This window comes from Pseudorhodoplanes sinuspersici, from assembly GCF_002119765.1.
In the GTDB taxonomy this organism is placed as follows: domain Bacteria; phylum Pseudomonadota; class Alphaproteobacteria; order Rhizobiales; family Xanthobacteraceae; genus Pseudorhodoplanes; species Pseudorhodoplanes sinuspersici.
Window position 1 is genome coordinate 4,868,169 of sequence record NZ_CP021112.1, and the last position, 115,343, is coordinate 4,983,511.

The following is a 115,343-nucleotide window of genomic DNA, read 5'->3' on the forward strand; positions in this document are numbered from 1 at the left end:
AACGATCAAGATCGCGGCGAGATCCTCTTCCAGCTGGTTGATATGCTCGATAATCGTCGATGGCGAAACTTTAAGTTCGCGCGCGGCGGCGCGAAAGCCGCCCTCGCCGATCACTGTCAGAAAAGTCTTAGTATGCAGCAGGTTGAGCATAGCGAGACGGTTCGGCCGAGGTGCGGCGCTGGCCAAGCGAGGGATTGTTGAGCGCGCCATCGGGAACGCGGCTGGACAACGCATCGATGATGCTGCGCGCAGCCGAGAGCTCGATTTCGCGGCGGACCTGCGTAACCCCGGAGCCGATATGCGGCGTGAGAACAGTTGGCGCCGATGGCGAGATCAGGCGCGCATCGATATGCGCTGGCCGATCGTCCCGCGCCCAGTCTTCGCATTCGAACACATCGGCCGCATAACCGGCCAGATGCCCGCGCTCGATCGCATCGGCCACCGCCGCTTCATCAACCAGCGAACCGCGCGCGGGATTTACCAGCCGCGCACCTGGCTTCATGGCGGCGATGGCCCTGACGTCGATGATGTGCTGTGTCTCGGCGGTCAGTGGCAGCGCCAGCACCACATAATCGGACGTCGCGATCAGATCGTCGAAGCCGGTGGCGGTGACATACGGCACAGGCTCCGGGAGCTTTTGCGTCGGTGTCTGATCATAGGCCAGCAAACGGCAACCGAAGCCGGTCAGCCGGCCGGCAATGGCACGACCGACCAGTCCGAAGCCAACGATACCCACCGTCGCACCAGAAAGACCCTCGCCGTAAAGCTGCGCGCGCCAGCCACGAAATCCCCGCGCCTTGATGCTGCGATCGCCGGCGACGATGTTACGGCCGAGCGACAGCATCAGCCCGATCGCGAGCTCTGCTGTCGGAATGGTCAGAAGGTCGGGAACGATGGTCAGCCACACGCCGGCGTCGGTCGCCGCACTCACATCGATATTGTCGGCGCCCTTCAGTGCCGCACCGATGACGCGCAGCTTCGGGCAATCGGCGATGAAAGCCGCATCGATCCGGTCGGTCATGAAAGCCATGACACCGGCCGCATCCGCACAGATGGCGCGGACTTCATCATAGGGCCACGGTTCCAGCGACGTGTTGACGAGCACAGTTGCATGCTGGTCCAGCAGCGCCTTCGTCTCGGCAAAGATGGGATTGGTGACGACGACCTTGGGCTTTCCGGTCACTGCGTGATTCTTTCTGTTTGTTGCCCAACCTTTTTATTTTTGGCACTTGTCACTTTGACGACGCCGCGCATCATCAGCGTGTCACTTCAGCGATTTGCGCAGCAGCGCGCCGACACCGTCGACCAGCGTCACGCACAGGAAGATGCAGATCAGGATGGCCGAAACCTGCGCGTATTCCAGGACGCGCAAGGCTGCGATCAGCTCGAAACCGATACCGCCGGCGCCGACCGCACCAAGCACCGTTGACGCGCGGAAATTGTATTCCCAGCGGTAGATCGTGGTATCGGCGAGTTGCGGCATCACCTGCGGTAGCACCGCATGCCAGATCACCTGGAATGGCGAGGCGCCGGCTGCGCGGGCCGCTTCGATCGGCTTCGGATCGACATGCTCGATGCTCTCGGCGAAGAACTTGCCGACCATGCCGATCGAGTGAATGCCGAGCGCCAGCACGCCGGGCAGCGCCCCGAAGCCGACCATGGCGACGAAGATGATGCCCATGATCAGTTCGGGAATCGAGCGCAGGAGGTTGAGGATCAGCCGCGCCAGCCGATAGGCAATGCGATTGGGTGTCGTGTTCGGCGCCGCCAGCAATCCAAGCGGCAGTGAGAAAAAGACCGCCAGGGCGGTTCCGGCAATCGACATCGCCAGCGTATCGGCGAGCGGCTTCAGCCATGCCTGGTAACGGCTGAAGTCGGGCGGAAACATCTCGGCGGAAAGCTGCCGGATCGCCGGCCACGCATCCGCAAGCCGCACCGGATCGAGCAGGCCTGTCAGCCACATGGCGCCGGCGACAAGGCACAGGATGATCGCGATCTCGGCACCGCGCCTCAGATGCGCGGTGCCGTCCTTTTCAAGGATCGCGTTATATCGGGCGATCTCGCTCATCCCTTGAACTTCGACAGATCGAGCGCGAGTATCTTCGCCGTGTCCCGCAGGATGTCATAGGCCTTATCGTCGGTGGCGACGAAGCCTTCGGCGCGGAACGTTTTCAGGATTGCCGGATCCTTCAGGCCGATGAAGGCGGAGGTGATCTGCGTTTTCAGTTCGGGGGCGAGATTGCCCTGCATCACCATCGGATAATTCGGGATCGGATCGCTCTCGGCAAGGACGACGAGTTTCTTGCCGTCGATCGTCCCCTTGGCGACGAGCGCATTGAAGATTTCCTGACTGAGGCCACCCGCCTGCACCTGGCCGGATTGCACGGCACGCGCCACGGCGTCATGCGCGCCGAGATTGGCGAACTTGTAGTCCTTGTCACCGACGAGGCCGTTGCGGGCGAGATAGGCGCGCGGAATCAGATGGCTCGAGGTCGAGGCGAAATCGCCATAGCCCATGATCTTGCCCTTGATATCGGCGATCGACTTCACCGGCCCATCGGCCAACGCGATGATGACGCTCTTATAGGTCGGGGACCCTTTGGACACGCCGACGGCGAAGGGCTCAATTCCCGGCGCCTTCGACTTGGCCAGCACATAGGAGAGCGGGCCGAAATACGCGACCTCGATGCGGCCGAACCGCATCGCCTCGATCATCGAGGAATAATCGGTCGTGACAACGAGTTCGATCTCCTTCTTCAGCGTGTCTTCGAGGTATTTCTTCAGCGGCTGGGCATTCTGGATCAGCGTCGAGGCGTTCTCATCGGGCAGCAATGCCACCCGCAGCTTGGCTGGATTCTGCGTTTGCGCCTGTGCAAAGCCGATACTGAGACCAGCGGCCGCGCAGCCGAGCAAAAAAGTGCGACGCTTCATGATGCAGTTCCTTTTCGTGATGCGGGTTTGTCAGGCAGCGGCCCTGCGTGGCGAAGCCGCGACATAGATCTCATCGATCATCGAGGCGCCGAGCTGCGCCGGCGAACCGTCGAAAATGATCCGGCCGCTCGACAGGCCGATGATCCGGTCGGCAAAGCGCCGCGCGAGATCCACCTGATGCAAGCTGACGATGGCTGTGATGCCGTCCTCCCGGCAGATGCGGTGCAGATCGGCGAGAACCCTCTCGCCGGCAACCGGATCGAGGCTTGCAACCGGCTCGTCCGCCAGAATGATTTCAGGCCGTTGCGCCATCGCCCGGGCGATACCGACGCGCTGTTGCTGTCCGCCGGACAATTGATCGGCGCGATGGAGCGCACGATCCAGCAGACCCACACGCTCCAGCGCTTGCAGCGCGATCAATCTGTCGGTGCGCGGCAATGGCAGCATTGACCGCAAGGCATTGTGCTCGGCGATGCGTCCCATCAGCACATTCTGCAAGGCCGACAGGCGGCCGATGAGATGATGCTGCTGAAAGATCATGCCCGTGCGGCGACGGTGCTCACGCAGGGTCTTGTGGCTCCTGAAGATCGAGCCCCTGCCCCCGGCGATCACCTCGCCCTGAACCGGCCTGACGAGACCATTCATGCAGCGGAGCAGCGTCGACTTTCCGGCGCCCGACGGGCCGAGCAGAACCAGAAAGCGCCCCTTCGGGATGGACAGGCTGGTCGGCGCCAGCGCCGCGACACCATTGGCGTAGGTCACCGCGACATCCTGCAATGTCAGCACTGGTCGCGCGTCCTTCACGAAATCGGCCCGCCCCCGGTTGATTGCATTTTCCGAACAAACCGGACGTTCGTTCGACAATCGCTACCTATCGCTTGCCGATGACACCTCCATGACAAACGATCGCCGTTGTGGATTTGAGGTGCTGTGTCAGTTGGGCGCAGGCGACTCGACAAACCCCGGACGCATCATGTGATCCGCACGGCAGCGCCATATCATTGCGCCGGCGCGATCAGTTTAGGTGAGGATTGTTGCACGCTGACGATCCATGCCGCCTGGGTCACGCAGGCAATGGCATCGCCGATGCGAGACGCCGCCGCTATTTCAGCCAGTACAGGTTCGCAGCGAGATCGAAACTGTCGGTGTTCACCAGGCCGTCCTTCAGATCCTTCTCCGCCTTGGCGATGGCAAAGACGAGAACGGACGAAGCAACGCAACCATGCTGCTTCAGCTCCTGGGTTCTTCCGTCGATGGACCGGATTTGCAACACCCAATGCGGACGCCCCGCCGTATCCGGACGCTCCAGCTTGTGGATTTCGAACATCACAAGTGGCGCATCGACGACGCTCGGATCGATCTGCGAGATGGTGACGATTCCCTCGTCGTACCGATCGAGATTGAAATTGGCTTCGAGCCCCGTCATCCGATAGCGCGTCAGGGCGCGCTCGACACTTTCCAGATCGCTACTGCTCCATGGCAGATGACTCAGCAATTCGCCCCCTCAACACCTCAATCGTCTCGAAATACGAGACGCAGTGCGCTGCACAATCTCCGTCCGGTGCCTCGCTCGCGTGCCCGAGTCTTTCGCTATCGGTAGATGACAAGATTCCAATTCAAACTGGAACAATCATTTTCGAGTACGTGAAGATCTGTAGCCTTTATGGCGTCGGCTACTACTACATTCCGGGTACAGACACCTGCATCAAGATCGGTGGCTATGTCCGTTACGAGGCCTATCATAACGACGTCAGCGGCCATTACGCCGACCGCAATCCGTCAGGCCATTTCACCCGTAATAGCCAGACCTTCGGTCAGCAGGCTCGTTTCCGCCTGACCGGCGACGTGCGCACGCAGACCGAATACGGCACCCTGCGCTCGTACTTCAGCTTCGGCTTCAACTTCCTGAACGGCTCGGCTGATGCCGACAACGGTGGCATTCAGAACGCCATCGCTCTCGAGCGCGCCTTCATCCAGTTCGCCGGCTTCACCTTCGGCCGTTCGGACACCTTCTTCGGCTTCTATAACGGTGCCGCTTACGGCCTCGTGCCGCTCGGTCTTGACGGTTCGTCCGGTCCGTCCGGCCACAACGTTGCGGCCTATACCTGGCAGTTCGGCAACGGCCTATCGGCCACGATCTCGATCGAAGACTCCAATGCCCGCAGCAAGGGCGTAAATGACCTTGTCAACGTCAACTTGGGCGGTGCGTCGGACCTAAAAGGCCAGAGCGTACCCGACATCGTCGGTAACATCCGCGTCGACCAGGCCTGGGGTTCGGCCCAGATCATGGGTGGCCTGCACAAGGTTGGTGCTCGTTACTACGCGGGTGCGACACCGGGCTTCTCCTGCCAGAATGCGAACACCACCGTCTGCGATCATCCTGGCGACGAATGGGGCTGGGGCGTCGGCGGCGGTCTGACCCTGAAGATGCCGTGGGATGCCAAGGACACACTGTCCGGCGTCATCGCGTACTCGAAGGGTGCAGTCGGCTTCGTGGCCTACGGCAACTCGACCACCAACTTCATCCATAAGCAGGGCATTGCCTTCGGTGCGGATCCTGATGCGATCTTCGTGACTGGCTCAGGTCTCGAACTGACCGAAGCCTGGGGCGGCACGCTGGCCTTTGAGCACTACTGGACCCCGAGCCTGCGGACCTCGATCGTCGGTGCCTACTTGAACGTAAGCTACAGCGATCAGGCCAAGGCGATGATCGCGGCAACTGGCGGCGGCACCTGCGCGGCCTCCGGCTTCGTGGCTGTCACGAACTGCGACCCGGATTACTCCCTGTGGCGCGTGTCTTCGCGCACCATGTGGAACCCGGTGCGGAACCTCGATATCGGTGTTGAAGTGGCTTACTCGCAGATCGACACCGCTTTCGCTGGCGCCGCTATCCGCGGTTCCAACGGCAATGGTCTGTCGGCTGGCGTCTACAACGTCGAAGACCAGGGCTACTGGTCGGCTGCCTTCCGCGTGCAGCGCAACTTCTGGCCGTGATCGTCTGATCCCGACCTAACGTTACAAGCCTAAGCGAACCCCCGGTCGAAAGACCGGGGGTTTTGCTTTGAAGAACGATCCAGAGCGTTTCGAGCGAAGTGGGTACCGGTTCGCGTGAAGAAAACGCGTCAAAACAAAAACTTAGTAACAACTCTTGCAACCTGTGAAGCAACACTCGCAAAACACGGGCTGACGGAGCTTTCTGGCTGCTGCTCTAAGATTTTTCTGTGTCGTCGCACCGTCGGCAAAAATCACCGATTTGAATGAGCAGGCGCGCCTCCGACAACAACGGAGCATGCCCCTGATCGGGTACCTCGATGATTTCGATATCGGGTTTGTGCTGACGCATGGTCTCGACGGTTTCGGCCGACAACAAATCCGACAACGCGCCGCGGATCACCATCACCGGTGTCGCCGCCAGCGCGTCGAACTGCGCCCATAAATCTGGAATCGGTTGATCGGGATCGAAATCGCTCAGCGTGTTGCCAAGGCTGGTATCGTAACGCGCGATCATGCCGTCAGGTGTTTGGACCCAGCTTCGCTTTGACCAACTCAGCCAATCCTCGTCCGACAGCGCCGGAAATTGCGCACCGAACAGGCTTCGCAGGACATTTGCTCCTTCCGCAAAATCCTTTGGCGCCGGCATCCGGCCGATATAGCTCTTGATCCGTAATAGGCCCTTGGGCTCGAGCACCGGGCCGATATCATTGAGGATCGCGCCGCCAATGCATGCTGGCTGTGTCGCCGCCAGCAGCATCGTCAATAAACCGCCGCGTGAGGTGCCGACAAAGACCGCGCGCTGGATTCTAAGTGCCGACAACACCGTCACCACATCGGCGAGTTCGACCGCGAGATTGTAGTTTCGCCAGTCGGAATCATAACCCGATTGGCCGCGTCCGCGATAATCGAGAGCGAAGGCACAACGCGGATGGCTGGTGTTCGAGGCGAGGTGAAGGGCCAGAGGTTCGAAATCGGCTTCGGTTCGCGCCAGCCCCGGAAGACAGACAACCGGCAAGCCTTTTGCCGCCGCTGGTTGATACGCTCTGACATGCAGACGAAGACCGTCCGATGCGGGTATGAAGACGCTCTCCGCCGTCACATTTGAAGCGCCGGCGAAGGGTTTGGCATCAGTCATCCGGCGGCTGAAACATCGATTAATTGACCGTACCGCGCCGCAGATCAGCCTCGATCAGCAGCCTGCGCGAGGCACCAAACCGCACGCGGTAGACCTGCATATTCTCCATCACTCGCTGCACGTAATTGCGGGTCTCAGAGAATGGGATCCGCTCGACCCAGTCGATCGGATCGACCTTGGGATCACGCGGATCGCCAAAGCGCGCAATCCAGTCGCGCACACGACCGCGGCCGGCGTTGTAGGCGACGAAAGCCAGGATGTACGAGCCCCGATAGGTCTCGATGACGTCGCCGAGTTCAGCTGCGCCAATCTGCACGTTGTAAACAGGGTCGTTCAACAACCGCGCCGCGTCGAAAGCGACGCCGTTCTTCTTGGCGACGAGCTTGGCCGTGCCCGGCAGCACCTGCATCAGCCCCTGCGCGTTGGCGCCTGAGCGCGCACGCGGATTGAACCCGCTTTCCTGCCGCGCAATGGCATAAGCAACATGGGGCTCGATCTGCGGACCGATCGGCTTGAAGCGCGGAAGGCCGGCAATCGGGTAGGCATAATACTCGAACGGCAGCCCGCGCCCGACGGCGGTGCGCCCAAGCAGCGCCAATGCTCGCGCATCTTCCCGCCGCTCGACAAGCGCCGCGACCGCGGCCAAAGCCGCCGCATCCGGCGCGCGATCGGCAAGATCTGCGACAGCGGATGCGACGAGGTCACGCTCGTCGATCGCATAGAGCATGTCCATCGCCCGCACGATCTCGAGCCGGCTGGCCTGCGGATGTGACGGCGGCGGCCCTGGAATGCGAAGCTCCGAACCGCCGAGACGGGCATGTGCGATCTGCCCGTAATAGGTCGTGGTGAAGCGCGCGGCGCGCTCGTAATAAGCCTTCGCTTCGGCATTCTGTCCGAGCGCTTCGGCTGTTCGCGCATACCAGTAATAGCCACGCGATTGCGACGCCGGATGTTCCGCCACCTGCACGGTACGAGCGAATAGCGGTTTTGCCGTCGCCGGATCGTTCAAGAAGCGAAACGCGATCCAGCCGGCGGTAAACAAATGCTCGACGCGAGCCCCTTCTTTCTCCGGCATCGCCGCATTGCGTGCGATCCGGAAGGCTGTATGCGCATCGCCTTCATCGAGGAGCTTGCGCGCGAGCAGGCGCCGCTCCGCCCACCATTCGTCGGGATCTTCGACATTGGCCGGAGCCGCCATCATCGCCTGTGCAGCCTCGGCGGTCTTGTCGTTTCGCCGTAGCCACTGTGCCCGTGTAAACAGATAAATCGCGTCGCTCCGCGCATCAGCCGGCACGGCATCCAGCAAGGCTTTCGCGCGTGAGGATTTACCGATCACCGCAGCTCGGGCCTTGACCAGCGCGACCTGCGACGCACCGAGCCTTTGCGCCGCGCGCAATGCCTGATCGGTGTCGTCAGAATAGAGCCGTTGGTTGAGCCGCGCCTTGTGATCGCCGCTGTTCAGTAATGGACCGAACGCGTCGAGCACCTGGCGCTCCATGTCAGCCGTCAGCGCATCGTTGCGCCATGCATCGCGGACATATTGCTGTGCCATCGCGCGATCGCCCTGCGCCAGGAGCGCACGCGCATAAGCGAGCTTGCCTTTGGCTGTCAGCGGCTTGTTGGACGCGAAATAGCGGCGGATGACGGCGTCGTTCACGCCATTCTGCCACAACGCGGCCTCCGCCTTGCGCCGGAACTGTGTGATATTCGGCCAGCCCGGATTGGCCGTAGCAAAACCGGCATAGCGCTGGAAATCGAAATCATCGTTCTCTGCGCGGAGCACCACCCATTCGATCAGCTTGGCCGCGAGCGGGTCGGTCACGCTGTTGCCAACCGCCGCCGCTTCCGAGGTCTTGCCACGGCGGGCCAGCTCGATCGCTTTCTTCACGCCGGCGAGGCTTTCAGAGGATGGCGGTGTGCCCGGTGCCAACACGGCGGGCGGAACGGGACTGGCAGCATCAGGAACGGCGGTTGCGGGAGCAGATGCGAGAGGCGCACCGATCGGAGTTGGAAACGCCGGCGAGGTCGTTTCAGGGGCACCATATCCAGGGCGGGACTTCGGCAACGGAAGAGCGGCGGATTTCGGCTCGCTTGTCTTCGCCGCAGCCTTGGCGGTTGGCTTCTTGCTGCTGGCTTTGGCTTTCTTGTTATCGGCCTTTTTCGGCTCGACCTTCTTGCCTGCGGCCTTTGTTGCCTTGGTGTCGGATGGTTTGCCTTTGGCATTCGCCGCAGGTTTTTCTTCGGCGCCGGGCTTGGGGGCTGCATGCACGGCGGCAACGGAAATGGCCGCTGCGGCTGCCAGCGCGGCTAGGAAAAAGCCTTTGCGTGTCAAAACAACGTCCTCCGCCCCCGAATCGGATTGCACGGACTCGCCAATGAACTGATAATGCTAAGAAACCCATTAACGGCACGCAAACTATCCGTGCCACTGGAAAACGGCGGGATTGCGGGCATCAAATACCGCAATGGAACCGGTCAATAACATTCGCTTTAATCCCCTCCGCCGAACCGCTATTGATCGGCCTTTACCGATGCGCCGATGGTGGCGCCGCAATTGGTCGTAGGATCGGCGTCATGGCTGCAAATGGAAAGTTCCGGGGGTCTTTCACGGCGCTGGTGACACCGTTCCGTGACGGCAAACTCGACGAACAGGCTTTCCGCGATTTCGTGGAATGGCAGATTGCCGAAGGCACCGATGGCCTGGTGCCGGTTGGCACGACCGGCGAAAGCCCGACCCTGTCGCATGACGAGCACAACCAGGTCGTCGAATGGTCCATCGCGCAGGCGAAGGGCCGCGTACCCGTCATCGCCGGTGCCGGATCGAATTCGACGACCGAAGCGGTGGCTCTGGCGCGGCATGCCGAGAAGGCTGGCGCCGATGCCGTGCTGGTGGTGACTCCCTATTACAACAAGCCGACCCAGGAGGGCCTGTATCAGCACTTCAAGGCGGTGAATGATGCGATCGGAATTCCGATCATCATCTACAACATCCCGCCGCGATCGGTTGTCGACATGTCGGTCGATACGATGAAGCGGCTGTTCGAACTGAAGAACATCGCCGGCGTGAAGGACGCCACCGGCAATCTCGCGCGGGTCTCGCTGCAGCGCCAGGCGATGGGGCCGGACTTCATCCAGCTTTCGGGTGAAGACATGACCGCCCTCGCATTCAATGCCGCGGGCGGGCATGGCTGCATCTCGGTCGTCTCGAATGTCGCGCCGGCCTTGTGCAAGCAATTGCAGGACGCAACTCTGTCGGGCGACTATAAGCAAGGCATGGTCATCCAGGATCGTCTCGTGCCGTTGCACAACGCGATCTTCCTCGAGCCTGGTCTTGCCGGTGCGAAATACGGGCTCAGCCTGCTCGCGCGCGGCAATGAAGATGTCCGCCTTCCGTTGCTGCCAGTGACCGCGCCGACCAAGGCAGCGATCCGCAGCGCCATGGTGCATGCGGGCCTGATCAACTAGTGGCTGCTGCGGACGATCCGCCATCGCCTGTCCGCTGGTAATCCAGCTTGCCGATCCGATATAGGGAGCCGGCCATGTCGCCGTTGGGCGGAGTGGTCGACAGTCTTGAGTGATTTGAGAGATGGCAGAGGCGAAAGAGCGTGCGCTGAAGGTTGTCGCCGATAACCGCAAGGCACGCTTCAACTACGAAATCGGCGAGACGTTTGAAGCGGGCGTCGCCCTGACCGGCAGCGAGGTCAAGTCGCTGCGCGCCGGCAATGCGACGATTGCCGAATCCTATGCCGATGCCCGCAACGGCGAGGTCTGGCTGATCAACTGCAACATCCCGGAATACCTACAGGCCGGCCGTGACAACCATGCGCCGAAGCGGCCCCGCAAGCTGCTGTTGCACAAGCGCCAGATCAACAAGCTGATCGGCGCGGTCGAACGCCAAGGCTTCACCGTCGTGCCGCTGAAGTTTTACTTTAACGGCAAGGGACGTGCGAAACTCGAAATCGCGCTGGCGCGCGGCAAGAAACTTCACGACAAGCGCGAGACGCTCAAACAGCGAAGCTGGGACCGTGAACGCAGCCGTCTGTTGCGTGCGAAAGGCTGATACTGCGGCTTGCCCTTCAAGTTTCTGTTGAAGAGACTGCACTGATTGCCGATCTGAGACGGCATCGTTAAGAGATCACGCGAGGATAACGCACAAGACCTGATCTTCAGATGAGACAAGGATTGAACCCCGAATGAGATACGGGTCGGTCTTAATCCTGAGTGATCCAATGGACATAGCTCCGCCGCCCCTGTTTTTTGCGGCGCGGGGTACGCCGTCGTCCAAACCGCCGCTTCATGCCCTTCGAAGAGAAGGGCGCGCGGAACGCCGGGCTCTCAGCCTGCCCGCGGCCCCATGCGCAAGTGTGAGTAAAGCGCATGAGATTGGTCGCACCACGAACCGCCGAAAAGCTTCGGCGTTCCGCGCGCGGTGTTTGAGGCTTGCTCTGCGACAACCCCGGAGGACAGACACCGTGGACCGGACGACACCGGGCGGCTCTTCTTGTTATCCTCCGCTGGTGACCCACGGCCGGTGAGCCGGATCATCGCAGCTTGGGCCTCCGCTGCGGATGCTACGTCCTGCATCCTCAACGGCCACCGCATCCCGCCCCGCGTCTCACGACGCTCATGAAACGCCCCTTCAGCGGGGCGGGATGGAAGGAAATAAATCCTATATCTGCAAGAATGTCAAGCGGCGATTTCTCAGCCCATCGCTTTCTTGAAGTTGTCGTCCGCCTTGGTCCAGTTCACCGTATTCCACCACGCCTTCAGGTAGTCAGGACGACGGTTCTGATATTTGAGATAGTAGGCGTGCTCCCAGACATCGACGCCAACAACGGGCCTGGCTCCCAATTCCAGCGGCGTGTCCTGATTCGCCGTGCTGATGACGTCGAGCTTCTTGTCCTTATTAACGACCAGCCACGCCCAGCCTGAGCCGAAGCGGCCGGCGCCGGCGGCATTGACCTTTTCGATGAGACCGCTGGTGCCGCCGAAGTCCTTGTCGATCGCTGTTTTCAGACCGCCGGTCGGCTCTTTCGCGCCGCCGGGCTCCATCAGCACCCAGAAGAAGGAGTGGTTCCAGTGGCCACCAAGATTGTTGCGAACGCCGGCGCGCACAGCTTCAGGCACTTTGCTCAAGTCCGACAACGTGGTCTCGATCGGGGTCGTGCCGAGTTCGGCCCAGCGCGACACCAGCTGGTTGGCCGCATTCACATAGGCGGCGTGGTGACGATCGTGGTGGATCATCATCGTCTGCGCATCGATATGCGGTTCGAGCGCATCGAACGCGTAACCCAGCGGCGGCAGTTTGAACGGGCCGGACGGCTGGGCCGGAGCCGTCTGAGCGAGAGCCACCCTGCCGGCGAGGCTTGAGGTTGCGATCAGACCCGCCGCGCCGGCGAGCAGTTTCAGACCTTGGCGCCTGTTCATGTGCTTTCTCCTTCGCCGCTTCGGCGACTGATGATATCGACATCGTCAAACGGAAAACCGCCAGCCGGCGGAACGCTCTGCAATGACGGCTGACAGCCTACAAAGTTTCAGCGATCAAAATGGCGACGCTCACAGGGATGTGAGGAGAACGGCATTGGGATCGGGGGCCAGAGCCAAGGCAAATTCCCCCACGAGGCAGCCGTATTGTTCTCTGCACAAAGCAAAACCCCCGGTCTTTCGACCGGGGGTTCGCTTAGGCTCGTAACGTTAGGTCGGGATCAGACGATCACGGCCAGAAGTTACGCTGCACGCGGAAGGCAGCCGACCAGTAGCCCTGGTCTTCGACGGCGTAGGTGCCACCGGCCAGGCCGAACGTGGTGCCAACAGCATTGGTTCCAGCGAAAGCGGTGTTGAGCTTGGTATAGGCCACTTCAACACCGACATCGAGGTTCTGCACCGGATTCCACATGGTGCGCGAAGCCACGCGCCACAGGGAGTAGTCCGGATCGCAGGCAGCGCCGGCAGGCACGATCACGCCACCGCCACCGCAGACAGTCGCAGCGATCAGGTTCTTGGCATTGTCACTGTAGCTAACGTTCAAGTAGCCGAACGTCGCAGAGGTGCGCAGGCTCGGGGTCCAGTAATGCTCGAACGCCACCGAGCCGCCCCAGGCCTCGGTCAGCTCAAGACTGCTGCCGACACCGCCAATCACACCAAAGACCGCGTCAGAGCTCGCACCGACGGCAACACCATCCTTATGGATGAAGTTGGTCGGCGAGTTGCCATAGGCCACAAAGCCAACGGCACCCTCGGAGTACGCGATCACCCCGGACAGGGTGTCCTTGGCGTCCCACGGCATCTTCAGGGTCAGGCCGCCGCCGACGGCCCAGCCCCATTCATCGCCAGGGTGATCGCAGACAGTGGTGCTGGCGTTGCCACCAACGCAGCTAGCAAAGCCGGCGGTTGCAGCATTGTAATAACGAGCCTGGACCTGATGCAGGGCACCCATGATCTGCGCCGAACCCCAGGCCTGGTCGACGCGAATGTTGCCGACGATGTCGGGAACCTTCTGACCGCCAGCATCGCTAGCCGTGCCGATAAAGGCGGCGTTGAGATCGGTGATCGGCTTCACGCGATGGGCTGCGTCTTCGACCGAGATCGTGGCCGACAAGCCGTTGCCGAACTGCCAGGTATAGGCCGCAACGTTGTGACCGAGCGGACCCGAGGAGCCGTCGAGCGCGGGCGGCACGAGGCCATAAGCCGCGCTGTTATAGAAACCGAAGAAGGTATCCGACCGGCCGAAGGTGAAGCCGGCGAACTGGATGAAGGCACGCTCGAGAGCGAAGGCGAAGTTGCCCACGCCAGACGGAGTGGCGGTATCATCGACGCTGTTCAGGAAGTTCAGGCCGAAGCTGAAATACGAGCGCAGGGTGCCGTATTCGGTCTGCGTGCGTACGTCGCCGGTCAGACGGAAGCGGGCCTGCTGAGCGAAGGTCGTGGAATTACGCGTAAAGCGACCGGTCAGATTGCGGTCGGCGTAATTGCCCGTCGTTTCGTTGTGGTAGGCTTCATAACGGACATAGCCACCGATCTTGATGCAGGTGTCAGTGCCCGGAATGTAGTAGTAGCCGACGCCATAAAGGCTACAAATCTTCACGTACTCGACCGCTTTGGCCTTTACGGGAAGATCGGCCGCCTGCGCCCCGGCAACTGCAATCAAACCAGCAGCGGAACCGAGGAGAAGGCTTTTCACCATCTTCATGTTGAACCTCCAAGTTTGCTTTAGGGAGGGTTCAAACTCCGCTGGGTGACATTACCCAAAGAGGTTCCCCTATTCCCCGCGAACTACTCAGCTCTCCTTCGAATCCCCCGAGAGACAGCCGAGCAGTGCGACTTGGGGACGCCCCCTCCGTCGCAAGTTGGAGATTACCCAACCCCCCCTGTTCCGCAATCCAGAAACGCCCCATTCACAGGCAGTTTCGAATGTTTTCAAACCCGTGTTGCACAAAAGGCACTCAGACATGCGGCGCCTTTTAGGCATGTTCCAAAGTAGCAGAATATAGACATAAATATTTGAATTTAAACAATTTTCTTGAGAGAAAAGTTTGAGCGCGAGCTCCGGTTTCAGGCCCGCCGGCACTTTTGCCCCAACCAAGACAATTCCAAGGCGACCGGCTCTGCAAGAGCCGGTTCCATCACTTTTGGTCGAATTTCGAAGAATCATCGCGAGCTTCGCGATTGGCGGAGACGGAGGGATTCGAACCCTCGATACGCCTTGACGGCGTATAACGGTTTAGCAAACCGCCGCCTTCAGCCACTCGGCCACGTCTCCAGCATGCACGGATATGCCCAAGACCCGCGGCCCAAGCAACCTGAAAGGCGACCTCCAGTCACCTATGCGCCGATTATTTTACACGCCAATTTTCAGCTAGTGTTTTGTCAGCCAGTCGCGGGCGGCGCGCTGGGCGGCGGCGATATCGGCGGGCGACATATTCGCGGCAATCTCCTGCCGCAATTGCACCGCTTCCTTGCTGCCTTTCATCGCCGCGAGGTTGAACCACTTATGCGCGGCGATCAGATCGGTTTCGACCATATTGCCGACCGAATAGCGAATCCCGAGTTCATAATAGGTGTCGGCTGCGGACGGCCCCTGCCCCGCATTGCTCATATCGATATGAGTCATTTCAAAACGCGCCATTACTATCCCCTGTCATCATCTCCGCTTGATCGGCGGATGTTTGAAGTCCGACGACCCCCGTCAGACAGGCGGATCATGACCTGCAAAATTTGAATGGCAGTTTAAGCGTCTCAGTGAATCGATTCTGAACAAAATCGAGCACTGCAACGCCTGTAATGCTCGAAGAACATCGAAAATACGGGCGTTTTCGAACGTCGAGGAATGATGTTCGGACCAATCTTTACGCTCTGAACACCGTCAATGTTCTGATGTCGCTAACCTTCACAAAAAGGGCGGCTCACGATCATCGCGAGCCGCCCTCTCATCAATAACAATGCAGAGGCGATCGATCATCCGGCGCGGGCGCGCTGCTTGAACAACAGCTCGTAGACTTTCGGATCCTTCATATCGACCTTCGAGGCTTCTTCCACGCGCAGCTTCATGCCGCGCTGGACGGCCGGCCGTGCCAACAGCGTATCGAGCCAGCGCTTGAAGTGCGGAAACTCGGCGATGTCCTGTCCCTGGCGCTCCCATCGCGAAGCCCACCCGACGCAGGCCATGTCGGCGATCGAATAGCGGCCGGCGAGAAACGGCCGATCCTTGAGACGGGTGTTCATCACACCATAGAGACGGTTGACCTCGTTGGTATAGCGATCGATCGCATACGGCAATTGCTCGGGTGCGTAGTGCCGGAAGTGATGCGCCTGCCCGGCCATGGGACCGAGGCCTCCCATCTGCCACATCAGCCATTGCTCGACTTCGACGCGCTCGCGCTCGTTGGCGGGATAGAACTTGCCGGTCTTGCGTCCGAGATATTGCAGGATCGCCCCTGACTCGAAGACCGAGATCGGTTTGCCGCCCGGACCGTCCGGATCGACGATGGCCGGCATGCGGTTATTGGGGGAGATGGCCAGGAATTCAGGCTTGAACTGATCGCCGGTCGAGATGTTGACCGGCTTCATAATGTAAGGAAGCCCGCACTCCTCGAGCATGATCGAAATCTTCCAGCCATTCGGCGTCGGCCAGTAATGAAGCTCGATCGGGCGCTGTTTGCTGCCTGCTCCGGGCTTCGCTCTCGCTTTCTTCTTGGTGGCTTTGGATGCGCTGGTCTTGCGCGCACCTCCAGCTGCGGTGCGAGCCGTCTTCTTTGACGAGGATTTCAATTTTCGTGACGATTTGGATTTGGCCTTCGCCTGCGATCTCACTGCTTTTCGCGCCATGACTGTCTCCGGACATTCCCTTCGGTGACGGTCACCTAAAACCGCTCATGCGCACGCGCAACCCCATGCTTGCGTATGGACCGCTTCCCGTCCACCGCATACTGTTCCAAAAAAACATCGGTTCTTATTGTGATGATTGGGAGATCGAACATGAGCAAGTCTACTTTCATTTTTTCATCGGCTTTGATTTTCGCCGGCGCTGTCCTCGCCTTCACCGCCCTGCCCATGCGTTCGACACTCGCTCAGACACCGCCCGCGGCAACGACGGAGGCACCGAAGGCCGCAGATACCGACGCAGCCAAGGCCGATGCGAAGAGCCAAAGGGAGGAGCGCAAGGCGAAAAGAGCGCAAGCGCGCAAGGCCAAAGCCGAGAAGAGAGCCGCGGCATCAGCGGGGCGGCGTGCCGCCCATGAACGTCAGAAGCAATGCGGAGCTGAGTGGAGGGAAGCGCGCGCTGCGGGCAAGGTCGAAAAGACAATGACCTGGCCGAAATACTGGAGCGCCTGCAACACCCGGCTCAAGGCAAAGGCTACGTGAGACGAAGCCGGCGGCAAAAGCTTCGGGTCGGTGCAAGCAGGACCCGACACGCGCAACCCGCAAAATTTCAGAGTTAACAAATTCGATCAATCGGTGATGCGGGCTTATTGTCAAAGCCCCAACCGGATCCCAGAAAGACCGAGGGCGTCGGAGAGACTTGATGATGTCTCGCCGACGCCCTCCGTCATTACATTGAAGCCGGCGATGTCTCGCACGAGGGTATCGCGCTGAAAACGTCGCCGGCCCTGTAACGTGGCCGAAAACGGCGCAACTACTTCCGCTTCTTCGCGGCTTTGCGCTTCGTCTTCTTCGCGGTCTTCTTCGCCGCGGCCTTAGCCTTCTTACGCTTCGCCATTGTGCCCTCCAAGTTAGAGATGGCGCTATCGAAAGTGCACTCGCGAATCGACGTGCACTGGACTTCGATTACTACAGAATGCACAAAACAGCGACTCCACTTAACGAAACGTGTACTCGAACGGGCGATTTGGAGCATCCAACGTCGCTGCGCACGTCACGTCGTTGCAAGTGAAGTCAACATCACACGCTCGACACGATGCAATCATCGACAACAATCGCGATGTTGAATTTGTATCGATGGAATCAGCATTATCTGCGTGTCGCTCGAAATCGTTTTTTGTGTATTTGCGCAAGCATATGCGTCTCAACGACCGCATTTTCGACACTTGCAATGTCAAGTCCGGGCGCCCCGGACCGGCCAAAAATTTTTTTTGGATAAGTGCCGATTTTCGTTCGCCGGACACCCGAGACGAACCTGAATCGCACGAATCGTCGTCCGGTCGATTCGCTGCACGGCGTTCGCGACCGCATCGACGGACGACTTTGAGAGCGCTCGCAACCTTCATTCGGGATCGCTCGAACAAGAAACAGAGTGCGCCTCACCCGTCATTGCGACCAAGACGCACCATCGAAACGCGATCGAACGCGCGCGGCGCAATGTCGGAACGATTATAAGAGATGCTGCTGACCCAAAACGGGACGATGTTGGCGATCCAGAACTGGATTTTCCGGTTCTGGACACGCGAAACAACACGCGCGTCGCGCAACTGCGTCGCCGATCGCGAACATTTCGCATCGCTGGCGACAAAATTTCAGCGTCAGCGAGCATGAGGAGACGATCGAAAGCCGGTCGGGTGCCGCAAAATCGTTCGCGCCAACTTCGTCATGCGATTCAACGGGATAAAAGACCGGATTTGACCAGACCTTCCGCCGTGGCGAGGGGCGCGTCTCGATTGAAAGCAAGAAACCGTCGTGCGTTGGCACGCGGGAGCCACTCCGCTCGAACACTCTAAGGTTCGAGATAAGGCGCGCCATCCTTGCGCACAAACCGACCGTCGGCGTTTGAACTCATCATGTCGATGTCGGAGCAGATCGTGACGTCAGCGGGCGAACGCGAGCCGACTTCGAGATAGACCGCCACCGCGTCCGACTTGTTGATCAGGTGATGGCCATTGCCGGTCCCTTTCGGGAAGGCCGCGCAATCGCCGGCACGCAGCACCGTCTCGCCGGCATCTTCAACCAGCGTCAGTTCGCCCTCGAGCACGTAGACGAATTCGTCTTCGTGCGAATGCCAGTGGCGCTGGCTCGACCAGTTGCCGGGCGGCAAGCGCATCAGATTGACGCCGAAATCCGTCAGTCCGCCGGCATTGCCCAGCCGCTGCCGTATGCGCTCCGCGCACGGTGCGTCGAATGGCGGCGGATAGCCCGAGCCTTTGCGTTGCGGCACGGCAGCGATGTCGATCTTGGGCATCGGAATCCTCCCTCGCGATGGCGGCCACAAGACAAGACGCTTCCACGGGAGGCGAACGACGCCAGCCTTTCAACCAGCTCAGGCGAGGCCGAGCTTCTTGCTCAACAGCTCGTTCACCGCCTGCGGATTGGCCTTGCCGCCCGATGACTTCATCACCTGACCGACGAACCAGCCGATGGCCTTGGGATTGGTCTTGGCATCGGCCACCTTGTCGGGATTGGCGGCTACGATTTCATCGACGACCTTCTCGATCGCGCCGAGATCGGTGACCTGCTTCATGCCGCGCTGTTCGACAATGGCGCGCGGGTCGCCGCCTTCGGTCCAGACGATCTCGAACAAATCCTTGGCGATCTTGCCGGAGATGGTCTTGTCGCCGATCAGATCGAGGATGGTGCCAAGTTGCGCAGACGAGACGGGCGACGCGCCGATATCCTTGCCCTCTTTATTCAACCGGCCAGCCAGTTCGTTGATCACCCAGTTGGCAGCAAGCTTCGGATCGCGCCCTTTGGCGATGTCCTCGAAGAATTCGGCGGTCTCGCGTTCGGCAATCAGTACGCCGGCGTCGTAAGCCTGCAGTCCGTAGCCATCGATGAAGCGCGCCTTCTTCTCGTCCGGCAGCTCCGGCAGGTTCGCCTTCAGCGCATCGACATAGGCGTCGTCGAATTCCAGCGGCAGCAGGTCGGGATCGGGGAAATAGCGATAGTCGTGCGCCTCTTCCTTGGAGCGCATCGACCGCGTTTCGCCCTTGCCCGGATCAAACAGCCGCGTCTCCTGGGTGATGCTGCCGCCCTCCTCCAGGATGTCGATCTGACGGCGCGCTTCGAACTCGATCGCCTGACCGATGAAGCGGATCGAATTGACGTTCTTGATCTCGCAACGGGTGCCGAGATCGTCGCCCGGCCGGCGCACCGACACGTTGACGTCGGCGCGCAGGCTGCCCTTCTCCATGTCGCCGTCGCAGGTACCGAGATAGCGCAGGATGGAGCGCAGCTTCGAGACATAGGCCTTGGCCTGTTCGGACGAGCGGATGTCGGGCTTCGACACGATCTCCATCAGCGCAACGCCGGAGCGGTTGAGATCGACCAGCGACAGCGTTGGATGCTGGTCGTGAATGCTCTTGCCGGCGTCCTGTTCGAGATGCACCCGCTCGATGCCGACATCGATGCTGCTGCCATCCGGCAGATCGACGCTGACCACCCCCTCGCCGACGATCGGCGACTTGTACTGGCTGATCTGATAGCCCTGCGGCAGATCGGGATAGAAGTAGTTCTTCCGGTCAAACACCGACTTGTTGTTGATCTGCGCTTTCAGGCCGAGGCCGGTGCGGATCGCCTGCTTGACGCATTCCTCGTTGATGACCGGCAGCATGCCCGGCATCGCCGCATCGACCAGCGACACATGCGAATTGGGCTCGCCGCCGAAGGCGGTCGAGGCGCCGGAAAAGAGTTTCGATTCCGAGGTGACCTGGGCATGGACTTCCATGCCGATCACGACTTCCCAGTCGCCATCGCCGCCGCGGATGAGGTTCTTATTTAAGACTTTTGCCATTGCACTCTGAACGTTGTGGTGGACCACTTAGCACCCGAGAGCCTGAACATGTCCATTCGCTGCATATTGCAGGATTGGATTGTCTCGCGTCACGATCCGGTAGCCATATTCCCGTGCCGTCGCGACGATGATGCGATCGGCGGGATCCCGGAGCGTGGATTCCGGAAGATCTGATGAAGCAATCAAAACGTCCGGCGGCATATCCGCGAGCAGGAAGTTCAGATCGTCTCGAAGCCGTCGAAACCAGACTTGTGGAGCGATCTGCAATCTCAAACGTCCCCGAGCAACAAGCAGACCGATTTCCCAAGCCGAAATCGGCGAAATCCAAACCGGCACGGCATCATCGAAGGCCATCTCCAGTGCTTGTCGGGCTGGCTTTGATAACGTCTCGCCTTCCGCGATAAAAATGGCGGCACAGGTATCGAGCAAAAGGGGCGATGACATTTAATCGTACGCTTTGCCCCAATCGGGATCGGCTGGCTCCGTCAGATCGACGCCCGGCGCAAGTGTCACCAATCCCTTCATTGACCCGTACAAAGGATGACGCGGAGAGATAGCCGGCCTTTTCATGATATCGGCGTCCTTGAGCATGCGGTCATGCGCGCGCGTGGCCTTCCGAAAAACCAACTTCCGACTGACCATATCGACGTCTTCCGTGCGATAGCCTGCGTCCAACCACGCCCGCGTGATGACGCTGTTTGACGGATTGTTGCTCCACCACGCGCGATGCTCGGTCGCGCTGGCTGGCAATTTTCCTCCGATCAGACGTTCGATCTGATCGAAGGTCATCCGTACTTCGGCCATGCCCTGCTTTTTCAGGAAGGCGGCTAAAGGCTCGTACTTTCCCATTGCCGGTCTCCGGCCAACTCAATAGTTACAAAGTAACTATTGTTACTATGCTCGTCAAGACAGGTGGGGTTACCACCACGCCTCCGCCGAATAGGATCCGGCCGCCTGCTCGATCACTTCGCCAAGCGAGAACAAGGTCTCTTCGTCGAACGGCCGTCCGATCAATTGCAGACCGAGCGGCAAGCCATCCTCCGACAGACCGGCCGGCACCGCGATGCCCGGCAGCCCCGCCATGTTCACCGTCACGGTGAATACGTCGTTCAGATACATCTCGATCGGATCGGCACCGCTTTTCTCGCCGACGCCGAAAGCCGCCGATGGCGTTGCCGGCGTCAGGATCGCATCAACGCCCGCTGAGAACACATCCTCGAAGTCCCTCTTGATCAGCGTGCGGACCTTCTGCGCCCGCAGATAATAGGCGTCGTAATAGCCGGCCGAGAGAACGTAAGTGCCGATCATCACGCGGCGGCGCACTTCGTCACCGAACCCGGCGGCGCGGGTGGCTTCATACATGCCGGTCACGTCGCGGCCATTCTCGCGCAAGCCGTAGCGCACGCCGTCATAGCGGGCGAGATTGGACGAAGCTTCCGCCGGCGCGACAATATAATAAGCCGGCAGCGCGTATTTCGTATGCGGCAGCGAAATGTCGACCATTTCGGCGCCGGCCTTCTTCAGCCACTCGGCGCCCTGGTGCCACAGCTTTTCGATTTCCGGCGGCATGCCGTCGATCCGGTACTCCTTCGGAATGCCGATCTTCATGCCCTTCACCGATTTGCCGATCGCCTTTTCGTAGTCGGGCACCGGCCGATCGACACTCGTTGTGTCCTTGGGATCGTGACCGGCCATCGAGCGGAGAAGGATCGCGTTATCGCGCACCGTGCGCGTGAACGGTCCGGCCTGATCGAGCGAGGATGCGAACGCCACAACGCCCCAGCGCGAGCAGCGGCCATAAGTCGGCTTGATGCCGACGATGCCAGTGAAGGCGGCCGGCTGGCGGATCGAACCACCGGTATCGGTGCCGGTCGCCCCGAGACACAGCCGCGCCGCGACCGCAGCCGCCGAACCGCCGGAGGAGCCACCCGGCACCAGCGGCGTGTTCGAACCGTTCCGCCGCCAGGGCGAGACCACCGCGCCGAAGGCCGAGGTTTCGTTCGACGAGCCCATCGCGAATTCGTCGTTGTTGGTCTTGCCGAGCATCACCGCGCCATCGCGCCAGAGCTGCGACGTCACCGTCGATTCATAAGGCGGAACGAAATTGCCGAGGATCTTCGAGCAGGCGGTGGTCCGCAGGTCGCGGGTGCAGAACAGATCCTTCACGCCGATCGGAATGCCTTCGAGCGGACCCGCATCGCCCGATGCGATCTTGGCGTCTGAGGCTTTGGCGCGCTCGCGTGCATGCTCCGGCGTTTCCAGCACATAGGCATTCAACGCGCGCGCCTTCTCGACCGCTTCGATATGCGCATTCGTCAGTTCGGTGGCGCTGAAGTCTTTCCTGGCAAGTCCGTCACGGGCCGCAGCGATCGTCAGTTTGGTGAGTTCGGTCATTCGGTTGGACTATCGCAGGCAAAGTCGGCAGTGGATTTTTTGGCAGGCGGCGCTTTCTGGCGGACGACCTTGGTGCCGTCGGGCTCTTCCACCACCTCGATCTCGCCGGGGAGCGGCAGGCCGAGCGCGCGCAGATCGTCCTCCGAATGGCCGTCCGGCATTTCGCCCCTGGCGATCTGCTGGATCAGCTGCCACTTGTAGTACATATCGGCTTCTTCACAGGCGAGGCACATGATGTTTCGCCCTCACTCGACCACTTTGGGCACGACGAAATAGGAGCCTTCCGAGGCCGGCGCATTGCGCAAGATGTCTGCGACGATGCCGCCGTCGGTCACCTTGTCCTCGCGCTTCTTCATCACCATCGGCGTCACCGACGTCATCGGCTCGACACCCTCCACATCGACCTCGGAAAGCTGCTCTACGAAGGCGAGGATCGCGTTCAGTTCGCCGCGCAGATGCTCGACCTCGCTGTCGGCGACAGCGATCCGGGACAGATGGGCAATTCGGCGGACGGTCGCCGCATCGACGGACATGCTGGCTCCAATATATGTGTACGGCGTCGCTATAGCAGAGGCCGGTTTGCGCAAGCAACGGACCGGCTGCGCAGTTTCAGGTTACCAGGCCCGGACGCTCCGGTCCGGCCCAACGGGAACATGATGGCCACCGCCATCCCAAGAGCCGGACGGGCCGCCCTATACCATGCCGGATCGTTTCCGGCCCGAAATCCCGCGGGCGACGAGCAACCCCGCGAGCCGTCTGCCCACGCGATCATGCATTTCAGGCCATGAATTTGGGCAATGCAGCCGCCAGCGCATCGACGGCAAGACGGACCTTCAGCGGCAAGTGTGGTGTCTGCAACCACAGCGCATAGGCATCGTAAGGAAATTCCGGCTGCTCCGGCATGAGCTGTACAAGCGTGCCGGCCTGAATGCGCTCACGAACCAGCCAGCTTGGAAGCCACGCAAGCCCCATGCCGATGGTCGCGGCGTCGGCGATGGCATCGAGGTCGTCGAGTCGCAACCGGCTGGCTGGCGTGACCTCCACCGGAGGCTGGTCATCGCGCGGAAACAGCCACGGGCGAATACGGCCCGACCGGCGGTAGATGATCGCGGTGTGATTGCCGATCTCCTTTATCTGTCGTGGCGCCCCGTGCCTCTCGATATAGGACGGCGATGCGCAGACGATCATGCGCTGGCGCGCGACGCGCCGCGCGATGATTCCGGCTTTACCCTCAAGCTCGCCGGTCCGGATGGCAAGGTCGTAGTCATCGTCCATCAAGTCGGCAAAGCGATCGTTCAGCGACAGATCAAGTTCCAGCTTGGGATATTGCTGCACGAGCGCCAGCAAGACGGGAGCGACACAGCGCCGGCCGAAGTGCACCGGCGCGGTGACGCGCAACCTTCCGCATGGTTCCGACAATTGATCGGCTGCAAGTGCATCCGCAGCGTCGGCTTCGGCGAGCACCAACCGGCAGCGTTCGTAATAGGCGCGACCGAAATCCGTCAGGCTCTGGCGTCGCGTGGTGCGGTTGATGAGGCGCATGCCCAGACGCTCCTCCAGAAACCGGACATGCTTGCCGACCATCGGTCCGGACAGATCAAGCGCGGCTCCAGCAGCGGCGAACGAGCCCAGGTCGATGGCTTTAACGAATACCGCCATGCTCGTCAGACGATCCATATTCAAAACATCTGGTTTCTGCTGTTCTTCCTATGGCGCTATTTATCTACAAAATCCCCGATGCCACAGGTCATTCAATTCAATTATTTTGGAGTTATGGCCAGATGGTGCGGGTAGTTCGCTTTCATGAGCATGGCGGTCCCGAGGTTCTGCGCATCGAGACTATCGACGTTCCGAGGCCCGGTCGGGGTGATGTTCAGATCCGCGTCAAGGCGTTAGGCCTCAACAGGGCCGAAGCGTCGCTCCGGTCGGGCACTTATATCGAGACGCCGCCATTGCCCTCCGGTCTTGGCCTCGAGGCAGCGGGTATCGTCGAGACCGTCGGCGAAGGCGTGGACGGTTTCGTGCCCGGTGACGCCGTCAGCATCGTGCCGCCGCTATCGATGGTGCGCTGGCCCGCCTATGGTGAGCTTGCAACATTTCCTGCCGCGCTTGTCGTCAAGCATCCGCCATCGCTCAGCTTCGAAACGGCCGCAGCAGTTTGGATGCAATACCTCACCGCCTATGGCGCATTGATCGACATTGCCAAACTCCGCCGCAAAGACTTCGTCGTTATCACTGCCGTATCAAGCAGCGTCGGACTCGCCGCAATCCAGATTGCCAATATCGTCGGCGCAACCACGATTGCCGTGACGCGGACCTCTGCCAAGACGAAAGCGTTGCGTGAGGCCGGCGCCACCCATGTCATCGCTTCAGCGGAAGACAATCTGGAAGCCCGCCTGAAGAATATTGCTGGTCAGGACGGCATACGCGTTGTGTTCGATCCGATTGGCGGCCCGATCTTCGAACCGCTCACGACCGCAATGTCACGCGGCGGCATTCTCCTCGAATATGGCGGCTTGAGCCCGGAGCCGACGCCCTTCCCGCTATTCACCGTGCTGAGCAAAAGCCTGACGCTGCGCGGTTATCTCGTCCACGAGATCATCGCCGATCCAACACGGCTGGAGATTGCCAAGGCATTCATCCTCGACGGGCTGACGTCGGGTTCGCTTCAGCCGGTCATCTGCAAAATCTTTCCCTTCAACGAGATCGTCGAAGCGCATCGCTTTCTGGAATCGAACGAACAATTCGGGAAGATTGTCGTGACGATCTGACGGGACTGCGAGCTCAGCTCCGAAGCGTACCGAACACCACCTAAACAATCTGTCTTGCCAGATCGACGAGATCCGCGGCGGCGAAATCGACCGGGACGCTGGGACCAGACTCGCCCTTCCCCGGCCCGTATTCATTGGGCCGCGCGATATGGGCGGTTCGCAATCCGAGCGCGGCAGCTGCGGCAAGATCCGAACTATGCGCTGCCACCATCATGCATTGCTCCGGCGGCAGATCGAAGGCGGCGCAGGCGGCGTTATAAACCTCGGGCTTGGGTTTATAATCGCCAGCGACTTCGGCGCCGAGGATCGCGTCCCATGCGAAGTCGTTGCGGCGCGCGAGATCGACCATCAGCGAGATATTGCCATTCGAGACCGGCGCAAGCCAAAACCTGGTGCGAAGCCGGCGCAATCCTTCTGCGGAATCCGTCCAGCCGTCGAGGCGATGCCAGGCGAGATTGAGTCTGCGGCAATTCTCCTCGCTCAAACCCTGCAAGCCAAAGCGCGGGCGAATGCGATCGAGATTGTGCCAGTGCAGCACGTCAAGCTTGCTGAAAGGGATACGCCCCGCCCGCACCTCCTCCATTCCCGGCTGGTATTCGCTGCGCCAGGCATCGGCAAAGGCAAACCAGTCGAGGTCGTAACCCAGCGGAGCCAGCAGAGCTTTCGCCTCCCGGGCAATCCCGCCGCGCCAATCGACGACCGTGCCGAAGACATCAAAGAACAGTGACCGGATCTCCATCATTGGCGCTATCGTCCTCATTTCACATAAAGGTTTTGCATTTTGTCATACTCGATGCTTCAATTTTCGAGCGTTTCTAATCTGCTGTCATGAAGCCACAATTTTGTGTTGCATGCAGGTGTTGCCAGCAATTTTTGATGTGCTAGAGTAGCTGGACCGGAAATTTTTCTATGGCAATTCCCCTCACGATGGAGGGTCAGATGCTGCTTTTCGAAGGAGAATCCGGCGCGGAAACACTCCGTTTTCTCGAAGAAAAGGCGTGTGCCGGAATTTGGAGCCTGGACTTTACCACCCGCAAAATGGCGTGGTCGGATGGCTTTTATGAGTTGCTGGGCGTGAAGCCTGGAAGTGTCGAGCCTTCCTATGCAGCGATCGCCGGATTGATGCACCCTGACGACCGCCGCTCTGCCGGCGAATTCGACCGCATCGTCAGCGAGGGACTGCCGCTCGATCGAGAGCTGCGCATCATCCAGCCGAACGGAAAGCTGCGTTGGCTTGCCAACCGCTCTGAAGTGCATCTCGACAAGACCGGCACGCCGGTGCGCGCATTCGGTATTCTGATCGACGTCACGCAACAGCGCGAGATCGCCCTTGCCAAGGACGCCGCCGATTCCCGCTTTCGCGCCCTTGTCGTCGCCACCAACGCCTTTGTCTGGACTGCCGATGCCGATGGCAATCTGCTGGACATCCGCAACTGGCGTGAGCTGCGCGGAGAAAACCCCGCGCCGTTCCTTGGTACAAACTGGATCAATCTCATTCATCCAGACGATCGCGAGCGCACATTACAAGCCTGGACCGAAGCGGTCGAAAGCAAACGCGACTATTCCATCGAACACCAGTTCGTCCAGCCGGACGGCTCCTATCGCTGGATGCTGTCGCGCGCGGCGCCGATCATGCTGGAGACAGGCGCTGTCCGTGAATGGGTTGGCCTCTCGTCGGATATCCATGACAGCAAAGTGTGGTCTGCCACCACGACAGACGTCGAACAATCGGTGCTAACGGGCGCGCAGATCCGCGCGGCGCGCGGTATCGTCAATTGGTCGGTGCGTGAATTGTCGGAGGCCGCGCGTGTCTCGAGTTCGACGATCCGGCGCCTTGAAGAATCGAACGAGGCTCCGACCTCAACCGAAGAGTCGCTGGGGCCCATCCGCACGGCCCTCGAAGGCGCAGGCGTGGAATTCCTGTTTCCGCCGACCGGAAAGCCCGGCGTAAGGCCGAAGTAAAACTAATGGAAATTCCCTCGTTGCGCCGCTTCTCTGTCGCGCGCCGCTGGTGATCGAGGCTGGTATCATCGGATGGCCGGAAGGACAGGTCGTACACGTCGATCAAGAACGTCGTCCCTCAATGTCCGCAGACTGTGAGAAATCAGCCCGAATAAGGGGCCGATCATCTTTCGGGATTCTCGACAGGCCAGCGAGGGCGCGGCATTTGCAGCGCAGCGCGGCCTGACGCCCTCCCAGCCACATCTATGCATATTCGTGGTGCCGTCGGCGTGCGATTTGGTGGCATCATGCCTTTATTTGGTTCAATTTGCTTCAAAGTTTAACGGATTATGACCTTCCACATGCAGGAACTGCATAGCTGCACCGCAACATAGAAACTTTTGCAGCGCACCATGAATCCCTATTTTGGATATCAGAATCAGATCTTCGAAAGGGACGACCACTATGCTTATCGCTCACTTCTTCCGGTTCCTGCGCCAGTGGCGCGCCTACGGTTCCAGCCTTCAGGAACTGTCCCGCCTTGGTGACCGCGAACTCGCCGATATCGGCATCAGCCGCTCGGACATTCCGCGTATCGCTTGGGAAAATGCCGAACGCTCTGCCTGATTGAAATCGGGTACAGCCAATAAATCTCGCAAGCGCCCAGTCCGTCGGACTGGGCGCTGTGTTTTTTGGCGGGGGCCTGCAAGCCAAACCGCAAGGGTTAGGGGCGGTTTATACAAGCTGCGGCTTCAGGCCGCTCTCGCCGATTGCTCCCGGCCGCCGCTTCGCCTAGCTATCCGGGATGAACTCCAAAAGTCCGGTCCATATTGTCGGCGGCGGCCTCGCCGGCTCCGAAGCGGCTTGGCAGATTGCCGCGCGCGGCGTGCCGGTCATTCTCCATGAGATGCGGCCGACGCAATCGACGGCCGCACATCACACCGACGCCCTGGCGGAGCTCGTCTGCTCCAATTCCTTCCGGTCCGACGACCGCGAAACCAATGCGGTCGGCCTGCTGCATGAGGAGATGCGCCGGCTCGGCTCGCTGATCATGCGCGCGGCCGATGCCAATCAGGTCCCGGCCGGCGGCGCTCTGGCGGTGGATCGGGTTGAGTTTTCAGCCGCCGTGACCCGCGCCCTTGCGGATCATCCGCTGGTCACGATCGACCGCGGCGAAGTCGGCGGCCTGCCGCCCGAGGCATGGGACAATGTCATCATCGCCACCGGTCCGCTCACCTCGCCGGCCCTGTCCGACGCGATCCGGACCGTCAGCGGCGAATCCGCACTCGCCTTCTTCGACGCTATCGCGCCGATCGTGCACCGGGAATCGATCGATATGTCGGCGGCCTGGCTCCAGTCGCGCTACGATAAGGTCGGCCCTGGCGGCTCGGGCGCCGACTACATCAATTGCCCTCTCGACCGGGCGCAGTATGACACCTTCGTCGATGCGCTGCTCGCCGCCGACACGGTGTCGTTCCATGAATGGGAAGCATCGACGCCCTATTTCGACGGCTGTCTCCCGATCGAAGTGATGGCCAAGCGCGGCCGGGAGACCTTGCGGCACGGCCCGATGAAGCCGGTAGGCCTCACCAATGCTCACAAGCCGCATGAAAAGCCTTATGCGATCATTCAGCTTCGGCAGGATAACCGCTTGGGAACGCTTTATAATATCGTCGGCTTTCAGACCAAGCTGAAGCATGCGGAACAGATCCGGATCTTCCGGACTATTCCAGGTCTTGAGAACGCCGAATTTGCGCGGCTCGGCGGACTGCATCGCAATACCTACCTGAACTCGCCTCAGCTTCTCGATGACAGCCTGCGGCTGCGCGCCTTGCCGCGATTACGCTTCGCCGGACAGATCACCGGCTGCGAGGGTTATGTCGAATCCGCCGCGATCGGCCTGCTCGCCGGGCGCTTTGCGGCCGCTGAACGCCTCGGTACGTCGCCATCGTTTCCTCCGGCGACGACGGCGCTTGGATCGCTGCTGGGTCATATTACCGGCGGCCATATCGAAACCATCGATGCCGGTCCGCGCTCGTTCCAGCCCATGAACATCAATTTCGGGCTGTTCCCGCCGCTGACCCAGGTTCCGACGAAGGATGAAAACGGCCAGCGTCTGCGAGGACCGGCCAAAACCGTCGCCAAGAAGCGAGCTCTGTCCGCCCGCGCCCTTGCCGATCTCGATGGCTGGATCGGCGCCTCAAGTCTTATTGCAGCCGAATGACATTTTCCGCGGCGCAAGCTAGAAGCGCGGCACCAATCACCATGAATGACCGCGACACCATACCCGCCGAGCTCGCCGGACGCTTCCGCAGCCGCCTGATCCTGAAGCAGGACGTGTTTTCGACCGTCGAGCGCGGCACCTTCACGACGCCGGACGGCGAGATCGAAGCCGTCATGCGCCGGATCGATCTCGTTCCGTGGTGGAGTGCGGTCATCGCCCGCCATTTCCTCAAACGCGAGGCGCGCGCGCTGGCCGTTGCCGGCAGTCTCGGCATCGCACCGCCGCTGTTGTTCCTCGGCAGACGGACGCTTGTGCGCGGCTGGATCGACGGCCTGCCGATGCATATCGCCAAGCCGGAGGGCGATGCGAATTACTTCCGATCGGCCCGGCGGGCCTTGCGCGCGCTGCACCGCGAATGCGTGACGCACAACGACCTCGCCAAGGAACAGAACTGGCTGCGCACGCCGACCGGTTATGCCTCCCTCACCGACTTCCAGCTCGCCACACGGTTCGCGCGGCGGACCGCTCTATTCCGCCTCGCCGCCTACGAAGACCTGCGGCACATGCTCAAGCACAAGCGCCGCTATGCGCCAGAGGCGCTGACCGCGATCGAGAAGCGGATCCTGTCGCGCAAGACATTGCCGACCCGCATCTGGATGGCGACGGGCAAGAAGGTCTACTACTGGATCACGCGCGGCATGCTGAATTTCACCGACCGCGAAGGTTCGGGGCCGCGCTTCGTCAACGATGCGCCGAAGCTGGTGGCGCGGCTGAAGCAGCATCCGGGTGTGCGCGATGCGGTGATCGTGGCCTTCCCCGATCGCCGCACCGGCACCGGTCTCTATGCCTATGTCGAAGGCGAGAAGATCGCCGAAAGCGAGCTGTTGAGTTTCCTGGGCGAGAGCACCGACAGCGCGGCCGCACCGGAACGGCTGCAGGTGGTCGATCATCTGCCGCGAAACCGCAATGGCGATGTCCGCACCGACATCCTGCAGCTTGTGGCGATGAACCAGATCGATCTGATCGATCCGTTACTCGCCAGCGAAACCGAAAAGGAAGTGGTGGCGCGGATCGTCGCCGGCCGCCAGAACCTGCGCGACCGGTTCGCGTTTTAATCCCGAAGCAGCATTATCTCCGCTCGTCGCTGCGAAGGCGGGGACCCAGGTGTCACGCGATTCCCGCTTTCGCGGGAATGAGCAGATGGCGGGGCACTGAGTAACGAAGCTCACAGCCAGGCACTCAAATTCCTCGACGCGCGCCATAGGACCCATTGCTTGCGCCATTGCGGAAGCTGCGCACGGTCATGCGCGATGAGCGCGAGCGGCAGGAAGGCGGGCAGAACCGCGTCCGGCAACGATGTGATCAAGGCCTTGACCGCATCGAGATGATGTCTTGCCACCAGCATGAGGTCGAATGGTATTTCGCTCGATGACATTTGCGCTGCCGTTGTAGCGACGCCCGCATGATGACAGGCCAGTTTGGTGGCCTCCGTCGGCGCGCCGGCAAGGATATGCGCAGCAGCCTGATAGATCGCACCCAGCGTCTCCGACGCCAGCAATTCGAATTCCGCTTCGCCCGGATTCCAGTCCGGATACAAGGCGCGCTGCCGCCCCTCGATCACGCCGAGCGCAAGCGCGACGGGAATGACATGGCGCGTCACCATCGCAAGGAAGGCCTCAGCGACCGGATGGCCTGCCGAATCGGCCTTGCCCGTGATCGCGTCTGACCACCATTGCAGCCTGATCTCGCCGGCAAGCGGTTCGCGCACACGATGGGCGACAGCCGCGGTCTCGATATCGAAGGCATAGAGCGCGAACAGGTCCGGCCTTGTTGCAGCGGGCGCAAAAAGCGTCGCAAGAAACCGATCCTTGTCGGCTTCCCGGACCAGGGCTTCGCAATGTTGGGCGGCGTCCGACATGCGCGCACAATACGCAGCGTGTGACGTCAGTCCACCGCGATCAACGCTGCGGCAACTCTTCGGCCTTCTTCGAGCAGAATATTATAGGTGTTGGCGGCCTGACCGGTCTGGCTGGTCTCTGCGGAAATCCTGTGCGTGGCGAAGAGCTGCATTAGTTCGACCGGCAAGGACCAGCGCGTGCGCCCGGTGCCGATCAACAGAATACCGATGGCATCGGCCTCGGCAATGACGGGCGCAAGTGTTTCGGCCGTAATGCCCTCGGCTTCCGTCACCGGCCAGGCCCAGATGCCGCTCGGCAGAAACAGCAGTGAGCCGCGATGCGACATGCCGGCGAAGCGGAAACCGCCCTTGCCGTAGGACTCGACCGGCGCCGGACGCGGAAAGTGCGGTGCTGGTGACGGCGATACCAGGATCTAGCGCTTGGCTGCTGCCGGCTTTGCCGCGCCGGACGCCTTGGCGGGTGTCTTGGGCGCAGCCTTGCTCGCAACCTCGGGCACGAACTTTGCCGGTGCCGGCTCGTCGGCTTCCTGACGGCCAAGACCGACGCCGAGATAGATCAGGATCGGAGCGGCAATGAAGATCGACGTATAGGTGCCGACCAGCACCACGCCGAACAGCATCGTCGCGGTGAAGGAATGGATCGCATTGCCGCCGAAGAAGAACAGCGCCAGCAAGGCCAGCGTGACGGTGACGTGGGTGATGACCGAGCGTGACAGTGTCGAGTTGACCGAGATGTTGAGAAGGTCCGCGATCGGCATCTTCTTATAGCGGCGCAGCATCTCGCGGATGCGGTCATAGATGACGACGGTGTCGTTGAGCGAATAGCCGAGAATCGTCAGCAAAGCCGCAATGCTGGTCAGATCGAAATCAATCTGGGTCAGCGACATGAAGCCGATGGTCAGCACGAGATCGTGCACGTTGGCGATCATCGCGCCGAGGGCGAACTGCCATTCGAACCGGAACCAGAGATAGACAAAGATGGCGCAGACCGCGAGCAGCAGTCCGATCATGCCATAAGCCAGGAGTTCGGTCGAAACGCGGGGGCCGACCACTTCCGTCCGGCGGATCTCGAAGCCATCGCCGAGCGCATTCCGCACCTTTTGAGCCGCCTGCTGCTGCGCAACTTCGCCGCCGGGCTGTTGTGGAATGCGGATGAGGACGTCGGTCGGACTACCGAATTGCTGCAACTGGACTTCGCCGAGATTGAGCGCGCCCATGTTCGAGCGAAGGCGCGCGAGGTCGGCCGGTCCGGACTTCGACTGGATCTCCATCAACGTACCGCCGACAAAGTCGACGCCGAAATTCAGCCCGTTGAAGAAGAACAGCAGCATCGCCGCGATCGACAGCAGTGCCGACACAGGAAAGCTGATGCGCCGGAAGCGCATGAAATCGAACTTGGTGTCGTCCGGGACTATGCGGAGAAGCGGTATATGCACGGAGGACCTACTCGATCAGATCGGGACAGTGCGCGGCCGGAACCAGCGCACCCACAGCGCCACGAGGAGGCGCGTGAAGGTGAAAGCAGTGAAGACCGTCGTGAGAATGCCAATGCCGAGTGTCACGGCAAAGCCGCGCACCGGGCCGGTGCCGATATAGAACAGCACGGCGGCCGCGATGAAGGTCGTGATATTGGAGTCCAGAATGGTCGCCAAAGCGCGCTGGAACCCGGCATCGATGGCATTGAGCGCCGAGCGCCCCGCCCGCACCTCTTCGCGGATGCGCTCGTAAATCAGCACGTTCGAATCCACCGCGATGCCGACGGTCAGCACGATACCGGCAATGCCCGGCAGCGTCAGCGTGGCGTTCAGCAGCGACAGGATGCCGAAGATCATCGCCACGTTGATCGCCACGGCGATATTCGCGAACAACCCGAATAATCCGTAAGTCGCGAACATGAAGATGATGACCGCCAGCGAGCCTATCCAGGCGGCGCGGATACCCTTGTCGATCGAATCCTGACCAAGACCAGCTCCCACGGTCCGCTCTTCGATGATGGTCAGCGGCGCCGGCAGCGCGCCCGCCCGCAGAAGAATCGCCAAGTCGTTGGCCGACTGCACCGTGAAGTTGCCGGAAATCTGACCGGAGCCGCCGATGATCGGCTCGCGGATCACGGGTGCGGAAATCACCTCGTTATCGAGCACAATGGCGAATGGGCGGCCGACATTTTCCTGAGTGGCTTGCGCGAAGCGGCGCGCACCATTGCTGTTGAAGCGGAACGAAACGATCGGCTCGCTGGTGCGCTGATCAAAACCAGGCTGAGCGTCAACCAGGTCTTCGCCGGAAACGACCACCTGCTTTTCAATGACATAGGGCTGCTTGTTTTCAGAGGCGGAGCCGTACAGCAATTCCGAATCCGGCGGCACCCGGCCCTGCAGCGCCTGCTCTGGCGTCGTGGTCATATCGACCATGCGGAATGTCAGCTTGGCTGTCTTTCCGAGCAATTCTTTCAGACGCTGCGGGTCCTGCAGACCCGGCACCTGAACCAGAATGCGGTCCACACCCTGGCGCTGGATCGATGGCTCCACCGTGCCGAGTTCGTTGACCCGGCGCTCGATGATCTGAATCGACTGGTCGACCGATTGCCGGATGCGTTCGAGCAGCGCCGGCTCGGTCACGGTCAGACGGAAAACCCCATTGCCGACATCGACGACATCGACGCTGCGCTGACCGGTTGCCTGCAACAGGCCGCCGAGCGGTTGCGACAATTCCTGCAGCTTTTGATAAGCCAACTTGGTGTCGGCGCCCTCGCGAATGCGGACCTCGACCGAGTTGCCCTTCACCGTCACGTTGGCCGGCGACAACTTATTCTCGCGAATGACACGGCGGACGTCGTCGCGGAGCGCGTTGACCTTCTCCTGACGAACCGCGTTCGAATCGACTTCGAGCAGGATGTGCGAACCGCCCTGCAGATCGAGACCCAGCACGATGTGGCGCTGGGCCCATTTCGGCCAGCTATCGACAACGCTCTGCGGGAAGAAATTCGGAATCGCGAACGAGCAAATGATCAGCGTCGTCGCGAGAATCGCCAGCATCTTCCAGCGGGAAATATAAAGCATGGGTTTAACCCGTTATCGCGAATAGTCCGGAGCTTCGACAACTCGATAATTTAGTATCGCATTGTCAACAATTCAGCCCGGCGCGCCCCGCTGAGATTAGCTTTCGGTCTTGGCCGGCTCGCCCTTCACCGGCTCGCCCTTGGCGCGAACGTCGCTGACCATCTGGCGCACCTGCCGCACTTTCACGCCGTCCGCCAGCTCGATTTCGAGCTGGTCATCGTCGATCACCTTGGTCACCTTGCCGATCAGACCGCCCGATGTGACAACCGTATCGCCACGGCGAACATTCTTCACCATCTCCTGGTGCTGCTTCACGCGCTTCTGCTGCGGACGCAGGATCAGGAAGTACATGATGACGAAGATCAGGACGAACGGAAGCAGCGATACCAGCATGGAGCTGTCGCCACCGGCGGCCTGCGCATAGGCGGGCGTAATGAGCATCGAACGGGCCTCTTTGAGGGGTCCGGCGCGAACACCGCGCCCGAAAACGGCGCGGACTATAGCGGCGCCCGCCCCAATTGCAATGTCGCGGGCGGACGCAGCCAGGACGCCGCCGGCGCAGGACAAATCACTGGCCTTGCAGGCCTTTTTTGTCGGGGCTATGGGGTGCACCGCCGCTCATCAAGAGGACGCGCCGCCGCATGCGCAAACCCAGAAAGACCGCCAAACGCTCCGCCAAGCGCCCGGCCCGCCAGACCTCCGGTTCCCAAAAGCCACTGCCCCAAACCACCCTCAACCCGCAAACGCTCGATCGCATCGCCGAAGCGCTCGAGCGGCTATCGCCCCAATCGACGGCGCGCGTGGATTTCAAGGCCGCCGATGCCTTCGTCTGGCAGGCCGACGGCACCCTTACCCCGGTGCCGCGTGTCAATCGCGTCGAGATGGCCCTGCTCAAGGGCATCGACCGGGTCCGCGACACGCTGATCGAGAACACCGAGCGATTCGCCGATGGCCTGCCGGCCAACAACGCGCTGCTCTGGGGCGCGCGCGGCATGGGCAAGTCGTCGCTGGTCAAGGCCGCCCATGCCAATGTGAATGCGGCATCGAAAAAGACCGGCATCCTGAAGCTGATCGAAATCCATCGCGAGGACATCGAGAGCCTGCCTGCCTTGATGACATTGCTGCGACCGGCGCCCTATCGCTTCATCGTCTTCTGCGACGACCTGTCATTCGATGGCGAAGACACGTCCTACAAGTCGCTGAAGGCGGTACTCGAAGGCGGCATCGAAGGCCGGCCGGACAATGTGATCCTCTATGCCACCTCGAACCGCCGCCACCTCATGGCACGCGACATGATCGACAACGAACGCTCGACTGCGATCAACCCGGGCGAAGCGGTGGAAGAGAAGGTGTCGCTGTCAGACCGCTTCGGCCTGTGGCTTGGCTTCCACAAATGCAGCCAGGACGAATTCCTGGCGATGATCGACGGCTATGTGAAGCACTTCAAGATTCCGGTCGATGCCGAAGACTTGCGCCGCGATGCGCTGGAATGGGCGACCACACGCGGCTCACGCTCCGGCCGCGTGGCCTGGCAGTTCATTCAGGATCTGGCGGGTCGGCAGGGTATCCGGCTCGCGTGATAGCTGTCTCCGTTCATTCCCGCGAAAGCGGGAATCCAGCGCATAAAGTTCTGGGTCCCCGCTTTCGCGGGGACGAAGGGAACTGAATTCAATAAATTGCAAATCAGAGATCAGTTCGACGCCAGATGCTGCATTGGATCGACGGGTGTGGCACCCTTGCGGATCTCGAAATGCAGTTGCGGCGATGTGACGTTGCCGGTCTGACCTGACTTGCCGATCACCTGCCCGCGCTTCACCGTCTCGCCGCGCTTCACATTAAGCTCGCTTGCATGCGCGTAAGCGGTGACATAGCCGTTCGAATGGCGCACCAGCACGAGATTGCCGTAACCCTTCAGTTCGTTGCCGGCATAAGCAACCACACCGTCTTCCGACGCCTTGATCGGCGTGCCTTCCGGCACAGCGAGATTGATGCCGTCATTCTGCTGGCCGGTCGGCTTCGGACCGAAGCCGGCAATGACGCGGCCACGCGCCGGCCAGCGGAAACCGCCGGAGGCTGAGGTCGAGCCAGTCTCGGTCGCGTCCGCCTTGCTGTCGTCAACCGGATTGTCTTTCGCCGGCGTGATGACGCGCGCCGTATTCGTGACCGGCTGGGTCTCGGCAACGCGCGGCTGCGGAGCGGATGCCACGCGCTGCGGCGCCGCTGCGACCGGCTGCGTGGTTCGGGGCGCCGCAGCGGCAACAGGCGCAGGCTGCGCCATCGCTGTCGCCGTGCGCGAACCACCTACGCCCGGAATCGTCAGGCGCTCACCCATCTTGACCATGTGATGCGGCGGCAAACTGTTCGCTTTGGCGATCGCGACCGGGCTCACCTTGTAGCGGCGGCCAATGCTGTACATCGTTTCGCCGGGGCCGACCGTATGCACTTTCCCCTGCCCGGCCGGCGCCGATGGCGTGCGTACGCTGCCGGTCACAAGCGGAGCGGACGCAGCCGGTTGCGGCTGAGCCGCCGGATGCGGCGCAGCGGCTGCGACCTGTGAGTTGCCATTGCCGTATTTCGGAATGACCAGGCGCTGGCCGGGATAGATCGGCGTTCCGGTTGACATGCCGTTGGCTTCGGCGATCGCCAATGCCGGCACTCCGTAGCGGCGCGAAAACGTCTGGATGGTCTCGCCCTTGCGGACCGTCACCGGCGTGCCGCCATTCCAGTCCCAGTTCTTCGACGTCTGCGGCTGCGCCACAACGGGGCGCGGCGCCGGACGCGACACCGAGCCGGTCACGTCCTGACGTGCGGCAGGCGGCGGCGGAGCCGGTTGCTGATAATGGGATTGCTGATACGGCGGCTGGTATTGCGGCGCCGGCTGCTGATATTGAGGCTGCTGATATTGAGGCTGAGGCTGGTACTGCGGCTGCGCCTGATATTGCGGCTGACCGAGCGGCTGGCGCTCGACATAGTTCGGTGCGGGCCGCTGGTATTGCGGCACAGATCCAGTGCTCTCCGGTCCGCGCGACGACGAGAACGGATTGGAGAAAGACTGTTGATCGAAACGATTGGCATCGCCGCTGCAGCCGGCGGTCGCCAAGGCGAGCGCACAAACAACCACACGGGATACGGAAGGCGAGCGAAGGGGCTCAGCAAAACGCATCGGTTACAACTCACTCACACACGCCACAAGACCAAAAGTGAGTTAACACCTGCGGAGTAAATAGCGCCTTAATCGTGGGCGGCTCGTAAACCTTAATGACCGCGGCCAGAGCAGGATGCCGAAAAGTGCGAAGCGGTTTTCGGACGGCCTCCTGCTCTAAGGTATTAGAATCGATCACGTATATGAGTTGGATCGCTTCGATCCAAAGTCATCGTGATCTAGGTGCGACACGCAATCGAGGTTTACAATTCCTTTTCAAAGCTCTTTCGCCTGCCCCGGCAGCAACGGCACGAAGCGCACCGCGATCAGGTCCTCGCGCTTGATGCCCTCCGCAGTCTTGCGCAGCCGCACGATGTCCTGCGGACCGTTGCGCGGGCCGAGCGGCAGAACCAGGATACCGTCTTCCCCAAGCTGATCGACGAGATTGTCGGGGATCGTCTCGGCCGCAGCGGTGACGATGATGCGGTCGAACGGCGCACGCTGCGGGGCGCCTTCAAAGCCATCGCCGGTGATCACTTCAATATTGGTGTAGCCGATCATGTCGAAGATCTTGCGGGCGCGTTCGGCCAGCGTGCGATAACGTTCGATCGACACCACCATTGCCGCGATCCGCGAAATCACCGCGGCCTGATAGCCCGAGCCGGTACCGATCTCGAGCACGCGATGGCGCGTCTGCAGCTCCAGCAATTCGGTCATGTAGGCAACGACATAAGGCTGGCTGATCGTCTGTCCGCAGTCGATCGGCAGCGCATGGTCTTCATAAGCCTGCGGCTTGAGATTGTCGGGCACGAACATCTCGCGCGGCACCTCTTCCATGGCGCGCAAGACCGCCGGATCGGTGATGCCGCGACGCCGCAGCGTCAGCATGAATTCCATCCGGTCGAGATGTTTGTTCGGAGCCATCGGTCGTCACGGGTTGAGCGAGCAAGATCCATCCCCGTTCATTCCAGCGCAAGCGGGAATCCAGATCTTTCAGAACAGGGTCCCCCGCTTTCCGACCTCGCGCTCTGCGCTGCGGCGGACTCGAACCCGCCGAAGCGAGCAAAGGCGGGGCGCGGGGGCGAACGGAAAAGCTATCGTGCTTTAATCGCGGCGCTTTTAATCAAATGCCTCGGCCAGCTTGGTCATATACGCCTGATCGGTGAGATCGAGGCGCAGCGGCGTCACCGAAATCCGGTTGGCCGCGAGCGCCGACAGGTCGGTGCCGTCCACCGGTGTCGGCTTGCCTTTGCGCGCGAAGGCGATCCAGTAATACGGGTTGCTGCGGCCATCAAAACGCGGCTCGATGCGCAATAGTTCCTGATCGCGTTTGCCCTGCGCGGTCACCGAGACGCCCTGCACCGCCTCGACATGGCAATCGGGAAAATTCACGTTGACCAGCGAGCCCTTCGGGATGCCGGCGGACAGGATCTGCTTCACCAGATCGGGACCAAAATGCCGGCCTGTCTCCCATGGCGGATTATCGCGATTGCCGGGACCATAGGCCTGCGACAGCGCGATCGACGGGATATTCAGCACCGTGCCTTCCATCGCGCCGGCGACCGTGCCGGAATATCCGACGTCTTCGGCAACATTCGAGCCGCGATTGACGCCTGACAGAATGAGGTCCGGCCTATGCTCACTGATGATGTGACGCACCGCCATGATCACGCAATCGGTCGGCGTGCCCTTCACCGCGAAATGCCGCTCGCTGATCTCGCGCAGACGCAGCGGATCGTTCAGCGACAGCGAATGCGAGACGCCGGAATTGTCGGTTTCCGGCGCCACCACCCAGACATCCTCGGACAGTTTGCTGGCGATGTCCTCGCAGACTTTCAAGCCCGGCGCGTGGATGCCGTCGTCGTTGGTGACAAGGATTCTCACGTTACATTTTCTCCGTCGTCATGGCCGGGCTTGACCTGGCCATCCCGATTAGGCGGGCAACCTGCGTCCCTAAGCGGGACGCCCGGCACAAGGCCGGGCATGACGAAATACCGGACGCCCTGCTCATTGCTTCTTCTCGATCACTTTCAACCCGCCCATATAGGGCTGCAACGCGTCGGGCACTGCGATCGAACCATCGGCCTGCTGATAGGTTTCCATCACCGCAATCAGAGCGCGGCCGACGGCGACGCCCGAGCCGTTCAGCGTATGCACAAAGCGCGGGTTACCGCCCTTCGGCCGATAGCGCGCATTCATGCGGCGCGCCTGGAAATCGCCGCAGACCGAGCAGCTTGAGATTTCGCGATACATGTTCTGACCCGGCAGCCAGACCTCGATGTCGTAGGTCTTCTGCGAGGCAAAGCCCATGTCGCCGGTGCAGAGCGTGACGACACGATAATGCAAACCAAGCCGGCGCAGCACTTCCTCGGCCGAGGCCAGCATGCGCTCATGCTCGTCCATCGCCTGTTCGGGCGTGGTGATCGAGACCAGTTCGACCTTGGTGAATTGATGCTGACGGATCATGCCGCGCGTGTCCTTGCCGGCGGCGCCCGCCTCGGCACGGAAGCATGGCGTGCAGGCCGTGAGCCGCATCGGCAGTTGCGCTTCGTCGGTGATGGCTTCGCGCACGAGATTGGTCAGCGGCACTTCGGCGGTCGGGATGAGCCAGAAATCCTCGCCGGCGCGAAACTGATCCTCACGAAACTTCGGCAATTGCGCCGTGCCGAACATCGCATCGTCTCGGACCAGGATCGGCGGATTGACTTCGATATAGCCGTGATCGGTCGTGTGCGTGTCGAGCATGAACTGGCCGAGCGCGCGCTCCATCCGCGCCAGTGCGCCCTTCAGAACCACGAAGCGGGCGCCGGACAATTTGGCCGCGAGTTCAAAGTCCATCATGCCGAGCGCTTCGCCGAGTTCGAAATGCTGCTTCGGCGTGAAGTCGTAGTCGCGTTTGGCTCCGAATTTATGATGCTCGACATTGCCGTGCTCGTCGGCGCCGTCCGGCACTTCGTCGAGCGGGAGATTGGGGATGGTCGCGAGACTATCCTGAAGCATCACATCAGCGTCTTTCGACGCCTGTTCAAGCTCCGCCAGTTTTGTCTTGAGATCGTTGACTTCGGCCATCAGCGCATTGGCGCGCGCCTCGTCCTTGGCCTTCTTGGCCTCGCCAATATCTTTCGATGCGGCATTGCGGCGCGCCTGCGCCTGCTCGAAGGCGGTGATGGCGGCACGGCGCTTTTCGTCGAGGTCAATCAGCCGCTGCGCTTCGCCGGCCAGCCCGCGGCGCTTCAGCGCGCGATCGAAGGCCTCGGGGTTGTCGCGGATCCATTTGATGTCGTGCATGGCAGATCGATACCTTGATTCGTCACTCCCCGGCCTGGCCCGGCCATCCACGTCTTGTTTCCCTCAAAGAAGGAAGACGTGGATGCCCGGCACAAGGCCGGGCATGACGGTGGAAAAGAGAAAGCGGCGTAACACCGATTCATGACGTTAGCCAACGCTCCGCAGGCCCTGTTATTTGAATGGCGGGGGTCCGCCAGCCCTGTTTTCCTCTCCCTGCCGCAGCAGGAATGGAGCGCCGCTGATCTCGGGCTTACCGAGATCAGCCATGAATCGTGCGCAAGTCGGGTAAACCCGACTTGCGATGGCGCCCGGGTGTTTGCGAGACACCCTTGGCGGGCCAATGACGCTGGGCCCAGCGCCTTCCGGCGCTCCACCATCCCGGCCGCCTCATGAAAGCCGCCGGGATCGATGGGGAGGATTTTAAGTGCGCTCAGAGCCGCGGGGATAGTTATTCGGCCACGTCCGTCGCTGGCGTCGCGACCGGCGGCGCTTTCGGCTCGACCATCTTGGCCGACCAGATCGCGCCCTCGTAGAGCAGCATCAGCGGGATCGCGAGCGAGAGCTGACTGATCACGTCCGGCGGCGTCAGCACCGCGGCCAGAACGAAGGCGCCGACGATGAAATAGCGGCGCTTGGTGCGGAGCTGCTCGGAGGTGACGATGCCGATCCGTGCCAGCAGCGTCAGGATCACCGGCAACTGAAAGGCGGCGCCGAACGCGAAGACCAGCGCCATCATCAGCGACAGATATTCGCCGACCTTGGGCAACAGCGCGATATCGGCCTGCCCCTCCACCCCGGTCTGCTGCATGCCGAGCGAGAAGCGCACCAGGAGCGGCATGACGACGAAGTAAACGACCAGCGAGCCCAGCACGAAGAAGATCGGGGTCGCAACGAGATACGGAACGAAGGCTTTGCGCTCGTTGCGATAAAGGCCCGGCGCGACGAACATATAGATCTGCGCCGCGATCACCGGAAACGCCAGGAAGGCGGCGCCGAACATGGCGAGCTTCAGTTGCGTCAGGAAGTATTCCAGCAGCGCCGTGTAGATGAATTTGGAATTCTCGACACCCGCGACCCAGACGAACGGCCAGACCAGGATATTGTAGATCTGCTTGGCGAAGGCGAAGCAGAGGACGAAGCAGATTGCGAAGGCGATCAGCGCCTTGATCAGGCGCGAACGCAATTCAATCAGATGATCGAGCAACGGCGCTTTGCTCTGCTCGATCTCGTCTTCATCTTCCGGCGGGCGGTTGCTCATGCGGCCCCGCTCCCGCCCGGCTTGATCTCGTTCGAGGCGACGTCCGCCGGCTTGATGTCCATCGGCGCGCCGGCTGTTTCCGGCTCTGGCACGACCGACGGCGGCGGTTCGGCGATCGGTGCGCTGGCCGACGGCTCGATCGCGCCGGGATCGGTCGTTGTAACAGTGGATTCAGGTGTTGCGACGGTGGATGAAGAAGGATCGCTCGCAGACGGCTCGGTTCCGAACGCCTTCTCAACTTCTTTCTGAGCGCTTTCAAGCGGATTGGTAAACCCAGCGGTCGCCTTGGCGCTGGCTTCGTCGAATTGCCGCTTCAGGTCGGCGACTTCCGCCTCGCGCATCGCCTCGCGGAACTGGTCCTGAAAATCGCCGGCCATACGCCGGATCTTGCCCATCCAATGACCAAGCGCGCGCAGAACACCAGGCAATTCCTTCGGCCCGATGGCGATCAGTGCGACGACGCCGATCAGGATCAACTCGCTCCAGCTAAGATCGAACATGGACCTTCAAACTCCAAGGGGCGCCCCACCCCAAGGTCGGCGCCCCTCCATCACCGCGAGCGTCAAGCGGCGCAATTTCCGTTAAACGCTGCCTTCGACTTTCTTTTCCGTCTCGGCCCGCGTTTTCATGCCACCGGCATTGTCGATGGTTTTCATCTGATCGGGCTTGGTCTCGGCCTTCACGTCGTCCTCGGACATGCCTTTCTTGAAGGCTTTGATGCCCTGCGCCATGTCGCCCATCAGCTCGGAAATCTTGCCACGCCCGAACAGGAGAAGCACCACGACGACAACGACGAGCCAGTGCCAGATGCTGAGTGAACCCATAACGCCAATCCTTTAGAGGGCGCGCCCGGCCTGAATGCGGCGAGCTGCACCGGACCCTCGGTACTTCGGTGAGAAACTAGGCTTCGGTGGCGGCAAAAACAAGGACTTCGGCAGGATCGAATTCGACCCTGAGATCATCGTTAATCCGCGGGATGGCGTCACGCAGGACACGTCCAGCCAGTGGAACATCGAGGCCGTCGACAACCACCTCGATCGCATCGACATGGCCCAGAAACTTGCGTTGTTTGATATGGCCGCGCACGCCTTCGCCGCCATTTTTGAGACGCAAGGCCTGCGGCCGGATCGCGACAATGGCGGCACTGCCCTCCGGCAAGCCCGGTGCGGCAAAACGGCCGACCGCCGTCTCGGCATAGCCGCCCCGGACGGTACCGGGAACTTCGTTCAGGTCACAGAAGAAACGCGCGACAAACAGATTCTTCGGCTGCAAATAGATCGCCTGCGGCGTATCGACCTGGACGAGCTGCCCGCCGCTCATCAGCGCGATGCGGTCGCCCATCCGCAATGCCTCTTCCGGATCGTGGGTGACGATCACGGAGGTGACGCGGCTGTCGCGCAGCACATTCAGGGTGTCCTCGCGCACCTCGTCCCGCAGCCTGCGGTCGAGCCCGGAAAACGGCTCGTCCATCAAGAGCACGCTCGGCCGCGGCGCCACCGCGCGCGCCAGAGCGACGCGCTGCTGCTCGCCGCCGGACAGCATATGCGGATAAGCCTCGGCATATTTTTCAAGGCCGACGCGGGCGAGCGCACGCCTCGCTTCGCCTTCGGCCTCCGCCTTCGGCAGGAATTTCAATCCGAACATGACATTGGCGAGATTGGTCAGATGCGGAAACAGCGCGAAGTCCTGAAACATCAGGCCGACGCCGCGCCGTTCCGGCGGCAGGAAGGTCGCGCCACCCGACACATCCTGATCGTTGATAAGAACGCGCCCTTCGCTCGGCTCTTCCACACCGGCGGCAAGGCGCAGCAGCGTGGTCTTGCCGCAACCGGAGCGGCCGAGCAGGCAGATGATCTCGCCCGGCTCGATCACCAGCGAAAAGTCGCGCACCGCAACCACATCGCCGTAACGATGGGTGATGTGGTCATACGACAGCTTCGCGGCGATCGATGCCGGCGTTCGTCCAGCCTCGATCCGCGCAATCGCGGCGCCCGATGCGGCACGCGCAGCCATTTATTCCTCGGTGTTCTCCGCGCGCGGCGCGAGACCGAAATCGAGGTCGCCCGGCTCGAGCGGATCTTCGTCGTCACGTAACGCCGGATCGTCGGACGGCATCGGCACCGAGAAATTCGGCGGCAGATGGCCCTCCAGCATGCCCGAACCCTTCAATTCGTCGAGACCCGGCAGGTCGCCCAGTTGCTCCAAGCCGAAATGCGAGATGAAGGCCTCGGTCGTGCCATAAGTGATCGGACGGCCCGGCACCTTGCGGCGACCACGCGGCTTGATCCAGCCGGTTTCGAGCAACACGTCGAGCGTGCCTTTCGAGATGCTGACGCCACGGATGTCCTCGATCTCGGCGCGCGTGACCGGCTGATGATAGGCGATGACGGCCAGCGTCTCGACCGCGGCACGCGACAGCTTGCGCGGCTGTATCGCTTCGCGCGTCATCAACCAGGCGAGATCGCTGGCGGTGCGGAAGGTCCATTTGCCGTTGACGCGCACGAGATTGACGCCGCGATGGGCATATTCCTCTTTCAGCAGCGCGAGCACCGGTTCCAATTTGACGCCGTTCGGCAGCCGCTGCGCCAGCGTCTTCTCGTCGATCGGCTCCTTGGACGCGAACAGCAGCGCCTCGAGGATGCGCATTTCGTCGGGACGTCCCTGCGGCAACTGATGCCCGTCGGAAACGGCCTCCGCGTTTTCGTCTTCGTCTAAACGCCCCTGCTCGTCAGCCGCCTGCAACGTCTCGGACTCGGATTGTTCCGAAGACGCTTCTTCCTCGTCATCATCTTCGTCCTCGTCGAGGTCATCCTCCTCGTCGTCGTCTTCGTCCTCGTCGTCATCTTCGTCTTCCGGACCCTCGTCATCAGAGTCCTGACTTTCAGTGTCATGGTCTTCCGCGGCAACGTTCAGCTCTTCCGAAACAGCCTCCGGCTCTTCGGTCACCTCCGGCTGCTCTTCAGATGCTGCTTCAGCCTCGGACACCTGCGCGCCATCCGGATGAGGTTGCGCGTTCTTCACCGGTCGCAGCTCGGTCACCGGCTGCGAGTCCACAATGTCCTGCTCGTCCTCTATCCGTTTGCGGGCCAAGCTTGGCATCCTTTCAGCCTCCTCAAAGGTCACGATGCTGTTCCGATCCAGCGATCCGGCATCGCATCGCAATCAACTCTCAAACCACCACGCATCACACCATCCGACAACGCACGTTTCGCCCTCAGCCGCAGCTATTGCGCTGCCGGTGAAGCGGCGTGCGGCATCGGCGGCCCCTGACGCTTGCGCAAATAAAGCGGCGCGAAGGCCGCATGCTGCTGCACCTCGATCTTGCCTTCGCGCACCATCTCCAACGCCGATGCGAAGCTCGATGCGGTCACCGTCGCGATCATCGACGGCTCAACCAGATAGGAGATGAGATATTGATCGAGCCGGTTCCAGTCGTCGGTCGCGCCGATCAGCTTTTCGATTTGCTGACGCGCTTCGGCGAGCGACCAGACCTGGCGCTGCTTGAAGCGCACATGGCTCATCGCACTCTTCTGACGCTGCACCGCATAGGCCGAGAGCAGGTCGTACAGCGTCGCAGTCCATTGCGGATGCTTGATGTCGTTGATCGGCTCGGGATTGCCGCGGCTGAACACGTCGCGCTCAAGCTGCGGCATCTCCATCAGCTTCTGGGCAACTTCGCGGAACGCTTCCAAGCGCTTCAGGCGGAAGGCCAACGCGCTCGCCATGTCCTCGGCGCTCTGGCCTTCCGGCTCGTTCTGATCGGGCAGCAACAGACGCGATTTCAGATAGGCGAGCCAAGCTGCCATGACGAGATAATCGGCGGCGAGTTCCAACCGCAACGAACGCGCCGCCTCGATATAGGCAAGATACTGATCGGCCAGCGCCAGGATCGAAATCTTCGACAGATCGACCTTCTGCTGACGCGACAATGTCAGCAGCAAATCGAGCGGCCCCTCGAAGCCTTCGACATCGACAACCAGCGCCGGCTCGTCGCTGGCGCGTTCGGCTGTCTCTGCATCGAAGGGAATGATTTCAGCCGTCATCAGGCCAAAGCTCCTGCGCCTGAGCCACTCAACAGGTTTGCGAATTGCGTGCGCGCGGATGCGACATCGAAGCCACCCTGCCCGCGCCGCAACGCCAGCGCGCGATCGGCACGGACCAGCGCCTCGCCGGCGAGCACCGGAACCGCACCGGCAACCTCCCGCATCTCGGCGAGATCGCCGTTGCAATGGAGCACGAGATCGCAGCCGGCCGCGATCGCAGCTTTGCTGCGCTCGGCAATCGTGCCGGACAAGGCTCCCATCGAAACGTCATCACTCATCAGCAAACCCGAAAATCCGATCAATCCGCGAATCACCTCGCGGATCATTATCGCCGATGTGGTGGCCGGCGCGGTGGCGTCGATCGCGCTAAACACAACATGTGCGGTCATGCCGAGCGGCAGATTTGACAGCGGCCGGAAGGCCGCAAAGTCGGTCGCCTCCAGCGTCGCGCGATCCGTATCGACAACCGGAAGCTTCAGATGGCTATCCGCTGTGGCACGACCATGGCCGGGCAGATGCTTAAGCACAGGTAATACGCCCGCAGCCATCAAACCGTCGGCCACGGCCCCGGCGAGGGCCGCCACCTGCTCCGGCGTGATGCCGAAGGCCCGGTCGCCGATGACGGCATCAGCGCCAACGACCGGCACGTCCGCGACCGGGATACAGTCCACATCGATCCCAACGGCCCGCAAATCTTCGCCTATCAGCCTGCCGCCGAGGCGCGCCGCGGCGAGACCGCGGGCGGAATCAGCCTCATAGGCGGCAGCATAGGCATTGCCGGGCGGGTAAGCCGGCCAATGGGGTGGCCCCAGCCGTTGCACCCGCCCCCCCTCCTGATCCACCAGAACGGGTGCCTCCCAGCCAACGGTGTTCCGGAATTCCCTCGTTAGCGCAGCCACTTGTGTCGGATTGCCGACGTTGCGCTTGAATAGGATCAGGCCCCATGGAGCCGCCTCGCGCAGAAAAGCCGCCTCATCGGCGGTGAGGGTCTGGCCGGAAAGTCCGCAGATGAATGCGCGCACCGTCATCGGCGCGGCTTAGCCCCTCGCCGAGTCGGGGGTCAAGCCACGGGCGCTTAATTCCTCTGGACGACGCACTGGCCGCCGGCAGCTTTCAGGCTGCCGCAGAACTGGCTGGCCTCCGCCTGGGTGCCGAACGGGATCTGGGCACGATAATAAGTTCCCTTAACCCCGAGATCGGCGCGACGGATCACCGGCTGGTGGTTCCCCAGCACCGAGGGGAATTGCTGCTGCAAGGCCCGGTACGATGCCTGGGCGTCGGATTGCGTCCGCTGCGAGGTCACCTGGACGGCATAGGCTCCCGCCGCAGCACCGCCACTGGTTCCAGTTGTGAGCGGCGCCGGGAACGGCGAGCCCGCTGCGGGCGTGCGGGCCGCCTGGCGCTGAGGCTGGGCAGTGGGCAGCGGCGGGGCCGCCTGCGGCTGGTCGGTTGGCGACAAGGCCAATGGTGCATTCGCTGAGGGGTTATTGAGGATGTCGTCCACGCTCGTTGGCGCCGCCGACGCGGTCCTGGCCTGCGCCGGACGGGCGGTTGGCGCCGGCGCATCGCTGCCCTGATCCGGTTTGATCGTGACTGTGCGGATCCGCTTCGGCTCAGTCTGAGCGGGAACGCCGGCGACGCCTCCCGGCGCAATATTGGCAGCAGGCTGTCCCTGTCCTGCCAGACCAGGAAAGACCATGCGAGGTGTGCCCGCCTGCGCCGGATCGCGCATTTCAAGCGGCTTTTCCTCACGCGGCACGAGCTTCTCGCCTGCAGCACCAACACGATCCTGGATCGGTTTGGCATTCGGATCGGCGGCTGGAACGATCTTCGAGGGATTGTTGTCAGCCTCGATCACCGGCGGCGGAACGGCCGCGCCGGAATTGCCGAACATCGCGCGATAGCCAAAAGCCGTCGCGGTGCCGACAACGGCAAGGGCCAGGACCGCGAGCACGGTGACAAGACCGCCCCGCCGCCCCGCCGGCTCCTCGCCGATCGGCCGCGTCACGGCCTGCGGCATCTGGCCGTAAGGCGATTGTCCGTAAGCCTGTTGCCCGTAGCCGGGCTGCGCATATCCGGCCTGATTGTAATATTGATCGGAATAGCCCTGCTGGCCGTCGGCATATTGCGAACCGTCGGCATATTGCGAATAGCCGGCCTGATCGGCGTATTGGCCCTGATCATATTGGCCCGGATTTTGGGCGTAGCCGTATGGCGCGGCATGCGAGTCTGCATAGCCCTGCCCGGCATAGCCTGCATTGGGATCATAGCCCGCGTAGCGCGGATCGTCGTAACGCGGGTCCTGATAACGCGGATCTTGATAATGGCTGTCGCCGTACGGCGAGTCGCCCTGCGGCTGCACGTAATGACCGTAATTCGGGTCGTTGTAGCTCGGATCGCTGTATTGCGCGTGGGCGTCATAGCGCGGATCGTATTGCGGTTCGCCGTAGGCGTTCTGGCCGTATGAGCTCTGCGCGTTGTCGTATGGATCCGAATGACCGGCTGGCGATCCATATGGATCGGAGCCGTAACTGTCCTGCGGCGGTGCTTGAACCTCAGGCGCAGCCTTCTGCGCCGGAGCGCGCGGCGCGCTGTGGGGAATACGGACACTGCTCTGACTTGGACTTTTGCTTGGGCTCTGGCTTGGACGCTGGGGCGGCATCGCCTCGTTCTGCTGCCCGATCAGGCGGGCAAGTTCGGCGAGGGGATCGCCCGCCGGCTGAGCTGCCGCCGGCCGGGCACGACCATACGGATCGTTGGGGCGAAGGCCCCGGTTACGATTATCGTCCGCCATTCTGACTGCGACCTTCTTCGATCTGGGTCGGTTCGCGCGGCCACCGGCCGCTCCCATACACATGACGCAAAGGCATGCCGGAACCCCTCGTGGCAAAACCCGCGAACCGCCGCGTTCAACGCGCAATCACCGCATTTCCTCAGGCGCCCCCACTCCAAGCAGTCCCAAGCCTGAGGCGAATACTGTGACGACGGCTTGGACCAATGCCAAGCGCGCCACGGTTAGTAGTTCATCATTCTGGATAATGAAGCGTAAATGAGGCGCACCTTTTCCCTGCGTCCAATGGGCATGGAACTCGCTGGCCAGATCGTACAGGTAAAAGGCGATTCGATGGGGCTCGTGCGCCAAAGCCGCGGTTTCGAGGAGGCGCGGATAGAGCGCGACCTTGCGGATGATGGCTTTTTCGGCCGGGTCGGTCAGCCGGTCCAGCGCCGCTTCGGACAGAAGCGCGACCCGCGTCTGGTCGGTCTCGGGCAGGTTTGGAAAAGCCTCCCGCGCCATGCGAAAGATCGAATAGCCGCGGGCATGACCATATTGCACGTAGAAGACCGCATTGTCGCGTGACTGCTCGATCACCTTGGCGAGGTCGAAGTCCAGGACCGCGTCGTTCTTGCGGTAGAGCATCATGAAGCGGACGGCGTCTGACCCGACCTCGTCCACCACCTCGCGCAGGGTCACGAAGTCGCCGGAGCGCTTCGACATCTTTACCGGCTCGCCGGCGCGCAACAGCTTCACGAGCTGCACGATCTTCACATCGAGCGCGGCCTCGTTCTTGCTGACGGCCTTCACCGCCGCCTGCATGCGCTTGATATAGCCGCCGTGATCGGCGCCCCACACGTCGATCATGTCGTGGAAGCCGCGATCGAATTTCGATTTGTGATAGGCGATGTCGGAGGCGAAATAGGTGTAGCTGCCATCCGACTTCTTCAGCGGGCGATCGACGTCGTCGCCGAAATCGGTGGAGCGGAACAGCGTCTGCTCGCGGTCTTCGTAATCATCGACCGGCGCGCCCTTCGGCGGCGGCAGGCGGCCTTCATAGACTTCGCCCTCCTTGCGCAATGTGTCGATGGTCTCGCCGACCTGATCCTTGCCCTCGATCAGCGAGCGCTCGGAAAAGAACACGTCGTGCTTCACATTGAGGGCTGCGAGATCGTCGCGGATCATCGCCATCATCATGTCGATGGCGGTCTTGCGTACGACCGGCAGCCAATCGCTTTCCGGCTTTGCAAGTAGATCGCGGCCATACTTGTCGGCCAGTGCAACGCCGACCGGCTTCAGATAGTCGCCCGGATAGAGGCCCTCCGGAATCTCACCGATGGTTTCGCCGAGCGCTTCGCGATAGCGCAGGAACGCCGAGCGCGCGAGCACATCGACCTGCGCGCCGGCATCGTTGATGTAATATTCGCGCGTCACATCGTATCCGGCAAACGCCAACAGGCTCGCCAGCGCGTCGCCGAACACGGCGCCACGGCAATGGCCGACATGCATCGGACCGGTCGGATTGGCCGACACGTATTCCACGTTGACCTTGGCGCCTTCTCCGATCGGGCTGCGGCCGTAATCTGCACCGGCGACGATGGCGGCGCGCAACGCGCCGAGCCAGGCGGACGCCTTCAGCGTCATATTGATGAAGCCGGGGCCAGCGATGTCGACACCCTCGATCAGCGGATCGGCGCGTAGTTTCTCCGCCAGCGCTTCAGCGAGCTCGCGCGGCTTCTTGCCGGCATCCTTGGCCAGCACCATCGCCGCATTGGTCGCCATATCGCCATGGCTCGCATCCTTGGGCGGCTCGACGGTGATGCGCGACAGGTTCAGCCCGGCCGGCAGAAATCCCGATGCGATGAGCGCTTCGTTCGCCGCGATGACGCGGCGGAGCATCTCGGCAAACAGATTGTCGTATTGAGTTTCGGTCGCCATAAGCGGCTGTCTTTGCTGCTATTTTCGCAATATTGGTACGGTCGGGGCAGACGCGCGGCCTAACGCAATTCGGGTGTCGAGTCAAAGAAACGCGCATGCTCGGCCAGCGCGAAGCGGTCGGTCATGCCGGCAATGAAATCGCCAACCCGAAGAGTTAGTGTCTCGGCATCGCCGGACGGCAGATCCTCGTGCCACTCGTCGGGCATGTCCTGTGGATGCGCGATGTAATGACCGAACAGATCGCGGACCACGCCGGCTGCGTCATTCATGACATGCATGACGCGGTCGTGGCGATACATGTGCGGAAAGAGGAAACCCTTGATACCCTTCTCGGCTTCCGCCATCGCAGCCGAAAAGGCAATGACAGGCCCCGATGCCAGCCGGATGTCATCGGCGCTCGTCGGCGCCAATGCCTGCAAACGCCGCTGCGATTCGGCGGCGACATCCTCGATCATCCAGGTGATCAGCCGGCGCATCAGTTCATGCGCCACACGGACCGGATCGAGCGCCGGATAGCGGCGGCCGATGTCGCGCACGATACCGCCGGCGAACGGAACGTCCTCGAGATCCGAAATGGCAAACAAGCCGGCGCGCAAGCCGTCGTCGATGTCGTGTGCATCATAGGCGATGTCATCGGCAATGGCGGCGACCTGGGCTTCGGCGCTGGCAAAACTCCACAGCTGCAGATCCTGCTCCTGCTGATAGTCGCGGATCGCACGCGGCACACCGCTATCGCGGTACCGGTCGATGGCATGGCCGGCGCGGTCGGTCAGCGGCCCGTTATGCTTCACCAGCCCTTCCAGCATCTCCCAGGTCAGATTGAGACCGTCGAAATCGGCATAGCGGCGCTCCAGCGAGGTCACGATTCGCAACGCCTGCGCGTTGTGATCGAAACCGCCCCAGGCCTTCATGGCATCGTTGAGGGCGGTCTCGCCGATATGACCGAAGGGTGGATGGCCAAGATCATGCGCCAGGGCCAGCCCTTCGGCGAGGTCCTCATCGAGGCCGAGCACCCGCGCCAGCGAACGGGCAATCTGTTGCACTTCCAAAGTGTGCGTCAGCCGGGTGCGGTAATGATCGCCCTCATGGAAGACGAAAACCTGGGTTTTATGCTTCAGGCGCCGGAAGGCGGTCGAATGAATGATGCGGTCGCAATCGCGGCGAAAGTCGTTGCGGCTGGGACTGGCCGGTTCGCGGATCAGCCGCCCCCGGCTCAAGGCCGGGTCGGATGCGTAAACAGCGCGGGGGGCGGACTGGATGGCCATCGATTTTCGAGGTTTGTGTAGAATTGACGGAACCGGGCGGCGCACCTAACTAATAGGCATGACCATTGGCAACGTCACCGTTTCCGATCGTGCGGCGAAAAAGATTGCCGCCATCCTGCAGAACGAGCCTGCCGGCGCGATGCTGCGCGTCAGCGTCGAGGGCGGCGGCTGTTCCGGTTTTCAGTACAAGTTCGACGTCGAGCGCGACCGCGCAGAGGACGATCTGGTGCTGGAACGCGGCAATGCGACCGTGCTGATTGATCCGATTTCCGTCGGCTTCCTCGCCGGCTCAGAGATCGACTTCGTCGATGATCTGATCGGCTCGGCGTTCAAGATCAACAACCCGAACGCCAAGTCCTCCTGCGGCTGCGGGACGAGCTTTTCGCTTTAATCTACTATTTGAAGGGCCCTCATTCGGCCTCATCCTGAGGAGCGTTGCAAAGCAACGCGTCATCGCAAGTCAGGCTTGGCTGACTGCGCATATTTGAATCCAATCTCGGGTAAACCCGAGATTGGCGGATGGGGCCGCCCTCGTCCTTCGAGACGGCGACTTCGTCGCCTCCTCAGGATGAGGGCGGAAAGCTCAATTCGTCTTCAGCCCGGTCTTCTTTACGAAATCGCCGTAGGTCTTGAACTCGGCCTTGATCAAGCCGCCGAACTCCTCGGCCGACATCGGCATCGCCTGCACGCCGATCTTGTCGAGCTTCTCTTTCAAGGCTGGCGTTTCGAACGCCTTCTTCATTTCAACATTCAGCTTCTCGATCACCGGCTTGGGCGTGCCGACCGGCCCGAGAATGCCGACCCAAAGCGTGTAATCGGAATCGGGAAAGCCCGCTTCGAGTGTCGTCGGAACGTTGGGGAGTTGCGCCGCCCGTGTCTTCGAACTGACAGCCAGCGCCAGCAATCTGCCGGCCTGGATATGCGGCAGGGCCGTCGCAATCGGGCAGAAATAATAATCGACGCGACCGGCGATGACCTCGCTCAACGCTTCGGCGCCGCCCTTGAACGGGATATGCACGGCATCATAGCCGGCAGCGACGCGGAAACGCTCGGCGCTCATATGCACCGCCGAGCCGACGCCGAGCGAAGCGAAGTTGAGTTTTCCCGGATTGGCTTTGCCGAATGCGACGAATTCCTGAATCGTCTTGATGCCCTTCTCCGGCGAGATGATCAGCACGTTCGGCACGCTGCCGATCATCGCCATCGGCACGAGATCGCTTTCGGCCTTGAATTGCAGATTGGGATAAAGAGCGGGCGCCACCGTATGCGCCGACGAATGCACGAGCCAAGTATAGGCGTCGGGATCGGATTTCACCACCTGCAGCGCGCCGATGGTGCCCCCTGCTCCGCCGCGGTTTTCGACCACGATCGGTTGCCCAAGCTGGGTCTGAAGCTGCTCAAAAACCATGCGCGGAATAATGTCGGTCGCCGATCCCGCTCCGAACGGCACGACCGCTCTGATCGGCTTGGCCGGCCAGGTATCGGCGAACGCGCAAGGCGTTAGTGCCAAAAGAGCAAACAGGGCGATGAATGAATGGCGGCGCATGGCATTACTCCGAAAAGATCGGAGAAATGCCAGCAAGAACCGTGCCGCAGCTTCAGGTAATCAGGAAGTCATTCAGCGTGAGTTCGGGCGCATGATCCAGCATGGCCAATGCCACAGGCCTGCCGCTGCCAGCGCCATCAGCGTCCCAGGTCAGCCAGCCCGTGGTCGCATTATAAAGGAGGGCTGGCGCCTGTCCCGTTGGCGTTCCGTCGATGAGAAACTCAATATCCTCCAGATCCGCGACACCGAACCCCGCCCCCGAAAGCGCAATGACGTCATCGGCGGCGAAATCGATGATTGTGTCGCCGGCTTCCGCGAGTGAAGCAAAAAAGAAGTTGTCGGCGCCAGCACCGCCCGTGAGTATGTCGTTGCCGGCACCGCCATCGATGAAGTCGTTGCCGTCTCCGCCGCGGATCGTGTCGTTGCCGGCCATTCCGAGCAATTGATCATTACCGGCACCGCCCTCCAGCACATTGTGGAAACTGCTGCCCCGTAAAACATCATCGAAGGCGCTACCGGTCAGATTCTCGATTGAACTAAAGCGATCGCCCGCGGCGCCACCAGCATTGTTCGTGTGGTCGATGAGGTCTGCAATCACGGCTTCCGTGGCAGTGGTATAGATGACGGTGTCATAGCCGCTGCTGCCGCTCAGCACATCGGCGCCCGCACCGCCATCCAGAACGTCGTTACCATCGCCGCCATAGAGACTGTCATCGCCATCCCCGCCAATGAGCCAGTCGTGTCCGCCAAGGCCGTAGATGCGATCGTTCCCTGCCCCGCCATCGATGACATTGTCGCTGTCGTCGCCATTCAGCAGATCGTTTCCGGGGGTGCCCACAATCACGTTGTCGGGACCGCCTTGCGTCGTGGTGATGACATTCGCCGAACTGAGCGACGACGCGTTGACACCCGTGAGCGTCGCCAGCGTCGCGAAATCACTTCCGGTACCGTCCGCATTGATCTGGACCAGAACATCGCTGCCGGACTGCACCCAGCGTAGATATCCGTTCGCAATCGGATCGCCCGCCTCCCAGTTCAGCCGTGCCCGCATCACCGACAGATCGATCTGATCACCCGTCAGTCCCGCCTGGAAATCGCCAATGACATCGCCGGCTTCGCTCGGGTCATGAAATGCAAAGCGATCGCGTCCGAGGCCGCCGAACAGCGTGTCTGTTCCGGCTCCGCCCCAGATATAATCGTCGCCATCATTGCCGGAGATCAGATCGTCGCCCTTGCCGCCGAGCAAAAGATCGCTGCCTGTGGAGCCGGTGATGACATCATTCTCGTTGGCGGGATCAATCCGGATATAGGTCGTGCCCGTCGTCGTCGCATAAGCCGGATCTAGCGGCGTCGGGTAGCCATAGGATTCAAACCAGGAATCGATGATGCGGTTATCACGAGGCTGGTTAATGGCGGCGGTCGAATAATAAAGCGTTTCCTTCAGCGTCACGGTATCGATGGTGATCTCGCGCGCGTCGCCTTCGCCCCATTCGTACAGAATGATGCCACGCTGGTTATTGACGCCGCCGCTATTGGTGATCTCGTTACCGATACCGCGCGCATTGAGAAAGCCGTAGCTGTCCATCGCCAGTACATTGTCGTAGCTGGCATTCACCACTTCCGAATGCCAGGTCCAGGCGAAATCCCGCGTCGCATAGGCGACGGAATCGTGGACATTCAGGCCGATGTCGCCGCCATAATAGACCGCCGACGGGGAGTTCGCCGCATTGCCGATCGCATTCGCATCGGTCGCATGGATGACATTCTCGGCGTAAAGCCCAGCCACTGTCGTCCCGGTGGAACTGAGCGAGTGGACAGCGATGCCAAGCGAGCCGGCACCGTTGTTCATATTCTTGACGGTAACGTCTGTGACCGACGCGTTGGCGCTGTCGACAACGCTGATGCCCTTGCCGACGCCATCACGGAGGGAAACATCTTCGACGCTCGGATCGATCAGGCCGCGCAATTGAACGAGCGGAAAAGCGCCGTTCGCAACGCTCTGGTTGCCAACGATTTCGCCGTTTTTGACGACAAGCTCACCGCTGACATATTCGGTGGCGCGGACATTGGTGCGATAATTCGATTGATCGATCAGCGTGCCAGCCAGCGTCACCGTGTCGCCATTGACGGCCGCGACCTGCAGCGCTTGCCCCATGCGCGTCGCCCCGCTGTCGATACGATCGCCGGGCAGGATGTCGTCGGCCACAACCTTCAACCAGGTTCCGGGCACAACGCTGGCCGGCAAACTGGAATAGGTGACGGTCGTGTGACCCGCCGCGTTCTGCGACAGCCCCACCTGTTCCATCGGCGTATGCACGGCGCGTCCGGTGATCACCGATACATTGGCCGCCTGCTGCAGCGTTCCACCGTTCAGATCGAGCGTGATGTCGCGACGCGCCACATCGATATTCAAGCCGGAACTGATCGCGATTGTCTCGCCCGGCGGCAGAATGACTGTTCCACCGCCGGTGAGTGTGCCAAGCGCGTTGACGATATCCGCCTCGGTCGCACCAGAGCTGAGTTGAATGACGGGTAGCATGAGGCCTCCTATCAACGGAACGCCACAGGCCGGAGATCACGCAAAGGACCGCCGCGCTCCAAGATCGAGCCCGGGAATGCAGGCGGTTGCGATGAGAAAGGGGATTAAGCCAGAATCCGCTCGCGCAGGAAACCGATTACCGTTCGATCAGCATAGGCCCGGTCGAACGCATTACACGGCTATCTATACACGATTTCATTATCGATCGCTTGCAACGATCGATAAAAAATATCCGCAACCGCGTATTTCTGTCAGGCAGCGAAGTTTCGCATTACTCTGCGGCCACGACATGCGGGCGTTCCGTTTCGGAAACTTCTTCGAGCTGCGGCTCGAGACGACGCTTCAGCATCCGGTCGAAACGATCGAGATAGATGTAAATCACCGGCGTGATGTAGAGCGTCAGCAATTGCGACACGCATAATCCGCCGACCACGGCGATGCCGAGCGGCTGGCGCAGTTCTGCACCGGCGCCAGCGCCGAGCGCAATCGGCAGCGCCCCGAAGATCGCCGCGAAGGTCGTCATCATGATCGGACGGAACCGCAGCATCGCTGCTTCGCGGATTGCAGCTTCCGCCGACAGGCCGACTCTGCGGCGATCGATCGCAAAGTCGATCATCATGATCGCGTTCTTCTTCACGATGCCGACCAACATGACGATACCGATGATGGCGATCACCGACAGGTCCATGCCGAACAGCATGAGCGTCAGGATCGCACCAATACCGGCCGAGGGCAGACCGGAAATGATCGTGATCGGATGGATGAAGCTTTCATACAGGATGCCAAGCACGACATAGGCAGCGAAGATCGCGGCCAGGATCAGCAACAATTGCCCCCGCTGCGCGTCCTGGAACACCTGCGCGGTGCCCTGGAATCCGGTGACGATCGTTGCCGGAAGATTGAACTCGCGCTCGACCCGCTCGATCGCCTCGGTTGCCTGACCAACCGAATAACCGGGCGCGGTGTTGAAGGTGATCGTCACCGATGGCTGCTGCCCCTGGTGATTGACCTGGAGCGGCCCGACGGTCGGGACCAGTTTGGCCACCGCGTCCAGCGGCACGACCTGCCCGCTCGCGGTCTTCAGGCGAAGCTTCGACAGATAGGCCGGATCTTCCTGGAACTTCGGCAGCGTTTCGAGAATGACCTGATAGTCGTTCGAGGGCGTGTAGATCGTCGCGACCTGGCGCGAACCATAGGCGTTGTACAATTCCTGACGCACCTGATCGACGGTGACGCCGTAGACGGCGGCCTTTTCGCGATCGACGTCGACCAGCATCTGCGGATTGCGGATATAGAGATCGCTGTCCACATCGCGCAGTTGCGGCAATGTGGAGAGCTTATCCCGCAATTCCGGCGCAACCTTGTAGAGCGTGTCGGTATCGCCGCTTTGGAGTGTGTATTGGTATTCGGCCTTGGAGACGCGGCCGCCGATATTGATATTCTGGATCGGGACGAAGAAGGTCTTCATGCCCGGCACGCTGGCCGTGGCCCGGCGCAGACGGGCGATCACCGCGCCCACCGGCTCGCGCTTGTCCTTCGGCGTCAGCACCAGGAACATGCGGGCGTAATTGGTGGTGGTGTTCGGACCGCCCGAGCCAACGGTCGAATTGATGTATTCCACCGCCTTGTCCTGCCGGATGATATTGGCAACCTGCGCCTGACGCGCGACCATCGCGTCGAACGACGTGTCAGTCGCAGCTTCGGTCGTGACGCTGATGAACCCGGTATCCTCCGTCGGAAAAAAGCCTTTCGGTATAATGAGAAAGAGCCATATCGTCCCGCCCACCGTCGCGATCGTGATCAGCAGCGTGATCGGTTTGTACTTGATGACCTTGTCCAGCGACCATTCATAGGCACGAAGCCAGCCATTGAACATGGCTTCGAACCAGCGAAGGATGAAAATCTGCCTCTTCTCGGGCTCGTGCGGATCGTGCCCCTTGAGCATGCGCGCGCACAGCATCGGCGTCAGTGTCAGCGATACGAACCCGGATATGACGATGGCGATCGAGATCGTCACCGCAAATTCGCGGAACACCCGGCCGACGATACCGCCCATCAGCAGCACCGGAATGAACACCGCGATCAGCGACAACGTGATCGAGATGATGGTGAAGCCGATTTCACGCGAGCCTTTCAGCGCCGCTTCGAACGGCCGCATGCCGCCCTCGATGTGACGGACGATGTTTTCCAGCATGACGATGGCGTCATCGACCACGAAGCCGATACACAGCGTCAAGGCCAGCAGCGTCATGTTGTTGATCGAGAAATCGAGCGCGTACATCACGGCAAAAGTGCCGATGATCGAGATCGGCACGGCAAGCCCCGGAATGATGGTCGCCGACAGCTTGCGCAGGAACAGGAAGATCACCAGCAGCACCAGCACCAGCGCGATCATCATGTGATGCTGGACGTCGCTCACCGCCTGCCGGACCGAGATCGAGCGGTCCATCAGCACTTGCAGCTCGACCGAGGCCGGGATACCGGCCTGGAGCGCCGGCAGCTTGGCCTTGATCGCGTCGACCACAGCCACAGTATTGGCATCGGGCTGACGCTGAATAGCGAGAAGGACCGAGCGGCTATCGTTGAACCAGCTTGCGATCTTGTTGTTCTCGACGCTGTCTGAAACGGTCGCCACTTCGTTGAGCTTGACCGGGACGCCATTGCGCCAGGCCACGACAACGTCCTTGTAGTCCACCGCCTTGTTCAACTGGCTCGGCGCCTGCAGGGTGATGTTCTGCGAAGGGCCTGCCAGAGTGCCGACCGGCACGGACGAGTTCACCTTGGCGACCGACTGGCGGATATCGTCGAGCGACAGGCCGCGTGCGGCGGCCGCCTCGGGATCGACCTGCACGCGCACGGCGAATTTCTGCGCGCCATAGACCAGAACCTGGGCGACCCCCTGAATCTGCGAGATCGATTGCGCAAGGAGCGTGTCGGCGTATTCATGCACGGTCGAGAGCGGCAGCGTTCCGGACCGAACGGAGATGAACAGGATTGGAAAGTCGGACGGATTGACCTTGCGGAAGCTCGGCGGTGTGGTCATCTCGACCGGCAGACGCCGCTGGGCGATGGTCAAAGCGGTCTGAACGTCGAGCGCAGCCGCATCGATATTACGGTTCAGATCGAACTGGATGGTGATCTGGGTGCTGCCGAGCGAGGAGGACGACGACATCGACGAGATGCCGGCAATGGTCGATAGCTGCCGTTCGATCGGCGAGGCGATCGAGGCCGCCATGGTCTCCGGGCTGGCCCCCGGCAAAGTCGCGGTGATGGCGATGGTCGGGAAGTCGACGCGCGGCAGCGCCGATACCGACAGCAGCTTGTAAGCGAACGCGCCAAAAACGATGAACGACGCTGTGATCAGCGTCGTCATCACCGGCCGACGAATACAGGCTTCGGAAATTCCCATCTCAGACCCCGGGCTTGGTCTGGCGCGGAGTGACCCGGGTGCCATCGACGAGCAGCAGTTGCCCGTCGCGCACGACCGTCTCTCCCCCTTCAAGACCGCTGGAAATCACGCTTTGCATATCGATTGTACGATCGACGGTCACCTTGCGCACTTTCGCGACGCCATTCTCGACGACAAAAACGTATGATCCGGCCTGTCCGACCTGCACCACCTGCGAGGGCACCGTCACGGCCTTTTCATTGCGAAGGATCACCTGGGTATTCACTAGCGTGCCCGGCCACAGAAGTTCATCCTTGTTACCCATGGTCGCACGCACCAGCACCATACCGGTCGCCGGATCGACCGTGTTTTCGATCATGGTGACCTGGCCTTGGGCCGCACGCGTCTCGCCTGGCGCAATCGCCTCGACCGTCGCCGTTTCAGCGCCAAGCGCTTTGCGCAGATCGGGCAGCGAACGCTGCGCCACGCCAAACGTCACATAGACGGGCACCATCTGATTGATCGTCGCGAGCGGCGTCGTATCGGCCGGGCGTACGAAATTGCCGACCTTCACATTGGCTGCACTGATCCGGCCGGTAATCGGCGAGCGGATCTTCGTGTAATCCAGCTGAACCTTTAGATTTTCCAGCGTCGCCCGGTTCGATTCCGCCGTGGCGTGCGCGATATTCACCGCGGTCTGCGCATTATTGAGCGTGACCAGTGTGGTGGCGTTCTTTGCGACCAGTTCCTTGTATCGCTGCACGTCGCGCTCGGCCTGCTCCTGCTGGGCAACGGCGCCCGCGATCACGGCCTCGACGCGTTTGATCTCCGCTTCGATCTGACGGCCATCGAGGGTGAAGAGAAGATCCCCCTTTTTCACCTGTGCACCGTCGCGGAAATGCACGTCGGTAATCATCGATTCAAGACGGGCCTTGATGGCGACGCTGGCGATCGGCGTCACGGTGCCAAGAGCTTCAAGGCGAACCGGGACATTCCCCATTTGCGCCGTGACGACGTCAACGGGGACAACCCGCGGACCGGCTGTCTGCGCGACCGCTTTTTCCGGATTCCAAACCGACCGCGAATAATACCCACCCGCCCCGACGGCAGCGAGCGCAGCCAACGCGACAAACCATTTCCCTTTATTCATCTGCAGCTTTCGACCACACCGGCATCACCGGCGGGCTTCCTTCCATTGATCCCGCGTCTCGCCGCCGTTCGGCCCCGGCGATCTGTCGGTGATGGTGAATATCGTACCATATTCATGCAAAAACCGCACCCTTTCCCCTGATATCCGGTAAACACCGGACAACCATGTAACCATCCCGCCCCGATTGAGACGCCAGAGCTGAAATCCGATGCGCATTGCCACCTGGAACATCAATTCGATCCGTCAGCGCATGGACAATCTGTGCGCCTGGCTGAAGGAACGGCAGCCGGACGTGGTCTGCCTGCAGGAAACCAAGATCACCGATGACGCCTTCCCGCGGGCCCCGCTGGAGGAGCTTGGCTACAACCTCGCCATTCACGGCCAAAAGACGTTCAATGGCGTCGCTCTCCTCTCCAGGCATCCGCTTGAGGACGTGACGCCCGGCCTCCCCGGCGATCCCGAGGACGACCACGCCCGGTTTCTTGAAGCCTTGGTGTCTCATCCCGGCGGCACGGTGCGGGTGGCCTCGATCTATCTGCCCAACGGAAATCCAGTCGCCAGCGAGAAATACCCTTACAAAATGAAATGGTTGGATCGTTTACATGACTATGTAGGCGAGCGGCTTAAACTCGAAGAAGAGCTGGTATTGGCCGGGGACTACAACGTCATCCCGGCAGCCGAAGACGTTCATAACCCCGCCGCCTGGATCGAGGACGCGCTGTTCCGTCCGCCGACGCGGGAGAAATTCCGTGCCCTCACCCATCTTGGACTAACCGACGCAATCCGCGCGTCGAGCGACGCCGCCGGGCTTTATACCTTCTGGGATTACCAGGCCGGCGCCTGGCAGAAGAATAACGGCATCCGCATCGACCACCTGCTGCTGTCCCCTCGCGCGGCCGACCGCCTCACTGCCTCGGGCATCGACAAGCATGTGCGCAACTGGGAAAAACCGTCCGACCACGTCCCGGTCTGGATCGACCTCGACGTGTAGCGCAGACGCCACAGAAAATTTTGGCTCAAAAAAGTTTTGGGCGATGTCGATTCCGCCGGCTCTCGTTCGTCGTGTGGGCAGGAAGGCCGGAGCGGCCTTCGTGATCAGAGGAGACAGACATGCGCGTAATGGTTCTGGTGAAGGCGACGAAGGACAGCGAAGCGGGCCTCATGCCCTCGACCGAACTCCTGACGGCCATGGGCAAGTTCAACGAGGAGCTGGTTAATGCCGGCATCATGCTGGCGGGTGACGGGTTGAAGCCGTCGTCACAGGGAAAGCGCATCGCTTTTAACGGTGCGAACCGCACCGTGATCGATGGCCCATTCGCCGAGACCAAGGAACTGGTCTGCGGTTTCTGGATCTGGCAGGTCAAGGACATGGCCGAGGCCATCGAATGGGTGAAGCGCTGCCCCAATCCGATGCCCGGTCCCAGCGAAATCGAAATTCGGCCCGTGTTCGAGGCCGCCGATTTCGGCGCGGAGTTCACGCCAGAGCTTGCCGAACAGGAAGAGCGGCTGCGCGACAAGATCGCCAGCCAGCAAAGCTCTTCATAACGCAACGATCGAACCGGCCAGCCATCAGATCACGATGACTTTGGATCGAATCGATCCAAAGTCATAAACGTGATCGATTCTAATACGTTAGAGCATGATGTCGTCCGAAAACCGCTTCGCACTTTTCGGCACCATGCTCTAGGGCTGGCCGGTCTATTCAAAAACCACCCAGGCTTTCGCGCACCGACAGCAGATGATCGCGGATCTCGGCCCGCGCCCGTTCGCCATCACGCTCGCGCAAGGCGCTAACGATGCGGCGATGCTGTTGCTGATAAATCGTTCGTCGCTCCGCGGTCAGGCTCCGCTCTTTCAGCTTTCCCCATTGCGCTGTCCGACGGACGCCATTGATGGCGTCATAGATGTCAGCGAGGAGCTGATTGCGCGCCGCGGCGACAATGCGCTGATGCAGGCGCCCATCCCATGTCTCGAATGCGGCGACGCCTTTTGCGATCTCGCATTCGTGCAAGCACCGCTCCATGTCCGCAAGATCGGTCGCGGTCGCACGGGCGGCAGCGATTTCGCAGCTTTGCGGCTCCAGCATCAGACGGATGTCCATCACTTCCGCAGGACTGGCGCGATGAATCTTCCTCACCAGTTCGTCGGAAGACTGCTGATCGGCTGCCGGCTCCGCAACGAATGTGCCGCGACCGACATGACGCGTGATCGCGCCTTTCGCTTCGAGCTGATCGAGAATTTTGCGCAAGGTGTTGCGCGCGAGTCCAAAGCGTTCGACCAGCTCGCGCTCGGCCGGCAACCTTTCGCCTGGCTTCCACACACCCGTGCTGATTTCACCTTCGATGAAGGCAAGGGCCGCCGACATGGTCTGGCGCGCTTTCGCTCGGTTGTTGAGGCTTGTCATGCCACTCGCTGCTTCGTGAACCAATCTTGATCCATTTATCGTCATCTGTCTTTCGAGGCAAGTTGTTGCGTTTACGAGTTGACAGAACGGCATCTCTGATGTCCTGATCTGCCCAACCAATAAAATTGGTTTACAATTGGATCACGAAAGGGAGAGGTTTCAAGATGGATCGCAGAGATTTTCTGATGCGCGCAGCGGCATTACCGCTGGCGGCGCAAGGATCGCTTGCAGCACTTGTCAGCGGAGCGCATGCGCAAGGCACCTGGCCGGAGCGAAACATCACCTTCGTCGTGCCATTCCCGGCGGGCGGACAGGCCGATCTCGCTGCGCGTCCGGTTGCTGCGGCACTGGAGAAAATTCTCGGCCGACCCGTTGTTGTTGAGAATCGCGCTGGCGGCGCCGGTGGCGCTGTCGGCAATGCGGCCGTCGCGCGCGCGGCTCCGGACGGTTACACGCAGCTCGTGACATTGTCGTCGCTGGCCGTGCTGCCGGAAGCCGACCGCCTGTTCGGACGGACGCCGGCCTACGAAGTGTCGCAATTCACGCCGGTCGCCCGCATCCTTGCCGACCCGACGCTGCTGGCGGTGCCGGCATCCGCGCCCTGGAAGACGCTGAAGGATTTCGTCGAGGATGCAAAGGCGCGGCCCGGCCAAATTCCCTACGGATCGTCGGGACCGTACGGCACACTGCATATCGCGATGGAAATGTTTGCCGCAGCCGCAGGCATCAAGCTGCTGCACGTGCCGTTCCGCGGTGCGGCGCCGGCGCTGACCGCGCTGTTGTCGGGCACGGTTCAGGCGCTCGCGTCGGCGCCCGGCGTTCTCAAGGCGCAGGTCGACGATGGCAAGCTTCGCGTTCTTGCGAATTGGGGCGCAGAGCGCATTCCGAGCTTCCCCGATCTGCCGACATTCAAGGAGCTCGGCTATCCGGATGTCGAATTCTACATCTGGGCCGGTCTGTTCACGCCGAAGGGCGTCCCCGATGCCGTGATGACCAAGCTGCGCGACGGCATGCGCCAGGCGATGAAGTCACCGGAAGTGATCAAGACCTTCGAAGCTGCCGGCAGCCCGCCCGCTTATCAGGATCAAGCCGAGTTCACGCGCTTCTTTGAAGCGGACAGCGCGCGGCTGATCGCGGCGGTCAAGAAAATTGGCAAAGTCGAATAATCAAACAAACTAGAGCACGATGCCGAAAAGTGTGAAGCTTTCGGACAACATCATGCTCTAACTTTTCTAACGGAATCGGAGCGCGACAGCGTCATGAAGTTTGCGACTTTTTTACTGGACGGAAAAACCAAAGTCGGCGTCGTCGACGAAAGCACGGCGACGCTGCGCGCGGTGGAAGATGTATCTTCTGTGCTCGACATCATCTCGGGCAAGGCCACAGTCAAGCCATCCGGGCCGGCCATCGCACTGTCGCAAGTGAAACTGCTCGCTCCGATTCCGTCACCGGAACGCAATATCTTCTGCGTCGGCAAGAATTACCGCGAACATGCGAAGGAGTTTTCCAACAGCGGCTTTGAGGCCGGCGCGGTCAAAGGCGCGGAGATCGACGAATATCCGGCGGTGTTTACGAAGCCGGCGAGCTCGGTGATCGGCCCGGACGCCGATGTCGATCTGCATCCACAGGCAACTAACAGCGTCGATTACGAAGCCGAACTCGCCATTGTCATCGGCAAAGCCGGGCGCGATATCCCGAAGGATCAGGCTTACAACCACATCTTCGGCTACACGATCATCAACGACGTGACGTCGCGCGACCGCCAGCGCAACCATAAGCAATGGTTCCTCGGCAAGGCGCTGGACACGTTCTGCCCGATGGGTCCGTGGCTCGTCACCGGCGACGAACTTGAGCCGGAAAACCTCGACGTCAAATGCTGGGTGAACAATGAATTGCGTCAGAACGCCAATACACGCGACCTGATCTTCGATATCCCGACCCTCGTCTCGTCGATTTCAGCCGGTCTGACGCTCGTGCCGGGTGACATCATCTCGACCGGCACGCCGGCCGGCGTCGGCATCGGCTTCAATCCACCGAAATTCCTGCGCGCCGGCGATGTCGTGACGATTTCGATTACAGGACTTGGCAGCCTGACCAACACCTTCCGCTGATCGGGCGCGATGCCGTCCGCCACTCAAGCGACTCGGCGGACGGTGTCACCTGATTCACGAGCCTCCTCGCCACCGGCTTGGTTGCGGTCATCGTCTTGAGCTTGCGAAGAACCGTCCCGATTGTAGGACACGTCGATCCCCTCGACGCTTCGCAGCAGCGGAATCATGAAGTCCGTGAAAGCTCTGACAACGGGACGCATGAAGCGCACGGACGGATAAGCGAGAAATGCTTCGGTCGGCCTGATCTCATAATCGGGAAGGATACGGACCAGCCGTCCCTCCGCCAGTTCTTTGATTACCAGCAGATGCTGGATCGGACCGGCGGCCTGTCCGCTGAGAAGCGTATCGACGATGACCTGCGCGTTGTCCGTCCGCAGGATCGGCCGAACGGCGACATCGGCCGTTTCTCCCTTGCCCTGCAGCGCCAGGGTATCGCGCGCCGAAATAACCATATGCGTTGTGACGATCTTCGCGGCGGATAGTTGCTCAAAGGAATTGATCGGACCGTTGCGCGACAGATAATCGGGCGATGCGACCAGAAAGCGCCGGATCAATCCAAGGCGGCGGATGATCAGTTCCTGCCCGTCCGGACGACCGTATTTGATGGCGAGATCAAAACTCTCGTAGACCAGATCGACATTGCGGTTTTCAAGCACCAGATCGACGGCCACCGCCGGATATTCGGCCTGAAAGGCCATGACGATCCGGTGCAGATGTTTCGCGCCGAGACAAGACGGCGCGTGGACACGCAAAGGACCTTCGACCGCTCCCATGTCGCGCCGCACCCCTTCCAGCGCTGCATCGATCGTCGCCAGCGCCGAATGGCTCGCCTCATAGAGGGTGCGTCCATGCGCCGTCGGACGCACAACCCGCGACGACCGTTCAAGCAATCGCGCGCCGACATGGCGTTCGAGATTTCTCAGATGCTTTGTGACCGCAGGCTGCGAGACGGCCAGATCGCGCGCGGCGGCGGTCACGGAGCCGCGTTCAACGGTGCGCACGAATGCGCGCAAAGCGAGAGCCAGATCCATCCATACCTCACGGTTATGATCTCAATTACCTCATAACATATGGACACGATACCCGTCATGTCGTCCCAGTGCAGGACATCACTTCACCATCATCCAAGGCGACGAGACCTAATGCGACGAGGACACATGAGAATCACACGACGAACTTTGGTTTTGGGCGCGCCGCTCTTGGGTGTGGCCGGCTGCACGACGGTCCGGCCGGATATCGCCGCGCTTGGACCGTACATATCTCCGCAATATGCCGCGATGTATGCCGCCATCGATACCGAACCCTTTCCGGTGCCGGCGGTGGATTTGTCGCGTGTCGATCCTGTCTTTTTACGACAGGAGGTCGCCTATGCGACACAAGAGCATCCAGGCACCATCGTGGTCGATCCGAACCAGCGCTACGCTTATCTTGTGCTGCCGCGCGGACGCGCCCTTCGCTACGGCGTTGGCGTTGGACGGGAGGAAGGCTTCAACTTTCAGGGCGAAGCGATCATCGCGCGCAAGGCCGAATGGCCGCGCTGGACGCCGACGCCGAACATGATCCGGCGTGAGCCGGAGCGATACGGGCCCTATGCCGGCGGTCTGGAAGGCGGCGCGGACAACCCGCTCGGTGCGCGTGCGCTCTATCTCTACAGGGACGGTCGCGACACGCTGTATCGTCTGCACGGTACGAATGAACCATGGACGATCGGCACGACGGTTTCATCGGGTTGTGTCCGCTTGCTCAACCAGGACATCATCGACCTCTACCGACGTGTTCCGGTCAACACGAAAGTCGTCGTGCGGCCGACAAGCAGTGCTGCGACAAGTTAACCCGGCAAAGTTAAAGCTGAAAGTGAAGATCGGTCCGCGAGAGCCCACCGAAAGGAGCATCAATTGCTGCAACTTCAAATACGGCTCCGGGTCGCCGTCAGCGCGACGATTGCGGTCCTCGTGGCCGCGCCATCGACGGTAAGGGCCGATACGACACCTGGCACCGCGCAAATCGAGCCACTGACGCAGGCAACGATTGGCAAGACGATCAACGGCATCGTCGTTGAATTACGCGAAGGGTATGTGTTCCCTGACAAGGGAGCGCATGCCGCAGATGCGCTGGAGAAGTCGTTGAAGGAAAGCGCCTATGCCGGCGTGACCGACCCAGTTCAGTTCGCGCGGCAGGTGACCGACCAGCTTCGGGCCATCACCAAAGACAGTCATATGCGGGTGATTTTCGGCTCCCCGTTTGCCAATCAGCCTCCGCCGGCCGTGCCGCAGGGCGCGGGCTTTGAGGTCAAGCGGGCTGATGGCAATATCGGGCTGATCCGCTTGGTACGGTTCGTTTCTCCGGACGTCTTCAAGCCGGCAGCTGACGAAGCCATGCACAGTTTGTCAGATACCGAGGCGCTGATCATCGATATGCAGGCGAACGGCGGCGGGCATCCGGCCTCTGTCGCGTATCTGGTAAGTTACTTCCTTGATCCAGGTAAGCCGGTTCACATCAACAGCCTCGTGTGGCGCAATCGCGGGACCGACACGTACAGGACTGAGACGTTTTGGAGTTCACAGACCCCCCTGCGCTATCTTGGCAAACCCGTCTATGTGCTGGTCGGACCCAAGACGTACTCGGCCGGTGAAGAGTTCGCCTATGATTTGCAGGCGCTGAAGCGCGCGACGGTCGTCGGAGCCAAGACGCGTGGCGGAGCGAATCCAGGCGGATTGACCGATTTGGGCTCCAATTTCTTCGTTGTCGTCCCGACGGGACGGGCCGAGAATCCAATCACGCACACCAACTGGGAGGGCGTCGGTGTTCTACCTGATGTCCAGGCTGCACCAGACGTTGCGGAATCGACCGCGCTGGCGCTGGCGAAAGGCTGATCAAGACCAGCTCTAGTCGCGCCGGTCTCGCATGTAACGCTCGAGATACAGCACCGCGAGCTGGCGCTCATCGTCGGTCGCCTGTTTAAAGGCGGCCTCGTGCATCTCGACCACCCACTTCTCGCCACCGGAGCCTTCGCGCGCGAGCGTGAGCCACATCAATCCACGTGCGCCCTGACGCGGAACGAGTTCGCCTTTGAAAATGAGATGGCCAAGCAGCGCCTGCGCGCGCGCCTGCCCCTTGTTCGCGGCGAGACCGAGCCAGCGCAAGGCCTGGCGCGGATCTTTCATCCCGCCGACGCCCTCAAGGAAGAGCTTGGCGAGACTGTATTGCGCATCGGCATCGCCGAAATAGGATGCCGCATAACCATACATCTCGCGCGCACGATCCGGATCCGGCTTCACCTGCGTATTGGGAATGCCTTCGAGATAATAGTGACCAAGCTGCACGAAGGCATTGGCGACGAAGCGCGCCTGCGGAAGCTGCGGCGAATCCTCCGCATGCGCGTTGGCGATGCGGCTGAAATACTGGAAGGCGCGCAGCTGATCGCGCGGCACGCCCTCACCGACCGCATACATGCGGCCGAGCTTCCACTGCGCGAGCGCGTGGCCTTGATCGGCAGCATATTGCAGCGACGACAACGCCTTGTCGTTTTGGCCGGCCTTCAGCGCATTGGTGCCGGAGCGGAAAGCTTCGATTGGCGTAACAGGAGGCTTGGAATCGGCCGGCGTGCGTGTGCCGTCAAAGGCAAACGCTGGCGCCAGCGAGAGCGCACAGGTCAGAAAGCTCAGACGTGCGACGCTACTCGTCCGCATAAGTGATGGTCTCGGCCTTCGCGCCCGGATGGGTGACGGCGCCAGTCACTGCCGGTCCCACCTGCTGCGCGTATTTCCAAAGATAACCCGAGCCGTGATCGTTGCTGCGCGGCTTCCATTCGGTCTTGCGCTTGGCGAGCTCCTCGTCGGACAGCTTCACATTGAGGATGCCGTTCTCGGCATCGAGTTCGATGATGTCGCCGTCCCGCAGTAGTCCGATCGGCCCACCGACCGCCGCTTCAGGGCCAACATGGCCAACGCAGAAGCCGCGCGTTGCGCCGGAGAAACGCCCATCGGTAATAAGCGCGACCTTGTCGCCCATTCCCTGACCGTAAAGCGCGGCCGTGGTGGACAGCATCTCGCGCATGCCCGGACCGCCACGCGGTCCCTCGTAACGAATGACGAGAACTTCGCCTTCCTTGTATTTACGATTCTTGACCGCGTCGAAGCAGGCTTCTTCACCATCGAAGCAACGTGCCGGACCGGTAAACTTCAAATTAGCCATACCGGCGACTTTCACGATCGCACCTTCCGGCGCGACGTTGCCCTTCAGACCCACGACGCCACCTGTTGCCAAAATCGGCTTGGAGGCGGGACGCACGACGTCCTGATCAGGATTCCATTTCACGGATTTCAGGTTCTCAGCGATGGTACGCCCGGTAACGGTCATGCAGTCACCGTGGAGATAACCGCCATCGAGCAGCGCTTTCATCACCAACGGTATGCCACCTGCTTCAAACAAATCCTTGGCGACATAACGGCCGCCCGGTTTCAAATCCGCGATATATGGTGTCCTTTTGAAGACCTCGGCGACATCGAACAGGGTAAATTCAATACCGGCTTCGTTCGCAATTGCGGGAAGGTGCAGCGCAGCATTGGTCGAACCGCCTGATGCAGCGACAGTTGCTGCCGCATTTTCCAATGCCTTACGCGTGACGATGTCGCGTGGTCGCAGACCGGAAAGCACGAGCTGCATAACCTGCTCGCCTGCAGTCATACAGAATTGATCGCGCATTTCGTAAGGTGCCGGTGCACCGGCCGAATACGGTAATGCAAGACCGATCGCTTCCGATACCATCGCCATCGTGTTGGCGGTGAATTGCGCGCCGCATGCACCGGCCGACGGACAAGCGACCTGCTCAAGACCGAGAAGGTCTTCATCCGACATCGCACCAACCGAATGTTTACCAACCGCTTCGAACACGTCCTGAACGGTCACCGGCCGGCCCTTGAAGGTGCCCGGCAGGATCGAGCCGCCATAGATGAAGATCGACGGCACGTTCAGCCGCACCATCGCCATCATCATCCCCGGCAGCGACTTGTCACAACCGGCAAGCCCGACCAGTGCATCATAGGCATGACCGCGCATGGTCAACTCGACCGAGTCGGCGATGACTTCACGCGACGGCAGCGATGCGCGCATGCCGCCGTGCCCCATGGCGATGCCGTCGGTCACGGTGATGGTGCAGAACTCGCGTGGGGTCCCGCCCGCTGCAGCGACGCCCTTCTTGACCGCCTGGGCCTGACGCATCAGCGAGATATTGCACGGCGCAGCTTCATTCCAGCAGGAGGCGACGCCGACAAACGGCTGGTGGATCTGGTCGGCCGTCAGACCCATCGCATAATAATATGACCGGTGCGGCGCCCGCTCGGGGCCTTCGGTGACGTGGCGGCTGGGCAGCTTTGCTTTGAGATTAGTCTTGGCGTCCATATTAACTCGACTGGGTCCCCTGCCCTTCACCGCGCAAACGCATAATGACATTGCGTTTATTTCTTACGCTTCGTGTCGGCGAGGCCTATGGCCAAATCGCGGCATCAGGGGGTTCAGGCTGAAATGTCCCTAATGTGTGGCGGGGAAGCCACAAAACAAGCGGCACCGCAACACTCGGCCGGCGATTGCTGTGCCAAATGGCGACATTTAGACGGAACGGCGGCACATCCCGGGGCATTAGCAATAATACGCTTCAGACGACGGAGGCACTCGTGCATCAAGCAGGCTCAAGATCGGCCTCTTCGGGGCAAACCAAAGGCAACCCGGTCGCGCTGGTTGTTGAAGACGATAACGATCAACGCGAATTGATCGGCGCGATCCTCGAAGAATCCGACGTGCAGGTCATCGCATGCGAAAGCGGCGAAGCCGCCATGCAGGTGATGGAGGTTGTGGGCGACCGAACGGTTTTCCTGTTGGCCGATGTCGGACTGGCGGGCGTGATGGACGGCGTTGATCTGGCCTGTGAAGTGGACGACCGTTGGCCGCATACACGGCTGGTCACAACGTCGGGCTACTGCGAACCTTCACGGCTCCGGGCCTTGCCGCGCGGGACGAAGCATCTGCCCAAGCCCTGGCGTGCGCTCGACCTTATCATCGAACTTGAACACGCTATCGCCTCACGTCAGCCTGCTTAATCCAGACTCTCAAGTTGCTTCGGTCAGACTTCATATCCCGGCATCAAGCTTTTGCCGTGCGGCGCTTTGGCTTTGCGGCCTTGCGAGCAAGCTTGCCGGGTGCAAACCGGGCGATCGCATCCGCGATCCGCAGACGGACGATCTGATCCTGCAACGGACTTTCGCCTGGGGCTGCCAGAAGCCAGTGCTTGAGCGCGCGGATCGATGCCCGCTCCGCTGCGCTGGCTGGGAAGGCCTTTCGGACAGTGCTCCGATTTTTCATGGCCGTCTCCTCGACGAGCAGCCAACTGGCGAATCAGCAATCCGGTTCCAAACCGCAAAATGGCTCTCGCCACTGGCACTTCGCACCGACCAGAGCTCTTCCGGATTGATGGAATCAAAGCCGAGGCACTGACTTTTTGTTTTGACGCGTTTTCCTGACGCGAACCGATACCCACTTCGCTCGAAAACGCTCTAAAAGCGGCTATGCCCCGCCGCCTGCCCCGCTCCTTCTTCGGTCGCTCCGTCCACGAGGTCGCCCCCGACCTGATCGGCGCGACGTTCCTGTTCAACGACGTCGGCGGCCTGATCGTTGAGGTCGAGGCCTATCACCACACCGACCCGGCCGCGCATTCCTTCAATGGCCAGACGCCGCGCAACGCAGTGATGTTCGGCCCGCCGGGCTTTGCCTATGTCTACCGCTCCTACGGCATTCACTGGTGCGTGAATTTCGTCTGCGAGGAAACAGGCTCGGCCAGCGCGATCCTGATCCGGGCAATCCAACCGACCCAGGGCATCACCACCATGAAGCGCCGTCGCAAGCTTGATGACGAGCGGCTCCTGTGCTCGGGGCCGGGCCGGCTGTGCGAGGCCCTTGGCATCACCCGCGATCACGATGGCCTGCCGCTCGACAAGCCGCCTTTCGAACTGCGTGCCCGACCGGAGGATTACGAGGTCGCTGTCGGCATCCGCATCGGCATCACGAAGGCTGCGGAGCTGCCATGGCGCTATGGGATGAAGGGCTCGCGCTACTTGAGCAAGCCGTTCCGGTAATAACCCGTCAGTCGCCGGGCCCCCCCTGTGGAATGGATGTCGTTCCGGCGAAGCGGGTCTGCCAGCCCGACGCATGCTGATAGTAAGTGATGGCATCAAACAGCAGCGCCTTGTCGAGGCCAGCATCACGAACCGGTGCGCCGCCAACGAAACCTTTCACATCGCGACGCGGCCCGAGCAGCGCGATCTCATCGCTGCGCACCAGCGCCACCTTCTGATAGTTGGAAATGAACGCGCGGGCCGGCCCGTCCGCACCGAACTGATCCTGACCGATAAACCGGCTGCGATAGCTCAGACGCAAAGCGCCCAGGATGGTCGGCGCGATATCGATCTGACTCACCAGCCGATCGATCTGGCGCGGAGCGACAAAACCCGGCGCATAGAAGATCGCAGGGATATGATAGGCGCTCGGATCGACCTCGATGCGTCCGGCCGACGATGCCGTGTGATCGGCGAGGAAAACGAACAGCGTATCCTGGAACCAGGGCTTGGCACGCGCCTGTTCGAGAAACTTGCCGATCGCATAATCGGTGTAACGGACCCCACCTTCGCGTGTTTGTTCGACATATTTCGCCAGCGTCCGGTCTCCAAGACCGGCCGGACCTCCCCCATGCGGCGGTGCAATGCGCCCGGCCGGATAGGTGAATGGTCTGTGGTTGGACACCGTCATGACGTGCTGGAAAAATTTCCGGCCCGACGCGAAGGATGCATCGGCCTCCTTCAACGCGCGCGCGAACAGATCCTCGTCGCACACACCCCAGGCGTTGGAGAAGGTGACCTCAGATGGCGCAAACCGCTTCTGATCGATGACCTTGTAGCCGTTGCTGCCGAAGAAGGCGTTCATGTTGTCGAAATAGCCATCGCCTCCGTAAAGGAAGGTCGTGTCGTAACCGTGGTCGCGCAGCACCGAACCGATTGAAAACAGTTTCTCGTTTCCTGGTCGCCGCAGGATTGACTGTCCCGGCGTTGGCGGCACCGATAGCGTGACAGCTTCAAGTCCGCGCACCGTACGTGTCCCGGTCGCCAGCATGTTGGTGAAGAACACTGATTGATCGGCCAGAGCATCCAGGTTCGGCGTCAGACTGCTACGATTGCCGAAATGCGCCATGAAGTCGGCGCTGAGGCTTTCGATGGTGACGAGCACCACATTTTTCCGCATCGGCGGCGCGGAATGAATGATGTCACGGGTGACGTCGCCCGGATTTGCCGTCGTGAATCTCGCATTCGGCGAAGCGACGAGCTCGCGAATGTGCGCATTCACCTTCTGTTCGTCCTCAACGATATAGAATCGCCGATAGTCGATCTCGTTGCGGAAGAAGGCGCGAACCAGAGAATAATAACCGTTTTCGGATAGCTCGTTGGCATAGGCATTGCTGCTGATCTCGGACCAGTTTGTCTTCGGCGTATCGTTGACAAGGAAGGCTGCCAACGCGAGTCCGACAATGACCAGCGCGCGACCACGGTAGGACACGTTGTCAGGTTGCGCCCGCAACGGATTGCGCAAGAGCCACGCGAGAAGAACAGCGGCGGCGATCAGCGCCGCCAGCAGCTTGCCGACCGGATAGGATTCCCAGATATTTCCAGCGACTTCGCGGGTATAGACCAGATAATCGACGGCGATAAAATTAAACCGTGATGTGAATTCGTTCCAGAACAACACCTCGCCGATCATCGTGAAGCCGATCGCGAAGGCGACGAACACGAAACCGGAATATGTCGCCAACCGATCGGCACGACCGCCGCGCCATGACGCCGGCAGCAAGGCCCAATAAATCGTTCCCGGAATGAGCGCGAGCAACAGCACGGCCAGATCGAACCAGAGGCCGATCACGAAGGGCCGGACGATGTCCCAAGGCGTATCGATGAAGGCGCCACCCGATTTGATGGCGAGAATGGCGCGAATGAGGGCCTGCGCGATGAGGAAGACGGCGATGACCGGCCAGAAACGCCGCAGCCAGGCCTGCAGCGCCAATTTTACCACCGACATGCTCAATCCCGTCCCTTTGAACGGGATATGCCAGCGGCTCCGATTGCGGTGCGATTATGACGAAGCGATAAAAACGGCCCCGCCCGCCGTCTGCCCCTGTCAGAGTTGACAGGGTCCCTCACCTGCCAAGGCTCAACCAGCCGCCTTCTTCACGTCCTTGATGTCGGCAAAGGCGATACCCGGCGCGCGCTCGCGGGTGTAATCCAGATTGAACTGGTTGCGCGCGAGAAAGACCGGATCGCCGTCGAGATCGTCGGCGACGCTAGACGAGTTGGACCGCACGAAGGTGTCGAACGTTTTCGGGTCATCCGAGGAAATCCAGCGCGCCAGCGTGAATTCGCTGACATCCCAGCTCACTTCAAGACCATATTCGTCCATCAGCCGCACGCGCAGCACGTCGAGCTGCAGCGGACCGACGACGCCGACCAAAGCGGGCGAGCCGTCATGCGGCCGGAACACTTGCACCACGCCCTCTTCCGCAAGCTGCTGCAGCGCCTCTTTCAGCTTCTTGGCCTTCATCGCATCCGGCAGCCGGACGCGGCGGAGGATTTCCGGCGCAAAGCTCGGCACGCCGACAAAGTTCAGATCCTCGCCTTCGGTCAGCGTGTCGCCGATGCGCACCGAACCATGGTTGGGGATGCCCACCACGTCACCGGCATAAGCCTCGTCCGCGACCGAGCGGTCTTTCGCGAAGAAGAATTGCGGTGCGTTCAGCGCAATCGATTTGCCGGTGCGGATCTGCTTGACCTTCATGCCGCGCGTCAGCTTGCCGGAGCAGAGCCGCGCGAAGGCGATGCGGTCCCTGTGGTTCGGATCCATGTTGGCCTGGATCTTGAATACGAAGGCCGACATCCGCGGCTCCTCGGCGTGCACGACGCGCTTGTCCGCCTTCTGGTCGCGCGGCGGCGGTGCAAAACGGCCGAGTGCATCGAGCAGATCGCCAACGCCGAAATTCTTCAACGCGCTGCCGAAGAAGACCGGCGACAGATGCCCCTCACGGAACGCCTGCAGATCGAACGGCTTGCAGGCCTCGCGCACCAGCTCGAATTCCCCTTCGATCGCCGATGCGTCGAGACTGGGGTTGAGCGCAGCGACTTCCAGGATGCTCATTTCGCGCAGCGTACCGGCCTTGCCGGCATCACCTTCGAGCAACCGCACGCCACCGCTCTGCACCTCGATGGTGCCGGTGAAATCGCGTCCGCGCCCGACCGGCCAGTTCACCGGCGTTGTGTCGAGCGCCAGCGTCTTCTCGATCTCGTCGAGAAGGTCGAAGGGATCGCGGGTCTCGCGGTCCATCTTGTTGATGAAGGTGAGAATCGGGATGTCGCGCATGCGGCAGACTTCGAACAGTTTGCGCGTGCGTGCCTCAATGCCCTTGGCGGCGTCGATCACCATGACCGCGGAATCGACCGCGGTCAGCGTACGATAGGTGTCTTCCGAAAAGTCTTCGTGGCCCGGCGTATCGAGCAGGTTGAAGACATGGTCGCCGTATTCGAAGGTCATGACCGAGGTAACGACCGAGATACCCCGCTCCTTCTCGATCGCCATCCAGTCAGATTGGGTCGTTTTGCGATTGCGCTTCGCCTTGACCTGACCGGCGAGCTGGATCGCGCCCCCGAACAGCAGCAGCTTCTCCGTCAGCGTGGTCTTGCCAGCGTCAGGATGGGAGATGATGGCGAAGGTCCGGCGCCGCTCGATCTCGGCCGCAAGCGGTGACCGGACCTCGGCGCCCGCCTCAGTGCGGACGGGCATGCTCATGATGGGGTCCTTGTACAGGTCCGTATTGGGGATTCAACCCCACAGATAGGCCCCGGCGCGACCGCATGCCACTAGTGTGGCGGTTCAGAAGTCCGCATCATTCCGCGGCGTGTCCGAATTGCGGACTTCTGAACCAAAGCCACACTAGATTCAATGAGTTGCCAGTGTCCTTCGAATCCGAAGTTCGCTCTCGAGAGCGCTGCGAAATCAAGCGAACTTCGGATTCAGGACACTGGACCTGTAGTGGGAAATAAAGGTAAGCCCCAACCAACAAGCCAAGAACAATCCAGAGGGAGGATCTCCTATGTCCGTACGTCTTTTAACCATGGCCACCGGCGCTGCCATCCTGGCAGCCGCGCTGACGACGCAGCCGGCCCAGGCGCAAACATATCCGGACCGGCCGGTGAAGATCATCGTGCCGATCGGCCCGGGCGGCAGCTACGACATCGTCGGCCGGACGGTGGCCGACGCACTCTCGAAGCGTCTTGGCCAGCCGGTCGTCGCCGAAAACAAGCCGGGCGCCGGCACCGTGGTCGGCACGCAATTCGTCGCCTCCTCGCCGGCCGACGGCTATACCCTCCTTGTCGGCGGCCTCAGCAACATCGTGTTCAACCCGTCGCTTTATTCCAAGCTGCAGCACGACCCGATGAAGGAATTTACGCCGGTCGCGATCGTGTTCGGCTTCCCCTACATCCTGGTCGGCCGCAAGGACCTGCCCTATTCGACGCTCGCCGAAGTCATCGAAGCGGCGAAGAAGGAACCCAACAAGCTGAGCATGGCGAATGCCGGCGTCGGCACCGGTCAGCATCTCGTCGCCGCGGCGCTGATGCAGGCGACCGGTACGAAATTCCTCGATGTACCCTACAAGGGCGCGCAGGCGGCCTATCCCGATATTCTCGCCGGCCGCGTCGATTTCTTCATCGACTCGTTCTCTGCCGCCTTGCCGCATGTGCAGAACGGAGCGGTTAAGGGCATTGCGCTGGCAGGCCCCAAGCGCAATCCACGGCTGCCGAATGTGCCGACGATGGCGGAAGCCGGCGTCAAAGGCTTCGACATCGATTCCTGGATCGGCATCTTTGCGCCGGCCAAGACGCCGCCGGAAGCGCTCGCCAAGTTGCGCAAGGAAGTGCGGGCGATCATCCCGGAGCTGAAAGACGCCTATGCGAAGATTGGCGGCACGACGATCGAAATGAGCGAGGCCGAGACCGGTCCCTTCATCCAGAAGGAATATGACTCCTGGACCAAGGTGATCAAAGACACCGGCATCAAGCTGGATTGATCGCAGTCTCGCGTCCCGGACGCGACGCGGCATGAGCATAGCGACTGGTGCGTCGCTGATCCGGGACCCCGGTTGTATGGGTCCCGGTTCTGCAGCGCACCGTTTCACGTTGCGCCGCGCCCGGGACAGGAGCTTTACTGTTAGCCGGTCCCTATCCTGAACGCGGCGTCGAAGCCAAGTTCGCGCTTGGCCTTCTCGCTCGATACCGTACCATCGTCCTCGGCGAGGTTAAAGATGCCGGGCTTGCCCTGCGCGAGCGCCAGCAACGCCGCCTGCGCCGCCGCATCCACATGCAACGGCCCCGGCCCCTTGGCGATGTCCGTCCATGTGCCGGGACCGTAAAGTCGGCCATAACGCAGCACGATGCCATCGATGCCCTGCGTCTGCGTCACCGCTTGTTCGAGCGCGATGACGCCGGTCTGCGATAGATCGAGCGGTTGATCTTCGGTCAGCGGCCCCTGCCCCGGCGTGTACGCAAAGGCGATGCTCTGCGCGATGACGCGGCGCACGCCCGACGCCAGCGCGGCATCGACCAGGTTGCGCGTGCCTTCGATCCGCAGACGCGCATTGGCTGCGCGACCTACTTCGAGTTTTACGGGATCGGGGTCCTGCGGCAGATCGGTCAGTTGATGAATGACGACGTCAGGCTGCGCGGCATAGACGGCGAGTTTCAGCTTCTGCGCATCGTAAGCATCGACCACCGCCGCGGTCGCGCCAAGCGCCTGCAAGGCCGCCGCCTTTGTTTCGGAGCGTGTCGTTCCGACGACCTCGTGCCCAGTCTTGCGCAGCAGCACCACGAGACGGCGGCCGATGACACCAGTGGCCCCGGCCAGAAAGATTTTCATCAGCGCTTCGCCTCCTGCAACTTGATCATCTTTTCAATCAGAGCGGAACGGCTTTGGCATCCGCTCGCCATTTCAAATCGAACATCAAACCGGCCGGCAGAGTTGCAAGCGCCGGTGCGATCGGCAATCCGGCAACAGACAACAGCTTCGCAACCCAGTGATTGCAGACATTGAAAATATGAAATGACCCGTTCGCCCGATAGAACAGGCTCGGTCCGTAAAGGCCATGCCGGAGCACCTCCGGCTGCGGTGGCTCTCCGGTCCGCGCAAAGCTTGCATCGAGCGCACGCATCATGCGACTGAAACCTGCCTCGCTCACAACCACGCGAACAATATCGGCGGATGCGAAACTGCGGCGCGGCGCATCAGTCAGCCCAACAACGTGCATAACCGAGGTATTGCCGGGCAGAAACAAGGCCCGCAAGGCAAGACCTGGCGTCAGCGATGAGACCTCGCGAACCGATGAATAGAAGCCCTCATCGCCCCAGCCCATCTCGATGAACGGATAGCCCGCAAAGCGTTGCGCCACCGCGATCAACGCGGCATCGCCTTGACGGCCGGCAACCTCCGCGACCCGTGCGGTCGGTAATACGAGGCCGGCATGATAGCCGTGGCTAACGACGAAAACCTCAATCGCGCCGCTACCGGCGGGTGGCGGCCACAACGCAGGATTTCCCGGCCGTGCCGTCGCAACTGTCAGAGCCGCGACGGCGATCACGAGCGCAGCAAGGCCGAACCCGAGATAACGAGCGGCCCGGCGCATCCCTCAGGCTGCACCCTTCAGCCGCTCCAGCGCGTCAACGATCTTGGCCTTGCGGCCTTCGGCTTGCTCGCGCTTTTCTTTTTCCTCTTCGACTACCTCTTCCGGCGCATTGGCGACGAATTTCTCGTTGCCCAGCTTGGCATCGACGCGCTTGATATCGGCATCGGCCTTGGCCAGTTCCTTTTCCAACCGCGCTCGTTCAGCGGCGAGATCGATCACGCCCTTCAACGGCAGCGCTGCAATGTCCCCGCGGATCAGGAGTTGGACCGAACCTTCAGGCGCCTTGTCGGCAAACATAACCTCCGACACGCGCGCGAGACGCTTCACGAATTCCAGCCAGCGGCTGGCGCGAGCTTGCGTCTCCTTCGCGGCGTCGACCAGCACCAGCGGCATCAATGTCGCCGGCGCAATATTCATCTCCGAGCGCAGCGAGCGAACCGATGTGATGAGATCGATCACCCAGCCGATTTCGGCTTCCGCGGCCGGATCGTCGAGGCCTTCATGCACGGGCCATTGGGTCAATGCCAGCATATTGGGGCGCTGCTGATCGGCCTCTCTCAGTTGAGCCTTTGTTTCGTCCATGCGCTCCGGCTCGACCGCGAACGGTCCCGTCACCCACCACAATTCCTCGGTGATAAACGGCATGAACGGATGCAGCAGCTTGACTATGTCGTCGCGCGCCCAGGCCACCATGGCGCGCGTTTCGTCCTTGGCCTCGCCGTCGGGTCCAATCAGGACCGGCTTCACCAGTTCGAGATACCAGTCGCAATAGATGTTCCAGACAAAGCGGTAGGCCGCGCCGGCGGCTTCGTTGAACCGATAGGCTTCGATCGCCGCCGTCACCTCGCGCGTCGCCTTTGCCGTTTCATGCGCGATCCAGCGATTGAGCGTCAGCTTGGCACTGGCGGGATTGAAATCCGGCACGGTGATGCACTGGTTCATCTCGGCAAAGCGCGCCGCATTCCAGAGCTTGGTCGCAAAGTTGCGGTAGCCTTCGACGCGCTGCGTCGACAGCTTGATATCGCGGCCCTGCGCCGCCATCGCCGCCAGCGTGAAACGCAACGCGTCAGCGCCGTATTTGTCGATCAGGTCGAGCGGGTCCATCACATTGCCCTTCGACTTCGACATCTTGGCGCCCTTCTCGTCGCGGACGAGGGCGTGGATGTAGACGGTGTGGAACGGCACTTGTTCCATGAAGTGCAATCCCATCATCATCATGCGTGCGACCCAGAAGAAGATGATGTCGAAGCCAGTGACCAGCACATTGGTCGGATAGTAGCGTTTGACCTCCGGCGTATCGTCCGGCCAACCGAGCGTCGAGAATGGCCACAAGGCCGACGAGAACCAGGTGTCGAGCACGTCTTCGTCGCGCGTAAGGTAAGCAGCCCGGCGTGCCGCATCCTGCGCGATCGCCTCGCCCTCTTCCTCGCTGATAGCGCCGTTGGCAGTGTCATAAGCCAGCGCTTCGGCCACCGCCTCATCTTCGGTTTCGGCGACATAGACCTTGCCGTCGGCGCCATACCAGGCCGGGATCTGATGGCCCCACCAGAGCTGACGCGACACGCACCAGGGCTGGATGTTTTCCATCCACTCAAAATAGGTCTTTTCCCAGTTCTTCGGCACGAATTTGGTTCGGTCGCTGCGCACCGCGGCGATAGCATCCTGCGCCAGCGTCTTGGCGTCGACATACCATTGATCGGTGAGGAACGGTTCGATCACCACATTCGAGCGGTCGCCATGCGGGACCATGTGCGTGTTCGGTTCGATCTTCTCCAGCAGTCCCTTTTCTTCCATCCGGGCGATGATCGTCTTGCGCGCGACCTCGCGGCTCGTGCCATGCATGGCGAGCGTCTCGGTCAGGTCGGCGGACGTCTCGACGCCATCGAGAAACGCGTCATTGTCCTTCAGGTTCAGCCTTGCCTCGGTATCGAAGATGTTGATCTGCGGCAGATCGTGCCGTTTGCCGACCTCGAAGTCGTTGAAGTCATGCGCAGGCGTGATCTTCACCGCGCCCGATCCCTTCTCGGGATCGGCATAGTCATCGCCGACGATCGGAATGCGCCGGCCGACCAGCGGCAGGATCGCGTATTGGCCGATCAGATGCCCGATCTTCTCGTTGTCGGGATGTACCGCGACTGCGGTATCGCCAAGCATGGTCTCGGGACGGGTCGTGGCAACGGTAATGAACTCACCGGGGCTGCCTTCGATCGGATACTTGAAATGCCAGAGATGGCCCTTCACCTCGACCTGCACGACTTCGAGATCGGAGATCGCGGTCAGGAGCTTCGGGTCCCAATTGACCAGCCGCTTGTCCTTATAGATGAGGCCCGAACGATAGAGTTCGACGAAGACCTTCAGAACGGCCTTCGACAGTCCCTCATCCATCGTGAAACGTTCGCGCGACCAGTCGCATGAAGCGCCCAGACGCTTGAGCTGATTGATGATGGTGCCGCCGGATTCGGCCTTCCATTCCCACACGCGCTCGAGAAATTTTTCGCGGCCCAGATCGCGGCGCCCGGGAAGCTGGCGCTCCATCAATTGCCGCTCGACCACCATCTGCGTGGCGATGCCGGCATGGTCGGTTCCGACCTGCCAGAGCACATCCTTGCCGCGCATTCGCTCGAACCGGCACAGGATATCCTGCAGCGTATTGTTCAGCGCATGCCCCATATGCAGCGAACCAGTCACATTCGGCGGAGGAATGACGATACAGTATGGGTCCGCATCGGCGCGGTCCGGCCGTCCGGCACGGAATGCCAGCGCCTGTTCCCACGCTTCTGAAATGCGTGGCTCCACGTCCGAAGGCTGATAAGTCTTGTCAATCATTTGGAAATCCGCTTTCGGCGCCTCGCGCCAGCGCGCTACAAAGCCCGCCTGCTTGCGTACTGTCAACGCCAATGCGGGCCATACGCATTAATCGAACCGGTCCTTAAAATTGTGTCGACTCCTGCTCCCCTCGCAACCCCCAATCGCGCGATTTTCCTGTTGTCGCTGTCGGCCTTTGCCAGCCAGGCCATGGTGCGGGTGTCGGACTCGCTCTTGCCGCAGATTGCCACCGACCTCGCCGTCACGGTCGGCGCCGCCTCGGTTGTGGTGACCGCTTACAGCATCGCCCACGGGACCGTGCAGCTTTTCGGCGGCGAGATCGGCAATCGATTCGGCAAGTATCACGCGGTTGCCGGCCTGACCATCTTTTCGACCGTGGTCGTGTTCTTGTGCGGCCTTGCGGCATCGCTGCCGCAACTGGTGGCGTTTCGTCTGCTCAGCGGCCTGGCCTGCGGCTGCGTCATCCCGCTGGCCATGGCCTATGTCGGCGACGTCGTGCCTTACGAGCACCGCCAGCAGGTGCTCGGGCGCTTCCTGACGGGACAATTATCGGGCCTGCTGTTCGGTCAGGTCGCCGGCGGCGTGCTCGGCGACTGGTTCGGCTGGCGCAATGTGTTCTTCATCCTCGCCGGGCTGTTCGCCATTGCGGCTGCGCTCCTGATTGCCGAACTGACATTCAATCCAGCCACACGAGCTTCAAGTTCACGGTCCACGCGGCAAAGCGGTCTCGTTGGCGAATACAAACTCGTGCTCCGCTCTGCCTTTGCGCGGCTGATGATCACCAGTGTCTTCGTCGAGGCCGCTCTGCTCTACGCAGTCCTGGCCTATGTCGGTGCCGATTTGCATTTGCGCTTCGGCTTGGGCTTCACGCTGATCGGCCTCGTCGTCGGATGCTTTGCGCTTGGCGGTCTGCTCTACACGTTTCTGGTCAGGGTGCTGGTCAACAGGCTCGGCCAGATTGGCCTCGTCATCGTCGGCGGCGGCTTCGTCTCGCTGGGATTTTTCACCCTGGTCCTGCAACCGGTCTGGTGGCTGGCTCCCATCGCCATGGTCGCCGTCGGCCTTGGCTTCTACATGGTGCACAATACGCTGCAGACCAATGCGACGCAGATGGTGCCGCAGGCGCGCGGCACCTCGCTCGCGATCTTCTCATCATCGCTTTATATGGGATTGACCGCAGGTGTCGCCGCAGCAGCACCGTTTGTCGACCGCTTCACCGCAGTGCCTGTCTTTCTCATCGCAGCGATCGCCTTTCCGGTCTTGTGTGCGGTGATTGCCCGCGGCCTCATCCGCAAGCGTCGCGCCGAACTGAAAATGCCGACTGCGATCTGATGGTCTTCATGCAAAGACCCCGGATCTGCTCGATCCGAGGTCTTTCATCTCAAACGAGATTGACAGTTTTAACGGCCGCGCGAAACCCGCTCGATTTCCGCACGCACCAACCGCTCGACCAAGCTCGGAAGATTATCATCGAGCCAGGACTTCAGCATCGGCCGCAGCATCTCCTTGACCAGATCGTCCAGCGTACGGGCATTTTGCGTCAGCACCGTATGCGCGAGCGATGAGAACGCCGAATCCACGGCGGCGCTTGCCGTGTTCGACATCAATGGATTTTCCACGCTGGCCGTCGGTGTCGGGCGCACTTCCGGGAATGGGTCGGCAACATAAGCCTGCACGGGCTCTTCCTTCATTGCAGGAGCCGGCTTGGGTTCCGGCGCAGGTTCAGCGAAGATCACATCGGGTTGCGCCTCGATGGTCCGGAACGGTGCCGGCTGTTCCGGCACACGCATCGCTTCGGTCAGATCGAGAATATCCGCAGCGGGCTCCTCGACGATCGGAGACGGCACGACGGACACAGGCGGGGCCGCTACCGGCCGCGAATGTGCCGGCGGGATATCCTGAAGTAACTCGACTGGCATTGCCGGCTTCGGAGCAGGTGCCACGGCAACCGGTTTCAGCACAGGCGGTGCGGGCGGCGGCGGCGCAACCGGCTCGGGCTGGAAGGCAGCCGGCGTCGTGGACAGCCCTGCAGGCTTTTCCACCTCATCGTCTGCAATGATGCGACGGATGGAGGCGAGAATTTCCTCCATCGATGGTTCTTGCGATTTTGCCGGCTGAGTCATGGGCCGTTGCGCTTTCTACGAGGTCGGGCCGTCCGAAACGGACCGGTGTCGAATCAAGCTTAACTATCGCCGTTTTTGGCGAAGTTGGGGAGTATCTCACGCTAATTGCGAATAACAAACAGCGTCATGTGACTAGTTCATAGCACAGCGGAGCCGAAACTGCCGCGCATGAAGACACGGAACTTAGCGGCCGTCCGGTGTACGAATGCCGATCCAGCTATCCCGCACCTGCTGATAATGAATCATCGGATCGTAGAGCGGCACCTGCAGACCAAGCGTTGGAATATTCAGGCGGCCAACCGCCGACAACAGCGTATATGACGCGACGACGCGATCGCGCTGTGCCGTCACCAGGGCCACGCGCGCATTCACAAGTTCCTGCTGCGCGTTAAGCACATCGAGCGTGGTGCGCTGACCGACGCGCGCTTCCTCGCGCACGCCATTCAGGGCAATCTCGGCCGCCGTCACCTGCGACTTGGTGGCTTCGATCTGCGCCTTGGCGGCATCGAGTTGCCCCCACGACTGGACCACATTGGCACGGGCTTGATCGCGGTTCAGCGCAAGCTCGAGCCGACGCTGTCCGACCGTCTCTTTGGCCTGACGGATCAGCGAATATTCCCCGCCGCCCTGGTAGATCGGCACCACGACCTGCCCGATCACCGATGCATTGAAGCCACGCCGCGCCGTCTCTGTCGCATTGTGATTCTGCTGGGCATTGGCCACCAGAGAGACCTGCGGATAGAGGGAACCTTCGTTGACCTTGACCTGCAGTTGCGCGACGTCAACACCGTGTTCGGCTGCGGTCACGGATGGGTTCTCGGCTTGTCCTTGTGCCACCGCGATATCCAGCTTGCGCGGCGACAACCGATCGACAGGCGTACCGGCAGTTAGACGGCCGGGATCGAGGCCGATGACACGGCGATAGGCGGCCCGCGCGGTCGTGAGATTGGCCTGCGCGGTCAGCATCTGCGACTGCGCCGCAGCCACACGTGATTCGGCCTGCGCAACGTCCGTCCGTGTCACTTCACCAACGTTGAAACGGTCGCGTGTCTGGCGCAACTGTTCCTGTATGACTTCGACGTTACGTTTTTGCAGATCAAGGATCGCGCTGGCCTGCAGCACATTCATGTAAACGGTCGCAGCGTCGAGCAGGACCGTTTGTTCGATCACACGCAGGGTCTCACGTGCGGCAAAGACCTGGCTCTCGGCCTGGCGCGTCGTGTTGGCCGTGGTGAAGCCGTTGAAGATATTCTGTGTCAGCGTTGCGCCGTAGCCGGCCGGATAGGTCCGAGACGACTCGCGCCGTTGCTGGGTGGTCGTGCCTCCAAGCACGTTCGGCACACTCTGTATATTGGTGTTGTCGGTCCACTGCACACCGTAATTGGCGGTCGCGCTGATCTGCGGCCGATAACCGGACAATGCCTGCGGGACGGCCTCGTCAGTAGCCCGCACGAGCGCGCGCTGGGCATTCACTTGCGGATTGTTCTGATAAGCCTGAATGAGTGCCATTTCGAGGGTATCGGCGAACGCCCCCTCCGACGCCATCACGCATGCGGCGGCCAGTAAGTAACGTCCCGCACGCAAGACGGACATCCTCAACGCTCCCCCCAAAAACCAAACGCCCGCGTCTGGCGCCCCCGCGACAGACTCAACGAGCCACAAGCATTTGGGAACTATATCCGCGATATGTCAGGGGTTTAAAGCCCCTGCCGTTCCAAATGCACCGAAAGACGCCGCACTGAGTATTTCGGGTGACAGGTGTGCCCGGCCGGGTCAGAATACGAAGGCGGCCGGCTTAGCAAATCCGGGCAACGACGCCCCCGACGCATCAAAAATGGCCTGACTGGTCATGTCGTCGAGGTCTCGCTGGTATAGGGTGGCTTTGGTCGCGGGACCTGTTCCGGAGATACAGACGAGGCGGCCGCCGTCAGCAAGCTGCTGGCAGAGCTTTTCGGGTTCCACCCCGATGCAGCCTTCGACCAGAATCACATCATAAGGCGCGGCCTTCGGGTATCCATCTACCAGAATCCCCTGAACGATCTCAATATTGCCTGTCTGCGCCAAAGTCGTTTTGGCCGCGTGGAAAAGTGCCTCATCCTGCTCCAGCGCGACCACCGAAGCCGCCAGTTGTGACAGCAGCGCCGCCGCATATCCCGTGGCGCAACCCACATCCAATGCTCGATCTTCCGGCGCGATGTTGAGGGCCTGAAGCATTTTTGCCAGAACCATCGGCTTCAGCATACGGCGGCCCTCCCCGCCCACCGGCAAATCGAGATCGAGATAAGCCAGGCCGGACGACGATTTTGGTACGAACAGCTCGCGCGGTGTTTCCAGCATCGCGTGAATCAAAGGACGATCGGTGACATCGGCGGTGCGGACCTGTGTGTCCACCATCGTACGGCGCAAGGCTGCGAAATCGGCCATCGGGGCATCCGGAAGTATTGCAGAAGGCATTGATTGTGCCGCTTCTGCGGCAGGCCACACCAAAACGCAAGATATGACGGGAACAAGACGGCATCTCGCATCCGATGTGTTGCCGCAGCGCAGTGCCTCCTATATGACGACCGCCTGGGGCCACGTGGCGGAGTGGTTACGCAGAGGACTGCAAATCCTTGCACCCCGGTTCGATTCCGGGCGTGGCCTCCAGATTCACACCATCGATGTCCTGAGGCCTATGATTTTGGCGCAAAACGCCAAAACCACAGCCGATTTCAACATCGAAGCTTTGCAATCCGCGGCAGCTTTGTTATAGCCGCGCGGCGTTCCCCGGTAGCTCAGTGGTAGAGCAACCGGCTGTTAACCGGTTGGTCGCTGGTTCGAATCCGGCCCGGGGAGCCAGTTTTTTTCACACACTACCGTTTGCGAGTTGCGTACCACCGTCCTGCAGCAGTAATTGCTGACTGCCGCACGCTCGCCCCGCCGGCGCCGGATCGCATCACACTTGGTGCGATTAAAACTCCTCCCACTCTTGTTTAACGGCAAGCGCACCTTGCACATTGCGGCGTCCTTGCGACGCAGCGGCCTTGCGCGCCGGGGCGATCGGTGACGGCTTGCGAACCACCGCAGCTCTGGGCGGAGCTACAACCGCCGCCACGGACGGGCCTGCCCCGTCGAGCTGAAACACAGCAACGCGGCCGTCGAGCGCGTTCGACTGGTCTTCCAGCGTCTTCGCCGTTGCCGCATTCTCCTCGACCAAAGCCGAGTTCTGCTGCGTCACCTCGTCCATCTGTGCCAGTGCCTTATTGATCTGGTCGACTCCGGCGGCCTGTTCGGAGCTCGCATCGGCGATGTCCGCCACGATGTCGGCGACCGCGCGGATAGACTGCAGAATCTCCTTCAGCGAGTCGCCGGCGCGGTTGACGAGTTGTACGCCCTGCTCGACCTGACCCGACGAGTTCACGATCAGGTCTTTGATGTCTTTCGCCGCTTGCGACGAGCGCTGCGCCAGACTCCGCACCTCGGACGCGACCACCGCGAACCCCCGGCCCGCTTCGCCCGCGCGCGCGGCTTCCACCGCGGCATTGAGCGCCAGCAGGTTGGTCTGACGCGCAATCTCGTCGATCACCGAGATGATGTCGGAGATCCTGCGGGAGGATTCCTCTATCCGCGCCATCGCGGTCACCGCTTCGGCGACCACTGCCTCGCCGTGGCCTGCCACGTCGCGCGTCTCACGCGTGAGCTCGTTGGCGCGCTGCGCGTTCTCCGCATTCTGCTTCACCGTCGCGGCGATCTCCTCCATCGAGGCCGAGGTCTCTTCCAGGCTCGCGGCCTGCTCCTCGGTGCGCTGCGACAGGTCGGTGGTCGCGGTCGCGATTTCGGCCGCGGCGTTGGAGATTTCCATCGAGGACGACGCGATCCGCTGCACCGTATCCTGCAGCTGCTCGATGGCGCCGTTGAAGTCGTTCTGGACCTTCTTGTACTCGGCGGTGAACTCCTTCGACACGCGATAGGTCAGGTTGCCGCGAGCGAGGTTCTCCAGGCCCTGTCCGAGTTCGGCCACCACTTCGGCAACGATGCGCGCTTGCTCGGTCTCACGCCGTGTACGCTCATCGCGCTCTGCCTGTTCGCGTCGCGTGATCTCGGCTTCTTTTTCAGCCTCAAGCCGCATCTTCTCGGCCAGCCGCTTCTTGAACTCATCGACAGCACCGGCAATGTCGCCGATCTCATCCTTGCGGCCGACGCCAGGCAAGACAATATCGAAATTGCCCGCTGCAAGCTGCCGCATGCCGCCAGTCAGCTTCTGGATCGGCGTCGCAATCAAACGCGTAGAGATGAAGGCGATCAGTCCTGCGAGCAACAGCCCGACGAACAGCAGCGTCCATTGCGACTGCTGAAGGAACGACATGTCTCTCAGCACGGCGTCCCGCTCTTCCACCAGCATCAACTTCTGATTGGTCTTGATGCCGCCGGAGCGCGTGCCGTCCGCCTGCTTCGGACCGTCGATTAGGTCGAGAATCTTCAGGGCTCGCGGAGCCGCTTCAGTCGCCAACAGGTGAACCGGCACGTTCCATTGCGCAGATTCTCGAATCTCGAACATCTTGGCCGGCAACGGCGAGAATACGTTATAGGCGTTGGTAAGATTGTCGAACGACGTCTTCTGACTCGGCGTCAACAGCGCACGCTGATTGTTCAGGCTCGAATAAGCGCGCTGATAGGTTTCCGCCAGACGCGCATATTCGTCCTTGTTGGCTTTGTCGCCAGACAGAAGGAACATACGCAACTGGGCGGCCGCAGCAGCGAAATTGCCGCGTAGATCGGCCATGGTCTTCAAAAGGCGCTTGCGATCCACCGTCGCCTCGAGCCCCTCCTCGATGTCAATCATCTTGGTGATCGCGCCGAATATGATGGCCGCCTGCGGCGCAGCCTCGTTCAGCAGCAATCTCGTGGCCGGGAATGCGTCCGGCGTGAACGCGACCGACTCCGCCTTGTCCTGCGCGGCCCGGAACTCCTGCAGCAGCGACTTGGCTTCCGCCCACATCTTCTTGTTGGCCGGATTGGTGAAGCGTTCCGCCTTCGCATCGAAGGAAGCGCTGGTCGCGTCCAGTTCCTTCCACATCGCCGCCCGATCATTCTTGCCCTGCGGATTTCCGGTCAGCAGATAACCTCGCAAAGTGGAAAGCGTGGAATAGAGATTGCCGACGAGTTCGGTGCTGTCGAGCGCAACCGGCACGCGCAGATTGGCCATACGTTCAACCGTCGTCGACGCGCTGTTCACAACACCAAGTGTGAATCCGACGGCGATCGCCAGGATTGCGCTGACAGCGGTAAATCCCGCCAGCAATTTGGTACTGATCCGGCGATCGGCGAGAAAGCCGGCCCCAGGTGTAGTTACGATCTGCTGAGAAGGCATCATGGGCACGGTCCTCGCCGTTTCATTTCCACGCGGCTGGCCAGCGCGCAGCGTCGGTCCATGCCGCCCCCTATCGGCCCGAGCTCTCGTGCATTAGTTCGATAGGAAGCCGCACGTAAACCGCAGGACCGCGAACGTTAGTAGTTCATCAACATTGATTTTCTGTAAATTGGTAATCTCGGCCATCCGTGCCGACATCCTTCGTCGATGTTCGCGCCTCCGGTTCCCTTTCCAAGGGAGCTCGCATATTGCCCTCACAGTGGAGGGGCGACTTTCTGCGGCGACGGGCGCGTCAACGGCTCTATCTGCCTTTCGGCTCGATCATGAGTGCGGCGCGACGGCATCACTGAATTCGGATCAGGAACGCGGCGCTCAGCCATTCACCGCGTTAGGATTAACTGGTTAGGTTAAGCCGGCAATTTGGTTGCGAATTTAATTAAGACTTTTACGGATCACATATTGCTTGGCATGCCGCCCCACACCCCCGGGGTACAGCAATACGGACCGCCGGCTTAAGCCCCCTAGACGCCGGCGGTCCACTTACGAGAAACGTAATTTAAGAAGCCTCAACCACACGCAACCGTGACGAGCTTGTGATCGCATTCGGTGCGAATGCTCACACCAGAACGTCAAAAAAAATCGTGGTGGAAACAGTCGTGGCGAAGTTCGAGACACCGTATCGTGTGTGCGAAATAGAAAAAGCAATCCGGCGCCGCCTTCGGAATAGCGGAGATACGCGGTCGACCATGGTCCAAGTCATGTGCGCATTTCCCGATCTCAGCATCGCGGAATATCTTTCGATCCAGCGGGCCGTTCTGAACAACCGCGCGTTCAGGGGGCCGACGAAAAAGATGCGGCTGGCGTAAGATCGTTCGGTCGCCGGGACTGATCTGCGACGAGGCGGTTATTGCCGCAGGAATTCCGGATTATGGCCGTGCGCTTTGGCCCAGGATTGCAGCGCTTCACGCGTGATCTCAGTGTGCCAGGTGGGATTGGCGCGCTCCCGGTCGATCAATTCCTTGCTCATGTTCGGTTTGGCGGCAATTGGCAACGCACCGGTCTTGATGGCGTCCAGCATCGCTGTCGCCCACGCCATTGAATCGCGCGAATAAGGATGGCCTGGCTCGATGTCGCACCATAACCGCGAGGCATTGGCGATGTTCATCTGGCTCACCAGCTTCCAGGCAGAATAATTCGGTTGCTGTGACACGGCCGCCACCGTTGGCGCAACGCGCGCTGGCGGATTCTTGAGGACGTGAAATGCAATGACGAGCGCGATGGTTGCAGCGAGCGAACAATACCCCGCCATCAACGCCATCGGCACGCCGGCCCCTTGTGCGATGGCCAGCCCGGTGCAGGAGATTGTCAGCAGCAGGCCGCCGCAGAAAACAGCCACCTCCGGCAATCCCATCGCCGACAGCAGACGCGTCAAGCTTGCGGTTGAGACTTGCAGTTGATCCTGGGTCTCTGAATCGCCCTGGCTTTGCGCGACCGAAACTGTTGACGTCTGATTGCCGATCATGCGCTCGCTTCGTTCTCTGCTATTCCACAGGTCCAACTTCGAACGCCGCGCTGACTCCAAATTCGAATCATCCGACGTGCGTCTGCAATTAATCGTGCGCTTGCGCCTTCTGCAATTCTTGACAGTGGCGCCCGATACGAACAGGACGAACTCACAGATCTGATTCCGGCCCGCCGCTTTCCTTTATCTCAGTGCACGGGACCAGCAATTTGACCTTAACCCATTTACCCAAGGACAAGAATCAAGCGCCATGCTGCCCGGCGCTACGCGCTTGTCGGCCGAACCCTGACGACAAGACCTCACGGAGAAACCGCCATGAAGCTGTTTACAACGTCTGTGGTGCTCGCGTCGTTGATCGCCGGCCAAGCCCTGGCAGCCGAGAAGGTGTCTCTCGTCGGGACCTGGACCGGCCAGCGCGAACGGATCGCGAAAGTCGAAGGCCTGAGAGAAGGTGTGGCGACGTTGGTCATCACCGAACAAAAAGGACGCACGTTCAAGGGCTATCTCAACCGTTCCAACAAGGACGGTGATGTCAAAGAAGACCTGTGGGGCGCGTTCACACCGGGCGGTCGCCTGATGGTCGGGTCGGACGACGAAGGCATTTATTCGTTCGACCTCGTCAACAGAAACACGCTCGACTATTGCTATGTCGAAGCCGGCAATTCTCCGCGCTCGGTCTGCGCGCGGCTTTCCCGGAAGCGATAAGGCCCGTCGCTTCAACAAAAAGCCCGGCGTTTCCGCCGGGCGACAACGTCATCGATCGAACTGACCTTCAGTCCTCGTAATCGTCTTCCAACGGCGCGGGAGTCCACAAGGGCCCCCTGGACAAGGAAATCTTGCGGCGGCCGGATTCGCTTGCTGCAATCGTCGGCTTTTCCGCCTTGCGGGATAGTTCGAACAGCACAGCGCCGGCCCGTCCGCCCGCATCCAGGAGGTCGTTCTCGTCGCAAGTCGATGCAATGGCGAGACTCAAGGCTTGCAGATGCGCCCGCCGGTAGCAGAACAAGGCCAGCATGGCTCGCGTCTGGGAGGGTATCGTTTCTACCAGCTCCGGTAACCCCTGCGCGTGCGTGCGATACAATTGCCCGAACAGACTTTCCGGTACCGGGCACACGTCGTCTGAAGCATTCAGACCGTAGGACGTCATTGCCAAATCCCCTGCGAATCTATCGTTTTAGGAAAATGGAGCCGAAGTTCTTAAGAGGACGTTAATCTTCGTAACAGCGCCCGGGAACGGCGATCTTTGATCTCGCTCAATGCGCAGGTGATGCACCGGCGCCACGTTTTGCTCCACAATTGAAGGAGCAAAAGAGCCATGACCGCCGGCACCGCACTTGTCGTCGCCCTGATCACCCTCGCCTTCTTGGCATTCGCCCTAGGCTTGGCTTTCGTCGATTTCTGGTCGCGCAATCATCGCCGGCCGTTACAGACCCCGGCCTCCGAACAGGCGGCCAGGGCAGCTATGAAGACTGCGGCCAAAGGCAAGAGCGCCGATCTCAAGGCCGCTTAGCGTCAGCTCTTAGGGTCAGCCTTTGGCACGACCTTGTGACAATGGCAGCTTGGCGATTTCGGCAATGGCATCGCGATTGGGTTCGAAGCCGAGGCCCGGTTTGTCAGGCAAGGTCAGCCAGCTATCCTTCGGGGCAATGAGCCCAGTATAGAGCATCTTGTAGAGCTCGACCGCAAGATAATGGTGCTCGACCAGCGAACCATTGGCGACGCCAGCCTGCAGATGCATGTTGTGATAGGACCAGGCGCCGCCATTGGCGACCAAGACATTGTGTGAGGCGGCCAGCCCGGCGATCTTGACGCATTGGGTGAAGCCGCCGGTGATGCAGACATTCGGCTGCGCATAGTCGATCGCTTCGGCGCTCAGGAGATCGCGGAAACGATACAGCAGCCCCTCATTCTGACCGCAAGCCAAAGCCATGCCGGTATTGCGGCGGAGCTGCGCCATGCCGGGCACGTCGTTCTGGGTCAGCGGCTCTTCGAAGAATGAGATGTTATAGGGCTTGATCATCTCAACTAGCTTAGTCGCATGGTAGAGATCGAGATTGCAATTGGCGTCAATGAAGATCTCGATATCCGACCCCACTGCCTCGCGCACGGCCTGCACGCGCTTGGCGTCCTCCCGGATCGCATCCATGATCGGACGGTCATTCTTGTGTTTGATCGCCTCGCTCGCGACAGTCATCTTCAGCCGTCGGAAGCCATCGGCCACCCATTTCTTTGCCGCCGCAGCCAGCTGCTCGCGATCGAAAAAGCCGAAGCCGAAGGTCGCATAGACCGGCACCCGCTCGCGCGCCCCGCCCAGCAACTTCCAGACCGGCATATCCAATGCCTTGCCCTTGATGTCCCAGAGCGCGAGGTCGACGGCGGCAAGCGCGTGCGCGGCGTAACCGGTCTGCCCACGCGGCATTGTCGTCCAATAGATCTTCTCCCAGATCCGCTCATGCAAAAGCGGATCGTCGCCAATCAGATTGGGCGCGATCACGCCATTGACCACCTGTGCGACGACATCCTCCTCGGTGATCGAGGTGAACCCATGACCGACAATACCGGTGTCGGTTTCCACCTCGACATAGCAGGTCGCGAGCGATGTCTTCTTGTCCACCCCCATCAGGTCGATGTGCAGCGGTACGTTGAGCGGCGTGGCGGTGACGCGGGAGATTTTCATTCGGGCATTCCGGATTTCGATGGATCTGGCAGCGATGAAATGGATTGCCCATCGCTCCCAACGTCAACGGACTGCCGGTGGGCAGCCCGCAAACTTTTGAAATTTGCCTATAGCGCGACGGAGCTTCTCCCGGCAATTTATCGCCGCGCATGGCAGAATGAATTCGTGCGCCGCAAACGCAGTGCTTCCGTTGACCAGTCAAACACGACAGGGTCGCGGCCAGAAACGTCAAGGAGGACAGCAGTTCAAATGGCGAAATCCGCAAAGGCAAAGAAGGCAAAAACCTTGCGCGGCAAGACCTTACGCGGCAAGGCCGCAAAGAAAGGACCGACCCGCGCCCAGCGTGAAATGAAGGATCCGGTCTTTGCCGGCGGCATGAAGGTTCGCCGCGCCATGTGGGGCCGCGACGGCGCCGAAGGACAAATCAACGCAGCCGGCGATTTTATCTGGCCGCTCCAGGAAATCGTCACCAAATATTGCTTCGGGGAAACATGGACGCGGCCGAAGCTCTCGCGAAAAATCCGTTCGATGATCACGCTGGCGATGCTGGTCGCCATGGCGCGGCCGCACGAACTCAGCGTGCACGTGCGCGGCGCCATCGCCAACGGCGTGACCAAAGACGAGATACAGGAAATCCTCATTCACGCGATGGTCTATTCCGGCATTCCGCGTGGCGTCGAAGCTTTCCGGGCCGCGGAAGCAACGCTGAAGGACATGGGTCTCGAATAGCATGGGTACTCGAATAGATATGGGCCTCGAATAAAGAACAAAATTGAAAACGGAAACGCACAATGACAGACATCAAGACAGTCGGCTTCATCGGGCTCGGCAATATGGGTGTACCGATGGCCGCCAATATCCGGCGCGGCGGCTACGAGGTGGTCGGCTTCGATCTCGATCCCGCACGCGCAAAGGCCTTCGCACAGGAACACAACGCCCGCGCGACCGATCAACTGGCCGAACTCGGCAGGGCCTGCGACGCCATCGTCACCATGCTGCCGACCGGCCGCGAAGTGCGCGACGCGCTGTTCAACATGCAGGGCGGCGCGCTCGCGGCCAATCTCAGGCCCGGCGCTTTCATCATCGACATGAGCTCGGCCGATCCGGTCGGTACGCGAGAGCTGGGCAAGGACGTTGCCGCCCGCAAACTCGTCCTTGTGGACGCGCCCGTCTCCGGCGGCGTGCCACGCGCCAAGGATGGTTCGCTCGCGATCATGATCGGCGGCGATGCGGACGCTGTTGCCGCGGTGAAGCCGGTCCTGGCCTGCATGGGCAACAAGTTGTTCGAAGTCGGCAGCCTCGGCTGCGGGCATGCGATGAAATGCCTCAACAATTTTCTCGCCGCCGCGAGCTTTGCCGCGGCATCCGAGGCCATGACCGTCGGTCGCAAATTCGGTCTCGACCCTGCTGTGCTGGCCGATGTGGTCAATGTCTCGACCGGCCGCAGCTTCGTGTCCGAGAACCTGCTCAAGCAGCATGTGCTGAGCGGCGTGTTCGGCACCGGCTTCGCCCTCGGCCTGCTGGCGAAGGACGTGAGGATCGCGGCTGATCTTGCCGACCAAATCGGTGTCGATGCGCCCGTCGGCCGCCTCATCTCCGGGATGTGGGCGGATGCGCGCGACGCACTCGGCGGCGAGCAGGACCATACCCGCGCGGTGATCCACTGGGAAAAGCGGGCACTCCCCTCCGCAGCCGAATAAGCGGCGATGGGCAGGAAATAGGCATCACGAAATGGCTGGCGTCACCTTATCGCGCTGGAGAATTGATGGGAGTGACGCTAGCCTTGCAACATGATCGCCGGAACAAGGCGACTTTGGGAGGGTATCCATGAAACGCATTGCCATTGCTGCGGCGGCCTGTGCGCTCGCTGCGACTTTTGCCGGCCCTGTTGCGGCGCAGGACAAACCGGTCGAGCTTCGCTTCGGCCACTGGGTGCCGCCGAGCCATCCGATGCATCCGGCGGTGGAAGCCTGGGCCGAGTCGATCAAAAAGGCGTCGAACGGCACCATCACGATCAAGATCTATCCGGCACAACAGCTCGGCAAGGCGTTCGACCATTACAATATGGCGCGCGACGGCATTGCCGACATCGCCCACACCAATCCCGGTTATGAACCGGGACGCTTCCCGATCATGGGACTGTCGGAGCTGCCCTTCATCTTCGCCAATTCCAAGGAAGGCAGTGCCGCGCTCGACGCGTGGTATCGCAAATACGCCGACCGTGAGATGAAGGACGTCAAATACTGTCTCACCTTCGCGCATGATCCCGCCACCTTCCACACCACCAACAAGAAAATCACGGTGCCAGGCGACGTGAAGGGCATGAAAATCCGTCCGGCCAACGCAACCATCGCGCGTTACATTTCGCTGCTCGGCGGCGCCAACGTGCAAGCCTCGGCACCGGAATCGCGTGACGTTCTCGAGAAGGGCATTGCCGAAGGCATCACCTTCCCATGGGGTTCGGTTATCCTGTTCGGCATCGACAAGGTCACCAAACATCACCTCGACTCGCAGCTTTACGTCACCGAACAGGTTTTCGTGCTGAACAAGCCGAGATACGAATCGCTCTCCCCGGCGCAGCGCAAAGTCATCGACGACCATTGCACGTCGGAATGGGCGCAGAAGATTGCAACCCCATGGGCTGACATGGAGTCGAGCGGCCGCGACAAGATCAAGGCGCAGCCGGGTCAGGACGTTTACCCGCTCACACCCGCACAGCTTGCCGAATGGCGTAAGGCGGCAGAGCCGCTCAAAAAGGAATGGGAAACGCAAGTGAAGAAAGCGGGCTACGACCCGGCCGTGATCTACAAAGAACTGCAGGATGAGTTGAAGAAGCGCAACGCCGCTTATTGATCCTGATTGTCGTAAGGAAAGGCCGGTGCAGCAAGGCACCGGCCTTTTGCATTGCAGAGCTTTCCCAATACCACCCGACGTTGCCATGAGACCGCTTGCGGGCCGATAAGCTGCGGCTAGACTAAAGCTTGCATCCCGCCACGAGGCGCAATCGCGCGGCGATGCCACGGACCGGCATTACGACCGGCCGTGCATAAAAATCCGACGCGCCTCAATGGGGAGAAAAGCTCATGGCGATGCGACCGCGGTCACAATACTATATTCCCGGGTTGGCTCGGGTTTACGCCAACCTTGATGAATGGGCGCATGTTCTGATCCGCGTTGCACTCGGCGCGATTCTGATCCCGCATGGGATGCAGAAACTGTTCGGTGCGTTCAGCGGGCCGGGCATGACGAACTTCATCGGCCTGTTGCAGAAGGTTGGATATTCGCCTGCCGTCGCTTCGATGTTTGGCTGGATCATCGCGCTTCTGGAGTTCGGCGGCGGCATCCTTTTGATCATTGGCCTGTTCACACGGCCAATTGCCTTCGCCGTGCTGATCTTCATGCTGGAGGCGGTTCGCTTCCATTACGGCCGTGCTGGCACGATGTTCTGGACCGCACCGGGAAGCGGTTTTGAATATCCGCTGATCCTCGCGGCGATAGCGCTCTATCTCCTCATCCGCGGGTCCGGCCCCCACTCGGTCGATGCCAGGATGGGCAAGGAGTTCTGACAGACCTGTCATTCCGGGACGCGCGAATGCGCGCCCGGAATGACGAAAGAGGGTTATGCCGCCGGTGCCGGTGCCGGCAGCGGCTCGTTGCGGCGCACGACCTGCACGGTCATCTCGCCGATCTGCTCGATCTTCGCATGCATCACATCGCCGGCCTGCACAGGACCGACACCTTCGGGCGTACCGGTCATAATGATGTCGCCGGGATAGAGCCGGTAGAAATTCGAGCAATAGGAAACAAGCTTAGCGACGCCGAAGATCAGCTGGCTGGTATTCGCCTTCTGCTTGACTATGCCATTGACGGTGATCTCCATGTCCAGATTATCCGGATCGGCAATCTCGTCGGCGGTGACAACATAAGGTCCGACAACCGAGAAGCGGTCGAGCGACTTGCGCAACGAACGCTCTTCCGGACCGCGGATGGTCATATCGAGACCGATCGCATAGCCGGCGATATATTTCAGCGCGCCCTCTTCCGGAACATCGAAACATTCCTCGCCGATGATCGCCGACAGTTCGACCTCGTGATCGGTACGGCGATCTTTTTCGACCACGGCCACCGGCTCGGACGCACCCGACAGCGAGGAATTGGATTTCAGAAACACACCGTAATGATCGATGGTCTTGATGATCTTGCCGAAATTGATCTGCGCATCCTTGTTGGCTTCATCGATATGCGCATGATAATTGACCGGTGCGCCGATGACCTTTGATGGGTTCGGCACCGGATTGAGCAGCTTCACCGAGCTGATCGGCACGCCCTGCACACGATCGGCGGCGGCTTCCATGTCGCCCCGCAGCTTGGGCAACGCTGCAATCAACGGATCATAGACCGGCAGCGGCCAGCGGACTGCCGGCAATTTCTCCAGAACCGAGGTCACGTCATGGACGCGATCGTCCCGGACCACGCCGAGACGATCGTTATCGTATCTGCAAAAGCGCATTCACACTCTCCGCTGGTCGCACAGGACCGCGGCGAGCAAGGATGCCGCGATCAGTTCACTTTTTGGCGCCCGTCTTTTTCACCACATCGGCCCATTTGTCGATATCCTTGCGCAAATAGGCGTCGAATTCGTTGGGCGACATCACCATGGGCACCGCCCCCTGCTTGGCCCATGCTTCCTTCACGTCCGGCCGGTTCACGATCTTGCCAATCTCCGCATTCAGCTTGTCGATGATCGGCTGCGGTGTCTTGGCCGGCGCCATCACGCCGAGCCAGATGGTTGCCTCATAGCCCGGCACGCCAGCCTCACCGACCGTGGGGATGTCAGGCGTCAGTTCCGAACGTTTTACGCCGGTCGTGGCAAGCGCTTTGACGGTACCTGCCTTGGCATTCGTGGACATCGTCGTCACCGCATCGAACATCATCTGCACATGACCGCCGATAACGCTGTTGCGTGCCTCGCCCGAAGCCTTGTGCGGCACATGCACGACGTCGGTGCCGCTCATCGCTTTGAACAATTCGCCCGCCATGTGATACGGCGTTCCCGGCCCCGACGAGGCGTAGTTCAGAGCGCCGGGCTTCGACTTGGCCAATGCAACAAATTCTTTGACATCCTTCACCGGGACCGAGGGATGAACCACCATCATCAGATCGGAATAATTGATCGGTGCGACTGCAACGAAGTCGGTCATCAGTTTGAACGGCTTGTTCGGTGTCAGCGTCTCGTTGACCGTATGCGTATTCGACATCAAGAGCAGCGTATAGCCATCGGGATCGGACTTGGCGACAGCGTCCGTACCGATGATCGATCCGGCGCCGGGGCGGTTCTCGACGACGAAGGGCTGCTTCAAGGTCTCACCGAGATGCTGCGCGAGAACGCGCGCATAGACGTCCGCCGGACCGCCGGCACCGAATGGCACAATGATCTTCACCGGCCGCGATGGATAATCCTGCGCGTGCAATGCGGATGCTGAAACACTCAGCAGAAGGCTCGCCAGTGCAAGCGCGAATTTCGACCGGATGGTCATGTTGGCTTTCTCCCTAAAGCGTTTTGTCTCCTCGCCGGTGATAGAACACCTGACCGGCGGCGGCAATTCCGCAGATTGCGCCGCGTCGCCGCGCCACGTTTTCACATGGCGGGAATGGCCGAAGATTATTCGATCACCACAATATCGGGATGTGGCTCCGCCCCGAACAGACGTTCGACTTCAGCGTTGCGATTTTCAAGAGCAACACGCTGGTTGATATAACCCTTGTCGGTGATCTCATTGGCATCGATCGACGGTGCATCGGATAGCAGCAGAAGACGCGTGACGCGCATCGTCGCGCCGGTATTAACCTTATTCCATGCGGCGAAGGCGTTGCGCAGATGCGCGTGTACCTTCGGATGCCGCGTATAAGTTGCGAGATCTCCCTCCTCGCCCGTCACCTGCTTGCAGCCCGCCGCATTCAACCAAGCAACGAGCCCGACGCGATCCCTGCCCTCGCCAGCGACGATGGCATCCAACATCACCGGCGACGCTGTCGCCTGCGCACCAACGCGCAAAGCGCCGACAGCGACCCATGTGCCATTGAGCAGCTTGAAATCTTCGGCCGTACGGCCATCGAACACGAGACCCTTTGCAGGATCGCTGTCGTCGGCGAAACGCACCGCATCGCCCGGTTTATAGAAGCCCTCTTCGTCGAACATCGCTTCTGTCAGATCGGGACGGCGCCAGTAACCCGGCGTGATATTCGGACCGCGCACACGCAATTCGAGTTTGTTGCCGGCCGGAACGAGCTTCACATCGACGCCGGGCACCGGCACACCGATCACGCCGGCGCGCTCGATCAGCATATGCGCCGAGGTTGCAAGCGGCGATGTCTCGGTCGTGCCCCAGGCGGATGTCATCGGGATACGATAGCCGGTGATACGCAGCGACAAGGCTTCAAGCCGGTCCCACATATCCTGCGGCAACGCAGCGCCGGCGTAGAACAGCAAACGCAACCGCGAGAAGAAATGGCGCGCCAAAGCGTCATCTTTTTCCAGATGCGGCAACAACGCTCCGTAGCCAGCCGGTACGTTGAAATACAAGGTTGGCGCAATGTCGCGCAGATTCTCCACCGTCTGCCCAACCAGGGCCGGCACCGGCTTTCCAGCATCGATGTAGAGCGTTCCGGCCTGCTGCAGGATCAGATTGAAATTGTAATTGCTCCCGAACGTGTGGTTCCACGGCAGCCAGTCCAGCAGCAACATCGGATCGTCTTCGATGAATGGCCAGCATTGCACCGATTGCTGCTGGTTGGCCGTTAGCATGCCATGCGTGTTGACGACGCCTTTCGGCAGGCTGGTCGACCCGGAGGTGAATAGAAATTTCGCAATGGTTTCGGGGCGAATATTCTCGACGGCCTGTTCGACCGCTGCACCCGGCACGGTTTTTTCGAGGTCGGAAAACAGCGTGACATTGGGCAGGTTCGCACCATTGCGGCCGGCCACGATCGGCGCCGTGACATGCGCGAGCGCCTTGGCGAAGGGCGCGGTATCCGACACATAGACGAGGCCCGGTGTCAGCAGCTCGTTGATGTATTTGAGTTTGGAATGGTCCTGACTCTGCAGCGCGTAAGCGACCGAGATCGGCGAGACGGGAATGCCCGCAGTGTAACATGCGACCGTCAGCAACCCATGCTCGACGGCATTGCCTGACAGCACCATCACTGGTCGTTCAGCCGACAGATCGCGATCGATCAAAGCCTGCGCAACCGCATCGACCTTCTTTCGTGCTTGCGCATACGTGAAACCCGCCCAGGCGCCTGTGGCATCGCGTTCTGCGATAAAGAGCCGGTCCGGCTGCCGCTCAACGGCGCGACGAAACAGCTTTGCAAGGTTGGGGGTGTAAGAACCAAGCGGTTGCGTCGCACGCAATATGATGCAGCCGTCGGACCGGTTATCGCGCGTCACCGACGGTGTGGCGTAATTGATCGGACGAAATGGTGCTTTCCCGGCCGTTTGTGCCGGTTTTGACATTGTTGAATTCACGGCGCGTCCTCCCAGACGACATGCACTATAATGCATGCCGCCTATCGTCCGTCAAACCCAAACCAACACCCTTATGACGCCTTTACCACGGCCCTGTTTGCTGCACTGCGGCGAACATATTCCAGCGCGATGAAGGCAATGCCTGCAGCCACTGCGACGTAGTTCACATATGGCGCAGCCGCGAAGGCTGCCGGCGGCAACACGATCGCTGCGGCCAATACCCCAAAGAGGACGCGGATCGGCTTGGTCAAAGGCGTCAGCGAGAAACCGAGAATGCCCGCCGTACCGACATAGAGCCCCAACAGCACGCGCAACAGGTTCCAGACAATTTCGGTCGCGGAACCATCCATCAACAGGCTCGGCGTCAATACGAACAGAAATGGCAAGACGAACGTACTCCAGCCGACGACGCAAGCCACCCAACCTGTCTTCCAGCCATCGACCCGGGCGATATTGGCCGCAGCATAGGCGGCGAAGGCGACCGGCGGCGTGATCATCGAGAGCATGCCGTTGTACATGACGAACATATGCGCAGCCATCGGCGTCACGCCGAGCTTGACCAGGGCGGGCGCCAGCAGCGTCGCGGTGAGAATGTAAACACTGACCGTCGGCAGGCCGATGCCGAGCACGAAGGCCAGCACGGCAATGATGAGCAGCAGCAGAAAGACATTGTCGCCCGACAAGCCGATGAGCTGCAGCGTCATGCCGAACGCGAGCCCGGAGATGCTCATGATGCCGACCATGATGCCGGCGGCGGCTCCGATCAGAATGATGTCGAGCGTGAAGCGACCGGTATTGGCAATCGCCTTCAGGGTTTCCATCACCGTCGGCTTCTTGCCGCGATAACCGAAGATGTAGGTACACACCATGATGATCAGGGTGCAGACGATCGCAGTCTTTTCCGGCGTCAGTCGCGTGTATTCAGGATACATCAACGAAAAGGCGAGAAACGCAATCGGCAGGAAGAAATGCCAGCCGGACCGCAGCACTTCACCGACTGTCGGCGCGCCTTCCACCTCCGCCGCCCCGATCTTTTCCTTCGCCGCCTCAAGATCGACGTGGATGAACAGACAGGCGTAGTAGAGAAACGCTGGAATAGCAGCCGCAAGACAGACCGCGCCGTAAGACACCTGCAGGAATTCCGCCATGATGAAGGCGGCAGCGCCCATCACCGGCGGCATGAGCTGCCCCCCGGTCGAGCCGACGGATTCGATCGCTGCGGACTTGTAGCGGCTGAAGCCGGATTTGATCATCATCGGGATCGTGACGATTCCGACGGCCAGCACATTGCTCACCGCGCTGCCCGAAATGATGCCGAACAGACCGGAGCCGACCACGGCGATCTTCGCCGAACCGCCACGGAAACGCCCCATCGCGGAACTGGCAAGATCGGCGAAGAAATCGGCGCCGCCAGTGCGAGCGAGCACTTGCCCCATGATCGTGAACGGGATCACCACCAGCACCGCAACGCCAACGATTGTGCCGATGATGCCGTTCACATCGAGGCCGAGATACACGACGAGGCGCTCGGGCGAGACATTGCGCGTGGCAAAATCCCCGGGCAGATGCGGGCTGATGAAGATGTAGACCGCCATTGCGAGGATGATCGAGACAAAGCCCCAGCCCGAGGTGCGGCGGCTGCCATCGAGAACAAGGAAGATCAGGATCGCGCTGCCGACGATGCCTTCGACCGGCAGCATGGCGATTTCATAGGTCAGCGGTTCGTAACGGACGGCGATATAGGCGCAGATGATCAGTGATGCGATGACGCTGATCCAGTCGAAGATGTAAGCCGTGCGGGCTCTCGCGCCGAGAAATGTCCACAGCAGAAGAACCGCCAGCGCGCCGATGAAGGGCAGCGGGTCGGCCGCGACGGTCTCGAAGCGATAGGCGATGTAAATCAGCAGAATGAATGTCGCGACCGCCGCGCCGAGATGGATCGGCGAAAATTTCGTGTTGGTCTCGACGACGAAAGCGAGCGCCAGCGTCAAGCCGATGCAAACCGTCAGCATCTGCTCGGTGTAGAATGCGAGACCGAAAAGCTGACGCGGCAGATCCAGTGTCCAGACAATAACCACGGACACGAGCAGCGCCTGAAAGACATTGGTCCAGAATCGTTTGGCTGGTGACACGGTGGCACGAAACTCTTCCGCGCCGGGAACGATGCGTTCTTCACTCACTGGAGCGCCTTTATAGTCTTATCCTTGAATCACTCGATCGAGCGGGCCTGGATGGCCTTGTCCTTGAAGTATTTCAAGGCGCCCGGATGGTAGGGAATGTCGTATGTCTTGAAGAGACTGGCGGCCGAGAATTCCCGAAGCACCGGCTGCACAGATACAAGCTCAGATTTGTTCTGATCGAGGACATCGATCATCTTGTAGATGACATCGTCCGGCACCTTTGCATGCGTGATCAGCACATTGTCGAAGGTATAGACCTTCATCGGCTTGCTGACGCCTATGAACACGGGACCTGGCGTCACATCAGTCAGATAGCCGTAAGGTGTGACCTTGCGCGCCGCAGCCATTCCGGCCTCGTTGATTTCGAGGACACGGATGCCGCCAACCATCGCATCGGCTTCGCGCACCTTCGGCCCGCCAAACGCGAAGAAAAACATATCGGACGCACCCGACATGAAATCGTCGGCGCTGCGCACGACATTTGGCACCATGACCGGCGATATGTCCTTGTCGGTTAATCCGCTGGTCGCCAGTATTGCGCGCGATATCGTGTCGATCGTTCGCATGGCGGAATAGCCGAAGGTGACCTTCTTGCCTTTCAGATCGCCGATGCGCTGCATCGGCGCATCCTTGCGGACCCAGAAGGCCGTGCGCAGCGGATGGGCTGTACCGATGAGCCGCAAATCGGGATTCTTGCCGCCTTCATAATAACTGGCGAGTTCGAGGATATTAGTGATGCCGACTTCCACTTCGCCGCGCGCGACCATCGGCACGATGATCTGATCGCCGGCGGTCGGCTGGACCAGCATGTTGATGCCGGCCTTCTCCTTCAGCACCTTTGCCACGGCAGAAGCGGTCGTGTGGTTCAACGTGCCAGGCGGCAATGTCGCAAAGCCGTAAGTCTGCGCCAACGCCGCACTGCCCATTCCCACCAGCATTATGGCCGTCAGGATCGCCTTGCGCAGGACATCGGCGCAATCGGATAACGCTTCTTTGAGCCTGGTCACGTCAACCTCCCCTACCGTTTTGCGTCGTTGCGCCTTTTGAGTCGCGGCGCCTTGTGCCGGCGCTTTTCGTATGGATGTGCTTCAACCGACCCTTGCTGTTATGCCTTTCATCAAGCCCTTCAATATGTTGGCAACGATGATGGTCTGTCGTGCCGAGAAAGGCAATCGCAAAGGGCGCAAATCCTCAAGGCATGTCGCGGCCTGCGATGCGAAATTTGCTGATCTGCAAACAGGGGGTTGTTCAGGCCGCAGACTTGGCTGCGATATTGGCCTTGGTATCGTCGATGCGTAGAGAAGGTGTGGAACTGTCGAGCCGCAATACGATTTCGCGCGGCGCCAATTCGCAACAGTTACGCCCACGCTCCTTGGCCGTGTAAAGGGCCTGATCCGCCTCTCCCAGCATCACCGACATGTCGAAGAGGCCATCCTCGCTCACAGACACACCAATGCTGCATGTGGCATCGACGCCATGGCCATCGACCTCGGCGGCCTTGGCGGCAAAGGTGGTACGGATCGTCTCGGCGATCTGCATCGCCTTCTCGCCATCAGCATCGTATAGCGCAATCGCAAATTCCTCGCCGCCCAACCGGCCGATCAGGTCGTCTTTGCAGATCTTGGTTCGTGCCATGGTCGCGAAAACCTGCAGGACGCGATCGCCAATGGCATGCCCGAACGAATCGTTGATCGATTTGAAATGATCGAGATCGATGAGAAGGATGGCAACAGGCCGCGGATTGGCCTCGAGACGTCGCGCCATTGTCACGCCGCCTTCGAGGAAAGCCCGGCGGTTCGCAATGCCGGTCAGTGAATCAACCAGTGCGGCTCGCTTGTGCAAAAGCTCGACACGCTCCTTCGCCATCGCCAGCAAGATAAAGGCGATGGCAATCGTGAACAGCAGGGCTTCGAAGGACAGAACCGTCAGCCACACATTGTCGACGTCAGGCTTCGTCCGGATCCAGGGCAACGCCGATCCCAACGGTGTACGCAGCAGAAACAATGCGCCATACGTAAAGAACATGAATACAGCAGGCCAGCGCGACACAAGTGGTTCGTTCCGGCCACGCCAGAATTCATATGCGGTCGCCCACGTATAGCCGGTGACGATGAACGAGGAGATCAGGAGCCGGATTTCCATCGATTGCGCGACGACCGGTATCCGGCAAACCAGAAGCCAAAGGACTGCTCCGCCGAACAATCCGACATAGGAGATCGGGCGGCCGTCGAAGACGCGCGCACCATTCCACGTTGTGGCAAATGCGGTGAACAGAATGGCGTTGGACAACTCGATGGCGATCAGGTCGGGCATCGCCCCAAGGGCGCCAAACAGGACGATCGACAGGGGCAGGAGCAGATGGGCAGCCCCCCACCAAGCTACAGCTGCGATCGCCGGGTTCTGAACCCAGGCGAACAGCAGCAATAGCCCCAACATCGCCTCGATATAGATCGTGACGAGGAACAGGGTGTTGATGTCCAAACTCATTTCGCGGCCACCGGCAGAACGTGCGCCCAGCGCCGTTCATGAGCAATTCCCTAGCAAAACAAGCCGAAAATTGAGTGAATACCATGGCGGACATTCTGCCTTGCGGCCATGTAGTTTCCGCGCTTCGTCCAAAACGCTTAAAATTGTAAGCGATGGTCATTGGGCCCTTGCTTTGAGCAGATGGGAAGGCACGTCTGCATACAGGCAGCTTGTGGGCCGGTTCCTGCCCCGTTAGGGTCCGGCCAAAGTCAAGACCGGGTCGAATCTCGCATGAACGTGAAAGACGGCATTGTCGACGCGATCGGCAATACCCCCCTGATCAAGCTCGAGCGGGCCTCCGCCGCCACCGGCTGCACCATTCTCGGCAAGGCCGAATTCATGAATCCCGGCCAGTCCGTCAAGGATCGTGCCGGCCGGCAGATGATTCTTGAGGCCGAGAAACGCGGCGAGCTCCAGCCCGGCGGTCTCGTAGTCGAGAGCACGGCCGGCAACACCGGCATCGGGCTCGCGCTGGTCGCCAATGCGCGGGGCTATCGGACGGTGATCGTGATCCCCGAGACGCAGAGCCAGGAAAAGAAGGACATGCTGCGGCTGTGCGGCGCCGAACTTGTCGAGGTGCCGGCCCTGCCCTATGCCAACCCGAACAATTACCAGCATGTCGGCCGAAGGCTGGCCGACGAGTTGCGCAAGACCGAGAAGAATGGTGTCCTCTTCGCCGACCAGTGGAACAACCTCGACAATCGGAAAGCGCACTATACGTCGACCGGCCCGGAAATCTGGCGCGACACCGGCGGCAAGATCGACGGCTTCATCTGCTCAGTCGGCACAGGGGGTACGCTCGCAGGCACCTCAACTTATCTGCTCGAGCAGAACACGAATATTGCAATCGGCTGCGCCGACCCGCGTGGTGCTGCCATGTACCACCTCTTCAAGGACGGCAAGCCGACGGTGACGGAAGGTGGGTCGATCACCGAAGGCATTGGCCTTGCCCGTGTCACACCGATCATCGAGGACATCAGGGTCGATCATTCCTACCTTATCCCGGATGAGGAAGCCGTGCCGATCATCTTCGATCTTCTCGAACATGAGGGCCTGTGCCTCGGCGGTTCATCCGGCATCAACGTCGCCGGCGCCATCAGGCTGGCCAAGGATCTCGGCAAGGGCGCAACCATCGTCACCGTGCTCGCCGACTACGGCAACCGCTATCAATCGAAGCTGTTCAATCCGGAATTCCTGCGCTCGAAGAATTTGCCTGTCCCCGATTGGCTGACGCGCAAGACCGATATCAAGCCGCCATTCGCAAAAGTCTGAGGGACCATGAATTCGCAAGCAAAGCCCGCCAGTCACTGGCTGGTCACAACCCAGTGGCTGCAGGATCATCTCGACGCGCCCGATATCGTCGTGGTGGACGGTTCCTATTTTCTCTCAACGATGAAGCGCAACGCGCGCGAGGAATATCTGACAGCGCATATCCCCGGCGCGGTGTTTCTCGATATCGACGAGGTGAAGGACCGCACCAGCGACTTGCCACACATGATGCCGACACCTGAAGGTTTTTCGTCGGCCATGCGGCAGCTCGGCATTGGCGATGGGCAGACGATCGTCGTCTATGACGGTATTGGCCTGTTTTCGGCGCCGCGTGTGTGGTGGATGTTTCGCGTCTTCGGGGCACGCGATGTGTTCATTCTCGATGGCGGCATGCCGAAATGGAAAGCGGAAGGCCGTCCGATCGATTTCGGCGAAGTACGGCGCACGCCGCGTCATTTCACGCCGCGCGTCAATCACGGCGCCATCGCCGACGTCGCCGACGTCCGGAAGGCCCTCGCCGGCTCGGCGCAGGTCGTTGACGCCCGCTCGGCCGGACGGTTTGCAGGGACGGCCCCTGAACCGCGCCCCGGATTGCCATCGGGACACATGCCCGGCGCGCTAAACCTGCCATGGGAATCCATCGTTGAGGACGGCCGCCTCGTCTCCCAGGATCGTATCAGCCAAGCATTCAGTGATGCCGGTGTCGACATCAACAAACCCGTCGTCACGACCTGTGGCTCCGGCGTCAGCGCCGCAATCCTCTGGCTTGCACTCGATGCCATCGGCAAGGAGCCCAAGGCCCTCTATGACGGCTCATGGACCGAATGGGCGTCACGCGGTGATCTGCCGATCGAAACCGAGGGCTGACGGCCGCATTGAGGGCGGCGACTATTAGGTGCGAGGACTCTCGCTCGCATCGCACAACGCGAAACGGAATTTGTCGCGGTACCGTTTGCTGGCTCCGGGCCTCGCAATCTGATATGATATTTCGATGTTTGAATGTGATGTCCGATGATTTTCCGGCAGCTCTTCGACAGCGTATCTGGAACCTATAGCTACCTGCTCGCGAGCCGGGCGGGCGGCGAAGCGCTGATCATCGATCCTGTGCTCGACAAGGTCGATCACTATCTGCGGCTCGTCCGCGAGCTCGATCTTCGTCTGGTCAAAGCCGTCGACACGCATCTGCATGCCGACCACATCACTGGGCTGGGTGCGCTGCGCGACCGCACCCGCTGTATCACCGTGATGGGAGAACAGACAAAAGCTGACGTAGTCTCCATGCGGCTTGCCGAGGGCGACAAGCTCAGCATCGAAGGTCTCGCACTCGATGTACTCTACACCCCCGGCCATACTGACGATTCCTATTCGTTCGTGATGGGCGATCGCGTCTTCACCGGCGATACGCTGCTGATCCGGGGAACCGGCCGGACCGATTTCCAGAACGGCGACCCGCGCATGCAGTACGAATCCCTGTTCGGGAAGTTGCTGCGACTGCCGGACGAGACGCTCGTTTATCCCGCGCACGACTACAAGGGCGAAACGGTATCCACAATCGGCGAGGAGAAGCGCTTCAATCCGCGCCTGCAGGTGCATTCGGTCAATGAATATGTCGCGCTGATGAACAACCTCAAGCTGCCGAATCCGAAGATGATGGATGTCGCCGTTCCGGCCAATCTGCAGGTGGGGTTGCATCAGGATGAAATCGCAAGGCGCGGCTGGTCGATTGATGCGACCACCGCGATTGCACTGGCCGGGCGGTCGGACGTGGCGCTGATCGATCTGCGCGAGAAGCGCGAACGCGAAAAGCACGGGATCATCCCGGGCTCCCTCCACGCACCCTATGCGGAATTGCAGGAGAATATTTCGCCTGGCGGCCTCGTGCATGAACTGGCCGCAGCCACCGGAAAGCGCATTGTTTTCTATTGTGCTTTCGGCGAGCGGTCAGCCATGGCGGTGCAGGCCGCGCAGGATGCCGGAATTGCGGCGGCGCGCCACATCGAAGGCGGCATCGCCGCCTGGAAGAAGGCCGGCGGTCCCTTGGCATCGTAGCCTAGTGGAGCGGATTTGACATTCGCTCCCCACCTAGCCGCGGGCTCGCCAAGCGAATGTCAAATCCAAAGCTCCACTAGAATCCAATACTTGCTAGTGGTCCTTTGATTCTAACGTTCGCAAAAGAGCCTGCCAAGAAGGGATCCGAATGTTAGAATCGGACCACGAGCGCCGCGTTCGGCGGACATTCAATTCAAGATCTGGCTCAGAAACAGCTTCGTGCGCTCATGCCGCGGATGGGCGAAAAATTCCGCCGGCGGCGCGACCTCGACGATCTGGCCGTCATCCATGAATACCATGCGGTCGGCAACCTGACGCGCGAAGCCCATTTCGTGCGTCACGACCAGCATGGTCATGCCGCTCTGCGCCAGTTCCACCATCGTATCCAGAACCTCCTTCACCATTTCCGGATCAAGCGCTGAGGTCGGCTCATCGAACAGCATGATTTTCGGGCTCATGCACAGGGCGCGCGCGATGGCGACACGCTGCTGCTGTCCGCCGGACAATTGCGCCGGATATTTCTCTGCCTGTTCGGGAATGCGCACGCGCGCAAGATAATGTCGCGCGATCTCCTCGGCCTCCTTCTTCGGCATCTTGCGCACCCAGATCGGCGCCAGCGTCAGATTTTCCAGCACGGTCAGATGCGGAAACAGGTTGAAGTGCTGGAACACCATGCCGACCTCGCGGCGCACGGTATCGATTCGCTTGAGATCATTGGTCAGCAATACCCCATCCACCACCACCCGGCCCCGCTGATAATCCTCCAGCCGGTTGATGCAGCGGATCATCGTGGACTTGCCCGAGCCGGACGGCCCGCAGATCACGATCCGCTCGCCACGCTCGACCTTCAGGTTGATGTCACGCAGCACATGGAAATCGCCAAACCACTTGTGCATACCGGCGATCTCGACCGCCGGCGGCTTTATGAAGCCGCCACTGATCCCGTTCTTGTCGTCGGTCCGGCCGTTCATTTGCGACGCCTGTTTCGGGTGACCAGCCGCGTCTCGACGCCGCGGGCATAGCGCGACATCATCCAGCAGCACAGAAAATAGAAGATCGCGGCAAAGGCATAGCCGGTCGTGCTGGTGATCGGCGTTGCCCATTTCGGATCGATGCGCGCAACTTCGATGGTCCGCAGGAAATCGAAGATGCCGACGATGAACACCAATGTCGTGTCCTTGAACAAGGCGATATTGCTGTTGACGATATTCGGAATGGTGATGCGCAGGGCCTGCGGCAAGATGATCAGCCCCATCATCTTCCAGTATCCCAGACCCAGCGCTTCGGCTCCTTCATATTGCCCGCGCGGAATGCCCTGCAAGCCGGCGCGCACCACCTCGGCCATATAGGCGGCGGCGAACAGCGCCACGCCGATCAAGGCCCGCAACAGTTTGTCCGGCGACCAGCTTTCCGGCACAAACAGCGGCAGCATCACGCTGGCCATGAACAGGACGGTGATCAGCGGCACGCCGCGCACGAATTCGATGAAGATCACCGAAAACAGCCGCACAACGGGCATTGTCGAGCGGCGTCCGAGCGCGAGAATGATCCCGAGCGGTAGCGAAAACACGATGCCCACGGCCGAGACGACCACAGTAACCATGATGCCGCCCCACAGCGACGTTGCGACATACGATAGCCCGAGCGGCGGAAAGCCGAGCAGCAGCATGATCGAGACGATCGGGAGCAGGATAAAGAAATAGATCGCCCCGAACTTCTTGTAGGGCATACGTCGCTTCAGCAGCCAGACGATGCCAACGACCAGCAGGACGAAGAAGATATTCACCCGCCAACGCTCGTTGGCCGGATAGAAACCGTAGGTGAAGAAGTTGATGCGCTCCCACACAAATGGCCAGCAGGCGCCGACATGGGGGCGCTCCGGCGTCATCAGGCAAGCGGTCCGGTCATGGCCGGTCCAGGTCGCGTCAAGGACCAAAAAATTGAGAAGTGACGGGATGATCAGATAGAGCAGCCACAGCGATGCCAGCGTCAGTGCGATATTGATCGGGCTTGAGAGCAAATTGTCCCGCAGCCAGCCGACCATTCCGCGCTCGCGCTCCGGCGGCGCCATGGCCGGCACCGGCGTTGTCCGCACAAAGGAAGAATTCGCCGAAGCCATCTCAGCGCTCCTTCAGGGCGAAGCGCCGATTGTAGAGGTTCATCAGCCCTGACGTGATCAGACTGATGGTGAGATACACCGCCATGGTGATCGCCACCACCTCGACCGCCTGCCCGGTCTGGTTCAGCACCGTGCCGGTAAATACCTGCACCAGATCGGGGTAGCCGATCGCGACGGCGAGCGACGAATTCTTGGTCAGGTTCAGGTATTGGTTGGTGAGCGGCGGCACGATCACACGCATCGCCTGCGGTATGACGATCAAACGCAGCGTCGGTCCCGGCCGCAGCCCAAGCGAAAAGGCCGCCTCCGTCTGGCCTTGCGACACGGCCTGGATGCCGGCCCGCACCACTTCGGCAATGAAGGCCGCGGTGTAGATCGACAATCCGAACAGCAGCGCGGCGAATTCCGGCAGGATCTCGATGCCACCGCTGATGTTGAAGCGGCCCATCTCAGGCTGTTCGAACGTCACCGGAATGCCCGCCGCCACAAATACCACAAGCGGCAGCACGACAATCAGCGACAGAGCCACGATGAAGACCGGCGACTGCTCTCCGGTCAAAGCCTGACGACGGCGTGCCCAGTGTCGAAAGGCGATGGCACCGATCACGCCAAGACCGAATGCCGCCAGAACGAAATCCATCGCGCCGCCGAAAATCGGTCGTGGCAGAAACAGCCCGCGATTGTTGAGCACTGCACCGCCCGGAATCGTGATGCTCTCGCGCAGATTGGGCAGCGCCTTGAGAACGGCATTGTACCAGAACAGCAATTGCAGCAGCAGCGGCAGATTGCGGATGATCTCGACATAGGCCGCCGCAAGGCGTGACACGAGCACGTTCTTCGACAATTGCAGAATGCCGATCGCAAAGCCGATGATCGTTGCGAATACGATACCGAGCGACGCCACCAGCAAGGTGTTCAGAAGGCCAACCCAGAAGGCGCGGCCATAGGTCGATTGCGTCGTATAAGGAATGAGCGTCTGGCTGATGTCGAAGCCGGCCGTCGAGTTCCAGAAGTCGAAGCCCGACGCGATACGCGCACGGGCCAGATTATCGGCGGCGTTGGTGATGGCTCCGTAGGCGAGCCACGCAATCACCAGGCACAACAGCACCTGGACGATGGCGCTTCGCCAGCGCGGATCATTGATCGGCGAAACCTGCGGGCGCGCTGTTCCGCGCGCATCAGCCATCAGGGGCGCTGCCCGTCAGCGGACGGGCGGCGCGTATTGCAGACCACCCTTGGTCCAGAGCGCATTGAGGCCGCGGGAGATCTTCAGCGGCGATCCCTGACCGAGATTCCTCTCGAACACCTCGCCGTAATTGCCGACGGCCTTGATCATGCGCACGGCAAAGTCATTGGTCAGGCCAAAGGCCTCGCCTTGTTTGCCTTCGACGCCGAGCAGACGGCGGATTTCCGGATTGTCCGACTTCATCTGCGCATCGACATTGGCCTTGCTGACGCCGAGCTCCTCGGCATTGATCAGCATGAAATTGACCCAGCGCACGATATCGAACCATTGATCGTCGCCATGGCGCACGGACGGCCCGAGCGGCTCTTTTGAGATGATATCCGGCAGCACGACATGATCGTCCGGGCTCGCGGTCCGCAGCCGCTCGCCATAGAGCGCCGAGGCGTCCGTGGTATAGGCGTCGCAGCGGCCAGCATCATAGGCCTTCACCGCCTCGTCCGAGGTGGCAAAGGTGACCGTCTTCAGCTTCATGTTGTTGGTGCGGAAGAAGTCGGCGAGATTGAGTTCGGTCGTCGTACCCTGCTGCACGCAGACAGCGGCGTCGCTGAGTTCAAGCGCCGAATTGACTTTCAGGGCTTTGCGAACCAGGAAGCCTTGCCCGTCATAATAATTGACGCCGGTAAAGTTCATGCCGCTGGTGGTATCGCGCGACGACGTCCAGGTGGTGTTGCGGATCAGAACATCGATCTCACCGGACTGAAGTGCGGTGAAACGATCTTTGGCGGTCAGCGGTACGAATTTGACTTTGGTCGGATCGTTGAAGATCGCCGCGGCGATGGCGCGACAATAATCCACATCGAAACCGGTCCAATTGCCCTGCGCATCCGGCAAGCCGAAGCCGGCCAGATTGCCGTTGGCGCCGCAATTCAGAACGCCACGCTGCTGAACCGATTTCAGGGTCTGCGCTTCTGCGGCAGAACCGGCGAGCCCGATGGTGGTGGCAAGGGCAAGCGAAAGGATGGCGCGCTTCATGATCTGTTGTGTCCCCAAACTGGTCAGCCGGTGTCGCTCGTCGTCTTCTTCGTTTCAAGACGCCCCCAAAGACGTCCTGGCATAGGGCGACCGTGTCGCAAGCCTGCCCGCCTGCGCAAAACCGGAACATCCTATGCACCCACTACTATCCTGCAATTCGGCGGCCTGCAATTGACGGCGTCCAAGATCGATTGCACAGATCGTTCAAAGGCTTGCCGCACTTGGCTGTGACTTGGGGATATCCATGAGCAAATCGCATGAACCGGATGGTCTGAAACCGGAAACCCGCCTTGTGACAGCTGGTCGCAGCGCCGCCGAATTTCACGGCTTTGTGAATCCGCCCGTCTATCATGCCTCGACCGTGCTTTATCCGAATGCGGCCGATCTCGTCGCCCACCGGTCCCGCTACCAATATGGCCGCCGTGGCACGCCGACCTCCGAGGCATTGGAAAATGCCCTGCGCGAAATCGAGGGACCTGGATGTGCCGGTGTCTCGCTACTGCCGTCGGGTGCGGCGGCGGTGTCGACCGCCCTGCTCTCGGTGCTGTCGGCCGGCGACCATCTCCTGATCACCGACAGCGTCTATCGCCCGACCCGCAATTTTGCCGACACGATTCTCAAACGCTACGGCGTCGAGACGACCTATTACGATCCACTGATCGGCGACGGCATCGCGTCCCTGTTCCGGCCCAATACCCGCGCCGTCTTCGTCGAGGCGCCGGGTTCGCAATCCTTCGAGATGCAGGATATTCCGGCCATCGCACGCGCGGCGCACGACCGGGGCGCGCTGGTGCTGATGGACAATACCTGGGCGACGCCGCTGTTCTTTCGCGCGTTCGAACATGGCGTTGATCTGTCGATCCAGGCCGGCACCAAATATATCGGCGGTCATTCCGACATCATGTTCGGTACGATATCGGCGAATGAAAAAGCCCTGCCGAAACTGAAAGACACCGTCACGACCTTCGGCCTGTGTGTCGGCCCGGACGACATCTATCTCGCCCTCCGGGGACTTCGCACGCTCAGCGTACGACTCGAACGGCACCAGAAGTCCGCACTCGAGATTGCTCAGTGGTTCGAACAGCGCCCGGAGGTCTTGCGGGTGCTGCATCCGGCGCTGCCGTCACATCCCGGCCATGCGATCTGGAAACGGGATTTCACCGGCGCGTCCGGTTTGTTCAGTATCGTCCTGAAACCGACCGCCGAAAAGGCTGTCCATGCCTTCTGCGATGCACTCAGCCTGTTCGGCATGGGCTTTTCCTGGGGCGGCTATGAAAGCCTCGTCATCCTGTTCGACTGCGCCGGGTATCGCACGGCGACGAAATGGGCACCGGGTGGACCGTGCCTGCGCTTTCATATCGGGCTTGAAGACACCGGCGATCTGATTGCCGATCTTGAGCGCGGTTTTGCCGCCATGAAAGCTTAAGACGGCTGGCTGTCGAACTGCACAGTGCGTTGGCGTGCCGGCGTTCGGCTTCGCGCACCCAGCCGACGCGCGAGCACGCCATAGATCGGGGAGACGATCCGCGCACGCAATCGCGCGGCGAAGACATCAATCCGCCTACTCGCTTCCTGCTCATCGACCCGCGTCGGCCAGCGATAGATCAGTCCATGGGCCGCCCATACCACGAGCGCGGTGAAGACACCGGCGAAGATGACATCCGATGTGAAATGGCCACCGACCATCACGCGAATGGCGCCGACCAGTATGCCATAAGCCAACGCAGCACCGATCGCCCTGAAACGCCACCCGATCGGTGCGATCGCCGCAAGCGCCAGGACTGCGAAAGCAGACGACGCCTCCCCCGACACGA

At 60.9% G+C, this 115,343-nt stretch carries 103 protein-coding genes and 3 tRNA genes (2 of these 106 cut by a window edge); 33 read left to right on the forward strand and 73 right to left on the reverse strand.

Annotated features, from left to right (window positions below; genetic code table 11):
* The 6 genes from CAK95_RS23700 to CAK95_RS23725 form a co-directional block, all read right to left on the reverse strand.
* Positions 1-150, reverse strand: partial view of a LysR family transcriptional regulator gene (locus tag CAK95_RS23700; protein ID WP_183044175.1) — the 5' portion only. 720 nt of this gene lie to the left of the window's left edge; 150 of the gene's 870 nt are visible here — the first part of the coding sequence; its start codon is at positions 148-150; its stop codon lies beyond the left edge, outside the window.
* The gene (locus tag CAK95_RS23705) at positions 128-1,183 is read right to left on the reverse strand and encodes a phosphonate dehydrogenase (protein WP_086090154.1); all 1,056 of its coding nucleotides are present in this window, start codon (positions 1,181-1,183) and stop codon (positions 128-130) included. Before CAK95_RS23705 ends, CAK95_RS23700 begins: the two co-directional genes overlap by 23 nt.
* Before the next feature lie 81 nt (positions 1,184-1,264).
* Positions 1,265-2,068: a phosphonate ABC transporter, permease protein PhnE gene (gene phnE / locus CAK95_RS23710; RefSeq protein WP_086090155.1), complete on the reverse strand. Its 804-nt coding sequence runs from the start codon at positions 2,066-2,068 to the stop codon at positions 1,265-1,267.
* The gene (gene phnD, locus CAK95_RS23715; RefSeq protein ID WP_183044176.1) at positions 2,065-2,931 is read right to left on the reverse strand and encodes a phosphate/phosphite/phosphonate ABC transporter substrate-binding protein; all 867 of its coding nucleotides are present in this window, start codon (positions 2,929-2,931) and stop codon (positions 2,065-2,067) included. The genes phnE and phnD overlap by 4 nt, the downstream gene beginning before the upstream one ends.
* A gap of 30 nt (positions 2,932-2,961) precedes the next feature.
* On the reverse strand, positions 2,962-3,717 hold the full coding sequence (phnC, locus tag CAK95_RS23720) for a phosphonate ABC transporter ATP-binding protein (protein WP_086091623.1): 756 nt from the start codon (positions 3,715-3,717) through the stop codon (positions 2,962-2,964).
* A gap of 316 nt (positions 3,718-4,033) precedes the next feature.
* Positions 4,034-4,426 (reverse strand): hypothetical protein, encoded by a 393-nt coding sequence (locus tag CAK95_RS23725; RefSeq protein ID WP_147413516.1) that lies wholly within the window; start codon positions 4,424-4,426, stop codon positions 4,034-4,036.
* 149 nt (positions 4,427-4,575) lie between these two features.
* On the opposite strand from CAK95_RS23725, the gene CAK95_RS23730 reads away from it, so the two are divergent.
* A complete protein-coding gene (locus CAK95_RS23730; protein WP_157699721.1) occupies positions 4,576-5,925 on the forward strand; it encodes a porin in 1,350 nt (449 codons plus the stop codon).
* Between the two features lie 214 nt (positions 5,926-6,139).
* Here the strand turns inward: CAK95_RS23730 and CAK95_RS23735 are convergent, their stop codons facing one another.
* Together CAK95_RS23735 and CAK95_RS23740 are read right to left on the reverse strand one after the other, a co-directional pair.
* Positions 6,140-7,060 carry an alpha/beta fold hydrolase gene (locus CAK95_RS23735; RefSeq protein WP_086090159.1) on the reverse strand — a complete coding sequence of 307 codons (921 nt, stop codon included), beginning with the start codon at positions 7,058-7,060 and terminating at the stop codon, positions 6,140-6,142.
* Positions 7,061-7,079: 19 nt separating this feature from the next.
* The gene (locus tag CAK95_RS23740; protein ID WP_086090160.1) at positions 7,080-9,392 is read right to left on the reverse strand and encodes a lytic transglycosylase domain-containing protein; all 2,313 of its coding nucleotides are present in this window, start codon (positions 9,390-9,392) and stop codon (positions 7,080-7,082) included.
* 242 nt (positions 9,393-9,634) lie between these two features.
* Here CAK95_RS23740 and dapA point away from each other — a divergent pair, with 242 nt between their 5' ends.
* Positions 9,635-10,525: a 4-hydroxy-tetrahydrodipicolinate synthase gene (dapA, locus tag CAK95_RS23745; RefSeq protein ID WP_086091624.1), complete on the forward strand. Its 891-nt coding sequence runs from the start codon at positions 9,635-9,637 to the stop codon at positions 10,523-10,525.
* Between the two features lie 121 nt (positions 10,526-10,646).
* Entirely contained in the window at positions 10,647-11,120 is a 474-nt protein-coding gene (gene smpB / locus CAK95_RS23750; protein WP_086090161.1) for an SsrA-binding protein SmpB, read from the forward strand.
* 641 nt (positions 11,121-11,761) lie between these two features.
* Here smpB and CAK95_RS23755 read toward each other — a convergent pair.
* The 5 genes from CAK95_RS23755 to CAK95_RS23775 all read right to left on the reverse strand — a co-directional run bounded on the left by CAK95_RS23755 (position 11,762) and on the right by CAK95_RS23775 (position 16,156).
* The gene (locus tag CAK95_RS23755; protein WP_086090162.1) at positions 11,762-12,487 is read right to left on the reverse strand and encodes a superoxide dismutase; all 726 of its coding nucleotides are present in this window, start codon (positions 12,485-12,487) and stop codon (positions 11,762-11,764) included.
* Between the two features lie 286 nt (positions 12,488-12,773).
* Positions 12,774-14,249, reverse strand: coding sequence for a porin (locus tag CAK95_RS23760; protein ID WP_086090163.1), 1,476 nt, complete (start codon positions 14,247-14,249; stop codon positions 12,774-12,776).
* 477 nt (positions 14,250-14,726) lie between these two features.
* A tRNA-Ser gene (locus tag CAK95_RS23765) sits at positions 14,727-14,819 on the reverse strand.
* A 96-nt stretch (positions 14,820-14,915) separates the two neighbouring features.
* On the reverse strand, positions 14,916-15,185 hold the full coding sequence (locus tag CAK95_RS23770; protein WP_086090164.1) for an SEL1-like repeat protein: 270 nt from the start codon (positions 15,183-15,185) through the stop codon (positions 14,916-14,918).
* Positions 15,186-15,514: 329 nt separating this feature from the next.
* Positions 15,515-16,156, reverse strand: a complete 642-nt coding sequence (locus CAK95_RS23775) for a glutathione S-transferase family protein (protein WP_245303899.1) — start codon at positions 16,154-16,156, stop codon at positions 15,515-15,517.
* Between the two features lie 378 nt (positions 16,157-16,534).
* Here CAK95_RS23775 and CAK95_RS23780 point away from each other — a divergent pair, with 378 nt between their 5' ends.
* A complete protein-coding gene (locus CAK95_RS23780) occupies positions 16,535-16,921 on the forward strand; it encodes a hypothetical protein (protein ID WP_086090166.1) in 387 nt (128 codons plus the stop codon).
* 1,306 nt (positions 16,922-18,227) lie between these two features.
* Here the strand turns inward: CAK95_RS23780 and CAK95_RS23785 are convergent.
* From CAK95_RS23785 to CAK95_RS23820, 8 genes are all read right to left on the reverse strand, one after another.
* A complete protein-coding gene (locus CAK95_RS23785; RefSeq protein ID WP_086090167.1) occupies positions 18,228-18,689 on the reverse strand; it encodes a cupin domain-containing protein in 462 nt (153 codons plus the stop codon).
* Positions 18,690-18,767: 78 nt separating this feature from the next.
* Complete coding sequence (gatB, locus tag CAK95_RS23790) at positions 18,768-20,237, reverse strand: Asp-tRNA(Asn)/Glu-tRNA(Gln) amidotransferase subunit GatB (protein WP_086090168.1); 1,470 nt, start codon at positions 20,235-20,237, stop codon at positions 18,768-18,770.
* Between the two features lie 27 nt (positions 20,238-20,264).
* On the reverse strand, positions 20,265-20,681 hold the full coding sequence (locus CAK95_RS23795) for a type II toxin-antitoxin system VapC family toxin (protein WP_086090169.1): 417 nt from the start codon (positions 20,679-20,681) through the stop codon (positions 20,265-20,267).
* Positions 20,682-21,086: a DUF7662 domain-containing protein gene (locus tag CAK95_RS23800; RefSeq protein WP_086090170.1), complete on the reverse strand. Its 405-nt coding sequence runs from the start codon at positions 21,084-21,086 to the stop codon at positions 20,682-20,684.
* Positions 21,087-21,155: 69 nt separating this feature from the next.
* Positions 21,156-22,631: an Asp-tRNA(Asn)/Glu-tRNA(Gln) amidotransferase subunit GatA gene (gatA, locus tag CAK95_RS23805; protein ID WP_086090171.1), complete on the reverse strand. Its 1,476-nt coding sequence runs from the start codon at positions 22,629-22,631 to the stop codon at positions 21,156-21,158.
* Positions 22,628-22,864, reverse strand: coding sequence for a hypothetical protein (locus CAK95_RS23810; protein ID WP_086090172.1), 237 nt, complete (start codon positions 22,862-22,864; stop codon positions 22,628-22,630). Before CAK95_RS23810 ends, gatA begins: the two co-directional genes overlap by 4 nt.
* Positions 22,865-22,876: 12 nt before the next feature.
* A complete protein-coding gene (gene gatC / locus CAK95_RS23815; RefSeq protein WP_086090173.1) occupies positions 22,877-23,164 on the reverse strand; it encodes an Asp-tRNA(Asn)/Glu-tRNA(Gln) amidotransferase subunit GatC in 288 nt (95 codons plus the stop codon).
* Positions 23,165-23,408: 244 nt separating this feature from the next.
* Positions 23,409-24,308: a LysR family transcriptional regulator gene (locus tag CAK95_RS23820; protein WP_086090174.1), complete on the reverse strand. Its 900-nt coding sequence runs from the start codon at positions 24,306-24,308 to the stop codon at positions 23,409-23,411.
* 104 nt (positions 24,309-24,412) lie between these two features.
* Here CAK95_RS23820 and CAK95_RS23825 point away from each other — a divergent pair, with 104 nt between their 5' ends.
* Positions 24,413-25,402, forward strand: coding sequence for a zinc-dependent alcohol dehydrogenase family protein (locus CAK95_RS23825; protein WP_086091625.1), 990 nt, complete (start codon positions 24,413-24,415; stop codon positions 25,400-25,402).
* Positions 25,403-25,442: 40 nt separating this feature from the next.
* Here CAK95_RS23825 and CAK95_RS23830 read toward each other — a convergent pair whose 3' ends face one another.
* The gene (locus CAK95_RS23830) at positions 25,443-26,141 is read right to left on the reverse strand and encodes a haloacid dehalogenase type II (protein WP_086091626.1); all 699 of its coding nucleotides are present in this window, start codon (positions 26,139-26,141) and stop codon (positions 25,443-25,445) included.
* A gap of 170 nt (positions 26,142-26,311) precedes the next feature.
* Between CAK95_RS23830 and CAK95_RS23835 the strand changes: the two genes are divergently transcribed.
* From CAK95_RS23835 to CAK95_RS23850, 4 genes are all read left to right on the forward strand, one after another.
* Complete coding sequence (locus CAK95_RS23835; RefSeq protein WP_086090175.1) at positions 26,312-27,364, forward strand: PAS domain-containing protein; 1,053 nt, start codon at positions 26,312-26,314, stop codon at positions 27,362-27,364.
* 444 nt (positions 27,365-27,808) lie between these two features.
* Positions 27,809-27,970 carry a DUF1127 domain-containing protein gene (locus CAK95_RS23840; RefSeq protein WP_086090176.1) on the forward strand — a complete coding sequence of 54 codons (162 nt, stop codon included), beginning with the start codon at positions 27,809-27,811 and terminating at the stop codon, positions 27,968-27,970.
* Between the two features lie 178 nt (positions 27,971-28,148).
* Positions 28,149-29,567 carry a methylenetetrahydrofolate--tRNA-(uracil(54)-C(5))-methyltransferase (FADH(2)-oxidizing) TrmFO gene (trmFO, locus tag CAK95_RS23845; protein ID WP_086090177.1) on the forward strand — a complete coding sequence of 473 codons (1,419 nt, stop codon included), beginning with the start codon at positions 28,149-28,151 and terminating at the stop codon, positions 29,565-29,567.
* A 41-nt stretch (positions 29,568-29,608) separates the two neighbouring features.
* The gene (locus CAK95_RS23850) at positions 29,609-30,682 is read left to right on the forward strand and encodes an AMP-binding enzyme (RefSeq protein ID WP_086090178.1); all 1,074 of its coding nucleotides are present in this window, start codon (positions 29,609-29,611) and stop codon (positions 30,680-30,682) included.
* A gap of 110 nt (positions 30,683-30,792) precedes the next feature.
* Here CAK95_RS23850 and CAK95_RS23855 read toward each other — a convergent pair whose 3' ends face one another.
* The 5 genes from CAK95_RS23855 to yajC all read right to left on the reverse strand — a co-directional run bounded on the left by CAK95_RS23855 (position 30,793) and on the right by yajC (position 34,982).
* Positions 30,793-31,485, reverse strand: coding sequence for a phytoene/squalene synthase family protein (locus tag CAK95_RS23855; protein ID WP_086090179.1), 693 nt, complete (start codon positions 31,483-31,485; stop codon positions 30,793-30,795).
* A 26-nt stretch (positions 31,486-31,511) separates the two neighbouring features.
* Positions 31,512-31,895: an Mth938-like domain-containing protein gene (locus CAK95_RS23860; RefSeq protein WP_086090180.1), complete on the reverse strand. Its 384-nt coding sequence runs from the start codon at positions 31,893-31,895 to the stop codon at positions 31,512-31,514.
* A gap of 3 nt (positions 31,896-31,898) precedes the next feature.
* Positions 31,899-32,870 carry a protein translocase subunit SecF gene (gene secF / locus CAK95_RS23865; RefSeq protein WP_086091627.1) on the reverse strand — a complete coding sequence of 324 codons (972 nt, stop codon included), beginning with the start codon at positions 32,868-32,870 and terminating at the stop codon, positions 31,899-31,901.
* Between the two features lie 66 nt (positions 32,871-32,936).
* Positions 32,937-34,541 (reverse strand): protein translocase subunit SecD, encoded by a 1,605-nt coding sequence (gene secD / locus CAK95_RS23870; RefSeq protein WP_086090181.1) that lies wholly within the window; start codon positions 34,539-34,541, stop codon positions 32,937-32,939.
* Between the two features lie 96 nt (positions 34,542-34,637).
* Positions 34,638-34,982 carry a preprotein translocase subunit YajC gene (yajC, locus tag CAK95_RS23875; RefSeq protein WP_086091628.1) on the reverse strand — a complete coding sequence of 115 codons (345 nt, stop codon included), beginning with the start codon at positions 34,980-34,982 and terminating at the stop codon, positions 34,638-34,640.
* Between the two features lie 200 nt (positions 34,983-35,182).
* Here yajC and CAK95_RS23880 point away from each other — a divergent pair, with 200 nt between their 5' ends.
* On the forward strand, positions 35,183-36,121 hold the full coding sequence (locus CAK95_RS23880) for an ATP-binding protein (protein WP_086090182.1): 939 nt from the start codon (positions 35,183-35,185) through the stop codon (positions 36,119-36,121).
* A 110-nt stretch (positions 36,122-36,231) separates the two neighbouring features.
* Here CAK95_RS23880 and CAK95_RS23885 read toward each other — a convergent pair whose 3' ends face one another.
* The 14 genes from CAK95_RS23885 to CAK95_RS23950 form a co-directional block, all read right to left on the reverse strand.
* Positions 36,232-37,704 (reverse strand): LysM peptidoglycan-binding domain-containing M23 family metallopeptidase, encoded by a 1,473-nt coding sequence (locus tag CAK95_RS23885; protein ID WP_086090183.1) that lies wholly within the window; start codon positions 37,702-37,704, stop codon positions 36,232-36,234.
* Positions 37,705-37,959: 255 nt separating this feature from the next.
* Positions 37,960-38,607, reverse strand: coding sequence for a protein-L-isoaspartate(D-aspartate) O-methyltransferase (locus CAK95_RS23890; RefSeq protein ID WP_086090184.1), 648 nt, complete (start codon positions 38,605-38,607; stop codon positions 37,960-37,962).
* A 195-nt stretch (positions 38,608-38,802) separates the two neighbouring features.
* On the reverse strand, positions 38,803-39,567 hold the full coding sequence (gene surE, locus CAK95_RS23895) for a 5'/3'-nucleotidase SurE (RefSeq protein WP_086090185.1): 765 nt from the start codon (positions 39,565-39,567) through the stop codon (positions 38,803-38,805).
* Between the two features lie 123 nt (positions 39,568-39,690).
* Positions 39,691-40,971 (reverse strand): serine--tRNA ligase, encoded by a 1,281-nt coding sequence (gene serS, locus CAK95_RS23900; RefSeq protein WP_086090186.1) that lies wholly within the window; start codon positions 40,969-40,971, stop codon positions 39,691-39,693.
* Positions 40,972-41,419: 448 nt separating this feature from the next.
* Positions 41,420-42,229: a twin-arginine translocase subunit TatC gene (gene tatC / locus CAK95_RS23905; protein WP_086090187.1), complete on the reverse strand. Its 810-nt coding sequence runs from the start codon at positions 42,227-42,229 to the stop codon at positions 41,420-41,422.
* Positions 42,226-42,729, reverse strand: a complete 504-nt coding sequence (gene tatB, locus CAK95_RS23910) for a Sec-independent protein translocase protein TatB (RefSeq protein WP_086090188.1) — start codon at positions 42,727-42,729, stop codon at positions 42,226-42,228. The genes tatC and tatB overlap by 4 nt, the downstream gene beginning before the upstream one ends.
* Before the next feature lie 81 nt (positions 42,730-42,810).
* Positions 42,811-43,053, reverse strand: coding sequence for a twin-arginine translocase TatA/TatE family subunit (locus CAK95_RS23915; RefSeq protein ID WP_086090189.1), 243 nt, complete (start codon positions 43,051-43,053; stop codon positions 42,811-42,813).
* Between the two features lie 76 nt (positions 43,054-43,129).
* Positions 43,130-44,242 carry an ABC transporter ATP-binding protein gene (locus tag CAK95_RS23920; RefSeq protein WP_086090190.1) on the reverse strand — a complete coding sequence of 371 codons (1,113 nt, stop codon included), beginning with the start codon at positions 44,240-44,242 and terminating at the stop codon, positions 43,130-43,132.
* Positions 44,243-44,899, reverse strand: coding sequence for an SMC-Scp complex subunit ScpB (gene scpB, locus CAK95_RS30060; RefSeq protein ID WP_245303900.1), 657 nt, complete (start codon positions 44,897-44,899; stop codon positions 44,243-44,245). It lies immediately after the preceding gene.
* A gap of 554 nt (positions 44,900-45,453) precedes the next feature.
* The gene (locus CAK95_RS23930) at positions 45,454-46,272 is read right to left on the reverse strand and encodes a segregation and condensation protein A (RefSeq protein ID WP_086090191.1); all 819 of its coding nucleotides are present in this window, start codon (positions 46,270-46,272) and stop codon (positions 45,454-45,456) included.
* Positions 46,272-47,300, reverse strand: coding sequence for a beta-N-acetylhexosaminidase (gene nagZ, locus CAK95_RS23935; protein ID WP_086090192.1), 1,029 nt, complete (start codon positions 47,298-47,300; stop codon positions 46,272-46,274). The genes CAK95_RS23930 and nagZ overlap by 1 nt, the downstream gene beginning before the upstream one ends.
* Before the next feature lie 47 nt (positions 47,301-47,347).
* Positions 47,348-49,066: an SPOR domain-containing protein gene (locus CAK95_RS23940; RefSeq protein ID WP_157699723.1), complete on the reverse strand. Its 1,719-nt coding sequence runs from the start codon at positions 49,064-49,066 to the stop codon at positions 47,348-47,350.
* 126 nt (positions 49,067-49,192) lie between these two features.
* Positions 49,193-50,983 (reverse strand): arginine--tRNA ligase, encoded by a 1,791-nt coding sequence (gene argS, locus CAK95_RS23945; protein WP_086090194.1) that lies wholly within the window; start codon positions 50,981-50,983, stop codon positions 49,193-49,195.
* Positions 50,984-51,042: 59 nt separating this feature from the next.
* A complete protein-coding gene (locus CAK95_RS23950; RefSeq protein ID WP_086090195.1) occupies positions 51,043-52,248 on the reverse strand; it encodes a deoxyguanosinetriphosphate triphosphohydrolase in 1,206 nt (401 codons plus the stop codon).
* Between the two features lie 58 nt (positions 52,249-52,306).
* Between CAK95_RS23950 and erpA the strand changes: the two genes are divergently transcribed.
* Positions 52,307-52,639 (forward strand): iron-sulfur cluster insertion protein ErpA, encoded by a 333-nt coding sequence (gene erpA / locus CAK95_RS23955; RefSeq protein WP_086090196.1) that lies wholly within the window; start codon positions 52,307-52,309, stop codon positions 52,637-52,639.
* Between the two features lie 192 nt (positions 52,640-52,831).
* Here erpA and CAK95_RS23960 read toward each other — a convergent pair whose 3' ends face one another.
* The 4 genes from CAK95_RS23960 to CAK95_RS23975 form a co-directional block, all read right to left on the reverse strand.
* Entirely contained in the window at positions 52,832-53,794 is a 963-nt protein-coding gene (locus CAK95_RS23960; protein WP_086090197.1) for a Bug family tripartite tricarboxylate transporter substrate binding protein, read from the reverse strand.
* Between the two features lie 52 nt (positions 53,795-53,846).
* Complete coding sequence (locus CAK95_RS23965; RefSeq protein WP_086090198.1) at positions 53,847-56,333, reverse strand: calcium-binding protein; 2,487 nt, start codon at positions 56,331-56,333, stop codon at positions 53,847-53,849.
* 271 nt (positions 56,334-56,604) lie between these two features.
* Positions 56,605-59,742 (reverse strand): efflux RND transporter permease subunit, encoded by a 3,138-nt coding sequence (locus CAK95_RS23970; RefSeq protein ID WP_086090199.1) that lies wholly within the window; start codon positions 59,740-59,742, stop codon positions 56,605-56,607.
* Position 59,743: 1 nt separating this feature from the next.
* Positions 59,744-60,871 carry an efflux RND transporter periplasmic adaptor subunit gene (locus tag CAK95_RS23975; RefSeq protein ID WP_086090200.1) on the reverse strand — a complete coding sequence of 376 codons (1,128 nt, stop codon included), beginning with the start codon at positions 60,869-60,871 and terminating at the stop codon, positions 59,744-59,746.
* Positions 60,872-61,079: 208 nt separating this feature from the next.
* Between CAK95_RS23975 and xth the strand changes: the two genes are divergently transcribed.
* Both xth and CAK95_RS23985 read left to right on the forward strand, forming a co-directional pair.
* Positions 61,080-61,862 (forward strand): exodeoxyribonuclease III, encoded by a 783-nt coding sequence (xth, locus tag CAK95_RS23980; protein WP_086090201.1) that lies wholly within the window; start codon positions 61,080-61,082, stop codon positions 61,860-61,862.
* 119 nt (positions 61,863-61,981) lie between these two features.
* Positions 61,982-62,416 (forward strand): YciI family protein, encoded by a 435-nt coding sequence (locus CAK95_RS23985; protein ID WP_086090202.1) that lies wholly within the window; start codon positions 61,982-61,984, stop codon positions 62,414-62,416.
* A 157-nt stretch (positions 62,417-62,573) separates the two neighbouring features.
* Here the strand turns inward: CAK95_RS23985 and CAK95_RS23990 are convergent, their stop codons facing one another.
* Entirely contained in the window at positions 62,574-63,275 is a 702-nt protein-coding gene (locus CAK95_RS23990; protein WP_086090203.1) for a FadR/GntR family transcriptional regulator, read from the reverse strand.
* 164 nt (positions 63,276-63,439) lie between these two features.
* On the opposite strand from CAK95_RS23990, the gene CAK95_RS23995 reads away from it, so the two are divergent.
* Both CAK95_RS23995 and CAK95_RS24000 read left to right on the forward strand, forming a co-directional pair.
* Positions 63,440-64,441 carry a Bug family tripartite tricarboxylate transporter substrate binding protein gene (locus tag CAK95_RS23995; RefSeq protein ID WP_086090204.1) on the forward strand — a complete coding sequence of 334 codons (1,002 nt, stop codon included), beginning with the start codon at positions 63,440-63,442 and terminating at the stop codon, positions 64,439-64,441.
* Between the two features lie 93 nt (positions 64,442-64,534).
* On the forward strand, positions 64,535-65,386 hold the full coding sequence (locus CAK95_RS24000; RefSeq protein ID WP_086090205.1) for a fumarylacetoacetate hydrolase family protein: 852 nt from the start codon (positions 64,535-64,537) through the stop codon (positions 65,384-65,386).
* A 23-nt stretch (positions 65,387-65,409) separates the two neighbouring features.
* Here CAK95_RS24000 and CAK95_RS24005 read toward each other — a convergent pair whose 3' ends face one another.
* Complete coding sequence (locus CAK95_RS24005; protein ID WP_086090206.1) at positions 65,410-66,417, reverse strand: LysR family transcriptional regulator; 1,008 nt, start codon at positions 66,415-66,417, stop codon at positions 65,410-65,412.
* 126 nt (positions 66,418-66,543) lie between these two features.
* On the opposite strand from CAK95_RS24005, the gene CAK95_RS24010 reads away from it, so the two are divergent.
* Together CAK95_RS24010 and CAK95_RS24015 are read left to right on the forward strand one after the other, a co-directional pair.
* Positions 66,544-67,218 (forward strand): L,D-transpeptidase, encoded by a 675-nt coding sequence (locus tag CAK95_RS24010; RefSeq protein WP_086090207.1) that lies wholly within the window; start codon positions 66,544-66,546, stop codon positions 67,216-67,218.
* 63 nt (positions 67,219-67,281) lie between these two features.
* A complete protein-coding gene (locus CAK95_RS24015; RefSeq protein ID WP_086090208.1) occupies positions 67,282-68,259 on the forward strand; it encodes a S41 family peptidase in 978 nt (325 codons plus the stop codon).
* Positions 68,260-68,271: 12 nt separating this feature from the next.
* Here the strand turns inward: CAK95_RS24015 and CAK95_RS24020 are convergent, their stop codons facing one another.
* Positions 68,272-69,075 carry a tetratricopeptide repeat protein gene (locus tag CAK95_RS24020; RefSeq protein WP_086090209.1) on the reverse strand — a complete coding sequence of 268 codons (804 nt, stop codon included), beginning with the start codon at positions 69,073-69,075 and terminating at the stop codon, positions 68,272-68,274.
* Positions 69,062-70,786, reverse strand: a complete 1,725-nt coding sequence (gene ilvD / locus CAK95_RS24025; RefSeq protein WP_086090210.1) for a dihydroxy-acid dehydratase — start codon at positions 70,784-70,786, stop codon at positions 69,062-69,064. Before ilvD ends, CAK95_RS24020 begins: the two co-directional genes overlap by 14 nt.
* Before the next feature lie 272 nt (positions 70,787-71,058).
* On the opposite strand from ilvD, the gene CAK95_RS24030 reads away from it, so the two are divergent.
* On the forward strand, positions 71,059-71,481 hold the full coding sequence (locus CAK95_RS24030; RefSeq protein WP_245303508.1) for a response regulator: 423 nt from the start codon (positions 71,059-71,061) through the stop codon (positions 71,479-71,481).
* A 43-nt stretch (positions 71,482-71,524) separates the two neighbouring features.
* On the opposite strand, the gene CAK95_RS24035 is transcribed toward CAK95_RS24030, so the two are convergent.
* Complete coding sequence (locus tag CAK95_RS24035; RefSeq protein WP_086090212.1) at positions 71,525-71,743, reverse strand: hypothetical protein; 219 nt, start codon at positions 71,741-71,743, stop codon at positions 71,525-71,527.
* Between the two features lie 203 nt (positions 71,744-71,946).
* Here CAK95_RS24035 and CAK95_RS24040 point away from each other — a divergent pair, with 203 nt between their 5' ends.
* A complete protein-coding gene (locus tag CAK95_RS24040; RefSeq protein WP_086090213.1) occupies positions 71,947-72,513 on the forward strand; it encodes a DNA-3-methyladenine glycosylase in 567 nt (188 codons plus the stop codon).
* Positions 72,514-72,520: 7 nt separating this feature from the next.
* Here CAK95_RS24040 and CAK95_RS24045 read toward each other — a convergent pair whose 3' ends face one another.
* Both CAK95_RS24045 and CAK95_RS24050 read right to left on the reverse strand, forming a co-directional pair.
* Positions 72,521-74,500, reverse strand: a complete 1,980-nt coding sequence (locus tag CAK95_RS24045; protein WP_086090214.1) for an LTA synthase family protein — start codon at positions 74,498-74,500, stop codon at positions 72,521-72,523.
* Between the two features lie 132 nt (positions 74,501-74,632).
* A complete protein-coding gene (locus tag CAK95_RS24050; protein ID WP_086090215.1) occupies positions 74,633-76,258 on the reverse strand; it encodes a peptide chain release factor 3 in 1,626 nt (541 codons plus the stop codon).
* A 304-nt stretch (positions 76,259-76,562) separates the two neighbouring features.
* On the opposite strand from CAK95_RS24050, the gene CAK95_RS24055 reads away from it, so the two are divergent.
* On the forward strand, positions 76,563-77,537 hold the full coding sequence (locus CAK95_RS24055; RefSeq protein WP_086090216.1) for a Bug family tripartite tricarboxylate transporter substrate binding protein: 975 nt from the start codon (positions 76,563-76,565) through the stop codon (positions 77,535-77,537).
* A 140-nt stretch (positions 77,538-77,677) separates the two neighbouring features.
* On the opposite strand, the gene CAK95_RS24060 is transcribed toward CAK95_RS24055, so the two are convergent.
* From CAK95_RS24060 to CAK95_RS24070, 3 genes are read right to left on the reverse strand one after another with little or no spacing between them, the layout of a single operon-like run.
* On the reverse strand, positions 77,678-78,382 hold the full coding sequence (locus tag CAK95_RS24060; RefSeq protein WP_086090217.1) for an NAD-dependent epimerase/dehydratase family protein: 705 nt from the start codon (positions 78,380-78,382) through the stop codon (positions 77,678-77,680).
* 37 nt (positions 78,383-78,419) lie between these two features.
* Positions 78,420-79,145 carry a DUF2459 domain-containing protein gene (locus tag CAK95_RS24065; RefSeq protein ID WP_086090218.1) on the reverse strand — a complete coding sequence of 242 codons (726 nt, stop codon included), beginning with the start codon at positions 79,143-79,145 and terminating at the stop codon, positions 78,420-78,422.
* 3 nt (positions 79,146-79,148) lie between these two features.
* On the reverse strand, positions 79,149-81,971 hold the full coding sequence (locus CAK95_RS24070) for a valine--tRNA ligase (protein WP_086091630.1): 2,823 nt from the start codon (positions 81,969-81,971) through the stop codon (positions 79,149-79,151).
* A 111-nt stretch (positions 81,972-82,082) separates the two neighbouring features.
* Between CAK95_RS24070 and CAK95_RS24075 the strand changes: the two genes are divergently transcribed.
* On the forward strand, positions 82,083-83,303 hold the full coding sequence (locus CAK95_RS24075; RefSeq protein ID WP_147413518.1) for an MFS transporter: 1,221 nt from the start codon (positions 82,083-82,085) through the stop codon (positions 83,301-83,303).
* A gap of 68 nt (positions 83,304-83,371) precedes the next feature.
* Here the strand turns inward: CAK95_RS24075 and CAK95_RS24080 are convergent, their stop codons facing one another.
* The 3 genes from CAK95_RS24080 to CAK95_RS24090 all read right to left on the reverse strand — a co-directional run bounded on the left by CAK95_RS24080 (position 83,372) and on the right by CAK95_RS24090 (position 86,518).
* The gene (locus CAK95_RS24080) at positions 83,372-84,094 is read right to left on the reverse strand and encodes a PopZ family protein (RefSeq protein ID WP_086090220.1); all 723 of its coding nucleotides are present in this window, start codon (positions 84,092-84,094) and stop codon (positions 83,372-83,374) included.
* A gap of 183 nt (positions 84,095-84,277) precedes the next feature.
* Positions 84,278-85,687, reverse strand: a complete 1,410-nt coding sequence (locus CAK95_RS24085; RefSeq protein WP_086090221.1) for a TolC family outer membrane protein — start codon at positions 85,685-85,687, stop codon at positions 84,278-84,280.
* 180 nt (positions 85,688-85,867) lie between these two features.
* Positions 85,868-86,518, reverse strand: coding sequence for a protein-L-isoaspartate O-methyltransferase family protein (locus CAK95_RS24090; RefSeq protein WP_086090222.1), 651 nt, complete (start codon positions 86,516-86,518; stop codon positions 85,868-85,870).
* 148 nt (positions 86,519-86,666) lie between these two features.
* Here CAK95_RS24090 and CAK95_RS24095 point away from each other — a divergent pair.
* Positions 86,667-86,740 (forward strand) — tRNA-Cys (locus tag CAK95_RS24095).
* A 117-nt stretch (positions 86,741-86,857) separates the two neighbouring features.
* Positions 86,858-86,932: transfer RNA gene (locus CAK95_RS24100), tRNA-Asn, on the forward strand.
* Positions 86,933-87,044: 112 nt separating this feature from the next.
* Here the strand turns inward: CAK95_RS24100 and CAK95_RS24105 are convergent.
* Complete coding sequence (locus CAK95_RS24105) at positions 87,045-89,447, reverse strand: methyl-accepting chemotaxis protein (protein WP_086090223.1); 2,403 nt, start codon at positions 89,445-89,447, stop codon at positions 87,045-87,047.
* A 901-nt stretch (positions 89,448-90,348) separates the two neighbouring features.
* A complete protein-coding gene (locus CAK95_RS24110; RefSeq protein ID WP_086090224.1) occupies positions 90,349-90,966 on the reverse strand; it encodes a hypothetical protein in 618 nt (205 codons plus the stop codon).
* Between the two features lie 315 nt (positions 90,967-91,281).
* Between CAK95_RS24110 and CAK95_RS24115 the strand changes: the two genes are divergently transcribed.
* Positions 91,282-91,671 carry a hypothetical protein gene (locus tag CAK95_RS24115; protein ID WP_086090225.1) on the forward strand — a complete coding sequence of 130 codons (390 nt, stop codon included), beginning with the start codon at positions 91,282-91,284 and terminating at the stop codon, positions 91,669-91,671.
* Between the two features lie 67 nt (positions 91,672-91,738).
* On the opposite strand, the gene CAK95_RS24120 is transcribed toward CAK95_RS24115, so the two are convergent.
* Complete coding sequence (locus CAK95_RS24120; RefSeq protein ID WP_086090226.1) at positions 91,739-92,113, reverse strand: hypothetical protein; 375 nt, start codon at positions 92,111-92,113, stop codon at positions 91,739-91,741.
* Positions 92,114-92,281: 168 nt separating this feature from the next.
* On the opposite strand from CAK95_RS24120, the gene CAK95_RS24125 reads away from it, so the two are divergent.
* Entirely contained in the window at positions 92,282-92,476 is a 195-nt protein-coding gene (locus CAK95_RS24125; RefSeq protein WP_086090227.1) for a hypothetical protein, read from the forward strand.
* Positions 92,477-92,491: 15 nt separating this feature from the next.
* On the opposite strand, the gene CAK95_RS24130 is transcribed toward CAK95_RS24125, so the two are convergent.
* Positions 92,492-93,643: a mandelate racemase/muconate lactonizing enzyme family protein gene (locus tag CAK95_RS24130; protein WP_086090228.1), complete on the reverse strand. Its 1,152-nt coding sequence runs from the start codon at positions 93,641-93,643 to the stop codon at positions 92,492-92,494.
* A gap of 249 nt (positions 93,644-93,892) precedes the next feature.
* On the opposite strand from CAK95_RS24130, the gene CAK95_RS24135 reads away from it, so the two are divergent.
* The 4 genes from CAK95_RS24135 (at position 93,893) to CAK95_RS24150 (ending at position 97,209) form a co-directional block, all read left to right on the forward strand.
* Positions 93,893-94,372: a carboxymuconolactone decarboxylase family protein gene (locus tag CAK95_RS24135; RefSeq protein WP_342587969.1), complete on the forward strand. Its 480-nt coding sequence runs from the start codon at positions 93,893-93,895 to the stop codon at positions 94,370-94,372.
* 62 nt (positions 94,373-94,434) lie between these two features.
* Positions 94,435-95,343, forward strand: coding sequence for an NAD(P)-dependent oxidoreductase (locus tag CAK95_RS24140; protein ID WP_198343758.1), 909 nt, complete (start codon positions 94,435-94,437; stop codon positions 95,341-95,343).
* A gap of 127 nt (positions 95,344-95,470) precedes the next feature.
* Positions 95,471-96,496, forward strand: coding sequence for a TRAP transporter substrate-binding protein (locus CAK95_RS24145; protein WP_086090229.1), 1,026 nt, complete (start codon positions 95,471-95,473; stop codon positions 96,494-96,496).
* A 230-nt stretch (positions 96,497-96,726) separates the two neighbouring features.
* Positions 96,727-97,209 (forward strand): DoxX family protein, encoded by a 483-nt coding sequence (locus tag CAK95_RS24150; protein ID WP_086090230.1) that lies wholly within the window; start codon positions 96,727-96,729, stop codon positions 97,207-97,209.
* A gap of 53 nt (positions 97,210-97,262) precedes the next feature.
* Here the strand turns inward: CAK95_RS24150 and CAK95_RS24155 are convergent, their stop codons facing one another.
* From CAK95_RS24155 to CAK95_RS24180, 6 genes are all read right to left on the reverse strand, one after another.
* On the reverse strand, positions 97,263-98,153 hold the full coding sequence (locus CAK95_RS24155) for a fumarylacetoacetate hydrolase family protein (protein ID WP_086090231.1): 891 nt from the start codon (positions 98,151-98,153) through the stop codon (positions 97,263-97,265).
* Positions 98,154-98,208: 55 nt separating this feature from the next.
* Complete coding sequence (locus CAK95_RS24160) at positions 98,209-99,180, reverse strand: Bug family tripartite tricarboxylate transporter substrate binding protein (RefSeq protein WP_086090232.1); 972 nt, start codon at positions 99,178-99,180, stop codon at positions 98,209-98,211.
* A 125-nt stretch (positions 99,181-99,305) separates the two neighbouring features.
* Positions 99,306-101,168, reverse strand: coding sequence for a feruloyl-CoA synthase (locus tag CAK95_RS24165; protein ID WP_157699724.1), 1,863 nt, complete (start codon positions 101,166-101,168; stop codon positions 99,306-99,308).
* Positions 101,169-101,239: 71 nt separating this feature from the next.
* Positions 101,240-103,348, reverse strand: a complete 2,109-nt coding sequence (locus tag CAK95_RS24170; protein WP_086090234.1) for a TRAP transporter permease — start codon at positions 103,346-103,348, stop codon at positions 101,240-101,242.
* 29 nt (positions 103,349-103,377) lie between these two features.
* The gene (locus CAK95_RS24175; RefSeq protein WP_086090235.1) at positions 103,378-104,355 is read right to left on the reverse strand and encodes a TAXI family TRAP transporter solute-binding subunit; all 978 of its coding nucleotides are present in this window, start codon (positions 104,353-104,355) and stop codon (positions 103,378-103,380) included.
* Between the two features lie 241 nt (positions 104,356-104,596).
* Complete coding sequence (locus tag CAK95_RS24180; protein ID WP_086090236.1) at positions 104,597-105,835, reverse strand: GGDEF domain-containing protein; 1,239 nt, start codon at positions 105,833-105,835, stop codon at positions 104,597-104,599.
* Between the two features lie 270 nt (positions 105,836-106,105).
* On the opposite strand from CAK95_RS24180, the gene CAK95_RS24185 reads away from it, so the two are divergent.
* From CAK95_RS24185 to CAK95_RS24195, 3 genes are all read left to right on the forward strand, one after another.
* On the forward strand, positions 106,106-107,146 hold the full coding sequence (locus tag CAK95_RS24185) for a cysteine synthase A (protein WP_086090237.1): 1,041 nt from the start codon (positions 106,106-106,108) through the stop codon (positions 107,144-107,146).
* A gap of 6 nt (positions 107,147-107,152) precedes the next feature.
* The gene (gene sseA / locus CAK95_RS24190; RefSeq protein WP_086090238.1) at positions 107,153-108,010 is read left to right on the forward strand and encodes a 3-mercaptopyruvate sulfurtransferase; all 858 of its coding nucleotides are present in this window, start codon (positions 107,153-107,155) and stop codon (positions 108,008-108,010) included.
* Positions 108,011-108,154: 144 nt separating this feature from the next.
* Positions 108,155-109,192, forward strand: a complete 1,038-nt coding sequence (locus CAK95_RS24195; RefSeq protein ID WP_086090239.1) for an MBL fold metallo-hydrolase — start codon at positions 108,155-108,157, stop codon at positions 109,190-109,192.
* Positions 109,193-109,380: 188 nt separating this feature from the next.
* On the opposite strand, the gene CAK95_RS24200 is transcribed toward CAK95_RS24195, so the two are convergent.
* The 4 genes from CAK95_RS24200 to CAK95_RS24215 are packed head-to-tail and all read right to left on the reverse strand — an operon-like array spanning position 109,381 to position 113,529.
* Positions 109,381-110,163 carry an amino acid ABC transporter ATP-binding protein gene (locus CAK95_RS24200; protein WP_086090240.1) on the reverse strand — a complete coding sequence of 261 codons (783 nt, stop codon included), beginning with the start codon at positions 110,161-110,163 and terminating at the stop codon, positions 109,381-109,383.
* Positions 110,160-111,311, reverse strand: a complete 1,152-nt coding sequence (locus tag CAK95_RS24205) for an amino acid ABC transporter permease (protein ID WP_086090241.1) — start codon at positions 111,309-111,311, stop codon at positions 110,160-110,162. Before CAK95_RS24205 ends, CAK95_RS24200 begins: the two co-directional genes overlap by 4 nt.
* A 1-nt stretch (position 111,312) precedes the next feature.
* Entirely contained in the window at positions 111,313-112,497 is a 1,185-nt protein-coding gene (locus tag CAK95_RS24210; RefSeq protein WP_086090242.1) for an amino acid ABC transporter permease, read from the reverse strand.
* Positions 112,498-112,512: 15 nt separating this feature from the next.
* Positions 112,513-113,529: an amino acid ABC transporter substrate-binding protein gene (locus tag CAK95_RS24215; protein ID WP_086090243.1), complete on the reverse strand. Its 1,017-nt coding sequence runs from the start codon at positions 113,527-113,529 to the stop codon at positions 112,513-112,515.
* 244 nt (positions 113,530-113,773) lie between these two features.
* Here CAK95_RS24215 and metC point away from each other — a divergent pair, with 244 nt between their 5' ends.
* On the forward strand, positions 113,774-114,955 hold the full coding sequence (gene metC / locus CAK95_RS24220; RefSeq protein WP_086090244.1) for a cystathionine beta-lyase: 1,182 nt from the start codon (positions 113,774-113,776) through the stop codon (positions 114,953-114,955).
* Here the strand turns inward: metC and CAK95_RS24225 are convergent.
* Positions 114,952-115,343, reverse strand: the 3' end of a protein-coding gene (locus CAK95_RS24225; protein ID WP_086090245.1) for a phosphatase PAP2 family protein. It continues 436 nt past the right edge of the window; 392 of the gene's 828 nt are visible here — the last part of the coding sequence; its start codon lies off the right edge, out of view — the gene reads right to left on this strand; its stop codon occupies positions 114,952-114,954. The genes metC and CAK95_RS24225 overlap by 4 nt on opposite strands.

Bases quoted from the DNA above. Each gene is read 5' to 3' on its own strand.
- CAK95_RS23770 (WP_086090164.1), bottom strand. From the start codon at position 15,185: ATGGCGCGTTTTGAAATGACTCATATCGATATGAGCAATGCGGGGCAG.
- smpB (WP_086090161.1), top strand. From the start codon at position 10,647: ATGGCAGAGGCGAAAGAGCGTGCGCTGAAGGTTGTCGCCGATAACCGC.
- CAK95_RS24210 (WP_086090242.1), bottom strand. From the start codon at position 112,497: ATGGCTGATGCGCGCGGAACAGCGCGCCCGCAGGTTTCGCCGATCAAT.
- CAK95_RS24135 (WP_342587969.1), top strand. From the start codon at position 93,893: ATGGCGAAATCCGCAAAGGCAAAGAAGGCAAAAACCTTGCGCGGCAAG.
- CAK95_RS23810 (WP_086090172.1), bottom strand. From the start codon at position 22,864: ATGTGCCTCGCCTGTGAAGAAGCCGATATGTACTACAAGTGGCAGCTG.
- CAK95_RS24110 (WP_086090224.1), bottom strand. From the start codon at position 90,966: ATGATCGGCAATCAGACGTCAACAGTTTCGGTCGCGCAAAGCCAGGGC.
- CAK95_RS23915 (WP_086090189.1), bottom strand. From the start codon at position 43,053: ATGGGTTCACTCAGCATCTGGCACTGGCTCGTCGTTGTCGTCGTGGTG.
- CAK95_RS23985 (WP_086090202.1), top strand. From the start codon at position 61,982: ATGCGCGTAATGGTTCTGGTGAAGGCGACGAAGGACAGCGAAGCGGGC.
- CAK95_RS24055 (WP_086090216.1), top strand. From the start codon at position 76,563: ATGTCCGTACGTCTTTTAACCATGGCCACCGGCGCTGCCATCCTGGCA.
- CAK95_RS23835 (WP_086090175.1), top strand. From the start codon at position 26,312: ATGGCAATTCCCCTCACGATGGAGGGTCAGATGCTGCTTTTCGAAGGA.
- CAK95_RS24115 (WP_086090225.1), top strand. From the start codon at position 91,282: ATGAAGCTGTTTACAACGTCTGTGGTGCTCGCGTCGTTGATCGCCGGC.
- argS (WP_086090194.1), bottom strand. From the start codon at position 50,983: ATGGCGACCGAAACTCAATACGACAATCTGTTTGCCGAGATGCTCCGC.
- CAK95_RS23950 (WP_086090195.1), bottom strand. From the start codon at position 52,248: ATGGCCATCCAGTCCGCCCCCCGCGCTGTTTACGCATCCGACCCGGCC.
- CAK95_RS24145 (WP_086090229.1), top strand. From the start codon at position 95,471: ATGAAACGCATTGCCATTGCTGCGGCGGCCTGTGCGCTCGCTGCGACT.
- CAK95_RS24020 (WP_086090209.1), bottom strand. From the start codon at position 69,075: ATGCGGACGAGTAGCGTCGCACGTCTGAGCTTTCTGACCTGTGCGCTC.
- dapA (WP_086091624.1), top strand. From the start codon at position 9,635: ATGGCTGCAAATGGAAAGTTCCGGGGGTCTTTCACGGCGCTGGTGACA.
- CAK95_RS24185 (WP_086090237.1), top strand. From the start codon at position 106,106: ATGAACGTGAAAGACGGCATTGTCGACGCGATCGGCAATACCCCCCTG.
- CAK95_RS24105 (WP_086090223.1), bottom strand. From the start codon at position 89,447: ATGATGCCTTCTCAGCAGATCGTAACTACACCTGGGGCCGGCTTTCTC.
- CAK95_RS23965 (WP_086090198.1), bottom strand. From the start codon at position 56,333: ATGCTACCCGTCATTCAACTCAGCTCTGGTGCGACCGAGGCGGATATC.
- CAK95_RS24080 (WP_086090220.1), bottom strand. From the start codon at position 84,094: ATGACTCAGCCGGCAAAATCGCAAGAACCATCGATGGAGGAAATTCTC.
- phnE (WP_086090155.1), bottom strand. From the start codon at position 2,068: ATGAGCGAGATCGCCCGATATAACGCGATCCTTGAAAAGGACGGCACC.
- CAK95_RS23785 (WP_086090167.1), bottom strand. From the start codon at position 18,689: ATGCCCAAGATCGACATCGCTGCCGTGCCGCAACGCAAAGGCTCGGGC.
- CAK95_RS24195 (WP_086090239.1), top strand. From the start codon at position 108,155: ATGATTTTCCGGCAGCTCTTCGACAGCGTATCTGGAACCTATAGCTAC.
- gatC (WP_086090173.1), bottom strand. From the start codon at position 23,164: ATGTCCGTCGATGCGGCGACCGTCCGCCGAATTGCCCATCTGTCCCGG.
- tatC (WP_086090187.1), bottom strand. From the start codon at position 42,229: ATGAGCAACCGCCCGCCGGAAGATGAAGACGAGATCGAGCAGAGCAAA.
- CAK95_RS24160 (WP_086090232.1), bottom strand. From the start codon at position 99,180: ATGACCATCCGGTCGAAATTCGCGCTTGCACTGGCGAGCCTTCTGCTG.
- CAK95_RS24065 (WP_086090218.1), bottom strand. From the start codon at position 79,145: ATGCGCCGGGCCGCTCGTTATCTCGGGTTCGGCCTTGCTGCGCTCGTG.
- CAK95_RS23990 (WP_086090203.1), bottom strand. From the start codon at position 63,275: ATGACAAGCCTCAACAACCGAGCGAAAGCGCGCCAGACCATGTCGGCG.
- CAK95_RS24005 (WP_086090206.1), bottom strand. From the start codon at position 66,417: ATGGATCTGGCTCTCGCTTTGCGCGCATTCGTGCGCACCGTTGAACGC.
- CAK95_RS23960 (WP_086090197.1), bottom strand. From the start codon at position 53,794: ATGCGCCGCCATTCATTCATCGCCCTGTTTGCTCTTTTGGCACTAACG.
- CAK95_RS23850 (WP_086090178.1), top strand. From the start codon at position 29,609: ATGAATGACCGCGACACCATACCCGCCGAGCTCGCCGGACGCTTCCGC.
- CAK95_RS24010 (WP_086090207.1), top strand. From the start codon at position 66,544: ATGAGAATCACACGACGAACTTTGGTTTTGGGCGCGCCGCTCTTGGGT.
- CAK95_RS23970 (WP_086090199.1), bottom strand. From the start codon at position 59,742: ATGGGAATTTCCGAAGCCTGTATTCGTCGGCCGGTGATGACGACGCTG.
- nagZ (WP_086090192.1), bottom strand. From the start codon at position 47,300: ATGACGGTGCGCGCATTCATCTGCGGACTTTCCGGCCAGACCCTCACC.
- CAK95_RS23775 (WP_245303899.1), bottom strand. From the start codon at position 16,156: ATGCTCGAGGAGTGCGGGCTTCCTTACATTATGAAGCCGGTCAACATC.
- secD (WP_086090181.1), bottom strand. From the start codon at position 34,541: ATGCTTTATATTTCCCGCTGGAAGATGCTGGCGATTCTCGCGACGACG.
- CAK95_RS24040 (WP_086090213.1), top strand. From the start codon at position 71,947: ATGCCCCGCCGCCTGCCCCGCTCCTTCTTCGGTCGCTCCGTCCACGAG.
- xth (WP_086090201.1), top strand. From the start codon at position 61,080: ATGCGCATTGCCACCTGGAACATCAATTCGATCCGTCAGCGCATGGAC.
- CAK95_RS23800 (WP_086090170.1), bottom strand. From the start codon at position 21,086: ATGGGAAAGTACGAGCCTTTAGCCGCCTTCCTGAAAAAGCAGGGCATG.
- phnD (WP_183044176.1), bottom strand. From the start codon at position 2,931: ATGAAGCGTCGCACTTTTTTGCTCGGCTGCGCGGCCGCTGGTCTCAGT.
- CAK95_RS23995 (WP_086090204.1), top strand. From the start codon at position 63,440: ATGGATCGCAGAGATTTTCTGATGCGCGCAGCGGCATTACCGCTGGCG.
- CAK95_RS23780 (WP_086090166.1), top strand. From the start codon at position 16,535: ATGAGCAAGTCTACTTTCATTTTTTCATCGGCTTTGATTTTCGCCGGC.
- CAK95_RS23825 (WP_086091625.1), top strand. From the start codon at position 24,413: ATGGTGCGGGTAGTTCGCTTTCATGAGCATGGCGGTCCCGAGGTTCTG.
- CAK95_RS24000 (WP_086090205.1), top strand. From the start codon at position 64,535: ATGAAGTTTGCGACTTTTTTACTGGACGGAAAAACCAAAGTCGGCGTC.
- CAK95_RS23830 (WP_086091626.1), bottom strand. From the start codon at position 26,141: ATGGAGATCCGGTCACTGTTCTTTGATGTCTTCGGCACGGTCGTCGAT.
- sseA (WP_086090238.1), top strand. From the start codon at position 107,153: ATGAATTCGCAAGCAAAGCCCGCCAGTCACTGGCTGGTCACAACCCAG.
- CAK95_RS23890 (WP_086090184.1), bottom strand. From the start codon at position 38,607: ATGGCTCCGAACAAACATCTCGACCGGATGGAATTCATGCTGACGCTG.
- CAK95_RS24090 (WP_086090222.1), bottom strand. From the start codon at position 86,518: ATGGCCGATTTCGCAGCCTTGCGCCGTACGATGGTGGACACACAGGTC.
- serS (WP_086090186.1), bottom strand. From the start codon at position 40,971: ATGCACGACATCAAATGGATCCGCGACAACCCCGAGGCCTTCGATCGC.
- CAK95_RS24155 (WP_086090231.1), bottom strand. From the start codon at position 98,153: ATGCGCTTTTGCAGATACGATAACGATCGTCTCGGCGTGGTCCGGGAC.
- CAK95_RS23930 (WP_086090191.1), bottom strand. From the start codon at position 46,272: ATGACGGCTGAAATCATTCCCTTCGATGCAGAGACAGCCGAACGCGCC.
- CAK95_RS24120 (WP_086090226.1), bottom strand. From the start codon at position 92,113: ATGACGTCCTACGGTCTGAATGCTTCAGACGACGTGTGCCCGGTACCG.
- CAK95_RS23760 (WP_086090163.1), bottom strand. From the start codon at position 14,249: ATGAAGATGGTGAAAAGCCTTCTCCTCGGTTCCGCTGCTGGTTTGATT.
- CAK95_RS23820 (WP_086090174.1), bottom strand. From the start codon at position 24,308: ATGGATCGTCTGACGAGCATGGCGGTATTCGTTAAAGCCATCGACCTG.
- CAK95_RS24150 (WP_086090230.1), top strand. From the start codon at position 96,727: ATGGCGATGCGACCGCGGTCACAATACTATATTCCCGGGTTGGCTCGG.
- CAK95_RS24205 (WP_086090241.1), bottom strand. From the start codon at position 111,311: ATGGCTTCGGCGAATTCTTCCTTTGTGCGGACAACGCCGGTGCCGGCC.
- CAK95_RS24035 (WP_086090212.1), bottom strand. From the start codon at position 71,743: ATGAAAAATCGGAGCACTGTCCGAAAGGCCTTCCCAGCCAGCGCAGCG.
- CAK95_RS24180 (WP_086090236.1), bottom strand. From the start codon at position 105,835: ATGAGTTTGGACATCAACACCCTGTTCCTCGTCACGATCTATATCGAG.
- trmFO (WP_086090177.1), top strand. From the start codon at position 28,149: ATGAACTCCAAAAGTCCGGTCCATATTGTCGGCGGCGGCCTCGCCGGC.
- erpA (WP_086090196.1), top strand. From the start codon at position 52,307: ATGACCATTGGCAACGTCACCGTTTCCGATCGTGCGGCGAAAAAGATT.
- CAK95_RS23755 (WP_086090162.1), bottom strand. From the start codon at position 12,487: ATGAACAGGCGCCAAGGTCTGAAACTGCTCGCCGGCGCGGCGGGTCTG.
- tatB (WP_086090188.1), bottom strand. From the start codon at position 42,729: ATGTTCGATCTTAGCTGGAGCGAGTTGATCCTGATCGGCGTCGTCGCA.
- CAK95_RS24125 (WP_086090227.1), top strand. From the start codon at position 92,282: ATGACCGCCGGCACCGCACTTGTCGTCGCCCTGATCACCCTCGCCTTC.
- CAK95_RS24050 (WP_086090215.1), bottom strand. From the start codon at position 76,258: ATGAGCATGCCCGTCCGCACTGAGGCGGGCGCCGAGGTCCGGTCACCG.
- CAK95_RS23920 (WP_086090190.1), bottom strand. From the start codon at position 44,242: ATGGCTGCGCGTGCCGCATCGGGCGCCGCGATTGCGCGGATCGAGGCT.
- secF (WP_086091627.1), bottom strand. From the start codon at position 32,870: ATGCGCTTCCGGCGCATCAGCTTTCCTGTGTCGGCACTGCTGTCGATC.
- CAK95_RS24070 (WP_086091630.1), bottom strand. From the start codon at position 81,971: ATGATTGACAAGACTTATCAGCCTTCGGACGTGGAGCCACGCATTTCA.
- CAK95_RS24085 (WP_086090221.1), bottom strand. From the start codon at position 85,687: ATGTCCGTCTTGCGTGCGGGACGTTACTTACTGGCCGCCGCATGCGTG.
- CAK95_RS24200 (WP_086090240.1), bottom strand. From the start codon at position 110,163: ATGAACGGCCGGACCGACGACAAGAACGGGATCAGTGGCGGCTTCATA.
- gatB (WP_086090168.1), bottom strand. From the start codon at position 20,237: ATGGCAAAAGTCTTAAATAAGAACCTCATCCGCGGCGGCGATGGCGAC.
- CAK95_RS23880 (WP_086090182.1), top strand. From the start codon at position 35,183: ATGCGCAAACCCAGAAAGACCGCCAAACGCTCCGCCAAGCGCCCGGCC.
- CAK95_RS24140 (WP_198343758.1), top strand. From the start codon at position 94,435: ATGACAGACATCAAGACAGTCGGCTTCATCGGGCTCGGCAATATGGGT.
- CAK95_RS23795 (WP_086090169.1), bottom strand. From the start codon at position 20,681: ATGTCATCGCCCCTTTTGCTCGATACCTGTGCCGCCATTTTTATCGCG.
- CAK95_RS23975 (WP_086090200.1), bottom strand. From the start codon at position 60,871: ATGAATAAAGGGAAATGGTTTGTCGCGTTGGCTGCGCTCGCTGCCGTC.
- CAK95_RS24045 (WP_086090214.1), bottom strand. From the start codon at position 74,500: ATGTCGGTGGTAAAATTGGCGCTGCAGGCCTGGCTGCGGCGTTTCTGG.
- gatA (WP_086090171.1), bottom strand. From the start codon at position 22,631: ATGACCGAACTCACCAAACTGACGATCGCTGCGGCCCGTGACGGACTT.
- CAK95_RS24130 (WP_086090228.1), bottom strand. From the start codon at position 93,643: ATGAAAATCTCCCGCGTCACCGCCACGCCGCTCAACGTACCGCTGCAC.
- CAK95_RS24215 (WP_086090243.1), bottom strand. From the start codon at position 113,529: ATGAAGCGCGCCATCCTTTCGCTTGCCCTTGCCACCACCATCGGGCTC.
- CAK95_RS23735 (WP_086090159.1), bottom strand. From the start codon at position 7,060: ATGACTGATGCCAAACCCTTCGCCGGCGCTTCAAATGTGACGGCGGAG.
- CAK95_RS23940 (WP_157699723.1), bottom strand. From the start codon at position 49,066: ATGGCGGACGATAATCGTAACCGGGGCCTTCGCCCCAACGATCCGTAT.
- ilvD (WP_086090210.1), bottom strand. From the start codon at position 70,786: ATGGACGCCAAGACTAATCTCAAAGCAAAGCTGCCCAGCCGCCACGTC.
- CAK95_RS23855 (WP_086090179.1), bottom strand. From the start codon at position 31,485: ATGTCGGACGCCGCCCAACATTGCGAAGCCCTGGTCCGGGAAGCCGAC.
- CAK95_RS24060 (WP_086090217.1), bottom strand. From the start codon at position 78,382: ATGAAAATCTTTCTGGCCGGGGCCACTGGTGTCATCGGCCGCCGTCTC.
- CAK95_RS23885 (WP_086090183.1), bottom strand. From the start codon at position 37,704: ATGCGTTTTGCTGAGCCCCTTCGCTCGCCTTCCGTATCCCGTGTGGTT.
- yajC (WP_086091628.1), bottom strand. From the start codon at position 34,982: ATGCTCATTACGCCCGCCTATGCGCAGGCCGCCGGTGGCGACAGCTCC.
- metC (WP_086090244.1), top strand. From the start codon at position 113,774: ATGAGCAAATCGCATGAACCGGATGGTCTGAAACCGGAAACCCGCCTT.
- CAK95_RS23840 (WP_086090176.1), top strand. From the start codon at position 27,809: ATGCTTATCGCTCACTTCTTCCGGTTCCTGCGCCAGTGGCGCGCCTAC.